This window comes from Mycobacterium sp. IDR2000157661 (genome assembly GCF_022317005.1).
GTDB lineage: Bacteria > Actinomycetota > Actinomycetes > Mycobacteriales > Mycobacteriaceae > Mycobacterium.
Window position 1 is genome coordinate 1,657,080 of sequence record NZ_CP081006.1, and the last position, 115,343, is coordinate 1,772,422.

A 115,343-nucleotide genomic window follows, 5' to 3' on the forward strand; every position below is an offset into this window, starting at 1 on the left:
GACGAAGTGGAATGGGCCAGAGACCACGGCGTCGACATCGCCTTCAACGTCTATGCGGGTGCCGGGTTGGAGCTGGCCGACCAGGTGGCGGGCGGTCCGCGGTTCATCGACGACGAGTCGTCGGAGCAGGCTCGGCGTCGAGCGACCGGGGAAGGGCCCGGCGATCAGCGCTGAACCGGGTTCACCCGCCGGTGTCGCTTCGGCCGGCCATCACGGTGTAGTCCTCCTGCACCGTTTCGTCGAGTTGGTTGGCGATCCGACTCCTGATCGTCAGGACGTCCGCGCCGAACGCCCGGCGGAGCGACTCCAGGCGGATGTGGCAGTACAGCTTGTCGCCGGCCTTGATCGGCTTGAGTAATCTGAGCCCCTGTTCGACTTGGACGATCTTCTCGTCGGTGATCGGAATGCCGGCATGCTCGAAGAACGCCAACTGTGCTTTCAGGCCGAAGATGGCGATGAAGGTCAGCGGCGCCAGAATCGCGTCATGCCCCAGTGCCGCCGCGGCGCTGTCGTCGAAGTAGGCGGCGTCCTCGTTCTTCACGGCCGCGGCGTACTCGCGGATCTTCTCCCGCCCGACCTGGGAGTGGTCGGGGTAGGTGTAGGTCATGCCGACAATGTCCGGCGAGAGGGCCACATCGTCGAACGTATCCGACACCGGCGCGGCCACGTGAGTTACGCGGCCCGAGCGGGTACGGCTTGTCCATGACCTCTGGAGGCGATGTGGTACCCACTCCCTATGACGAGGCGTCACCGACGACCAACCGGCGCCCGAGGGTACTGATCATCGGCGGAGGGTTCGGCGGCCTGTTCTGCGCCCGCCGCCTCGGTCGGGTCGACGTCGATGTCACGTTGCTCGACCGCGCGGCATGCCATGTCTTTCAGCCGCTGCTCTACCAGTGTGCGACCGGCACGCTGAGTATCGGCCAGATCAGCCGATCGCTGCGCGAGGAACTGGCGCGTCATCGCAACGTCACGACGCTGCTCGGTGAGGCCGTGCGGCTCGATGCCGATGCCCGGCGCGTCACCGCCCGTCGTCCCGACGAATCGAAGTTCGACCTCGAGTACGACTACCTGGTGCTCGCCGCCGGTATGCGCCAGTCCTACTTCGGCAATGAGGAATTCGCCGCCTGGGCGCCCGGCATGAAGACACTCGACGACGCGCTCAGCATCCGCCGCCGTGTGTTCGGAGCTTTCGAGATAGCCGAAACCCTGCCGGCCGGTCCGGACCGGGATCAATGGCTCACCTTCGTCGTCACGGGAGGAGGGCCGACCGGCGTCGAACTAGCCGGGCAGATAAGGGAACTCGCGACCCGGTCGCTGGCCAACGAGTTCCACAGCATCGACCCGGAGGACGCGCGGGTGCTGCTGTTCGACGGTGGCGACCGGGTACTGAAGACCTTTGCTCCGGCGCTTTCCGAGCGCGCGTCGGGAACGCTCGAGAGCTTGGGTGTGGACCTGCACTACGGCGTGCGTGTGACCGATGTCCGCCGCGACGGGGTGACGGTGACCTCCAAGGCGGACGGCTCCAAGACGGATTACGCCGCCCGCACGGTGTTATGGACGGCCGGCGTCGAGGCGGTGCCGTTCGCGCGGCACGCCGCTGAGGTGCTCGGCGCCAAGACCGACCGGTCGGGGCGCATCTCCGTGGACCCCGACCTTTCGGTGCCACGTCATCCCGAGGTGTTCGTCATCGGAGATCTGGCCGGTCGTGAAGGGCTGCCGGGTGTGGCGGAGAACGCCATGCAGGGCGGGCTGCACGCGGCAGCGTCGATCCGGCGGGACCTCAAGAGGCGGCGACGCAAGGACTTTCGCTATCGCGATCTCGGATCGGCGGCGTACATCAGCCGTGGCAACGCGCTGCTGCAGGCCGGCCCGGTCAAGGTCGCGGGCGTCGCCGGCTGGCTCGCCTGGGGGTTCATCCACATCGCCTTCCTGACCGGCGTGCGGAACCGCTTCAGCACCGTCGGCACGTGGCTGGCCACCATTGCCCGAGCCAATCGCAGCGACCGATCATTCATCCTCGGCGGGTCCGGTCATCCGGAGGAGCCGTACACGTGGGAGTCACCGGTACACCAGGGACGGAGCTCTACGGCGGACTCCGGCGACAAGAGCGCATAGTGCAGTCGGGCTCTAGGAAGTCCCCGCATCATTGCTGGGCAGCCGGCGGAGTACGGCCGATGTGACCAGATGCCGACGTAAGCGACCGTTGGACACTCGGAAGAGGTAGTTCATCGCGGCGACCGTGCCGCGCAGATCGTCGCGGGAGGTGAGGTAGGTCCAGCGGTGTGCCTCGGGCAGCGAGAAGAACTGTTCGAAAAAGGCGGGGACGTCGCCGGGGGGCATCCGCAACAGTGCTTCCAAGCCGATGCGACGGAAGTGGTGGACCACCCTCGCGGCGCGCGGCCAGACGGATTCCCGGGCGGCTGCCAGCGCCTTGTCTGGACCGTCGGGCAGGTGCGCGACGAGCGCCTCAGCCACCCGCGGGGCGAGCCGAAGGGACGCGGCCAGACTGAACCCGGTCGCCGGGTGGATCAAGGGTGCGGCCGCGCCGAATCCGAGCACGCCGGGCCCCCGATGTCGCGGATGGTCCACCCGGAAGAACACTCTCTCGGCACGCGCGTCGTGCGGCGGGTGGACGTCGTGGTGGGACAGGCGGCTGAGGAGCCGTCGGCGCAGCGTCGACAGCGGCAGCCCCGGCCGGCGCGCCAGCGAGGTCTCCTCGACCAACACGTGGCTTCCGCCCAGTGGAACGACATAGAGGAAGGTCGGCCAGCCGGCTTCGCCGTGATCGGCCCGCCAGTCCATGAACAGCGCGTCGCCGGCAGAGGTCAGCGGAGCCGCGGCGGCTTCGTCCAGGATCAAACCGTAGGCGGTCTGTGCGGCGGGCGTGTGGCGCGACGGGGTCGGGTCGAGGGGGCGCGCTTGGCCTCCGGCGTCGACGACGACCGAGGCTCGCAGGTGAGACCCGTCGGCGCAGGCGACAACGCCGTGCTCCGGTGATCCGACGGCACGAGCGGCGTGGATTCGCACCCCGGTCAGCTGGCCGGCGAGGTGCGCGCGAAGAGCGGGCACGTCGAGGACGGCGTACTCCCATCCCAAGGTGTGCTCGGTCAGCGCGATCGCCCGGCCGGCGGCACGCGCGGTGACCACCGAGGTCGGCAGGTCGACCGGCAACTCCTTGCTCCACATTCCGTAGGTCGCCGTCCATGGGCGGTCCGGAGCCGGGTCGAGCAAGCCGGTGTCCAGTCCGCGTTGTGCACACGCCCCTGCCAACGCCAACCCCGCGGGCCCGCCCCCGACCACCAGAACGTCCATCGGTCCCATCGTCCTTCATCGACGGAACAGCGAGCTCATCGGAGTCGTTGCCGAAGAACCCGTAGAACCCGCCGACTGGACGTGCCGGTGAAGGGTTGGCGCTACGGTCTCATCACGCCTCGGCCTCGTGGCCGGATAAGGAATCCCCATGACGCTCTCAGCGGGTGGCCGCGTTGGGCTCGCCGGAGCGGCGGTGGTCGGCGTCGCCTTCGGTATGGCCCGTTACGCCTACGGTCTGACGCTGCCCGACATCCGGCAGGAGTTGCGGTTGTCGGAGTTGGTTCTCGGCCTCGTCGCCAGCGCCACGTTCGCGGGGTACCTGTGCGGTCTGCTGCTGGCGGGCCCACTGGCCGCTCGGCGCGGCTTGCGCGCCCCGACGACCGTGGGCGGAGTCTGCGGTGTGCTGGGGGCGGTGATCGTCGCGGTGGCGCAGTCGCCCTGGTTCTTGGCCGTCGGCGCGGTCCTGGCCGGCGGCGCGGGCGGTTGGGTCTGGGCACCGTACTCCGACATCGTGACGCGATTGGTGCCCGCGCGGCAGCAGCCCAGAGCGCTGGCCATCATCACGACCGGTACCAGCGGCGGACTCGTCGTGCTAGGTGGTTTGGCGATCCTGGCCGCCTTGGGCTCGTGGCGCCTGGTCTGGGTCGGCATCGCCGTCGCCGCCGTGGCCGCTGCCGTGGTGAATCTTCGCCTGGTGCCGCGAACCCGGCCGGTCCCCCGCCCGAGCGGCCGGTCCCGCGCCCCCTCGCTGGTGAGAGCACTTCGCGTTCCGGCCGGCTACTCCGTGGTGTACTTCGCCGTCGTCGTCATCTACTTCACCTACGCGGCCGACGCCCTCGAAGGCGGCGCCCTCCCGGCGGCAGCCGTGCCGGCGCTGTACGCGGCGATCGGCATCACCGGCGTGGTGGGTGTGGCGACCGGCACCGCCGCACAGCGACTGGGCAGCGGCAGGGTTGCGGCGCTGTGCCTCGTGACGGTGGCAGCGGCACTAGCGCTCCTGGGGCTGGCCAGCGGCTCTCTGATCGCCACGGCGGTCTCGGCGTGCATCTTCGGGATGGGATACATGACCGGGTCGGCGGTGCTCGCGGTCTGGACCGCCGAGTTGTTGCCCGACCGCGCGGGCGCAGCGTTCACGGCCTGCCTGGTTCTGGGCGCCGTCAGCTCGGTCATAGCGCCGACCCTCGCCGGTGCGGTGATCCCTGCCCTCGGCTTGGGCACGCTGCTCGTGCTCTCCGGCGCGGTGTCACTGCTCGGTGGGGCGGTGCTGATGCTGCATGGGTCGTCGAGGGGCGGCATCGACCCCGCTCGACGATGACGTCCGGGCGGCCTACCGGCTACTCGACACCTCGCCTGCCGGTGCTCGACGCTGCCTGAGCGCCTCGAGCAGCCGGTGTTCGGCGTCCTCGCCCGGCTGGATGCCCGTCGGGATCCGGAGCAGGAAGAACACGCCGAGCAGCCACCAGACACCGAACAGGATCCACGGCTGCACGTCGAGGAAGGCGGGCATACCCGGCAGGTAGAGAGTCAGCAGCCCCGCACAGAGCACCACGGCGGCGCCGCCGATCACCAAGCCCGTCTTCCCCGTCCCGCCGATCCGTAGCGGCCGATCCATCTGCGGCTCGCGCCTGCGCAGGATCAGGAAGACGACGGCCACCAGGAGGTAAGCGATGACGATGCTGGGCGAGCCGGAGTCGACGAGCCACCCGAGCATCGCCTCTCCCAGGAACGGGGCGATGAAGGAGAGGCCGCCGATGAACAGCAGGGCGTTGATCGGCGTGCGGAACCTCGGGTGCAGCTTGCCGAACCAGGCGGGCAACATGCCCGAGCGTGCCATCGAGTACATCAGCCGCGATGCCCCCAGGAGCAGCGAGTTCCACGACGTGAGGATCCCGGCGATGCCGCCGGCGATCAGCACCTTGGCCATGACGTCGTTGCCGAACAACGCGCCGAACGCGTCGGCGGTGGCGATGTCGACCTCGGCCAGTTCGCTCGCCGTCATCGCCGACGAGGTCGTCACGATGACGAGCAGATAGAAGATGGTCGCGAGGACCACGGCGACGACGACCAGACGTCCGATCTGACGGGCGGGGATGTTCACCTCCTCCGCCGACTGAGGGATGACGTCGAATCCGACGAACAAGAACGGCACGACGACGAGTACGGCGAAAAAGCCTGCGGCGCCACCGGTGAAGAGCGGTGCCATGTTCTCCGTCGAACCGCCGGTTAAGGAGCCGACGACCAGCATCAGACCGATGATGAGCAGAAACACCACGACGAATGTCTGTGCCACACTTGCGAACTTGACCCCGAGGATGTTGATGGTGGTGATTACGACCGCGGCGATCGAACCGACCAGTGCCCAAGTGAGATAGACCGGGCTGCCCGCCACCTCCCACAGCCGAACCTGGTTGAGACCCGGGAAAAGATACAGCGCCGTTCTGGGCAAAGCCACGGCCTCGAAGGCCACGATGGTCACGTAGCCGCCGACGATTCCCCAGGAGCCGATGAATGACCACCGTGGACCCATCCCGCGCAGCAGGAAGTTGTGCTCTCCTCCGGCTTTAGGCATGGCTGCCGTCAGCTCGGCGTACGTCAGGCCGACCACCGCCATGATCACACCGCCGGCCAACATCGCCAGCACGGCTCCGAACGTGCCCGCAGAGCCGACCCAGTCGCCGGTGAGCACCACCCAGCCGAAGCCGATCATGGCGCCGAAGCCGAGGGCCAATACGTCCCAGTTGCCGAGGACTTTCAGCAGAGAGGCGTCTTCGGTCATGTCGACTGTCTTCTTCGCCATTCGAGACGCGCCTTCCTGGTGCTCGACCCGGCTTCAGCAGGGGGTTGAGCTCAAGCTAGCCGTTGCGGTCCCCGTCGGTGTGCCGAAACGGCGCACGGTGCCACGGGCAACGAAGGTCCGGCATACAACGAATCGAGAACGAACCGGCGTCGTCCGGCCACGTTAAGCCGTTCACGCCAATCACTTTGGTAACTTCGCGCGGTGCAGGTATCCCGGCGTGAGGCACTGCGCTACGCCGGCGCGTTGTCGGCACTGGCCGGCCTCGGCGCAGTATCGGCCGGTACCCACCCGCCTCCGGCGGCGGCTGCCCCTCCCACGCTGATCGACTACGCCATGCGCCAGATCCCGGCGCAGGACATCCGGGCCGCCGGCCACGCCGGAGTGATCAACTACGTCTCGACCTCACGGCCGGGCTCTTCGTTCGGCGCCAAGCCGATCACGCTGCCCTACGCCCGGTCGCTTTCCGCAGCCGGCTTGGTGATCGTCAGTAACTACCAGTACGGCAAGCCGGGTGGAACCGCGCCGTCGGACTTCACCCGCGGGTACGCCGGTGGCGTCGCTGACGCTCGCACCGGCTGGCACCTCCACACCGCCGCCGGGGGCGGACGCAACGCACCGATCTTCTTCAGCGTCGACGACGACATCGACCGCCAGGCATACCTCAACCTGGTGCTGCCCTGGTTTCGCGGAATCAATTCGGTGATCGGCGTGCAGCGCACCGGGATCTACGGGGGCATCAAGGCGTGCCAGTGGGCTGCCGCCGACGGTGTCCTCGGAAAGTCACGCACACCCGGTCGCGTCTGGGCCTGGCAGACCCGGTCCTGGTCCAACGGGCAGATCTACCCGGCCGCGGTTCTCTACCAGCGCATCATCGACACCGCCTCCAATCCCGGACCGGTGGTCGGCGGCATCCGCGTCGACGTCAACGACGTGCTGGCCCAGGATTGCGGCCAGTGGAACCTTCACACGTGAGCGATGGGCGATTCAGCCGCGCGGCAGCGTGGTGATGTGCACGTGGTCGAAGTGGCCGTATCCCGACCCTCGCGGACCGGCCGGCGTGTAGTACGTGCCACGCCAGATCACGTCCTGTAACCCGAACCGGCCCGCATTGGCCATCGCGAACGCAAGGATCTCGTTGCCGATGGCGATGCCCTCAGGGCTTTCCGGGTTCGGGATCATGATGTCGATCGCCAGGCCGCGGGGATGCCACGGCTTCGAGTCCGGCCGGACCCCGTCGATAGTGGCGATCTGTGGAAACCGGGCGCTGATGGCCCTGGCCGCCAGGACGGTGTTGGGCTGCAACCCGGCCTCGTTCGCGACGCCGACGGGCAGCGCCTCCGGGATGGCGAGGGCGACAGCCGGGGGGGCTGCCGCAGGGGCACCGGGCATCGCGACGATCGCCGGGTCCTGCGGGGCGGGCTGAGCCTGCGGCGGCGGTGGGACCGCGTTGTCGAAGACGGCTTGCTGTTGCGGTGTCAACGCGGCGTACTGCGCCTCCGCGGCGGCGATCTTGCGCAGCAGGTCGTTCCACTTGGTCTGAAGTTCTGCCTGAACCGAGGCGGCTTGCTCGGCCGCGGCCCGAGCGTCCGCGGCCGATTTCTCTGAGGCCTGGGCGGCGGCCGCCGCGCGCTCGCGCGTCGCGTGAAACGCCCTCATCTGCTTGGCCGTCGTCGCGCCTACCGTGCGCTGCAGCGACAGCTTGTCGATCAGTTGCTGCGGCGAGGCCGCGGTCAGCAGCGCCGCCATCTGACCCTGACGGCCACTCATGTAGTCCATCGCCGCGATCCGGTCGACCGCGGCCTGATAGGGCGCGAGCTGGGAGTTCGCGACGGCGAGGGCCTCGAGGTCGGTGCGGTGGCGGTCTTCGGCCGCGGTCTGGGCGTCCAGTCGCGCGTCGGCGTCGCGTTGTGCGGCCGTGACGGCCTCGCGGGTCTGCACCGCCTGAATGGACAGCTCGTTGAGTCGGGCCAGTGCGTCAGCCGCCGGGTCCGCCTGAACGCCGGCCATCGACATAAGGAACACCAGAACAGCGGCCGCTAAGCCGCACGCCGTCCGCCGAAATGAATGGATTGCCACGATCCTTCGTTGCAAGGACCGAGCCCGGTCCGGCCTGCTACGTCCCGGACAGGGTACGAAGTCGTCGTGACGATGTCCACCCGTCGCTCAGGTACCGCGGATTCGGGGTCTTGCCGCGAATGTGACGGGCTGCTTAGTCGATCGCATCGGCGAGAGGCCAAGCGCGAGCCAAGCGCTGATCCGTGGTCAGCAGCACGAAATCTGCGGTATCGGCGAGTTCGACGTAGAACGCGTCGGTGAGGCGAAGAGTCTCACGGCGTGCCCATGCGCCAACAAGCAGCGGAGCCAGATCGTGGCGGGTCATCGGTGCCTGGCTCAACTCACTCAGCGCCACATCGACCTGCGCAACGGTGAGCACACCGGCACGTTGCATGCGACCGAGCGCCGACAACACCTCGGCGTCGAAGTGTGCCGGCGCATGCATCACCGTATTAGCCAGCCGTGCGCGTACCGCCGGATACCGATCATCCGTGCGAGCAAGTAGATCGACCATCACACTGGCGTCGATGACCACATGCTCAGGTGGCGGGGCCGAGGTCGTGCTCACGCTCCGAACTCGTCACGGGCGGCATCGATCGCATCAAGCACGTCGTCATGCCGAGCGCCGGTGCCTCTGGCCTCCAGCCGGTCAAGCCATGCCTCGGTGCCAGAACGCTCCAGCTCAGCGCTGATCGCTGCCTGCGTCAACGCCGAGATATTCAAGCCCAGCGCCCTTGCGCGTTCGGCCAGCTCGTCTGGGACGTACACATTCAACCGGGCCATACACACCAATATACACACACTCGCGTATGTCGACCCCAAGCGCCTAGTTCGGTCCGGGCCACGCATGCAGCAGCATCGGATGCGGCCGGGCAGGCCTAACACAACGGCGGATCCAGTCGTCGCCTAAGTCGAACGTGAATTGACACTCTGCTCCGGGCCCCACGACCCGAGCGACCTTGGCCGACTCGACATTCAATGGCTGAGTGATGGGCCCGCCGCTCGACACGGCGATCTCCGCGCCCGTCTCCTCGTCGGTGACCACTCGTCCGTCAGCAAGGGGTGAACATCGACAGGTGTGACCGGTCCCACCTCGGCCACAGTTATTCCTCGCGCCCGCCGAGCAGCTCCACCGTCACCGACAACCACGTGCGCGCCATCCTCCGAGGATCGCACTGGCGGTCATGACGTGGTGGTCAGCGCTCGTTGGCCGAACAGTCGGCACTTCTCACCGAGGCCTACGACCCACCGGTACAGTCGGGAACACCATGGTCAGTGTTCGGCGAATGATGTTCCTGCTCTTTGTCATGATCGCGAGCACTGTCCTCGGCTCAGCTACCGCCGTCGCTTCCGAACTGAGCGACTATCGCTGGGAGCGTCGTCCCCTACTGGTGTTCGCGCCGACGGACAGCGATCCGCGGCTCGCCGAAACGCTGAGCCGAATCGAGGCGAGTCGGTGTGACTTCGTCACTCGTGACATGGTGCTCGGCGTGGTGGTGGGCGAGGGCACCAGCACGCTCGATGGCCAGGTCATGAACTCCGATGAGTCACAACGGCTGACGACGCAGTATGGAATCGGTGAGGACGCCTTGAGCGTGGTGTTGATCGGCAAAGACGGCGGCGAGAAACTGCGCGTCAAGGATGTACCGGATCTTCAATCGATTTATGCCGTGATCGATGGCATGCCGATGCGCAGCCGCGAGATGAGTGCCGATCCGAGTCGGTGTTGACGGCGGTGCGCCGCGGGTGCCGACGTGGTCTTGTCGGCATCGCGATCGCGTGCTCGGCGCTGCTGGTGGTGTCGTGCGGAAGCGCCGGGCGATCCGCGAACGCCGACAAGACGACGAACACGCCGGGGGCTCCTGGCTCGTCCGCCCAAGCACCCGTGTCCGAAGGGCGCGACGTCGCTCTCGTCGACCTCGGCGATGCCAACGAAGTGGCCGGCTGGACAACGGTCAACGACCCCGTCATGGGCGGCAGGTCCACCTCGACGATCACCTTCGGCGCCGGTGGCCTCGTGTTCTCGGGGGACATCTCGCTGGAGAACAACGGCGGTTTCGCCTCGGCGCGCAGTCCGCAGGACCCCGAGATCGGGCGACGAGCAGCAGGCGCCACGTCGCTGCGCGTGCACGCTGTGGGCGACGGCAAGACCTACGTGCTCAGAGTGGGCGATGCAGGGCAGCCATGGTCCTACATCCAGCGTTTCGCCACCGAGGCCGGCATCTCGCGCATCTACGAACTGCCCATCGCGGGCTTCCAACCGGTTGGCACGCGCCTCGATCCCGCACCCGATGCGCCCCAGACGCTGGATCCGTCATCCATCAACCAGGTGGCGGTCTACATTCTCGACAAGCAGCAGGGCCGCTTCGAAATCACGATCAGCGCGATCGACGCCACAGCCTGAGTCGCGCCCACCCCCACCCCGTGACCAACATTGCCTCCCCGCTGCTCGCCTCCGCAGGCGATCTGACCACCCTGCGTGCGAGCAGCGCCGATCCCGACGAGCTGTTCGCCTCCTTCGCCGCGTGGGCCGATGCGAACGGCACCCAGCTGTACCCGGCGCAGGAGGAGGCGCTGATTGAGCTGGTCAGCGGCGCGAACGTCGTGCTGGCGACGCCGACCGGTTCGGGGAAGTCACTGGTGGCCACCGGCGCGCTGTACGCAGCGCTGGCTCGCTCTTCGGTGGGAAACGGCCGCAGCTACTACACCGCGCCGATCAAGGCGCTGGTCAGTGAGAAGTTCTTCGCCCTCTGCGACATCTTCGGTGCGGCCCATGTCGGGATGCTGACCGGTGATGCCTCGGTCAATCGGGAGGCGCCGATCATCGCCTGCACCGCAGAGATATTGGCCAACACCGCACTGCGCGAGGGTGCCGCGGCCGACATCGGCCTGGCCGTCCTCGACGAGTTCCACTTCTACGGCGACCCGGATCGTGGCTGGGCATGGCAGGTGCCGCTGCTGGAGCTGCCGAACGCCCAGTTCCTGCTCATGTCGGCGACGCTGGGCGACGTGACGTTCCTGCGCGAGGACCTGACCCGGCGTACCGGCAGGCCCACGGCGCTGGTGGCCAACGCCGACCGTCCGGTTCCGTTGTTCTTCTCCTACGCGACCACACCGATGCACGAGACGATCCATGAGCTCGTCGAGACCAGGCAGTCGCCCGTCTACGTCGTCCACTTCACGCAGGCCTCCGCCCTGGAACGGGCGCAGGCGCTGATGAGCGTCAACGTCAGCACGAAGGAGGAGAAGGCCGCGATCGCCGACATGATCGGTGCGTTCCGGTTCTCGTCGGCCTTCGGTACAACGCTGTCGCGGCTCGTCCGGCACGGCATCGGTGTTCACCACGCCGGCATGCTGCCCAAGTATCGGCGGCTCGTCGAGCAGTTGGCGCAGGCCGGTCTGCTGAAGATCATCTGCGGCACCGACACGCTCGGCGTTGGGATCAACGTGCCGATCCGCACGGTGGTGTTCGCCGCGCTATCGAAGTACGACGGCACCCGCAGCCGGCTGCTCACTGCCCGCGAGTTCCATCAGATCGCGGGGCGGGCGGGTCGCGCGGGCTACGACACCGCGGGCACCGTCGTCGTGCAGGCACCCGAGCACGAGGTGGCCAACCTCAAGCAGTTCGCCAAGGTCGCCGACGACCCGAAGAAGCGCCGGAAGCTGGTGCGCCGCAAGGTTCCCGAGGGGATGGTGCCGTGGAGCGAGGCGACGATGAAGCGCCTGATCGATGCGGCACCCGAGCCCCTGACGAGCAATATGAAGGTGTCGACGGCGATGATCCTCGACGTCGTCGACCGGGAGGGCGACCCGTTCGCCGCGATGCGCCGCCTGCTCACCGACAACCATGAGCCGCGCAAGCGTCAGCTGACCCTCATCCGTGAGGCCGTCGGCATCGCCCGGTCGCTGCTGCAGGCAGGGGTGGTGGAGCGGCTCGCCGAACCCGACCCCGACGGCAGGCGCTACCGCCTGACCGTCGACCTGCCCCCCGACTTCGCGCTGAACCAGCCATTGTCGACGTTCGCGCTCGCCGCGGTCGACGTGCTCGATTCAGAAGCGAAAACCCATGCGCTGGACGTCGTTTCGGTCATCGAGGCGACGCTGGAGGATCCGCGGCAGATCCTGGCGGCGCAGCTGAAGAAGGCCAGGGGCGAGGCCATCGCTCAGATGAAGGCCGACGGCATCGAGTACGACGAGCGGATCGAGCTGCTCGACGACGTCAGCTATCCCAAGCCGCTCGACGAACTGCTCGGCCACGTCTACGAGGTGTACCTGCAGAGCAATCCGTGGGCCGCCGACGCGCAGCTGTCGCCGAAGTCGGTGGTGCGCGAGATGTGGGAGCGCGCGTTCACCTTCCGCGAGTTCGTCAGCGTCTATGGGCTGACCCGCTCCGAGGGCGCGCTGCTGCGGTATCTCTCCGACGCGTTCAAGGCGCTGCGATCCGGCGTTCCCGCTGCCGCGCGGACCGAGGAGCTCACCGACATCGTCGAGTGGCTGGGGGAACTTGTGCGGCAGGTTGATTCGAGCTTGCTCGATGAGTGGGAGCAGCTCACCAACCCGGACCAGCAGCACGATGCTCCGGTGGCGGTACCGGCCCGACCGCGCCCGCTGACGGGCAACCAGCGGGCGTTCACCGCGATGGTCCGCAACGCGCTCTTCCGCCGGGTGGAACTGTTCGCCCGGCGGCGCGCCGACGACCTGGGCGCGCTGGACGCTGGATCCGGTTGGACCGCTGACCGGTGGGCAGACGTCATCGACGCGTACTTCGACGAGCACGACGAGGTGGGCACCGGTGCCGACGCGCGGGGACCGGCAATGCTGATCATCGACCGGGAGCCGACCGTGTGGCATGTACGGCAGATCCTCGACGACCCCGCCGGCGACCACGACTGGGGCTTCGACGTCGACGTCGAGCTGGCGAGGTCGGACGAAGAAGGTGTGGCGGTGATCCGCCTGGTCGACGCCGGGCGCCTGGACTAGTAGGGCGTCGCTCGACGGGGAAGATCAGGTGTTCGCCGAGATCGCGCGTGTGAACGGTTGCCCTCTGAATTCGACAGGCTCACCGCGATGCAACTAGCGATGGGCTGCCCACGCCGATGGTGATTCGCGGGCTGGCGGAGGGGTCGAGCCACTTCAGCACTGAGCGCATTTCGTCGCGACCGATGGCCACACATCCCCAGGTAGGGCTGCCATCGGTCACGTGAAGAAAGATGCCGGAGACGCGTCCCGGTATGCGTTGCGGGTTCACCGCGATGTTGACTGCGTAGTCGTAGACGGGTCCGGAATCGTAGAGGTTCTCCGTGACGGACGAGGGTCGGCCCGGCCGGCGCACGTGGGTGTTGTAGGTAGGAGATTCGGGATCCTCGTCCCACCAATCCTGATCGGTGGCCTGGAAATACGGCATCCTGGTGCCTGGGTTGGGCTGTCGGCCGAAGGCCTGGTCGAACGTGAACGTTCCCACGGGAGTGCGGTGCACACCGTCAGCCGGGGCGCCGACACCGAGCGAACCCACTTTGGCGGGCGTCGGTCCCAGGACTACCTTCCACTGCTGACCAGCCCGCTGATAGGCGGTAAGGGTTCCTGTTGTCGCATCGGCGGCGGGCACACCGACGACGATCCACTGGGTGGGCTGGCCAAGAGATGAAGTGGCAGGCGCTGCTGCAACCGGCACAGCGAGTGGCAGAGCCAACAGCGCCGCCCCGAGGTGTGCCAGTACTTTTCGCAGTTTCACAGGCACCTCAGGATTCAGGCGACACGATCGCTCTTGGGAGAAGGGTCATGCTAACCGGACGCTGCGACAGGATTGGCCCGGCGAAACCTGTTCGGTGTCAAAGAGAGACCCAGTTGCGACACCCGGTTGTGTCGTTGATCTGAGGCAGCGTCTACTTGAGCGCGAGAATGCAGCGTCTCTGCCGTACTTCCCATGTCCGCGCGCTTCCACCCGTCACGGAGTGGGTAGACACTCGTCGTGATGTGCATCACTACAGCCGGCCGTTCGGTGGACGCCGGGCCGTGCTGGCGTCGGGGAGGAGTGACTCATGTCCAGTGATCAGGGTGCACGAGAAGATCTCGAACGCCACCAGCGAGACCCGCATGGTGACGACGAGGTCGACATGCAATCGGCGGGCGAGCGCGCGCCGGCCGAGAGCACGTCGACATTTCGGAGGCGCTGGATCGGTTTCGGCGGCGGGCTGCTGCTGGCGGTGCTCGTGTATACGGTGCTGCCCGGCGACCTGGCCCACGCAGCCAAGACCACCGCCGCCATCGCAGTCCTCATGGGTGTCTGGTGGATGACTGAAGCCATCCCGATCCCGGCCACTGCATTGCTGCCACTGGTCGTCTTCCCGATTCTCATCGGCGACGTGGGCGTCTCCGACGTCGGCGCCTACTACGGCAGCGACATCATCTTCCTCTTCATGGGCGGATTCCTCATTGCCCTCGCAATGCAGCGGTGGAACCTGCACCGGCGCATCGCGTTGCTGACGGTACGGGCGATGGGTACCGGTGCAACGCGGGTCATCGCCGGTTTCATGCTCGCCACAGCATTCCTCAGCATGTGGGTCTCCAACACCGCGACCGCAGTGATGATGGTGCCGATCGGCGTCTCGGTCCTGATGCTGGCCGGCACGGTGTCGGTTCCCCGAAGCGAAGGCGACCAGGAGGTCAGCGGGGGGGACGCGACCGACGACGAGGAAGTGCAGGAGCAGGTTAAAGCATCCAACTTCGGCACCGCGCTGATGCTGGGTATCGCCTACGCGGCCTCGGTCGGTTCCCTCGCCACGATCATCGGCACACCGCCGAACACCTTGCTGGTGGGCTACCTGGAGGACGAGCAGAACATCGACATCGGCTTCGGCCAGTGGATGCTGCTGGGCCTTCCGCTGGCCACCGTCATGCTGGTGCTGACCTGGCTGCTGCTGGCCAAGGTGATCTTCAAGCCGGAGATCAAGGAGCTCCCAGGCGGCAAGAAGTTGTTCGACACTGAGTTGGCCAAACTCGGGCGTCCCTCAGGCGGTGAGCGGCGCGTCGCGGTGATCTTCGCCCTCGCAGCCGTCAGCTGGATATCGTTTCCGCTGATCTGGGAGGATCCGCCCATCTCCGATTCCGGCATCGCGATAGCGGCCGGCCTGCTGTTGTTCATCCTTCCGGCAGGAGCGAGACTCGGTGTGCGACTGCTGGATTGGACCACCGCGGTGCAACTCCCGTGGGGCGTGCTGTTGTTGTTCGGGTGCGGGCTGGCGCTGTCCTCTCAGTTCAGCGCCTCGGGACTCACCGAGTGGATCGGTACCCAGGCGCAGACCCTGCAGGGGCTGCCGATTCTGCTGTTGGTCGGGTTGATCACGACCGGGGTGATCTTCCTGACCGAGCTGACCAGCAACACCGCCACCGCAGCAACGTTCCTGCCGGTGATTGGTGGGGTCGCGATGGGCATCGGTGCGGATCCGTTGCTGCTGACGATACCGGTCGCCCTCGCGGCGACGTCGGCATTCATGCTTCCGGTGGCGACCCCGCCCAATGCGATCGTCTTCGGCACCGGATACGTCAACATCGGCAGCATGGTCAAGGGCGGAATCTGGCTCAACCTCATAGCGATCCTGCTCATCAGCGTGGCCACCACGACGCTGGCGGTGTGGGTGTTCAACATCACCACCTGACAACTCCGCAGGGCGAGCACGTGAGAGCCCGCGCTCCTTTGCTACGAAGAAGACTGACGCAGTGCGATTTTCCGGGGCGAGCATGTTGACGCAGCCGGGGCCGGTACCGAGGCATCCCTGGATGACCATCCGGGATACATGGACGGCGCGTGCGCGGCGGAGGGCGGGCCGCAGCCGAACTACGCAGCGTGCCCTAAGCACGACCGCTAAGGCGTCCGAGTGCCGAGATAGGAGACTCAGCGATCGGGGGGCGGACATCGTCGCGAACGGTGGAACAGGACATCGACTCGTACTGCCCCGCGGGGTCGAAGCGGGAGTCGCCGGTCTCGCGCAGAAGAAGGTCGCTGGCTAGCAACTATTGCTTGGCCATGTTCGCGAAGCGGCTCAAATGCAGTTGGTGCGCAACGGTAATGGTCTTTGTGGGACCGTTGCGGTGCTTGCCGAGAATCAGATCCGCCTCGCCGCCGCGCGGGTCATCCCGCTCGAACGCATCCGGCCGGTGCAACAGGATGACCATATCCGCATCTTGTTCGAGCGAGTTATGCAATGTTATGCAATTGGCCGTAAAGTTATGCGTTCCGGGGACCGTGGCATCGTATACGTCTACCCATCCGATACTCCTGATCTCGACGATCCTGTCCCAGAACACATCGTTCGTCGCGAGATCATGCAACTCCGCATCGTTGAGGACCGCCGCCGCCTTATGCACACGTTTGCGCCCGGCCGGATGCTTCCACATAGTTGATCCACAAAACTTCGTACCCATGGATTGGGCGAAGGACCGTTGCGGCGCTCCGGTTTCTGCGAGCAGACGCCTGACCCGATGCCAAACCTCAACAGGGATGGTATCGGAGTTCGCAGTCGCAACAACGTTCTCGAGGTTCGCTATGACCTCCCGACCCGCGAAGAACTTCGCTCCATTGACATCCACTCGTTGGAGGAATCTCCGCTGATTGCTAGCACCGAAAATGTTGAGGTGCCACGAGTCGCGGTATCCCGCCTTTCGTGCGCGATAGATTCGACTTTGAATTCCCAGGCGCAGCAACAGCAGCATGACGTCGTCGACCAACTGCCGGCTGGTCGACGCGTAATAGACCCGGCCTTGCTGGATCTTGTGATCCCACCGCACGGAGCCATCCGTCGCCCACAAGTGCCGCAGAAACAGCGCAACCTGATCGTTAGGCAGCGCGAAAACCTCTCGCGGAACGAATTTCTCGTAGCTCCGCTTCCCGAACAGGCCGAGCTTGTCCAGCCACGCAGCGATCGGATTCCGCTTGCCGTGCGTCAACCGGTACGGCGCCGGCAGCCGCAGCGTCGTCACCCGCGCCGCCGCATACTCGTCACGAACGGCTCTGACCCCGAAGTGCTGCGCCGCCCGTGAAACTGCCGCAAGGTTCAACTCGTCGATGCTCGCGTAGCGAATCGGCTGATTCCTCACACACGACCCGTCACCGATCATGTGCGCCAACAGGATGACTCCCGAGTCGTCCATCCGCTGGGTCTGCACCGGCTCGGGCACCCGGCGCGGAACCGCTACCCGGTCGCCCACCGTCAACTCACCCAACGGCGTCCATCCGTCGAATGTCAGGAACGGGTGGTTCGCCGTCGCCTCCACCTCGCGGCCCGACGCCAGCCGAACCTTGAAAACTTCCTTGTGCCCGCTGTAGAACACGTTCGTCATGGGCCGCGCGACCACCCGCTTGCGCTCGTCGAGTGACCACACCAGCGGCCGCTCGCCGGTGCGCATCAGCTCGCCGAACGTCACCTCGGCGCCCGTGTCCGCCCGCAGGATTCGCGTATTGGCCGTCAGGCAGCCCGACTCACGCAGATCCGACACCATCGGCTTCTTGTCGGTGCGTTGCTCGGGCCCGCGATTCAGTTGGCTGATCGCGACCACCGGAACGTCGAGTTCCTTGGCCATCAGCTTGAGGCTTCGCGAGAAGTCCGAAACTTCCTGCTGGCGCGACTCGTACTTCTTGCCCGACGTCATCAGCTGCATGTAGTCGACGACGATCAGCCGCAGCCCGGCCTTCTGCGACAGCCGGCGGGCCTTCGCGCGGATCTCCATCATCGTCAGGTTGGGCGAGTCGTCGATGTACAGCGGCGCCTCACTGATCTCACTCATCCGCCGCGCCAGCCGCGTCCAGTCGTCGTCGCTCATCCGGCCCGAACGCATGTCGGCCAGCTTGATCTTCGCCTCCGCCGACAGCAGCCGCATGACGATCTCGGACTTGCTCATCTCGAGAGAGAAAATGACGCTCGGCATCTGGTGCTTGATCGAGCACGACCGCATGAAATCGAGTCCCAAGGTCGATTTACCCACACCAGGCCGCGCCGCGATGATGATCATCTGGCCGGCGTGCAGGCCGTTGGTCACCTCGTCGAGCTCGACGAACCCCGTCGGCACGCCGCGCGCGATGCCGCCCTGCGAGGCGATCGCGTCGATCTCGTCCATCGTCGGCTGCAGGATCTCCTCGAGCACCACGAAGTCCTCGGCCGCCCGCCGCTCGGTCACGTCGTAGATCTCGGCCTGCGCGCGGTCGACGATCTCGTTGACGTCGGCGCCCTCGGCCCCCGCGTAGCCGTACTGCACGACCCGCGTGCCGGCCTCGACCAGCCGGCGCAGCAGCGCCTTCTCCGCGACGATGCCCGCATAGAAGCCGGCGTTGGCGGCCGTCGGCACCGTGGAAATTAGGGTGTGCAGATACGGTGCCCCGCCGATGCGGCGCAACAGCCCGCGGCGGTCCAGCTCGGCGGCCACGGTCACCGCGTCGGCCGGCTCACCCTTGCCGTAGAGATCGAGGATCGCGTCATAGACGTTCTGGTGCGCCGGGCGGTAGAAGTCGCCGGGACGCAGCCGTTCGAGCACGTCGGCGATGGCGTCCTTGCTCAGCAGCATCCCGCCGAGCACCGCCTGCTCGGCGGCCTGATCCTGCGGGGGCTGACGCCCGAAGTCCTCGCTCGGCCGCGGCGCCTGGTGTGACTCCGTGTCCGGACGCCCGAGGTCATCGACGACAGCCACGAAGCGCTTCACCCCCTCTGCTGTTCATCGAACGTCAGTTCGATAGCCGTCTCTCGCGACTGTAGATCAGACCGCCGACAACGCGCCACCGCGACTTCGGATCTGCCCCGCGACGGATTACGTTAGGCGTTGCTGACGGGGACGCAAGCCTCGCCTGTTCATAGACCTGTGGACGGAGTGTGGATAGGTCTGGACAGCCATGTTTACGCCTTGGGGAGAACCTGTGCATGAACCGTGCTGTTCACCGCATCACTGCAGATAACAGCACCATAGGCCGGTTTAGATCTTGTGGATGAGAATTGCTTCGGCGTGTCGGGCCCGGTTGCCGGGTCGGGCGTGTTGTGTTGCGCCGAGGAGCCATAGAGGTTAACAGCGCGTTAGCTTCGCTGCGGCCTAACTACTCTGCAAAGTTCGCCAGCGCGCATGGCAACGGCCGGGCGAAGATCGATCATGGCTTCACCCGGCCGTATTGACGCTGGCGTTACTTGCCGGCGACGACTTCCAGCGACACCGAAGCGGCGATCTCCGGGTGCAGCCGCACCGCGATGGAGTGCGTACCGGTCGTCTTGATGTGCGCCTTCGGCAGTTGCACGGTGCGCTTGTCGAGGTTCGGGCCGCCTGCGCTCTTGATCGCCGCGACGACGTCCGCCGTCGTCACCGAGCCGAACAGCTTGCCGCTGTCGGCGGCCGCCTTCACGGGCAGCTGCACCGGGCCGAGGCCCTCGATGGCGGTCTTCAGCTCGACCGCGTGTTCGCGACCCTTGACGGCCTTCTGCTCGCGGGCGCGACGGATCTCGTCGGCCTGGCGCTCGGCGCCGCGGGACGCCACGATGGCCATCCCCCGGGGCAGCAGGAAGTTGCGGCCATAACCGTCCTTGACCTCCACGATGTCGCCGGAAGCACCGAGGTGTTCGACGTCGGCGGTGAGAATCAGCTTCATGTCTTCTGTCCTGCCTATCGCGTCGACGAGCTGAACGGCAGCAGCGCCACCTCGCGGGCGTTCTTGACCGCGATCGCGATGTCACGCTGGTGCTGCACGCAGTTGCCCGTCACCCGGCGCGCACGGATCTTGCCGCGCTCGCTGATGTAGGTGCGCAGCAGCGCCGTGTCCTTGTAATCGATGTCCTGCCCCTTCTTGGAGCAGAAGACGCACTTGCGAGTCTTGACCGGCTTCTCGGGAGCCGGGCGACGCTTCGTGCCCTTGGCCATGTGTCTATCTCTTTCTTACTGATTGATTTGGAGTCAGAAGGGTGGTTCGTCGTCGTTGCCGGAGAAGGAACCCGATGCCGGGGCGCTGCCCCACGGGTCGTCCTTCGGCTCGGCGGGGCGCGACTGTCCGCCGCCACCACCGAATCCGCCGCCGCCTCCGCCGCTGCGGCTCGCCTTGTTCACCTTCGCGGTGGCGTAGCGCAGCGACGGGCCGATCTCGTCGACCTCGACCTCGACGACCGTGCGCTTCTCCCCCTCGCGGGTTTCGAACGAGCGCTGCTTGAGCCGACCCTGAACGATCACCCGCGAGCCGCGGGTGAGGCTCTCCGCGACGTTCTCGGCGGCCTCACGCCAGATGTTGCATCGCAGGAACAGCGCCTCGCCGTCCTTCCACTCCCCGCTCTGCCGGTCGTAGATGCGCGGCGTCGACGCCACGGTGAAGTTGGCGACGGCCGCGCCCGACGGCGTAAACCGCAGTTCCGGGTCGGCGGTCAGGTTTCCGACGACGGTGATGGTGGTGTCACCAGCCACGAGCTCCTCCTGAAGGTTGGCGTGTCCGTGTTTGCGCGAAGCCTACGCAGCGGCTCCGACGGCTGAGCGCCTTTAGTGCTTGTCGGTCCGCATCACCTTGGTCCGCAACACCGACTCGTTCAGGTTGAGCTGACGGTCCAGCTCGTTCACCGTCGCGGGCTCGGCCTTGAGGTCGACGACGGCGTAGATGCCCTCGCCGTGCTTGCGGATCTCGTAGGCCAGGCGACGCCGGCCCCAGATGTCGACCTTGTCGACGGAGCCGCCGTCCTTGCGGACCACGTTGAGGAACGCCTCCAACGACGGAGCTACGGTGCGCTCGTCGAGAGTGGGGTCGAGAATGACCATGATTTCGTATGGACGCATAGAAACCTCATCACCTCCTACGGTCTAGGTCGGCCACGGTCGTTCCGTGGCAGGAGGGTTACCTGCGTCGGCAACCGGCCCAGGCTACAGGAACGCCCGCTGATCTGCGAAATCGCACAGTCGGGGGATCAGCTGCGTTGGTCAGCCAGTTCCGGCTCAGGCGCCGCGTCGACCCTGATCCGGTCTCCCTCCGGACGCAGCCAGTCGGGCAGCCGGCGCGGCGGTGCATCCGGCGCACCGTCGAACACCCCACCGGCGGGATCGTCGACGACGCCGCGCGCCCGCACCAGGTCCAGTTCCGGGCGGTAGATCTGGCGGATCACCAGCACGCACAGCGCAATCACGGCGATGTCGCGCAGCAACACCGTGATGGTGAACGGCTGCTCGGGCAGACCCCTGTTCGACTCGCCGTAGAGGTACAGCATCCGCGGCACCCACACCAGCGCGTCGATCGTCATCCACGCCAACAGGATCCGCCGATGCGGCAACGCCAACACCGCCAGCGGCACCAGCCACAGCGAGAACTGCGGGCTCCACACCTTGTTCGTCAGCAGGAACGCCGCGACGACCAGGAACGCGATCTGGGCCACCCGCGGTCGCCGCCTGGCGGTCAGCGCGATGTATCCGATTGCGACACAACAGGACACGAACAACACCGCGGACACCGCGTTGAGCACCGTCGGCGGCTCCCAGAACCCGAGGTCGGGATCGAAGCCCTGCCAGCCGGTGAACGACTTGACGACGTTGTAGATCGAGTCCATGTCGTCACCGCGACGGGTGTTGAGCCGGAAGAACTCCGACCAGCCGCGCGGGAACAGCACCATGATCGGCAGGTTGACCACCAGCCACGCCACCACGGCGGCCGCCGCCGTCTTGCCCACCTCCCGCAGCTTGCCTGCTCGCACCGCCAACACCGCCAACGGTGCCAGCAACAGCAGCGGATACAGCTTGGCGGCCACCCCAAGGCCGATCAGTGCACCGGCGAGCACCGGTTTTCGGCGCGCCCACGCCAGCAGCGCGCCGGTCGCGAAAGCCGTTGCCAGCGCGTCGAAGTTGGTGAATATCTGGAAGATCACCAGCGGTGAGGCCGCCACCAGGGCGGCGTCCCACACCCGGCGGTATCCGGCCAACAGCGCGGTGGCCCAAACCGTCGCCAGCCACGCGAGCGCCAATCCGAGCGCGGCGATGTTGAAGAACATCACCACCTCGGCGATGATCGGCACCGACACGAGTTTGGTCACCGCGGTGTAGGTCTTGGCCAACGACATCGACACGTACTGGTAGAGACCGGTGATCACCGGATACTCCATGTAACGCACCGCGGGGTTGCCGTCGTACTGGATGTGGGGCTCGCCGTCGGCGTCCTTCTCCACCCAGCTCGACTTGTACGGAAACTTGCCCTGGTTCAACAGTTCCGCGGTGTAGAGCGGGACGGTGTCGGAGTAGCAGAGCTGGAAGTACGCCCGCTGGTTCTCCCAGTTGCCCACCCGCTGATCGGCGGGTCCACTGCCGCTGGTTTGCAGGCACGCCGCCTTGGTCGAGTAGCCCAGCGCGAGGAAGACCAGCGCGATGATCAGCATCACCCGAAGCGGGGTGAGGAACCGCTGCCTGCCGATCAGCGCATGCTTGCCGACCGGCCCGCCGATGGCGTCGGCCAGCGCCGATCCGATGGCATCGGTGCGGCTGGGCGGGTCGCGGTCGGTCAGGGACCGCCGGTCTTCGGCCGGCCGAGCCGGCGATTCAACAGGAGCCGGCCGAGCCGGCGATTCAACAAGAGCCGGCCGAGCCGGCGATTCAACAGGAGCCGGCCGAGCCGGCGATTCAACAGGAGCCGGCCGAGGCGGCGATTGACCCGGCGATGGGGCGGAGCCGTCGGGGTGCGTCACGGAGGCGGCGGCGGCGCACCCGGCAGAAGCGGTGCGCCGGGCGGCGGCGGCGGTCCGGGTGGTAGCGGCGCTCCGACCGGCCCCGGCGGGAGTCCGGGTGCGGGCGGCACGGGCGCGGGGGTGGGCGGGGGCGGCCCGACGGGCACGGTCGTCGGCGGGCCCCAGGGGATCGTGATGCCGGGCGCCACCTCGACGGTCGGCTGGATCACCGTCTCCGACGGCGGTGGCGCCGACGTGGTCGGCGTCGGTTCCGCCGTGGTCGGCGGCGGGGGCGCCTGCGGCACGCCGGCGTATCCGCCGATCGACTCCGGCTTGGGGAACGACTCGATGTCGGTGCCCTCGAGCGCGCCGTCCATCGTGGCCTTCCAGATGTCGGACGGCAGGCCGGAGCCGTACACCGGTGAGCCCCACTGGTTCTCCAGCGGCTTGGTGCCCTCGGTGGTGCCCACCCAGACCGCCGTCGACAGCGACGGCGTGAAGCCCACCATCCAGGCGTCGCGGTTGGCCCCGGTGTCACCGAGCTGGTTGGTGCCGGTCTTGGCCGCCGACGGCCGGCCACCGGCAAGCGCGTGACCGTTGGAGTAGGCGGCGATGGGCTGCATCGCGGCGGTCACGTTGTCGGCGACCTTCTTCTCGATCCGCTGCTCGCCCGAATTGTCCTGCTGCGCCGCGTCGAACAGCACCTCGCCCTCGGCGTTGACCACCTTCTGCACGAAGTGCGGCTTGTGGTACACCCCCGATGCGGCCAGCGTCGCGTACGCCGACGCCATGTCGATGACGCGGGTCTGGTACTGGCCCAGCACGATCCCGTTGTTCGGCGGTCCGCCCTGCCCGTCTTCTGACAGCGTGTGCTCGACACCGGGGAAGCTCTCGGCGACGCCGGCCTGGTGCGCGGCGTCGGCCACGTCCTGCGGGCCGTTGTCGAGCTTCAGCATCAGCCGGTAGTAGCTGGTGTTCAGTGACTGTTTGAGCGCCTCGGCGATGTTGCAGGTGCCGCACCCGCCGCCCTCGACGTTGCCGATCTGGATGCCGTTGACCGTCAGCGGCGAGCTGTCCACCTGCGTGCCCAGCCCCATGCCCTGCTGCAGCGCCGCGACCAACGCGAAGACCTTGAACGACGACCCCGTCGGAAGGCCGGCCTGGGCGAAGTCGAAGCCGTTGGCGTCGGTTCCCCCGTAGTAGGCCTTCACCCCGCCGGTTCGCGGATCGATCGACACGATCGCGGTGCGCATGTCCGGGTCCTGACCCTCGAGGTACTCGGCGGCCGCCTCCTCCGCGGCGCTCTGCGCCTGTCGGTCGATCGTCGTGGTGATCTGCAGACCCTCGGTATTCAGCGTCTGCTCGTTGATGTCGAACAGCTCGAGCAGCTCCTTCTGCACCTGCCGCTCGATCAGCCCGTTGGGGCCGGTCGTCTGGTTCTGTGAGCGCGCCAGATCCGGCGGCACCGTCGCGGGGAACACCTGCGCGGCGCGCTCCTGCGGCGACAGCGCACCGATCTCCACCATGCCGTCGAGCACCCAGTTCCACCGCGCGGCGGCGCCTTCCGGGTTGACGGCCGGATCCAGGGCCGAAGGCCGCTGGATGAGCGCGGCCAGCAGGGCGCTCTCGGAGACGTTGAGCTGTTCGACCGGCTTGTCGAAGTACGCCTTCGACGCCGCGGCGATGCCGTAGGAGCCACGGCCGAAGTAGATGATGTTCAGATACGACTGCAGGACCTGGTCTTTGGACCATTCGCCGGACATCTTCGTCGAGATCACCAGCTCCTTGGCCTTCCTGGTGATGCCACCCAGACCGGAGCGTTCCGAGCCGACGAGCGCGTTCTTGACGTACTGCTGGGTGATCGTCGACCCGCCCTGTAGATCCTCACCGGACAGGTTGTTCATGATCGCGCGGGCGAACCCGGTCAACGAGAAGCCCGGGTTGGAGTAGAAGTCGCGGTCCTCGGCGGCCATCACCGCGTTGCGGGCCTGCAGCGGAATCTGGTCGATGTTGACGTCGATCCGGTTGCCTTCCGGCGGAACGATCTTCGCCAGCTCGCTGCCGTCGCTGGCCAGGATCGTGGACACCTGGTTGGTGCGGATGTCGCCGGGCTGCGGTACGTCGACGATCAGGTAGGCCATCGCGAACGTGACGACCGGCAGCACGATGAACAGCACGGCCGACGCGAGGGCGCCGCGGCGCACCCACTTCCAGTTGATCCGTTGGCCGCCGCTGCGCCGCGGACCCTGCGGTCCACCCGGCGGGCCGCCACCACCCGGCGGTCGACGGGGTGGTGCGGGGGGCCTGGGCGGTGGCGTGCCGTCCAGTGCGGCCTTGACGGCGTCGACGGGATCGCGCAGGTGTGGGGGCCGCGCCTCGCGGACCGGCGGCAGGACCGCGGTATGGCGGTCCTCGGGCGGCGTCGAGCGGCCGGGCCGCCGCCCGCCCTCGCGCTTCGACGACGACCGGGACGGGTCGGCCGGCGGGCGGTTGCGGGCGGCGCCGTCGGGCCTCGGGTTCGACGCGCTCACGCCGTCAGCCTCGCGTCCTGAACGGACCTCGTTGGCTGACCGGTCGTGGCGCCCTTCGCTATTCACTCGCCGTGCGCGCACGATCGCGCGCGGGCCGGGTGCTCTTCGGTCTGCGCGTTCCCCGAGACCCGCCAGGGGGTGGGACCGCGCCGAGCACGTACGACTTGACCAGATGATTCCAGCTGCAGGTGCGACATACCTCCACCACGTGTACCGAGAACTCGTCGTATCGGGTCGCCAGCAGGACCAACTCCTCGGCGGTGCGCGCCGATCCCGACACCGGGCCCAGGTGATCGCCGAATACCCACGACACCAGGGTGAGCTGTTCCTTGCGGCAGATCGGGCACGTCACCGAACTGGGCTTGCCGTGGAACTTCGCAGCGCGCAGAAGGTAGGGGTTGGCGTCGCAAACATCCGAGACGCCTGTGCGCCCCGAGTACACCTCCGCCAGCAGCGACCGTCGCCGAAGCGCATAGTCCACCACCTGTCGCTGCAATCGCACGGAGACCAGAGTACGTCGGCGATCAGACCGACGAGGCGCGACGGCTCGGCTTGGTGCATCCCTATGGTGTTTGACTTGGACGTTCGTCGATTCCACCGGCGGGCGAGAGTCAGGAGAACACATGCTGGACGGACGCGACTTCGCCCTCGATGGCGGCCCGACCGGTGAGGCGACCAGCCGGTACACCCGTGATCTGCCCGAGCACTGGTGCTTCGACGGGCGGGCGTTCGGCGGCTACACCTCGGCGCTGGCGCTGGCCGCGATGTTCGCGCACACCGGCCGCGACGCCGCGGCGTCGCTGTCGGTCACCTTCGTCGAGAGCGGCCTACCCGGTCCGCTGGAGGTGCAGGTCCGCACCATCCGCAGCGGTCGCACCGCGGCGGCGGTCGAGGCGACGGTCGGCCAGCACGGTCGCACGATCCTGATCGCGAGCAGTTGGCTGGCCGACGGCTGGTCGGGCCCGCCGTCGGTGGACGCGCCGGTGCCCTTCGACCGCTACGGGACGCCACTGTCTGACCCGGCGTCGGGGACGTCGTTGGAGTGGATCGGCGAAACGTACCCGTCGCTGCGCTTCGCTCGCCGCCGCGGTGTCGACTACCCGCGCGGCCTGGCCGAGTTCGCCGACCGTCGCCCCCAGGTGGCGCTGTGGGTCAGCATCGATAACGGGGCCGGCGGGACCGATGCGGCCGATCCGTTGGAGCATCCGCAGATCGCCGACGTCCTACACGCCGACGCGCATCTGTTCGACGCGCCCGGCAAGGTGTCCGGATTCGTGGACGCCTGGCTGCTGAGCCTGGATCTCAACCTCGTCTGGCAGCCCGGCGCGCACCTGCGGCCGTCGACCCAGTGGCGGCTGCTCGAAGCCGGCGGATCGGTCGGCAACGGAGGCGTCACGGCCTACGGCTCTCTGCGGGGGCTCGACGGCGCCCTCGCCGCGGTGCTGACCTCGCAGGGCCTCATCCGCTGACCGACGGCCGCCGGACCTTACGATGATCGTCGTGGCAGCGAGCTGGTCCGGGCGGCAGAGCCCGGGAACGCGGGCGAAGGACTCCGACCGCAACGACACGTGCCAGATCCTCGACAGCGCGCTGAGCGAGGGGCAGCTGTCGATGGCCGAGCACGGTGAGCGGGTCAAGGCGGCCACCACGGCGACCACGCTGGGTGAACTGCAGGCGCTCGTGTCGGATCTGCAGACCGAGCACGCGCCGGTACAGCTTCGGCAGCTGAAGAAGCCGCGGCCGGTCGCGGGCTCGGGTGCGGGCTGGGGGTTGCGGCTCGCGGTGGCCGGCGTGCTCGTGGTGCTCGGCATCGCGATCGGCTGGGGCCTCTACGGCAACACCTCGTCGCCGCTGAACTTCACGTCGGACCCCGGCGCCAAGACCGACGGCATCACGCCGGTGGTGCTGACCCCGCCGCGGGAACTGCACTCGCTGGGCGGCCTGACCGGGCTGATGAAGCAGATGAGGCAGCGCTTCGGCGACACCATGGGCTATCGGCTGACCGTGTATCCGGACTACGCCTCGCTGACCCGACCCGATCCGGGCGAGGAGCGTCGCGAGCTCAACTACACCTACCGCGGCGGCTGGGGCGACCCGAGCACCAGCTCCCGGTCCAGCGACGCGACCGAGGTCGATCTGAGCAAGTTCGACGCCAAGGCCGTGGTCGGCGTGCTGCGTGGGGCGCCCGAGACGCTGGGCATCAAACCGGCTGACGTCGACAGCACCTACCTGAGCATCGACGCGAGCGGCGACCCGACAACACCCGGCGCGTTGTCGCTGTCGGTATATGTGTCCAGCGACTACGGCGGCGGGTACATCGCACTGGGCGGCGACGGCACGGTCAAGCAGATCAACTACCCCTCCTGAAGGTGTGACGCAGTTCGCTCCGGGGTAACCCTTTGTTCGCATCGAATATATCGGCGCGATACTATGGTGCGAGGTGTCGGACCGCCGTAACGGACTTGCGGAAATCTTTGGGAGGAGGTGCCCGTGATGCTGGAACTGGCCATCCTGGGGCTCCTCCAGGAGTCGCCGATGCACGGCTACGAACTCCGTAAGCGGTTGACCGGACTGCTGGGCGCCTTCCGTGCGTTCTCCTACGGCTCGCTCTACCCGGCGCTGCGGCGGATGCAGACCGACGGCTTGATCGTCGAGGACGCCGCGCCCGACGGCATCCCCAAGATGCGCCGCGCAAGGCGTGTCTACCGGCTCAGCGAAGCGGGCAAGCAGCGCTTCGCCGAATTGGTGGCCGACACCGGCCCACAGAACTTCTCCGACGACGGATTCGGAGTGCACTTGGCCTTCTTCAACCGCACCCCGGCCGAGGCCCGGATGCGGATCCTGGAGGGCCGCCGTCGTCAGGTGGAGGAACGCCGTGAGGGCCTGCGCGAAGCAGTGGCGCGGGCCAGCAGCTCAATCGACCGGTACACCCGCCAGCTACATCAGCTCGGGTTGGAGTCCAGCGAGCGCGAAGTGAAATGGCTCAACGAGTTGATAGCGGCGGAACGCTTGGCGCAGGGACGGGCCGAGCAGCCGTAGGCATGACCGAATCGAAGTACGACAGGGAAGGAAAGAGCCGTCATGGCATCTAATGCGGAGGTACGGGTCGCGATTGTCGGTGTGGGCAACTGCGCGTCCTCACTTGTTCAGGGTGTGCAGTACTACCAGGACGCCGACGAGTCGGCCAACGTTCCTGGGCTGATGCACGTGCGGCTGGGCCCCTACCACGTTCGGGACGTGAAGTTCGTCGCCGCGTTCGATGTGGACGCCAAGAAGGTCGGCTTCGACCTGTCCGAGGCGATCTTCGCGTCGGAGAACAACACCATCAAGATCGCCGACGTGCCGCCGACCAACGTCACGGTGCAGCGCGGCCCGACGCTCGACGGCATCGGCAAGTACTACGCCGACACCATCGAGGTCTCCGACTCCGACCCCGTCGACGTCGTCAAGGCGCTCAGGGACGCCGAGGTCGACGTGCTGGTGTCCTACCTGCCGGTGGGAAGCGAGGAAGCCGACAAGTTCTACGCCCAGTGCGCGATCGACGCCGGCGTGGCGTTCGTCAACGCGCTTCCGGTGTTCATCGCTTCGGACCCCGTGTGGGCGAAGAAGTTCGAAGACGCGGGCGTTCCGATCGTCGGCGACGACATCAAGAGCCAGGTCGGCGCGACCATCACCCACCGCGTGATGGCCAAGCTGTTCGAGGACCGCGGCGTGCAACTCGACCGCACCATGCAGCTCAATGTCGGCGGCAACATGGACTTCCTCAACATGCTTGAGCGGGAGCGGTTGGAGTCGAAGAAGATCTCCAAGACCCAGGCCGTGACGAGCAACCTGCAGCGCGAGTTCAAGACCAAGGACGTGCACATCGGCCCGTCCGACCACGTCGGCTGGCTCGACGACCGCAAGTGGGCCTACGTGCGGCTCGAGGGCCGTGCGTTCGGCGATGTGCCGCTGAACCTCGAGTACAAGCTCGAGGTGTGGGACTCGCCGAACTCGGCGGGCGTCATCATCGACGCGGTGCGCGCGGCGAAGATCGCCAAAGACCGCGGCATCGGCGGCCCAGTCGTCGCCGCGTCGGCCTACCTGATGAAGAGCCCGCCGCAGCAGCTGGCCGACGACGTCGCGCGGGCCCAGCTCGAGGACTTCATCGAGGGCTGAACCTCACGTTGCTTTTGTAGGGTTCGCTGATGAGCGAAATCTCGGCGGACGACGAACTGGCCACCCTGTCGGAGTTCATCTTCCTCGAGGAGAACGCGCGACAGGCCGGTGTGTCGGCGGTGCCGAACGTGCAGCGCATCGACTCCGGGCCGATCAGCGCACTGAAGTTCGGTGACGGTGCGCCGCGCGTCGTGTTCCTGCACGGCGGCGGGCAGAACGCACACACGTGGGACACGGTGATCGTCGGGTTGGGCGAACCGGCGCTGGCGATCGACCTGCCCGGCCACGGCCGCTCGGCCTGGCGCGAGGACGGCGACTACGGGCCTAAGCGGGGTGCCGTCGCCGTCGAACCCGTGGTGCGGCAGTTCGCCCCAGACGCCGACCTCGTCGTCGGGATGTCGCTGGGCGGGCTGACCGCGCTGCGGCTCGCGGTGGCCGCACCGGACCTGGTGCGCCGGTTGGTGCTGGTCGACGTGACGCCGTCGGCGCCCGAGCGGCACACCGAGATGACCGAGGCGCAGAAGGGCACCGTCGCGCTGGTCGACGGGAACCGCACGTTCCCGTCGTTCGAGGCGATGCTCGAGGTGACGGTCGCCGCGGCACCGCACCGGGACCGGGAGTCGTTGCGGCGAGGCGTGTTCCACAACGCCAAGCGGCTCGAGGACGGCACCTGGACATGGCGGTACGACACGTTCCGTAAGGGCGAAGGTTTTGACGGCCTGTGGGAGGACGTACCCCGGCTCACCGTTCCGACGACGCTGGTGCGTGGGGCCAACTCGTTCTTCGTCAACGACGATGACGCGGCCGAGTTCGCCCGCACCGCACCGGGTTTCCGCGATGTCCACATGGTCGCGGACTCGGGGCACTCGGTGCAGAGCGATCAGCCACTCAAGTTGACCGAGATCCTGCGCGGGGTGCTCGCACAGTAGCGCGAGCGTAATGATGCGGCGGTGTATCCGCGCGCAGAGCGCCATGGCGTTACATTCGCCGGCCGAGCGGCGTCGTTATCTTCCTGTTCACCCATTCCTTGCCGATTGTCGGCCGGCTTCCCGTAGCTTTCGGGAGTCCGGCCCGACCGACCAGCCCTCGGCCCGGTTCCGTTTCGGAAGGAATGCGACGTCATGGCGCTCGTGCCGCTCAACCTGCTCGTGACCCACGACGGAAAGTCGAAGCGTCAACACCTGACGTGTCTGTACAAGTGCGGTGACGCCTGCAACAAGCCGGTGCCCAACAAGAGCGACAACGAGTACTTCGGCGACATCGCCAAGTCGCTGTCGCGGCGGGCCGCGCTGAAGGCCGGTGGCGTCGCGGTCCTCGCGGTCGGCGCCGGTTCAGTCCTGGCGGCGTGCGGCAGCGAGGACCAACCGGCCGCCACCACGACCACGACGGACGCCCCGGCCGAGACGCCGCCGGGCATGAGATTCCCCTCGGTGGCACCCAACAGCGAGGACTCCGTCGTCATCCCCGAGGGCTACCAGCAGGCGGTGGTGATCAGCTGGGGCGATCCCGTCCTCGAGGGTGCGCCGAGGTTCGACGTCACCAACCAGACCGGCGCCGCGCAGCGCGGGCAGTTCGGCTTCAACAACGACTTCGCCGGACTGCTGCCGATACCCGACCAGCAGAACCGCTTCCTGCTGGTGACCAACTTCGAGTACGTCGACCCCGTCTTCATGTTCCCCGGCTACAACGCCGACGCACCCACCCGCGTGCAGTTCGACGTCGAGATCGCGGCCGTCGGCATGGGCGTCGTCGAGGTCGAACGCACACCGAAGGGCCTGCGGCCGGTGATGGGGCGCTACAACCGCCGCGTCACCGCCGACACCCCGATGACGCTGACCGGTCCGGCCGCAGGAACGGACTTCGTCAAGACCGCGGCCGACCCGGCCGGCCGCACCGTCGCGGGCACGTTCGCAAACTGTGCGGGCGGCGTAACCCCCTGGGGCACAGTGCTTTCCGGCGAGGAGAACTTCCAGGACTACTTCGGCGCCGCCGAGGGCGCCCCGGCGCCGAGCCCCGTCGACGCCGACCGTCGCGACCGCTACGGCATCTCCGCCGAACCGTCGACCCTGGGGTGGGAGACGTTCGACCCGCGCTTCGACCTGGTGGCCACCCCCAACGAGCCCAACCGGTTCGGCTACGTCGTCGAACTCAACCCGTGGGACCCGAACTCGATGCCCGTCAAGCACTCGGCGATGGGCCGGCTCAAGCACGAAGGCGCCAACATCTACGTCACCGACGACGGCACCGTCGTCGCCTACACCGGCGACGACGAGCGCTTCGACTACATGTACAAGTTCGTGTCGAGCAAGAAGATGCGGCCCGGCGGCCAGGCCGGCGGCGATCCCGAGGCGATGGCGCACAACATGACCGTGCTCGACGAGGGCACGCTATATGTCGCCAAGCTCTCCAGCGACATCCCGGCCAACGAGATCGACGGCTCGGGCGAGCTGCCGTCGAAGGGGTCGTTCAGCGGCACCGGCACGTGGCTGCCGCTGCTGCGCTCGGGCCCGGACGGGCAGGCCGAGTCGCTGGTCGACGGAATCTCGGCCCAGGAGGTCGCGGTGTTCACCCGGATGGCCGCCGACAAAGCCGGCGCCACCAAGATGGATCGCCCCGAGGACTTCGAGGCCGACCCCAAGACCGGCAAGGTCTACGTCGCACTGACCAACAACGACGAGCGCGGTGCGCCAGGGGAAGCCCCGCCCGATGCGGCCAACCCCCGCAACGACAACAAGAGCGGCCAGGTCCTCGAGATCACCGACAACCACGCCGGTACCGACTTCACCTGGGACCTGCTGCTGGTCTGCGGCGACCCGGCGGCGGCCGACACCTACTTCGCCGGCTTCGACAAGACCAAGGTCAGTCCGATCTCCTGCCCGGACAACCTCGCCTTCGACAGACACGGAAACCTCTGGATCTCCACCGACGGCAACGCGCTCGACTCCAACGACGGGTTGTTCGCCGTCGCGCTGGACGGGCCGAACCGCGGCGAGACCAAACAGTTCCTCACCGTGCCGCTCGGCGCCGAGACCTGCGGGCCGATCGTCACCGACGACCTGGTGATGGTGGCGGTCCAGCACCCGGGCGAGAACGACGACAACAGCATCGACGACCCCCTCTCGCGCTGGCCCGAGGGCGGCAACGGCACGGCGCGGCCGTCAATGGTGGCGGTGTGGCGAGCCGACGGACGGATTGGCCTCTGAGCAGAAGGGGAATGACGGATCGGTGAGCCAACCGATCCGCATCGGCGTGCAACTGCAGCCGCAGCACTCCCCGCAGTACAGTCACCTGCGCGACGCCGTCCGGCGCTGTGAGGACATCGGCGTCGACGTGGCGTTCAACTGGGACCACTTCTTCCCGCTCTACGGTGACCCCGACGGGGCGCACTACGAGTGCTGGACGATGCTGGGGGCCTGGGCCGAGCAGACGTCGCGCATCGAGATCGGCGCGCTGGTGACCTGCAACTCGTATCGCAACCCCGAACTCCTCGCCGACATGGCGCGCACCGTCGATCACATCAGCGACGGCCGGCTCATCCTGGGCATCGGGTCGGGCTGGAAGCAGAAGGACTATGACGAGTACGGCTACGAGTTCGGCACGGCGGGCAGCAGGCTCGACGACCTCGCCGCGGCGATGCCGCGCATCACGTCGCGGCTGGCCAAGCTCAATCCACCGCCGATCCGCGACATCCCCCTCCTCATCGGCGGCGGCGGCGAGCGCAAGACGCTGCGGCTGGTCGCCGAGCACAGCGACATCTGGCACAGCTTCGCCGACAGCAGCGACTACCCCCGCAAGGCCGAGGTCCTCGCCGGACACTGCGCCGCCGTCGGTCGCGACCCGGACGCCATCGAGCGCTCCGCCGGGGTTTCGGGCAAGACGCTCGACGAGTTGACGGCCGAGGCCGACGCGCTCGCGAATCTGGGTGTCACGTTGCTGACGGTCGGCGTCAACGGCCCGGCGTACGACCTCTCCGAAGCGGAGGCGTTGTGCCGCTGGCGCGACCGCCGTGGAACCGGCGGTGGGTGAACCCGCGTAGGCCTTCCGGTGGCGTGGGCGGCGTGAGAGACTGGCGGCGCACCGTGCACGTAGGGGAAGAGCGATCCCACCATGCCCAAGAAGTATGGGGTCAAGGAGAAAGACCTTGTGGTCGCGCATGTGTGCGATCTGATCCTGACGGGCAAGCTGCAGTCCGGCGACCGGGTGGACCGCAACGAGATCGCCCACGAGCTCGGGTTATCGCGGGTGCCGATCCAGGAGGCCGTCGTGCAACTGGAACACGACGGCATCCTGTCCACCCGGTACCACCGCGGAGCCTTCGTGGAACGGTTCGACGCCGGGGTCCTGCGTGAGCACCACGAGCTGTACGGCGTGTTGACCAGCGTGGCCGCGGCCCGCGCGGCGACCGCGGCCGATCCCCGCTTCATCGACAGGCTGGCCGGGCTGATGGGCGTCATCCGCAACGCCAGGGACGCCCGCGCGTTCCAGGAGACCGCGTGGGCGTACCGGGCCGCGATCAACGACGAGTACGCCGGGCCGCGGTTGGCCGCGATGATCCGGGCGTCGCAGTCATTCATCCCCCGGACGTTCTGGGTGGCCTACCAGCGCAACATCGACGAGCTGCTGCCGATGTACGAAGCGGAGACCGCGGCCATTCAGCGGGGCGACACCGAGGGCGCGCGGCGGGCCTGCGTCGAGCGCGCCGACGCGATGGGCCGCATCATGCTGGCCGAACTGGTGCGTCGCGGCGTGATGCAGGCGGCGGGCGCACCGTCGCGCGCCTTCTGAATCGGCGCATCCGTTCGCAGCAGCGACGATTCACGTGACCGTCATTCCAACATGGCAGGACCAGACAGGTTAGACTGCCTGCATTATGGTGGAGGTCGAGCCGCAGGTCGCTGCACTGGCGGGGGAGCTGCAACGGGTGTTGTCCCGGGTGTTCTCCGTGCTGCGCCGCAGTGACAACTCGAACCGCGGCGAGACCGGTGACCTCACCTTGGCCCAGCTGTCGATCCTGCTGACGCTGCTGGAGCAGGGGCCGATCCGGATGACGGACCTCGCCGCGCACGAGCGAGTGCGGACTCCCACCACTACCGTGGCGATCCGCCGGCTGGAGAAGCTGGGGCTGGTCAAGCGCTCTCGCGACCCATCCGACCTGCGCGCAGTGCTGGTCGAGATCACCCCGGAGGGGCTGGCCCAGCACCAGGAGGCACTGGCCGCCCGGCGCGCTCACCTGGCCACACTCATGGCGAAGCTGGGCCCCGAGGACCTCGAGACGCTGACCAAGGCGCTCGGTCCGCTGGAGCGCATCGCCGAATAGCCGAAGTCAGCCCAGCCAGTCCAACACCGCCGCCGCGGTCCAGGACTGCTGCATGCTGCCCAGCGGCTCGCCGGTGAACGGTTCGTAGTACTCGGCGAACGCGCCGTCGCTGGCCTGACGCAGACCCTCCTGCCGCAGCAGCCGGGACCGCTCGGCCCAGCCGCGGCGGGCGAAGCACCAGGAGAACAGCCACGTCATGACCGGCCACACCGGGCCCCGCCAGTACTCGCGTGGGCGAAAGTCGCGCGACACCGGAGATGTCGAGGGGATGCACGCGTATTTCAGGTCGGGGTGCGCGCAGAACCGGGGACCCTCGAGCAGTTTGACCAACGCCCGCTCCCTGTCGTGCGGTAGGCCGCCGCACAACAGCGGTGCGAACTGCGCGACGGTCTCGGTCGCCACCCAGTCGCCGGTGCGTACGTCGAAATCCCTTGCGGCTCCTGTTCTTTCGTCGGCGGTGTCGACGACGCCCTGCCGGAACCGCTTGCCCCATTCATAGAGATCGCGCACGTCGGCGCTGGGGCGGCGGTAGTCCTCGCCGATCTCGGCCAGCACGTCGCACGCCACCGAGAAGATGGCCGAGACGAAGACGTCCTCCACCGCGAAGCTCATCACCTTCGGCAGCAGCTCGTCGTCGTAGCGCGCCGACTTCATCTCCTCGAGCAGCCACAGGTAGCGGTCGTACTCGACGTCGGTCGGCCGCTGGCTGGCGTCGGTGACGATCGCGATGTCCTCGCGCTGGTATTCGGGCACGTTGCCCGGAATCACCTTGGCGTAGGCGCTGTCCCAGCGTGGCGAGTTGTCCATCCCCGACTCCCAGCCGTGGTACAGCGTCACCCTGCCGTGCTCGTTGGGGTCGCGCGCCTCGGCGAGCCAGCGGTGCCAACTGACCAACTCGTCCCAGCGCCGGTCGATGAACGCCTCGGCCACCGAACGGGTGGACCGGCCGCGGGTCTGGGCCTGGTCGAGGATGCGCTGCACCGCGATCGCGTGCACCGGCGGCTGGGTGATGCCGGAGGTGTGCCGGTTATGCGGCGCGTGCGCGGCCAGCGCCGAGGTGGCCCACCGGGCCGGACCCGGGAAGTAGCCGTCGACTCCGTTGGCGAACACGATGTGCGGGATCATGCCGTTGGTCCACTGCGCCGACAGCAGCGTATCGAGTTCGACGACGGCGCGCTCGACGCTCAGCGGCGCCAGGCCGATCGCCACGAACGCCGCGTCCCAGCTCCACATGTGCGGGTAGAGCAGCGGGGCCGCGGTCGTCATGGTGCCCAGGTCGTTGCCCCGCAGCAGATAGGCGGCGCGGGCCGCCAGCTGGGTCGGGGCGAACGTCGGATCGAGGGGCATCCGTTCAATCATGCGACGCCGGCGCCCGGCGCGCAGGTCGGTAGGGTGGACTCATGCCGGATGGCGCCGCCCCGGCGGCTCGGATGCCCAGTGCTCTGATCACAGGTGCGTCGCGGGGGCTCGGATCGGCGATCGCGACGGAGTTGGCGCCGACGCACACCCTGTTTCTGGCCGGCCGGCCGTCCGACGCGCTCGATGCGGTGGCCGCCCGGTTCGGCGCCACCACATGGCCCGTCGACCTGGCCGATGTGGACGGCATCGAGGCCGCCGTCGAGCCGATCGTCGAGCTGGACCTGCTGATCCACAACGCAGGCACCGCTCACCCGGCGCGGGTCGGCGAATCGACCGTCGCGCAGTGGCGTGACACCATGCAGGTGAACCTCATCGGCGCGGTCGCGCTCACGCTCGCGTTGCTGCCCGCACTGCGCGCCGCTCGCGGTCACGTGCTGTTCGTCAACTCCGGCTCCGGGATCAACGCCTCACCGGGGCTCGCGTCGTACTCGGCGAGCAAGTTCGCGCTGCGCTCGTTCGCCGATTCGCTGCGAGCCGACGAGCCGTCGCTGCGGGTGACGTCGGTGCACCCCGGCCGCATCGCCACCGAGATGCAGGAGGGGCTGGTCGCCTACGAGGGCGGCGAGTACGACCCCGCGCGGTTCCTCAGCCCCGAGTCGGTGGCCAAGGTGATCGCCGATGCGGTGCACACCCCGCCGGACGCTCACGTGCACGAGGTGATCGTGCGCCCGCGCCGGTGACGACTCGCCGCGCCTAGATCACGATGTTGACCAGGCGGCCGGCCACCACGATCACCTTCTTGGGCGTGGCCCCGTTGATGAACGCCTGCACCTTCTCGTCGGCCAGTGCGGCGGCCTCCAGCGCGTCCACGGGCGCATCGGCGGCCACCGTGACCCGGCCGCGGACCTTGCCGTTGACCTGGACCGGATACTCGACAGTGTCCTCCACCAGGTACTGCTCGTCGGCGACGGGGAACGGACCGTGCGCCAGTGACGTGTCATGGCCCAGCCGCCGCCACAGTTCCTCCGCCAGATGCGGGGCCAGCGGCGCCACCATCAGCACCAGCGGTTCGAGCGCCGCGCGGGCCGCAACGCCCTGCTTGGTCAGGTGGTTCGTGTACTCGATGAGCTTGGCCGCCGCGGTGTTGTTGCGCAGATTCCGGTAATCGTCGGACACACCGGCGATGGTGCGGTGCAACAACTTCAGCGTATCGGTGTCGAGCGCATCGTCAGTGGCGCCCGCCGCCCCGGTGTCTTCGTTCACCACCAGCCGCCATACCCGTTGCAGGAACCGGTGCGCGCCGACCACGTCCTTGGTCGCCCACGGTCGCGACGCCTCCAGCGGACCCATCGACATCTCGTAGACCCGCAGCGTGTCGGCGCCGTAGTTGTCGCAGATCTCGTCGGGCGACACCGAGTTCTTCAGGCTCTTGCCGATCTTGCCGAACTCCTGGAACACCTCTATTTCTGGGCGATCCTCGCCGTCGGGGCCGGGCCAGAAGAACTTCCCCTGCCGCTCAACGACTTCGGCCGCCGGCACGTAGGCGCCCCGCGAGTCGGTGTAGGCGAACGCCTGGATGTAGCCCTGGTTCACCAGCCGCCGGTACGGCTCGCGCGAGCTGATGTGGCCCAGGTCGTAGAGCACCTTGTGCCAGAACCGCGAATACAGCAGGTGCAGCACAGCGTGCTCGACCCCACCGACATAGAGGTCCACCCCGCCGGGGTCCTGTGCGCCGTGCTCAGCCGGCCGCGGACCCATCCAATACGCCTCGTTCTCCTTGGCGCACAACTCTTCCTTGTTGTACGGGTCGGTGTAGCGCAGCTCGTACCAGGAGCTGCCCGCCCATTGCGGCATCACATTGGTGTCGCGGGTGTAGGGCTTGAAGCCGTCACCCAGGTCCAGTTCGACGTGCACCCAGTCGGTGGCCTTGCCCAGCGGCGGCGACGGCTCGCTGCCCGCGTCGTCGGGATCGAACAGCACCGGCGAGTAGTCGGGCACATCCGGAAGCTCGACGGGCAGGGCCGATTCCGGCAGCGGGTGCGCGCGGCCGTCGGCGTCGTAGACGATGGGAAACGGCTCACCCCAATACCGTTGGCGCGCGAACAGCCAATCGCGCAGCTTGTATTCGACGCGCGCGCGCCCGCGGCCGTCGGCCTCCAGGCGCGCGGTGATCGCCTCCTTGGCCCCGGCGACGGTCATGCCGTCGAGGAACCCGGAATTGATGACCTCCCCGTCGCCGGTGTAGGCGCCTTCGGCCACGTCACCGCCGGCGACCGTGGCAACGATCGGCAACCCGAACTCGGTGGCGAACTCCCAGTCGCGCTGGTCGCCCCCGGGGACCGCCATGATCGCCCCGGTGCCGTAGCCCACCAGCACGTAGTCGGCGATGAACACCGGAATGCGTTCGTCGTTGACGGGATTGACCGCATAGGCGCCCAGGAACACCCCCGTCTTGGTCCTGTTCTCCTGCCGCTCCAGGTCCGATTTGGCAGCGATGGCCGCCCGATAGGAGGCCACCGCCTCGGCGGGGGTGGCCGCGCCGTTGGTCCATCGCGCGTCGACGCCTGCGGGCCACTCGTCGGCGACCAACCGGTCGACCAGTTCGTGCTCGGGAGCCAACACCAGGTAGGTCGCACCGAACAGCGTGTCGGGGCGGGTGGTGAACACCTCGACGTTCGCGCCGGGCGCCGATTCGGGCGCGAAGAACACGGTGGCGCCGGTAGAGCGCCCAATCCAGTTGCGCTGCATGGTCTTGACCTTTTCGGGCCAGTCCAGCACATCCAGGTCGTCGAGCAGCCGGTCGGAATACGCGGTGATCCGCATCATCCACTGCCGCAGCCGCTTCCGGAACACCGGGAAGTTACCGCGCTCACTGCGGCCGTCAGAGGTGACCTCCTCGTTGGCCAACACCGTGCCGAGCCCTGGACACCAGTTCACCATCGAGTCGGCGCGATACACCAGCCGATGCCCGTCGACCACGTCGGCCCGCTCTCCCGACGACAGCGACGACCACGTCCGTCCATCGGCCAAAGTGCGTGCACCCGAGTCGAACTCGGTCACCAGCTCGGTTATCGGCCTCGCCTTCTGCACGGCGGGGTCGAACCAGGCGTTGTAGATCTGCAGAAAGATCCACTGCGTCCACTTGTAGTAGTCGACGTCGGTGGTCGAGAAGCTGCGGCGGTTGTCGTGGCCGAAGCCCAGCCGGCCCAGCTGGCGCCGGAAGTTGACGATGTTGGCTTCGGTACGGATCCGCGGATGCGTACCGGTCTGGATCGCGTACTGCTCGGCGGGCAGACCGAATGCGTCGAAACCCAAGGCGTGCAACACATTACGGCCAGTCATCCGATAGAACCGGGCGTAGACATCGGTGGCGATGTAACCGAGCGGGTGGCCGACGTGCAGGCCCTCCCCGGACGGGTAGGGGAACATGTCCTGGACGAACATCTTGTCGGCGGGCACCGGGGCGCCGTCGGACGGCGCCAACGACCCGACCGGGTTAGGCACGTCGAACGTCCCCGACTGCGCCCACCGCTGCTGCCAGTCGCGCTCGATCTGCCCGGCCAGCTCCGCTGTATAGCGGTGCTGCGGGGTGTCGGTGCTCGGCGCTTCTGTCACGTGAACAGGGTATAAGCACCGCGATCGTGCTCCTCCGCGAGCGGGGTGGCCGGCTGGCCCGGCCACGGGTTGATATCGGTTCCGTTGCGGGGATGTCAGAACACGGTTGCAGGTCGGTCCCGGCCCTGGTGGCGCGTCTCGGCCGCTGGTTATGGTCGGCGCCTGACCCAAACCCGTGCAGTTCGGAAGGACCGACGCTGATGATCGAGATCGCCCCGCGCTGGCGGATTCTGGCTGCCGGTGCGGCCACCGCGACAGCCGGCGTCCTCGGCTTCGCCGGCACGACCGCATCGGCCGAGCCCCTGTCCCCGCTCCCACCGCAGCCCGCCCCGGCCACCGTCACCCAGACCGTCACAGTGGCCCCGCAGGCACTGACCGGCGTCGCGCCCGCGGCCGTCGCACCCGCCGCCGCGCCCGTCGCCCAGGCGCCCACCGCCGTCGCCCCCGGCCTCGCACCCGCGGCTCTCCCGCCCGCGGCCGTCCCACCCGCGGCCGGCGCACCCGCCGCCGTTGCGCCCGTCGCCCAGGTGCCCGCTATCCAGCCCGCGCGGTCGGGCACTCTGACCGAGTTCTTCGAGTCCAAAGGCGTCCGGCTCGAACCGCAGTCCAGCCGCGACTTCAAGGCGCTCAACATCGTGCTGCCGATGCCCCGGGGCTGGGCGCACGTTCCCGACCCCAACGTGCCCGACGCCTTCGCCGTGATCGCCGACCGGGTCGGCGGCAACGGGCTGTACACCTCGAACGCCCAGGTGGTGGTGTACAAGCTGGTCGGCGACTTCGAACCCGACGAGGCCATCAGCCACGGTTTCGTCGACAGCCAGCAGCTGCCGGCCTGGCGGTCCACCGACGCCTCGCTGGCCCAGTTCGGTGGCATGCCGTCGGCGCTGATCGAGGGCACCTACCGCGACAACGCGATGACGCTGAACACCTCGCGCCGCCACGTCATCGCGACCGCAGGGCCCGACCGATACCTGGTGTCGCTGGCGGTGACCACCAGCCTCGACCAGGTCGTGCCCGCCGCGGACGCCACCGACGCGATCGTCAACGGCTTCCGGGTGAGCGTCCCCGCACCGCCGGGTGCGACTCCCCCGCCACCACCGGCCCCGGCCACCGCCCCCGCCGCGCCGGCCGCACCGGTCGCGTCCGCGGCGCCCCAGCTTCTGGGCCTACCGGGATAGGCATGTCCCCCGGGCGAAGCCTGGCGCCCGGGGGACGCCCTTCCGTTGCTCATCGGCGCGCCTCGTATCCTGAGGCGCATGCTCATCGCCGCGGTGCTCTGCCTGTGCGCCGCCGTCGCGACCGCCGGGCTCGGACTGTGGTCGCTGCGCAGGCCCACATCCGGTGATCCGGTGCAGGCCGTGCTGAGCTCGGTCGCGCCCACGCAGCTGGCCGCCGCCGCGATGCTCGCCGCGGGCGGCGTCGTCGGGCTGGCCGCACCCGGCACCGGCCTGGTGGTCCTGATCGTTTGCGTGCTCGGCGCGGCCGGCACCATCGCCGCCGGTTCGTGGCAGAGCGCCACGGCAGTCGCGGCGGGAGCCGCAGAAACGGCCAGGGCCCGTGCGGAGGCCGTCGCGGCGACGGGCGGATGCGGAAGCGCATGTGCGTCCTGCACGCTGCCCTGCAGCTGAGCTGCTAGTTGCGGCTGATGTCGATCGGGTGGGTCGCCAACAGTGACAGCGGCAGGGGCTGACGGCGCAACACCCGCGACCACAGATCGATCCGCGGTTCGAAGAGCACATCGGACGGCAACGCCGACAACACGATCCAGTCGTCCCGCTCGATCTCACCGTCGAGCTGGCCGATGGTCCACCCGGAGTAGCCCGCGAAGATCCGCACGCCCTCGACCACCGGCGCGATCGAATCGGGGTCGGCGTCGAGGTCCACCATCACCATGCGGCCCTGCACATGTCGCAGCCCTGGAACTTCGTTTGCCTGCATCCCCGCCCGCAGAGTGGCCAGACACAGCGCCGCGTCCCGCTTGACCGGACCACCGATGAACATCGTCTTGGGCTTGGCGGCCAGCTTCGCCCACTGCGGCAGCACGTTGTACACAGCGGTCTCACTCGGGCGGTTCAGCACGACTCCGAGGGTGCCGCCGTCGTTGTGCTCGACTACGTAGATGACGCTTCGCCGGAAGGTCGGTTCGAGCAGGTCGGTGTTGGCGAGCAGCAGCGTCCCAGCCCGCACCCGGTGCGCCGCGGGAGCGACTTCCTCTTTTCGGTCCTCCGGCTCCTCTGACTGCCCCACCCGTCCATCATGTCACCAGCCCCCGGGATGAGGACGGACAAGCGCGGCCGGCAGTCATATTTGTACTGTGGGTCCGGTCCCGTTGATCCGCGGCTGATGAGGAACGTGATCTTTAGTGGCCGACACCCGCGCGCCCATCGCCGTGTGGCGCACGGTCCGCGGCATGCCGGAGTTCTGGCGGCTGCTCGAACTGCGTTTGGTCAGCCAGTTCGGCGATGGGCTGTTCGCCGCCGGACTGGCAGGCGCGATCCTGTTCAATCCCGAACGCGCCGCCGAGCCGTGGGCCGTCGCGGGCGCCTTCGCGGTGTTGTTCCTGCCTTACTCGTTGCTGGGTCCGTTCGCCGGTGCGCTGCTGGACCGGTGGGACCGCAGGCTGGTGCTCGTCGGCGCCAACATCGGCCGGCAGCTGATGGTGCTGGCGGTCGCCGCGCTGCTCGAATCCGGTGCCGGCGAGCTGCCGGTCCTGTGCGGTGCTCTTGTCGTCAACGGGTTCACCCGGTTCGTCTCCTCGGGGGTGTCGGCGGCGCTGCCGCACGTGGTGCCCCGCCACCAGGTGGTCCCGATGAACTCGGTGGCCACGGCGACCGGTGCCGCGGCGGCATTCCTCGGCGCGAACTTCATGCTGTTGCCGCGCTGGCTCTTCGGCGCCGACGATGCCGGCGCCGCGGTGATCATGCTGCTGGTCGCGGCTCCGGTGGCGCTGGCGCTGTGGCTGGCGTGGCGCTTCCCGCCGCACCTGCTGGGTCCCGACGACAGCGCCCGGGCGGTCCACGGGTCGGTGCTCTACGCCGTGGCCACCGGGTGGGTGCACGGCATCCGCACGGTCGCCTCGGTGCCCACGGTGGGGGGAACGTTGGCGGGTCTGGCCGCGCACCGGATGGTGTTCGGAATCAACACCCTGCTGGTGCTGGTCATGGTGCGCCACAGCGACACCCAGGAGGTCGCGGGGTTGGCCACGGCCGTGCTGTTCGTCGCCGCGACCGGCACCGGCTCGTTCCTCGCCGCGGTCGTGATGCCGCTGTCGGTGCGACGGTGGGGCCGCTACGCCACCGCTAACGGCGCGCTGGCGCTGGCCGCGGTGATCCAGCTCGCCGCCTCCGGCCTGCAGCTGGCGGTCATGGTGGTCTGCGGCTTCCTGCTCGGCATGGCGGGTCAGGTGGTCAAGCTGTGCGCCGACAGCGCGATGCAGCTCGACGTCGACGACGCGTTACGCGGCCACGTGTTCACCGTGCAGGACTCGCTGTTCTGGATCTCGTTCATCGGCGCGGTGGCGCTGGCGGCCGGCGTCGTTCCGCCCGACGGGGATCTGCCGGCCCTCGCGCTCGGCGGGGTGGCCGTGTATCTGCTGGGACTGACCGGACACGCCACGTTGGCGAGGCGAACCGCGGGCTAAAGTGGCCGGCGTGGCAGACGCCGGGCCGATGGTGGCCGACCTGCGCGCCGAGAGCGACGAGCTCGACGCGCTGGTCGCCGACCTGCCGCCGGCGCGCTGGGCCGAGCCGACGCCGGCGCCGGGCTGGACGATCGCCCATCAGATCGCCCACCTGTTGTGGACCGACCGGGTCGCGTTGACCGCGGTCACCGACGAGGCCGCGTTCGCGGCGGTGCTCGAGGAGGCGGCGCAGGATCCGGGCGGGTTCGTCGACGCCGGCGCCGAGGAACTGGCCGCCACCCCGCCCGACCGCCTGCTCGCCGACTGGCGCCGGACCCGCGCCCGCTTGCACGACGCGCTGCTGACCGTTCCCGACGGGCGCAAGCTGCCGTGGTTCGGACCGCCGATGAGTGCGCCCTCGATGGCCACCGCCCGTCTGATGGAGACATGGGCGCACGGTCTCGACGTCGCCGACGCGCTGGGGGTGTCCAGGCCTACGACCGCCCGGCTGCGGTCGATCGCCCACATCGGGGTGCGCACTCGCGACTTCGCGTTCGTCGTCAACGGCCGTCAGCCCCCCGCCGAACCGTTCCGGGTCGAACTGCGCGCGCCCGACGGCGACACCTGGGCCTGGGGACCCGAGGACGCCGAACAGCGCGTGACGGGTTCGGCCGCGGACTTCTGCATGCTCGTCACCCAGCGCAGACCGCGGGCCGATCTCGAGGTGAGCGCGCGGGGCGTGGACGCCGAGCAGTGGCTTGACATCGCGCAGGCGTTCGCGGGCCCACCGGGACCCGGCCGCGGCTAAGGCGACCCGGCCGCGTCGGCCAACCCGTCGCCGTCGCCGTCGGTCAGCCTGACGTCCCACCGGCCGTCGGCGTCGGCGTCGACGAAGGCCAGTCCCGGGCTCACCGCGCGGTCGGCCAGGTCGTCGCCGTCGGTGTCGAGGAGCCGCTCGTCGGCGTCCCCGTCACCGTCGAGGTCGACGAGCGGTCCACCGGCGTGCTCGACCCCGTCGAGACCGAACCACCGCAACGCACCTCCGCGGTCGACCGCGACCGCCCACGTGCCCGTGCCGTCGTCGGTGAAGTACGCCCTGGCGCCGGCGTCGGAAGTGTGGTCGCGCACCAGGTGCTCGGCGAGGCCGTCGGCGTCGAGGTCGGCCATCGCGTCGTCGACGAGGCCGTCGCCGTCGAAGTCGAGGCCCACCGCGTCGAAGCCGCCGTCGCCGTCGATGTCCACGTCGGGCGCGGCGGTCCACATGGTGGCCGAGCCGTCGCCATCACCGAGGCAGTAGTCCATGCCCGGTCAGACGTTTCGCTGCCCCTTGGCGTTCCACCATTTGACCAATTCGTCGATCGCTTCCTCGTGTGACAGCGGGCCGCGGTCCAGCCGCAGTTCCTTGAGGTACTTCCACGCCTCACCGACCTGCGGTCCGGCCGGAATGCCGAGGATCTCCATGATCTCGTTGCCGTTGAGGTCCGGGCGTACCCGTGCGAGGTCCTCCTTGGCGGCCAGTTCGGCGATTCGTTCCTCGAGTTCGTCGTAGCTGGCCTGCAACCGCGCGGCGCGGCGCTGATTGCGGGTCGTGCAGTCGGCGCGCACCAGCTTGTGCAGCCGGGGCAACAGCGGTCCCGCGTCGGTGACATAGCGGCGCACCGCCGAGTCGGTCCACTTGCCGCCGCCGTAGCCGTGGAACCGCAGATGCAGGTAGACCAGCTGGGATACGTCCTCGATCATCTGCTTGGAGTACTTCAGCGCTCGCATCCGCTTGCGCGTCATCTTGGCTCCCACCACTTCGTGGTGGTGGAAGCTCACGCCGCCGTTGGGCTCGTGCCTGCGGGTCGCGGGCTTGCCGATGTCGTGCAGCAGCGCCGCCCATCGCAAGACCAGATCCGGACCGCCTTCCTGCCCCCCGGGACCGTCCTCGAGGGCGATCGCCTGCTTGAGCACCGTCAGCGAATGCCAGTAGACGTCCTTGTGCTGGTGGTGCTCGTCGATGGCCATCCGCATTGCGCCCACCTCCGGCAACACCACCTCCCCCAGGCCGGTCTGCACCATCAGGTCGACGCCGGCCACCGGGTCGGCGCCCAGCAGCAGCTTGTCCAGTTCGGCGGCCACCCGTTCGGCGGCGATGCGGCCCAGCTGCGGCGCCATCTCCCGCATCGCGGCCAGCACTCGCGGCGCGACGGTGAACTCCAGCTGCGACACGAACCGCGCAGCGCGCAGCATGCGCAGCGGATCGTCGCCGAACGACACCTCCGGGGCGGCGGGCGTGTCGATCTCGCGGCGGCGCAGAGCCGCCAGCCCGCCCAGTGGGTCTTCGAAGCCGGCGGGTCCGTCGGCCGTGATGCGCACCGCCATCGCGTTGACGGTGAAGTCGCGCCGCACCAGATCGTCGTGCAGGTTGTCGCCGAAGCGCACCTCCGGATGGCGAGAGACCTTGTCATAGGTGTCGGCGCGGAACGTGGTTATCTCCAGGCGATGGCCACCCTTGCCGACGCCGAGTGTGCCGAACTCGATGCCGGTGTCCCACAGTGCGTCGGCCCACCCGCGCAGGAACCGCTGCATCTGGTCGGGCCGTGCGTCGGTGGTGAAGTCCAGATCCGTCAGCGGCCGGTCGAGCAGCGCGTCGCGCACGCTGCCGCCGACGAGGTGCAGTTCGTGTCCGGCCTCAGCGAACACCCGGCCGATCTCGCGCAGCACGTCACCGTGACGGTTCAGCGCGACTTGCGCGGTGGCAAGCAGTTCGGCGTCGGTCGGGGATTCGGGCACGTTCGGACAGCCTAGTCAGGCGACGATCAAGCGGCCCCCGGGCCGCGTTGAGGAGCCTGACCACCAGACCCGGTCAGGCGACGATCAAGCGGCCCCCGGACCGTGGGAAAGCCTCACGCGAGTACACGAATGTGCAACGGCTCAGTCACGACCCGTGCGCGCGGACGGGGTAAATGTGTGTGGCAGCTACTATCGCTTGGGTGTCGGACGGCGAACAGGCCAAACCACGACGGCGCCGCGGGCGCCGTCGCGGCCGGCGCGCGGCCGGTCCGCCCGAGGCCGCAGCCGAGCAGGGCCGTCCCGTGCCCGGGCCGCACCACAACGCCGCCCCGGCAAACACCAACGGCGGCCAGTCGAAGAAGTCACGGCCCCGCAGACCGCCGGACCGGCTGCGCACCGTTCACGAGACGTCGGCGGGCGGGCTGGTCATCGACGGCATCGACGGCCCAAAGGAACGCCAGGTCGCCGCGTTGATCGGACGCATCGACCGGCGCGGCCGCATGCTCTGGTCGCTGCCCAAGGGCCACATCGAGATGGGTGAGACCGCCGAACAGACCGCGGTCCGCGAAGTCGCCGAGGAGACGGGCGTCCAGGGCAGCGTGCTCGCCGCGCTTGGCAGCATCGACTACTGGTTCGTCACCGAAGGACGCCGGGTGCACAAGACGGTGCACCACTACCTCATGCGGTTCCTCGGCGGCGAGCTCTCCGACGAGGACCTCGAGGTCACCGAGGTGGCCTGGGTGCCGCTCAGGGAGCTGCCGTCGCGGCTGGCCTATGCCGACGAGCGGCGGCTCGCCGAGGTAGCGGGTGAACTGATCGACAAGCTGCACAACGACGGTCCCGCGGCACTGCCGCCGCTACCCCGGTCGGCACCGCGGCGGCGACCACAGACCCATTCGCACACCCGCCGTCGTCCCGACGGACCTGCGCAACCGTCCCGGGGGGCGGAGCGGTGGGGGCACCTGCCCTCCGACGGGCGCAAGGACGAGTGGACAGATCGGGAGCCCGGCCGGCGGACGAACGGCTGCGGACAGGGCCCGTGACCTCCTCCGCGGCGGCTCCGCGGCCCAGGGCCTCCGCCGCGTTGCTGCGGCTGCTGGCCGCGCTGACACTGCTGGCACTGACCGTCGTGCCGGTCGCGATCCCCCGCGCCGCGGCCGGTCAACCCGGCACGACGCCGTTCCTGCAGGTGCGCATCGACACCGTCAGCCCCGACGTGGTGACCACCACCAGCGCGCCAACGGTTACGGTGACCGGCACCGTCCTCAACGTCGGTGACCGGCTGGTGCGCGACGTGGTGGTACGGCTCGAGGACGCCGCCGCCGTGGCCGCCTCGACGGGTCTGCGCACCAACCTCACCGGCGACGTCGACCAGTTCCAGCCCGTCGGTGACTTCACCACGCTGACCCCCGAGCTGTCTCGGGGACAAGAAGTCCCGTTCACACTCTCCTACCCGTTGCGGGCGACGGACCGGCCGTCGCTGGGCATCGAACAGCCCGGCGTGTACCCACTGATGGTCAACGTCAACGGCACCCCCGACTACGGGGCACCCGCCCGCCTCGACGATGCGCGCTTCCTGCTGCCGGTGCTCGGGGTGCCGCCCGACCCGGCCGACGACGCGGCCGACGACGCGATGACCGGGGTCAGGGCCCCGGACACCTCCCGCCCGGTCCAGACGACGCTGCTGTGGCCGCTCGCCGACCGGCCGCGGCTCGCGGCGGGCGCACCCGGGGGCACGACGCCGGTGCGGCTCATCGACGACGAGCTCGCGGAGGCGCTGGCCCCCGGCGGCCGCCTCGACACCCTGCTATCGGCGGCCGAGTTCGCCACCAGCCCGCAGGTGGACCCCGACGGCAGAGTGCGGGCGGCGACCTGCCTGGCCGTCGACCCGGACCTATTGGTCACCGTCAACGCGATGACCAGCGGCTACGTCGTCAACGACGGACCCGACGCCGGTCGCGGCACGCCCACCCGCCCCGGCACCGGGCAGGACGCCGCGATCGCGTGGCTGAACCGGCTCAAGGCGCTGGCGGCCCGGATGTGCGTCGCGCCGACGATCTACGCGCAGGCCGACCTCGACGCACTGCGCCGCGTCGGGGACCGCGGCCTGAGCGCGATCGCCACCAGCATCGCAGGCGACATCGTCGACCAGATCCTCGGCGTCGCCTCGGTCCGCGGGGCGAGCCTCGTCGGCGACGGCCCGCTGACCGGTCCCGCGGTCCGCCTCTTGTCCGAGCAGCGCCCGACGGTTGCGATCGCGGCCGCCCAGCCGCAGACCGACGACGGCTCGGCGTCGCGGGCCCCGGACACGTCACCGGTGCGTTACAGCCCGCAGCTCGTCGCCGCGCACTTCGATCCGGCGGTCGGCGCGGCGCTGGCCGGTGCCGGTGCCGACCCCGTCGCGCCGTCATATGCCGCCCCGTCCCTGGAGGTCCCGGCGCACCACGACTCGGCGGTGGCGCGCAGGCAGAACGCGTTGGGGGCGGTGCTGTGGCGCGGGCTCAATCCCGAGGTCGAGCCGCGCAACCAGATTCTGATGCCGCCCCTGGTCTGGGATCTGCGACCCGACGACGCACGCGCGGTCTTCACCGCGGTGGCCACCGCCATCAACGCCGGGCTGGCCCAGCCGCGGCCCCTCGCCGCCGTCATCGCCGAAGCGACCGCGGCCCCGCCGGCGGAGACGGCGCCGCTGCCCGGCGATGAACTGGGCGACCCCGACGGTCGCATCGACGACGCGGTGGTGTCGGGCATCGCCGCGGTGACCGGCCGGTTGTGGGGGCTGACGGCGGCGTTGACGACCGACACCCGCACCGGGCTCACCGGCTACGGGTACACGGCGCCGTTGCGCGAGGACATGCTGCGCGCACTGAGCCAGTCGGTGCCGCCCGAGAGCCGCAACGGGCTCGCCCAACAGCGCCTGACCACCGTCGGCGCCACGGTCGACGACCTGTTCGGGGCGGTCACCGTCGTCAACCCGGGCGGCGCCTACACGCTGGCCACCGAGCGGAGCCCGCTGCCGTTGGCGCTGCGCAACGACTTACCGGTGCCGATCCGCGTGCGACTGGACGTCGACGCGCCGCCGGGCATGACGGTCACCGAGATGGGCGAGATCGAACTGCCCCCGGGCTACCTGCCGCTGCGGGTGCCGATCGAGGTGCACTTCACCCAGCGATTCGCCGTCGACGTCGCGCTGCGCACCGCCGACGGACTGCCGCTGGGCGACCCGGTCCGCCTTTCGGTGCACTCGAACGCCTACGGCAAAGTGCTGTTCTTCATCACGCTGTCGGCTGGGGCCGTTCTCGTGCTGCTGGCCGGCCGCAGGCTCTGGCATCGCTTCCGCGGCCAACCCGACCCGGCCGACCTCGACCGCCCCGACCCGCTCGAGGTCGCGCTGCGCTACGAGGACGAACCGGCCGACACACTGAGCCGGGCCGGACGCGACCGTCCGCGCGGCGGGCGGACGTGAGCACCACAGGGCCAGGCGGACCGCGCCAACCGACCCCGCGGGTGGACCGCCCCATCCGGATGCCTCCTGCACCGCCCCGGCCCACCCGGCCCATGCCCACCGCCTACCCGCCACCGCCGCGCGGAGCACCGCGCCAGCCACCGCCGCGGTTGCGCCGCGGACCCGCGCCCCGCCGCGGCGCAGGACGACCGGAGTTGACCGACGCCGCGGTGGTGTCGCGGTCGTGGGGAATGGCAGTCGCCACGCTGGTCAGCAGGCTTACCGGCTTCGCGCGCATCGTGTTGCTCGCCACGATCCTGGGCGCCGCGTTGTCCAGTGCCTTCTCGGTGGCCTACCAGTTGCCGAACCTGATCGCCGCCTTGGTGCTGGAGGCGACATTCACGGCGATCTTCGTTCCGGTGCTGGCGCGCGCCGAACGCGACGACCCCGACAACGGCACCGCGTTCGTCCGCCGCCTGGTCACCCTCGCCACGACGTTGTTGCTGATGACGACCGCGCTGGCGGTGGCGTCGGCACCGCTGCTGGTGGGGCTGATGCTGGGCACCCATCCCGAGGTCAACCGCGACCTGACGACCGCCTTCGCCTACCTGCTGCTGCCGCAGGTGCTGTTCTACGGGTTGTCGTCGGTGTTCATGGCAATCCTCAACACCCGCAACGTGTTCGGGCCGCCGGCGTGGGCGCCGGTGTGCAACAACCTGGTGGCCCTTGTCACGCTCGGCCTGTACGTCGCGGTGCCCGGCGAGCTCTCGGTCGATCCGGTGCAGATGGGCAACGCCAAGCTGCTGGTGCTGGGCATCGGGATGACGCTCGGCACGGTGACGCAGGTGCTGGTGCTGCTGGCGGCCATCCGGAGGGAACGCATCAGCCTGCGCCCGCTGTGGGGCGTCGACGACCGGATGAAGCAGTTCGGCGCGATGGCCGCCGCGATGGTGCTCTACGTGCTGATCAGCCAGATCGGCCTGATCGTCGGCAACCGAATCGCCGCAGGCGCAGCGGCTTCCGGACCGGCGATCTACAACTACACGTGGCTGGTGCTGATGCTGCCATTCGGCATGATCGGCGTGACGGTGCTGACGGTCGTGATGCCTCGGTTGAGCCGAAACGCCGCCGCCGACGACACCCCCGCCGTACTGGCCGACCTGTCGCTGGCCACCCGGCTGACGATGGTGACCCTGATCCCGATCGTGGCGTTGATGACCGTGGGCGGGCCGGCCATCGGCGTCGCGCTGTTCGCCTACGGCAACTTCGGCCAGGTCGACGCCGCCTACCTCGGCATGGCGATCACCCTGTCGGCATTCACGTTGATTCCGTATGCCCTTGTGCTGCTTCAGCTTCGGGTGTTCTACGCCAGGCAGCAGCCGTGGACGCCGATCCTGTTGGTCGTCGTGATCACGACGGTGAAGATCATCGCCTCGCTGATCGCGCCGCTTGTCGCCGACGATCCCGAACTGGTCGCCGGTTACCTCGGCACCGCCAACGGCCTCGGTTTCCTGGCCGGCGCGACGGTCGGTTACTTCCTGCTGCGCGCAAACCTCGACCCGCCCGACGGGCGGCTGATCAACCTGCAGGTGGTCCGCACCATCCTGGTGACCATCGCCGCGTCGCTCATCGCGGGCATGACCGCCCACGTGGCCGACCAGTTGCTCGGCCTCGAGGAGCTCACCCGTGACTGGGGCGGCGCCGGGTCACTGCTGCGGTTGCTGGCACTCGGCTTGATCATGGTGCCGATCATCGCCGGGGTGTTGTTGGCCGCGAAGGTGCCCGATGCTCTGAGCGCGCTGGCGTGGGTGCAGCGGCGTCTCGGTCGGCGTCTCAGCCCGCGTCCGGGCTCGCACGCGTCGGTTGCCGCTCCGTCGCCGACGGCTCCCGACCGCCCGCGGCCCCGAGAACCACTCACGTACCCTGATCAGAGCAATTCGTTCGCGTCAGGGCGGCGTCACAGCCCGCCGACCGTCCGGCGTGGACCCCCTGGCCCCGTTGCCGGGGAGCCGATGCCGAAAGGACCAGCGGTGAGCGACGAACCCGCAGGCGGCTCCGCGTCGAGTCCGGACAGCACCGCGACCACCAAACTCCCGTTGCGGGGCAGCGACCCGGCCGGCACCTCGGGCACCGGCGAGGTGGCCGCCGACGACTTCCAGCCCGACGTGCCGGCGCCCGATCACGGGTCCGACGAGAAGCCCGATGCTCGACCCGACGATCGAGGAACCTCCCGTATCCCGGTGTCGGGCCGGCCGCCCGCCGACTACGGCGGCGATCCCACCCGCGAGCCGCTGGCCTTCGACCCGCCCCAAGAACCGGCCATCGAAGCCGCCACCTCCGACGAGGACGTCCACCTCATCCCGGGGGCGGTCATCGGCGGCGGGCGCTACCGGCTGCTGGTGTTCCACGGCGGGCCGCCCGCCCTGCAGTTCTGGCAGGCGTTGGACACCGCACTGGACCGCCAGGTCGCGCTGACGTTCATCGACCCCGACAACACCCTGCCCGACGACGAGCTACGCGACATCCTGGCGCGCACGCAGAAGCTCAGCCGCATCGACATGCCCGGCATCGCCCGGGTGCTCGACGTGGCCAACACCGGCTCCGGCGGGCTCGTGGTCTCGGAGTGGATCCGCGGCGGGTCGCTGACCGAAGTGGCCGAGACGTCGCCCTCCCCCATCGGCGGCGCCAGGGCGATCCAGTCGCTGGCCGCCGCGGCCGAGGCCGCGCACCGGTCGGGCGTCGCGCTGTCCATCGACCACCCCAGCCGGGTGCGGGTGAGCATCGAGGGTGACGTCGCACTGGCCTTTCCCGCCACCCTCAGCGGCGCAACCCCCGAAGACGACATCCGCGGCATCGGCGCCGCGCTGTACGCGCTGCTGGTCAACCGCTGGCCGCTGGAGGAGCCCGGCACACCCAGCGGGCTGGAGCCGGCCGAACTCGACGCCGCCGGCCAGGCGATCGAGCCGCGGGCGGTGGACCGCCACATTCCGTTCCAGATCTCGGCGGCCGCGGCCCGCGCGGTTCAGGAGGGCGGCGGCATCCGTAGCGCGCCGACCCTGCTGAACCTGTTGCAGCAGGCGACGGCGATCGCCGACCGCACCGAGCTGATCTCGCCTGTCGACGAGCCCGAGCGCGCCGCGCCGCGGGTCCGGGCGGCCACCGACGAGGACCCCGAGCTCCAGGCGCGCCGCCGCAAGGCCCTGATGATCGGGCTGGGCGTCGGCGGAGCCATCATCGTGGTCGCGTTGATCGCGCTGGCCACCGTGCTGAGCCGGATCTTCGGTGACGTCGGCGACGGCCTCGGCGGCGACCAGCTGGGGCTGAACGCGCCGACGACGTCCGAGTCGGCCGACGGGGCGGTCGGCAACGTCGTGCAACCCGTTGAAGCCACAGTCTTCTCCCCCGAGGGTGGCGCCGATGCGCCCGCGCTGGCGCCGCTGGCGATCGACGGCGACGACACCACGGTGTGGCCGATCGACACCTATACCGATCCGGTGCCGTTCCCCAACTTCAAGAACGGCGTCGGGCTGATGCTGGAACTGCCGCAACCGACCACGGTCGGTGAGGTGGACATCGACCTGAACAGCGCTGGCACCGCGGTGGAGATCCGCTCGGCGAGTACCCCGACGCCGTCGTCGCTGGAGGACACCACCGTGCTCACGCCTACTACCCAGCTGCAGCCCGGCGAGAACACCGTCAAGGTCGACGCCGCCGCGCCGACGTCCAACCTGCTGGTGTGGGTGTCCACACTGGGCCAGGTCGACGGCGCGAGCCGCTCCGACATCGCCGAGATCACGGTGCGGGCCGCGTCCTAGCGGGTGCGGCGGTCCATCCCCAGCCGCCGGAATATGTGTCGGGACAGGTCCGCGCGGCAGCTTAATGTTCGGCTGTGGGCACCTTTGAGGCCGAGCGGCAGCGCAGTGACGCGGAGTTGCTCGCCGCGCACATCGCAGGCGACCGGTACGCCTTCGAGGAGCTGTTCTACCGGCACCACCGCCAGCTGTACCGGCTCGCCCGCATCACCAGCCACAACCCCGAGGACGCCGCCGACGCGCTGCAGGATGCGATGCTCAAGGCGCACTGCAAGGCACCGGCGTTTCGGCACGATTCGGCGGTCAGCAGCTGGCTGTACCGCATTGTGGTAAACGCGTGCCTGGACCGATTGCGGCGCAACAAGATTCGCCCCACCGAGGCGTTGCCCGCATCCGAGGCGTGTCCGATCGGCGACCCTGCCCCGCAGGTCGACACCGCGATCGTCGTCGAACGCGCGTTGATGCGGCTGCCCATCGAGCAGCGGGCGGCGGTGGTGGCCGTCGACATGCAGGGCTACTCGGTCGCCGAGACGGCGCGCATGCTCGGCATCCCCGCGGGCACGGTCAAGAGCCGCTGCTCGCGGGCCAGGGCCCGGCTCGCCGAGGCGCTGGACTTCCTGGACCTCGGGGCCGCTGCGGGCAATCGCGATTGAACCGGTGGAACCGGGCCGGCCTGCCGACCGTCCAACGCTTCGTGGTGGAAACTGGCTAGCGATGGACACCGACGACGGCGCGGATCCGGCGACCGAACGGGTCCGCCGGGAGCTGGCGCTTCTCGGGCGAGACGGACGGTCCGCGCCAGCGGTCCCCGCGGAGGTCACGGCGCGCATCGGCGCCACGTTGCGTGGCGCGCCGCCCGCGCACTCCATGCCGCGGCCGCGGCTGCGCCGTCGTCAGCTGCTCGGCCTGCTCATCGGGCTGGCTGCGGCGCTGGCCGGGGTGGTGGTCGGGGCGTCGATGCTGGCTCACGGGCCGTCCTCCCGGTTCCCTGCCGGTCCGACGGCTCACAGCATCACCGTTTCCCAGCCGGCCGCGCCGTTCCCGCTCACTGAGCCCGACATCACCGCCCTGCTGACCACCGCGCCCGCCTACGGGCCGCTGTCCGACGAGGCTCGGCGCCGGGCCTGCCTGGCCGGGCTCGGCTACCCGCCGGCCACGCCGCTGCTGGGCGCCCGGCCCATCGCCGGTGCCGGCCCGGCCGGTGTCGTGCTGGTGCTGCCGGGGAACTCGCCCGAGACCGTCACCGCGCTGCTGGTGTCGCCGGACTGCGGCGCGGGTCACAGCGGGTCATCAGCCGAAACCGAGGTGGCGCGACCGTAGTCTGACGGACGGTGCGCTCCGGGGACGTCCGGGAGCATCGCGGGAACATCACTGCCTAGGCTGGTGTTTGTACCCGTGCCGACCACCATCGGCAGAAAGGCGCTCATGACCACCACCTCACCGGTTCATGACCTGATCATCATCGGCTCCGGCCCGGCCGGATACACCGCGGCGATCTACGCCGCCCGGGCCCAACTGACCCCGCTGGTCTTCGAGGGCACCCAGTTCGGCGGCGCGCTGATGACCACCACCGAAGTGGAGAACTTCCCGGGCTTCCGCAACGGCATCACCGGCCCCGAGCTGATGGACGAGATGCGCGAGCAGGCGCTGCGCTTCGGCGCCGATCTGCGCATGGAGGACGTCGACGCCGTCTCGCTGGACGGCCCGGTCAAGACCGTCACCGTCGGCGGGGAAACCTACCGGGCGCGCGCGGTCATCCTGGCGATGGGCGCGGCGGCGCGCCACCTCGGCGTGCCGGGTGAGGACACGCTGCTGGGCATGGGCGTGAGCACGTGCGCCACCTGCGACGGCTTCTTCTTCCGCGACGAGGACATCATCGTCGTCGGCGGTGGCGACTCCGCGATGGAGGAGGCCATCTTCCTCACCCGCTTCGCGCGCAGCGTCACGCTGGTGCACCGTCGCGCGGAGTTCCGTGCCTCGCGGATCATGCTGGAACGCGCCAGGGCCAACGAGAAGATCACGTTCCTCACCGACACCGAGGTCGTCGAGATCGAGGGCAGCCCCAAGGTCAGCGGAGTTCGGTTGCGCAACAACGTCACCGGTGAGGAGTCGAAGATGGCCGTGACCGGTGTCTTCGTCGCGGTGGGCCACGATCCGCGTTCTGAACTGGTGCGCGACCAGGTCGAGGTCGACGCCGACGGGTACGTGTTGGTACAGGCCGGGACCACCAGCACGTCGATCGAAGGTGTCTTCGCCGCAGGCGATCTCGTCGACCGCGTCTACCGCCAGGCCATCACGGCTGCGGGCACCGGCTGTTCGGCGTCCATCGACGCCGAGCGTTGGCTGGCCGAAATCGGTTCCGGCCCAAGCGATGAAGAGGCATCCGCCCCCGTCTGACAGGAGCAATCATTATGGCTGACGCCACCACACAAACCGTCGCCGTGACCGACGACTCGTTCTCGGCCGACGTGCTGTCCAGCAGCACACCGGTACTCGTGGACTTCTGGGCCACGTGGTGCGGTCCGTGCAAGATGATCGCCCCGGTGCTCGAGGAGATCGCCGCCGAGAAGGCCGGGCAGTTGACGGTCGCCAAGCTCGACGTGGACGCCAATCCCGCCACGGCGCGCGACTTCCAGGTCGTGTCGATCCCAACGCTCATCGTCTTCAAGGACGGCGCGCCGGTCAAGCGCATCGTGGGCGCGAAGGGCAAGGCTGCGCTGCTGCGCGAGCTCGGCGACGTCGTCTAGGCGTCCTTTCGCTCCCCCATTCGGCGCGCGGACACCGGCCTGGGGTTTTCTTGAATGAGCGCGTCGTCTGCGACAATCGTGCGAGCCTGTCAGTAGCGTCAGCGCCGTCGCACAGCTGACCACCGTGTCCGAAAGGCCGCATATGTCCAGTCTGCGTCGCGGTGACCGCGGAGGTGCGGTCACCGAGATCAGGGCTGCGCTGGCCGCTCTGGGCATGCTCGCCGACCCCGACGAGGAGCTCACCACCGGAAAGCACGTCGCGGTGGACGCCTTCGACGACGAACTCGACCATGCAGTCCGCGCCTTCCAACAGCACCGCGGTCTGCTCGTCGACGGGATCGTCGGGGAGGCGACCTACCGCGCGCTCAAGGAGGCCTCGTACCGCCTCGGCGCGCGCACGTTGAGCCATCACTTCGGTGCGCCGATGTTCGGCGACGACGTGGCCACTCTGCAAGCGCGGCTGCAGGACCTCGGGTTCTACACCGGCCTCGTCGACGGCCACTTCGGTCTGACCACCCACAACGCGCTGATGTCGTACCAGCGCGAGTACGGCCTGTACCCGGATGGGATCTGCGGGCCGGAGACGTTGCGCTCGTTGTACTTTCTGGGCTCCCGCGTGACCGGCGGCTCGCCGCACGCGATCCGGGAGGAGGAGCTGGTCCGCACCTCCGGCCCTCGGCTATCCGGCAAGCGCATCATCATCGACCCGGGCCGCGGAGGCGACGACCACGGCTTGATCATGCAGGGCCCTGGCGGCCCGATCAGCGAGTCGGACATTCTGTGGGACTTGGCCAGTCGGCTCGAGGGTCGTATGACCGCGATCGGTATGGAGACGTTCCTGTCGCATCCGGCCAACCGCGCACCGTCTGACGCCGAACGCGCCGCGACCGCCAACACCGTCGGCGCCGACCTGATGATCAGCCTTCGTTGCGCCGCCCAGGCCAGTCCGGCCGCCAACGGCGTGGCGTCGTTCCACTTCGGCAACTCGCACGGTTCGGTCTCAACCATCGGGCGCAATCTGGCCGACTTCATCCAGCGAGAAGTCGTGGCGCGCACCGGTTTACGCGACTGCCGGACACACGGGCGCACCTGGGATCTGCTGCGGTTGACCCGGATGGCCACCGTACAGGTCGACGTCGGCTACATCACCAACCCGCGTGACCGCGCCATGTTGGTTTCCACCCACACCCGCGACTCGGTCGCCGAGGGCATCCTGGCAGCGGTCAAGCGGCTCTATCTGCTCGGCAAGAACGACCGGCCCACAGGAACTTTCACGTTCGCCGAGCTGTTGGCCCACGAGCTGTCGGTGGAACAGGCCGGCCGGGTCAGCCCTTCGTAATCACCGGTAGGGGCTTGCGCCCGCTCCCACCGGCTGCTGCAGCTGCGCGGCCTCCAACAACCGCTCCAGCGCCGCTTCCACATCCGCCTTCCAGCCCAGCCCCTGTTCGAGCTCGAGCCGCAGCCGCGGGAAGTAGCGGTGCTGTGCCACCACGACGAAGCCCGAGTCACGCAGCAGATCGGCGTCGAGCGTGCACTGCTCGACCGAACAATCCCCCAGCACCTCGACGACGGGTCGCAGGGCCGGCGTCATCACGCCCGGCTCGTGCAGTTCACTGACCTCGGCGGTGTGCCCGAAGGCCTCCAGTGCGCGCGCACCGCGGCGCACCAGATCGCCGACGACCGCTGCGATCAAGCTGCGCGGGATCCCCTCGGCGTCCGCGCCGGACTCCACCCCGAGCGAGGTGAGCAACACGGCGTCGGCGCTCACCGGCGCGGTCGGAAAGTGCCGGGCGCGCGGCACTGCGCCCGGTGGCGCATAGAAGGCGTAGCCGAGGCAGGCCTCGTCACCGGTGAGCACCCCGAGCTCGCCGTCGACATCGGGTGGGCACTGCACCGCGAGCTGTCCGCACGAGCCCCACTCGAGCATGACCATCGACAGCCACGCTTCCTTCTCGAACTCGGGGTCGGACAGCTGGTCGTCGGCGGCCAGAGTGAGCGGATCGACCTCCCAGTACACGCACCGCCGGGCGTGCTTGGGCAGCTGCTCGAACGCCTCGAGCCGCAGGGGCGTGATTCGTGCCGACACTAGACTCCCCGGGTCCTGCGCGATGCGGACATGCGCGGTTGCCCCTCCAGGATAGAAGGCCGCGGCGGAGCCGGCCTCCTTTCCGTCCGCACACCCCCGCCCGCGCGGAGCGAGTACGAAAGTCGTTGCCACACAGCAGTTTTCTTTCTGGTCGGCGGACGGAGCGGGCCCGGTGTCACAGTGACGTAATTACCGCGTGTCGTCGGTCAGGCCTCGGACGCGTTCATCAACTCGACGATGCGCTGCAAGTCGTCGACCGATCCGAACTCCACCACGATCTTGCCCTTGCGTTTGCCGAGGCTCACCGTGACCCGCGTGTCGAAGGCCGTCGACAGCCGTTCAGCAACGTCCTGCAACCCCGGCATGCTGATCGGCTTGCGCTTGGGCGCCGACGGGGTGCCCGGCCCGGCGCGGTTGGCCAGCGTCACGGCCTCCTCGGTCGCCCGCACCGAGAGTCCCTCGGCGACGATGCGCGCGGCGAGCTCCTCCTGCTTCTCCGGGCCGCCCTCCAAAGACAGCAGAGCCCGCGCATGGCCGGCCGACAGTACGCCGGCGGCGACGCGCCGCTGCACCGCGATGGGCAGGCGCAACAGCCGGATCATGTTCGAGATCAGCGGGCGGGACCGCCCGATGCGGGCCGCCAGTTCATCGTGCGTGACGCCGAACTCGTCGAGCAGCTGTTGATAGGCTGCCGCCTCTTCCAACGGATTGAGCTGAACGCGGTGGATGTTCTCCAGCAGCGCATCGCGCAGCATGTTGTCGTCGCCGGTCTCGCGGACGATCGCCGGGATGGCGGTCAGGCCGGCCTCCTGGGCGGCGCGCCAACGCCGCTCCCCCATGACGAGTTGGTAGCGCGCGGCACCCGGCTGCGGATCGGTCAGGGCGCGAACGACGATCGGCTGCATGAGCCCGAACTCGCGGATCGAGTGCACGAGTTCGGCGAGCGCCTCTTCGTCGAAGACCTGGCGCGGCTGGCGCGGATTCGGCTCGATCGACGACGGGTCGACCTCCCGGTACACGGCGCCGACAGGGGCGCCGTCCGTCGGGGCGCCGCTCGGTCCACCGATGACGACATCGGCGGCGGCGTCACCCATGCGGGGACCGAACGAGGACGACGGGTCGCCGTCGGCCGGTCCGGTGGGGATGAGCGAGGCGAGGCCCCGGCCGAGGCCGCTGCGCTTGCGGGTGGGTTGGGTCATGTCCGGTCTCCTGTTCGAGCAAGCACTCAGCGGTCGTGTCGGTTCATGCTTTTCCGTCTGCTCTTCGCGCAAGCGCTCATCGGTGTCCTCTGCTCTTCGCGCAAGCGCTCATCGGCGCTCCGCGATTTCGCGGCTCGCGTCCAAGTAGCTCATCGCCCCGCGCGATCCGGGGTCGTAGTCCAGGATCGTCATTCCGTAGCCCGGCGCCTCGGACACCTTCACACTGCGCGGGATGACGGTGCGCAGCACCTTGTCGCCGAAATGGGAGCGGACGTCCGAGGCGACCTGATCGGCCAGCTTGGTCCGTCCGTCGTACATCGTCAGGATCACCGTTGACACATCGAGCGCCGGATTGAGGTGGGCCTTGACCATCTCGATGGTGCGCATCAACTGGCCCACGCCTTCCAACGCGTAGTACTCGCATTGGATCGGGATGAGCACCTCGGGCGCGGCGACGAACGCGTTGATGGTCAGCAGGCCCAGCGACGGCGGGCAGTCAATGAAGACGTAGTCGAAGTTGTAGTCGTGCAGGCCGGCCAGCGCGCTCCGCAGCCGGCCCTCGCGCGCGACCATGCTGACCAATTCGATCTCGGCGCCGGCCAGGTCGATGGTCGCGGGAACACAGTAGAGGCGCTCGCTGTGTGGGCTTCGCTGCAGCGCCTCGCGTAGCGGAAGCTCGCCGATCAGCACCTCGTAGGACGATGGTGTGCCCGGGCGATGCTCGATACCCAGCGCGGTGCTGGCGTTGCCCTGTGGGTCCAGGTCGATCACGAGCGTCTGCAGTCCCTGCAGGGCCAGCGCCGCCGCGACGTTGACCGCGGTGGTCGTCTTGCCGACGCCGCCCTTCTGGTTCGCGATCGTGAACACCCGCTGCCGGTCCGGCCGGGGCAGTGTGCCCCTGGCGGCGGCGTGGAGCAACCGAACCGCACGTTCGGCCTCGGCACCGATCGGGGTGTCCAGGCCGACGGGCTCCGTCCAGCCGCTCTCCGGCGCGGCCGCTTCGGCCCATGTTTCACGTGAAACCTGGCCGGCATCCGGAGGTGATCCCGTCGTCGCGTCCGGCGCCGCGCCCTGCTCTGGGCTCACCCGCGCCTCCGACCCGCCGGGCGGTGCGCTACCGCCTCCTGCCGTCGAGCCACGACCACCGTCGCGGGAGGAACCAAGTAGTCCGCGCCACACCTCAACACCCTTACATCGGCCGCGCCGAGCGACGCAATCACACGCCGATGGTCGCGGATCTCTTCCTCGGCCCGCTCGCCCTTCAGCGCGAGCATCTCGCCGCCGACACGAAGCAACGGGATACTCCATCGCGCCAGCTTGTCCAGCGATGCCACCGCCCTGGAGACAACAGCGTCCATCTCCCCCACTTGTGTTCGCACCGACGGCTCCTCGGCCCGACCGCGTACCACCGTCACCTCCAACTCGAGCTCATCCACCACCTCGCGCAAAAAGTCGCTGCGCCGGAGAAGCGGCTCGATCAATGTCATTTTCAGGTCCGGCCGAGCCACCGCCAACGGTATCCCGGGCAGGCCCGCGCCACTACCGATGTCGGCAACCCGGGAGCCTTGCCGGATCAGTTCACCAACGGCCGCGCTGTTGAGCAGGTGTCGGTCCCACAGCCGCTCGACTTCGCGGGGACCGATCAGCCCGCGCTCGACGCCGGCCTCGGCCAGGCTGGCCGCGTAACGTTCCGCCAACGCCAGGCGCGGACCGAACACGGCTGCGGCGACGTCCGGAGTGCTCGGCAACTCGCCATGTTTCACGTGAAACCGCCTCCGAATCCCCGCGCCCGGACCGGGCGCCGCCGCGAACTACACGCATGTAACTTCAGCCGCGGTCGGCCAACACGACGACCCGACGCGACGGCTCCACACCCTCGCTTTCGCTGTGCACACCATCGATGGCCGCCACGGCGTCGTGGACGATCTTGCGCTCGAACGGCGTCATCGGTGCCAACTCCTCGCGCTGACCGGTCTCCAGCACCTGCCGCGCCACCTTCTCCCCCAGCGCGGCCAGCTCGTCACGGCGGCGGCGTCGCCACCGCGCGATGTCCAGCATCAGCCGGCTGCGCTCACCGGTCTTCTGGTGCACGGCGAGGCGGGTCAGCTCCTGAAGCGCGTCGAGCACCTCGCCCTTGCGGCCGACCAACTTGTTCAGGTCGCCACCGCCGTCGATGCTCACCACCGCGCGATCGCCCTCGACGTCCAGATCGATGTCGCCGTCGAAGTCCAGCAGGTCCAACAACTCCTCGAGGTAGTCGCCGGCGATCTCGCCTTCGGCGACCAAGCGCTCCTCCAGATCTTCCTCGACGACCGTCGGGGTCTCCAGGTCCTCGCCGCGCTCCGCGGTCTCAGCATCAGTCATGACTGCCCCTCCTCATCACTTCGATACACCCTCGGGTGTCAACGTTTACGTTTCTTCGGTCGCGCACCGGGTCTCGGACTGGCGCCCGGGCGCGGCGTGCGGTTGCTCGCACCGGTGGTGGTCTTGCCGGGACGGCTACTGCTCGCCGGCTTCTCGTCTGCGGCGCCGTTCTCGCTCTCGCCGTCGGTGCTCTCGGGAGCCTGGATGGCCTCGCCGTCGGTGCTCTCGGGTGCCGCGGTCTTGGCCTTCCGATCGCGTTTGGGCTTGGCCCCCGGGGGCGGCGCGTTCTTCGCCTGCCGCTCCTGCGCGGCGACCTTCTTCGCCTCTTCTTCCTTCTCGATCTTGCCGAACACGTAGTGCTGTTGGCCGAACGTCCAGATGTTGTTGGCAAGCCAGTACATGATCACCGCCAGCGGCAGGAACGGTCCGCCGACGACGACGCCGAGCGGAAACACGTACAGCGCCAGCTTGTTCATCATCGCGGTCTGCGGGTTGGCCGCGGCCTCCGGACTTTGGCGGGCCACTGACGCGCGGCTGTTGAAGTACGTCGCGATGCCCGCCAGCACCATGATGGGCACGCCCACCGCGATCACGGCCGCACGGTTGAACTCGGTGAAGGCCTCCAGGCCGTGCTGCTGAATCATCGTCGCGCTCAGCGGCGCACCGAACAGGTTGGCGTCGAGGAAGTTGCCGACGTCGGTTGCGCTGAACACGTAGTTGCCTAGCGAGCGGTTCTCCTCCACCGACAGCCCCAGCCGGCCGATACCGGTCTGGGTTCGGTTGAACGACATCAGCACGTGGTAGAGCCCGAGAAACACCGGGATCTGCGCCAGCATCGGCAGGCATCCGAGAATCGGGTTGAACCCGTGCTCGCGCTGGAGCTTCTGCATCTCCAGCGCCATTCGCTGGCGGTCCTTGCCGTACTTCTTCTGCAGCGCCTTGATCTGCGGCTGCAGCTCCTGCATCTGCCGCGTCGTGCGGATCTGCCGGACGAAGGGCTTGTAGAGGATCGCGCGCAGGGTGAACACCAGGAACATCACCGACAGCGCCCAAGCGAAGAAGTTGGACGGGCCCAGGAGGAAGGCGAACAGCTTGTACCAGACCCACATGATCGCCGACACCGGGTAGTAGATGATGTCGAGGCTGAACCAGTTAAACACGCGTCTCGCTTCCTGATCGCAATGCCGGGCTGTCCCCGACCACGTCTGCGGAGCCCCGATCGGCTTCGGCTGCGCCGGCACACGAGTGCGTGTCGCCGGACCGCTCCGGTATCGGGTCCCATCCTCCCTTATGCCAGGGTCCACATTTCAACAGCCGGACCACCGCCAGCCAGCCGCCTCGCATCAGCCCGTACTCGCTCAGCGCGTCGACGGCGTACTGGCTGCAGGTCGGGGTGAACCGACACGTCGGCAGCCGCAGCGGCGAGATGGTGTGGCGATACAGCTGGATCAGGTAGACCACCGTGCGTACACCCATAGACCTCGACGAGCCCAGAATCCGCCTCACCGGTTCGCACCGCTTCCGGCACGCACGCGGGACAGCGCGGCGCGCAGCTCCTGCTCCAGACGAGCCGACGGGGTCTGCCTGCTACTCGGCAGCGCGCGGATCACCACCCGATCGGCGGGGTCGAGTTCGTCCACAATAGTGCGGGCCACGTGTCGGATTCGGCGCGCGACGCGATGGCGTTGCACCGCGCCGCCAACCGCTTTCGAGACCACCAGGCCGATACGTGGCCCGTCGGATTCGGGCGCGCGCGAAGCGTGCACGACGAGGTCGGGCTGCACAGCCCGCACCCCTCTACTGACCGTGGTGCCGAATTCAGTCGATCGCGTCATCCGGTACCGCGCCGGAAGCACCGTTCTAGACCCTGCGTGAACTCACGTGCGAATCACGCAGTGAGCTTGCGACGGCCCTTGCCCCGGCGGTTCGACACGATCGCCCGGCCGGCCCGAGTCCGCATGCGCAGCCGGAAACCGTGCACGCGCGCGCGGCGCCGGTTGTTCGGCTGGAAGGTCCGCTTGCCCTTGGCCACGGCTGTCTCTCCTCGTCTGCGTGGCGTCCGCAGCCCGATCCGATCACCCTGCACATCGGTTCAGACACGGTCGCCGTTGGTAAGCTCGTCCGTCTCGCTTGCTAGCCGGCGCGGTCTCCGGAGGATTCCGGATCGCAGCCGTATCACCTCTTGCGGGCGACTGTTCGAGGGTACTGACGAGATTTCGCTGGGTCAAACCTGCTCAGACCGCTTCCCAAACCGTAACAACCGCACCGTCTGTCACCCACTTCGCGGCGCGAAAATTATGGCCCGCGGAATGTTGCAGAACGGTTGGCACCCGCCCAGAAAACTGTTAGCTTCTGCCAAGGCCGATTCGATAACGAAACGGCGACGACAGACAACAGGCGAGGATCCCCGACGAGTCGTGAGCCCACAGGACGTCCCTGTGTCGCGCTTCGGATCGCGGCCTCCCCGCCGGTAGACAGCACAACGACGACGACTGTTCCGTTTCCACAACCTGTGGATAACTTTGTGGACAGATCGTCTTCGTTCCATTAGTCATCCCTGGATCGGCCTCGAGGGGGTTCCCGTCTTTGACAGCTGACCCCGACCCCCCGTTCGTGGCCGTCTGGAACACGGTCGTCGCCGAACTCAACCGCGGCCCCGAACCCGGCGGGACGCATGGAGCGTTCAACGGCGACTCCTTCGTGCCCACCCTCACCCCTCAGCAACGAGCGTGGCTGAAGCTCGTCAAACCTTTGGTGATCACCGAGGGGTTTGCTCTTCTGTCGGTTCCCTCGCCGTTCGTGCAGAACGAGATCGAACGGCACCTGCGCGAGCCGATCATCTCGGCACTGAGCCGCCAGCTCGGCCAGCGCGTCGAACTAGGTGTGCGCATCGCCGACCCCGGAACCGAGGAAACCGACGACACCTATGACGGCCACGACCCTCTCCACGCATCGACGGCCGTCCCGACGCCCGCCGACATCGACGAGGTAGACGAGGACTTCGAGGCCCGCGCCAGCGCCGAGGAGAGCTGGCCCACCTACTTCTCCAGCCGGTCGCCGAGCACCCTTGCCGACGACGCCACCGCGGTCAACCTCAACCGGCGCTACACCTTCGACACATTCGTCATCGGCGCCTCGAACCGCTTCGCGCACGCCGCGACACTGGCCATCGCCGAGGCGCCGGCACGGGCATACAACCCGCTGTTCATCTGGGGCGAGTCCGGTCTGGGCAAGACGCATCTGCTGCACGCCGCAGGCAACTACGCCCAGCGGCTGTTCCCCGGCATGCGCGTCAAGTACGTCTCCACCGAGGAATTCACCAACGACTTCATCAACTCGCTGCGCGACGACCGCAAGGCGTCGTTCAAGCGCAGCTACCGCGACATCGACGTTCTGCTCGTCGACGACATCCAGTTCATCGAGGGCAAGGAAGGCATCCAGGAGGAGTTCTTCCATACCTTCAACACGCTGCACAACGCGAACAAGCAGATCGTCATCTCCTCCGACCGGCCACCCAAACAGCTGGCCACTCTCGAGGACCGACTGCGCACCCGATTCGAGTGGGGCCTGATCACCGACGTGCAGCCACCGGAGCTCGAGACACGGATCGCGATCCTGCGCAAGAAGGCCCAGATGGATCGGCTCGACGTTCCAGATGACGTTCTCGAGCTGATCGCCAGCAGCATCGAGCGCAACATCCGCGAGCTCGAAGGCGCGCTGATCCGGGTCACCGCGTTCGCGTCACTGAACAAGACGACGATCGACAGGTCGCTGGCCGAGATAGTGCTGCGCGACCTCATCTCCGATGCCGGCACGATGCAGATCAGCACCGCAGCGATCATGGCCGCGACCGCCGAGTACTTCGAGACCACGGTCGAGGAGCTACGCGGACCGGGCAAGACCCGCGCCCTCGCGCAATCGCGTCAGATCGCCATGTATCTATGCCGGGAACTCACCGACCTCTCGCTGCCGAAGATCGGCCAGGCCTTCGGCCGCGACCACACGACGGTGATGTACGCCGAGAAGAAGATCCGGGGCGAGATGGCCGAACGCCGTGAGGTCTTCGATCACGTCAAGGAACTCACCACCCGAATCCGCCAACGATCCAAGCGCTGATTCGTCGCATTCTGCGCCACGCCACACCCGACGGGCTGCCGTGCGCCCGGCTGCGCCGAAAATCTTCGAAAAATCTTCTGCACCGACTACACCACGAGTCACACCGTTGGCTTGTGCACAGTCATGTGGAGAACCTGGGATCAACGCCGGAATCACCGTCCGAATGCTGCACAACCGCCGATCCCTCCACAGCCTCCCCACCGCCCCCACGGGCGATCCCCAACTAACTCACAGCCGGCCGCCGCACCGAACTGCGCCGACACCCAGCCATCCCCAGCGTGCACAGGCCCTAATACTGTTGCTTGTAAATCTCCCTAGAATCTTCTTCGAAGAAGCGCCTTGGGGAAGCACGGATCCACCCTCGTCCGTCACCGCCGCCGACCACCGATGTCACCCCCATCGATTAGCTTTCAAGTTCTGACGGAAAGCTCTACGGTGAGTCATCGACAGCCGTTACGGTTCGTCGGGACGCATCGGCCCAGGCGCGCGCTCAGACACCGGTAAACCGCTGGTTAATGCTTGTTGTGGTAGTGATCGAAGGGACTCTATGGACGTGGCTACGACAACAGTTGGTGTCACCGATCTGAAGTTCCGCCTGGTACGGGAGGACTTCGCCGACGCTGTGGCCTGGGTGGCACGTAATCTGCCCAGCCGGCCGACTGTTCCGGTGCTGGCCGGTGTGCTGCTGACCGGCTCCGAGGAGGGTCTCACGGTTTCGGGATTCGACTACGAGGTCTCGGCCGAGGTACAGGTTCCAGCCGAGATCGCCTCGCCCGGAAGCGTTTTGGTCTCCGGGCGGCTGTTGTCCGACATCACTCGCGCGTTGCCGGCCAAGCCCATCGATGTCAGTGTCGAGGGCACCCGGGTGTCGTTGACCTGCGGCAGTGCCCGATTCTCCCTGCCGACGATGGCGGTCGAGGACTACCCGACGTTGCCCGCACTGCCCGACGAGACCGGCGTCATCTCCGCGGACCTGTTCGGCGAGGCGATCGGCCAGGTCGCCGTCGCGGCCGGCCGAGACGACACCCTGCCCATGCTCACCGGCATCCGCGTCGAGATCGCCGGTGAGAAAGTCGTTTTGGCGGCTACGGACCGGTTCCGCCTGGCCGTGCGCGAGTTGACCTGGTCCACCATCAGCGCCGACATCGAGGCCGCCGTCCTGGTGCCGGCCAAGACGCTGGCCGAGGCGGCCAAGACGGGCACCGACGGCGGCGATGTCCACCTGTCTCTGGGTTCGGGCGCCGCCGTGGGCAAGGAGGGCCTGCTCGGCATCCGCAGCAACGGCAAGCGCAGTACCACTCGGCTGCTTGACGCCGAGTTCCCGAAGTTCCGTCAGCTGCTGCCCACCGAGCACACCGCGGTCGCCACCATCGGCGTGGCCGAACTCACCGAGGCGATCAAGCGCGTCGCTCTGGTCGCCGACCGGGGCGCGCAGGTCCGGATGGAGTTCAGCGACGATGCGCTGCGGCTGTCGGCCGGCGCCGACGACGTCGGGCGCGCCGAGGAGGATCTGCCGGTGGAGTTCGCAGGCGATCCGTTGACCATCGCGTTCAACCCCACGTATCTGACCGACGGGCTCAGCTCGTTGCACTCCGAGCGCGTGACGTTCGGCTTCACGACACCGAGTCGTCCCGCGGTGTTGCGCCCGGCGAGCGAGGACGGTGACCTCGCCGGTGCGACCGGTCCGTTCCCCGCCGCGCAAACCGACTACGTCTATCTGCTGATGCCGGTGCGGCTTCCCGGCTGACCGGCCCGACGCCAGGAAAGGGGCGTAGATATATGCAACTGGGTTTGGTCGGCCTGGGAAAGATGGGCTTCAACATGCGCGAGCGACTGCGCGATGCGGGCCATGAGGTCATCGGTTACGACCCCCGGCCGGAGGTCTCCGACGTGCCGACACTCGCGGAGCTGGCTGGCGCACTCGAGGCCCCTCGGGTCGTGTGGGTGATGGTGCCGTCCGGGCCGATCACGCGGGAGACCATCGCGAGTCTGGCCGACGAGCTCAGTGCCGGTGACCTGGTCATCGACGGTGGTAACTCGCGCTACACCGAGGACGCGCCGCACGCGAAGATGTTGAACGACAAGGGAATCGAGTTCATCGACGCGGGGGTGTCCGGTGGCGTCTGGGGCCTGAAGGAAGGTTACGGCCTGATGGTCGGCGGCAGCGATGCCGACGTCGAACGTGCCATGCCCATTTTCGACACGCTGCGCCCGCCGGGACCCCGGGAGGACGGTTTCGTGCACGCCGGACCGGTGGGCGCCGGCCACTTCGCGAAGATGGTGCACAACGGTGTCGAGTACGCGCTGATGACCGCTTACGCCGAGGGTTACGAGATGTTGGCAGCCGAGGACCTGATCAAGGATCCGCAGGCGGTCTATCAGGCCTGGACCAACGGCACCGTAGTGCGGTCGTGGTTGCAGCAACTGCTCGCCAGGGCCCTCAAGGAGGATCCCGGCTTCGCCCAGATCTCCGGCTACACCGAGGATTCCGGTGAAGGCCGCTGGACGGTCGAAGAAGCGATCCGGCTTCGGGTGCCGGTGCCCAGCATCGCCGCTGCGTTATTCGCCCGGTTCCTGTCCCGTCAGGACGACTCGCCGACCATGAAGGCCGTCTCGGCCCTGCGCAACCAGTTCGGTGGCCATGCGGTCAAGCGGATCAGCGAGTCGGGATAGGTAATGAGGTGTACCTCCGTCGCGTCCTGCTGACCGACTTTCGATCCTGGCCGCGCGTCGAGCTGGATCTCGAACCGGGGCGCACCGTTTTCGTCGGGCCCAACGGTATCGGCAAAACCAATCTCATTGAGGCGCTTTGGTATTCGTCGACGCTCGGGTCTCACCGGGTCGCCACCGACGCCCCGCTGATCCGCACGGGGGCGCAGCGGGCGGTGGTGTCGACGATTGTCGTCAACGAAGGGCGTGAACTCGCGGTGGATCTCGAGATAACCGCGGGACGGGCGAACAAGGCGCGCCTGAACCGCTCCCCCGTGCGCTCGGCCCGCGAGGTGCTCGGCGCGTTGCGCGCGGTGTTGTTCGCGCCGGAGGACCTGGCGCTGGTGCGGGGCGACCCGGGCGAGCGCCGCCGCTACCTCGATGAGCTGGCGACCACCCGGCGCCCGCAGGTGGCGGCGATCCGCGCGGATTACGAGAAGGTGTTACGACAACGGACGGCATTGCTGAAGACCGCCGCAGGCGCCCGATTCCGCGGTGACCGCAGCGTCTTGGACACCCTCGAGGTGTGGGACGGCCACCTCGCCGAGAAGGGCGCACAGTTGATCGCCGCGCGGGTCGATCTGGTCGACCAATTGGGTCCCGAAGTCGCCAAGGCCTATCAGCACCTGGCGCCGACGTCACGGCCGGCGGCGATCCGATATCGCAGCGGTGTCGATGTCGTCGAGCACGAGGCAGCGGCCGGAACGGGCAGCGTCGAGTTGTTCGAGGCGGCACTGCTGGACGCGGTGGTGCGCAGGCGCGACGCCGAACTCGAACGCGGGGTGTGTCTGGTGGGCCCGCACCGCGACGACTTGGAGCTGCGGCTCGGCGACCAGGTCGCCAAAGGCTTTGCCAGCCATGGTGAATCGTGGTCGATGGCCCTCTCGCTGCGACTGGCGGCCTATGAGTTGTTGCGCAGCGACGGCAGCGGTGATCCGGTGCTGCTGCTCGACGATGTGTTCGCCGAACTCGACAATGCGCGCCGGAATGCCCTGGCGGCGGTGGCGGCGTCGGCCGAGCAGGTGCTGGTGACCGCTGCGGTGGGCGAGGACATCCCGGCCGACTGGGACGCCCGCCGGATCGGGGTGACGATGACCGACGACGACTCCGGTCGGGTATCGAAGGTGCAGCCGTGAGCGACTCAAACGACCCGAGCGACCCGAGCGACGGTGGCGACGTGCGCCCGCCCGAGCACCTGGCGCACCTGGAGGGGATGGACCTGGTCCGCCGGGCTCTCGAGGAGGCGCGCGGCGCGGCGCGCAGCCAGGGCAAGGACGTCGGTCGCGGGCGCCGGTCGATGCCGCGCAGGATCGCCAGGAACAGTCGCCGACGCTGGTCTGGACCCGGCCCCGATCCGCGGGATCCGCAGACGTTCGGTGCGGCGGCCGGCGATCTGGCCCGCGACCGGGGTTGGTCAGCGCGGGTGTCAGAAGGTGCGGTGTTCGGTCGCTGGACGGCCGTCGTCGGCGAGGGGATCGCGGCGCACGCCACGCCGACGTCGCTCACCGACGGGGTGCTGACCATCACGGCCGAGTCGACTGCGTGGGCCACCCAGCTGCGCATGGTGCAGGCCCAGGTGTTGGCGAAGATCGCCGCGGCGGTGGGCGACGGCGTGGTCCGGTCATTGAAGATCGTCGGCCCGATGGGTCCGTCGTGGCGCAAGGGTCGCTATCACATCAGCGGGCGCGGGCCGCGGGACACCTACGGCTGAGGAACCTGTTTCAGCTGTTGTCTGAGAGCCACGTGAACGCGGTGATCATAGTTCTCAAGCGTCCTGACGCACCTCGGATCGAGAAATTCCACAGACGGCTCAAATAGGTATGTAGAAACGCTGCCTCAGAGTCGGTCCTGTCGGCGTCTGACGGTAGGATGGGTGAAGATCCGCGGACGGTCGTTCACCGTCTAGCCAGCCTTCCCCGGCAAGAGACCAAGGAGACGCGTTCAACGTGGCTGCCCAGAAGAAGAATGCTCCCAAGGAGTACGGCGCCGATTCGATCAAGGTGCTCGAAGGTCTGGAAGCGGTTCGCAAGCGCCCGGGCATGTACATCGGGTCCACCGGCGAGCGCGGCCTGCACCACTTGATCTGGGAGGTCGTCGACAACGCCGTCGACGAGGCGATGGCCGGTTTCGCGACAAAAGTGGACGTCACGATCCTGGAAGACGGCGGCGTCGAGGTCACCGACGACGGGCGCGGCATTCCGGTCGGGATGCACGCGACCGGCATCCCCACCGTGGACGTCGTCATGACGGTTCTGCACGCCGGCGGCAAGTTCGAGCAGGGCGCCTACCAGGTGTCGGGCGGCTTGCACGGTGTGGGAGTGTCGGTGGTGAACGCTCTGTCAAGCAGGCTCGAGGCCGACATCAGGACCGATGGCTACGAGTGGTTCCAGACCTACGACCGGTCGGTTCCCGGAACCCTCAAGCAGGGCGAGAAGACGAAGAAGACCGGTACCACGATCCGGTTCTGGGCCGACCCCAATGTCTTCGAGACCACGAATTACGACTTCGAAACGATCGCGCGCCGCCTGCAGGAGATGGCCTTCCTCAACAAGGGTCTGACCATCGAATTGACCGACGAGCGGGTGAGCGCCGAAGAGGTCGTCGACGAGGTGGTCAGCGACACCGCCGAGGCGCCGAAGAGCGCCGACGAGAAGGCCGCCGAGGCCTCGGCCGGCCACAAGGTCAAGCACCGCACCTTCCGCTATCCCGGAGGCCTCGTCGACTTCGTCAAACACATCAACCGGACCAAGACTGCGATCCACCCCAGCGTCATCGACTTCGGCGGCAAGGGGGAAGGGCACGAGGTCGAGATCGCGATGCAGTGGAACGCCGGTTACTCCGAGTCGGTGCACACCTTCGCCAACACCATCAACACCCACGAGGGCGGTACCCACGAAGAAGGCTTCCGTGCGGCGCTGACCTCGGTGGTCAACAAATACGCCAAGGACAAGAAACTTCTCAAGGACAAGGACCCGAACCTCACCGGCGACGACATCCGAGAGGGCCTCGCGGCGGTCATCTCGGTGAAGGTCTCCCAGCCGCAGTTCGAGGGCCAGACCAAGACCAAACTCGGCAATACCGAGGTGAAGTCGTTCGTGCAGAAGATCTGCAACGAGCAGCTCACTCATTGGTTCGAGGCCAACCCTGCCGAAGCGAAAACCGTGGTGAACAAGGCGGTGTCGTCGGCGCAGGCCCGCATCGCGGCGCGCAAGGCACGTGAGTTGGTGCGGCGCAAGAGCGCAACCGACATCGGCGGGCTGCCCGGCAAGCTGGCTGACTGCCGGTCCACCGACCCGCGAAAGTCCGAACTCTATGTGGTGGAGGGCGATTCGGCCGGCGGCTCGGCCAAGAGCGGCCGCGACTCGATGTTCCAGGCGATCCTGCCGTTGCGCGGCAAGATCATCAACGTGGAGAAGGCCCGCATCGACCGGGTGCTGAAGAACACCGAGGTGCAGGCGATCATCACCGCGCTGGGCACCGGCATCCACGACGAGTTCGACCTCGCCAAGCTGCGCTATCACAAGATCGTGTTGATGGCCGACGCCGACGTCGACGGCCAGCACATCTCGACGCTGCTGCTGACGCTGCTGTTCCGGTTCATGAAGCCGCTGATCGAGAACGGGCACGTGTTCCTGGCCCAACCGCCGCTGTACAAGTTGAAGTGGCAGCGCAGCGAACCGGAGTTCGCCTACTCCGACCGGGAGCGCGACGGTCTGCTGGAGACGGGTAAGAAGGCGGGCAAGAGGATCAACGTCGACGACGGCATCCAGCGCTACAAGGGTCTCGGCGAGATGGACGCCAAGGAGCTGTGGGAGACGACGATGGATCCTTCGGTGCGGGTGTTGCGTCAGGTCACCCTCGACGACGCGGCGGCGGCCGACGAACTGTTCTCGATCCTGATGGGCGAGGACGTGGAGGCCCGCCGCAGCTTCATCACCCGCAATGCCAAAGACGTCCGCTTCCTTGATGTCTAGCCGATGCTCAGCGCGAACGTGACGCCACCGTCGCCGCCGAAGTCAGGCGGGACCACAGCGTCACGTTCGGCCAGGAGTGCGACCCGAGGTGCGACCCGAGACCTGAAGGACGAGAATGACTGACACCACGTTGCCGCCCGGTGACGAAGCAGGCGACCGCATCGAACCTGTCGACATCCAGCAGGAGATGCAGCGCAGCTACATCGACTACGCGATGAGCGTGATCGTCGGCCGCGCCCTGCCTGAGGTGCGCGACGGCCTCAAGCCAGTGCACCGCCGCGTGCTCTATGCGATGTTCGACTCCGGCTTCCGTCCGGACCGCAGCCACGCGAAATCCGCGCGCTCCGTTGCCGAGACGATGGGCAACTACCACCCGCACGGCGACGCGTCGATCTACGACACGCTGGTGCGCATGGCGCAGCCGTGGTCGCTGCGCTATCCGCTGGTCGACGGCCAGGGCAACTTCGGCTCGCCGGGCAACGACCCGCCGGCCGCCATGAGATACACCGAAGCGCGACTCACACCGCTGGCGATGGAGATGCTTCGCGAAATCGACGAGGAGACAGTCGATTTCATTCCTAACTACGACGGTCGGGTGCAGGAGCCGACCGTCCTGCCGAGCCGGTTCCCCAACCTGCTCGCCAACGGCTCGGGCGGCATCGCCGTCGGCATGGCCACCAACATCCCGCCGCACAACCTGCGCGAGTTGGCCGAGGCCGTGTACTGGTGCCTGGACAACCACGAGGCCGATGAGGAAGCCACACTGGCCGCCATGATGGAACGGGTGAAGGGCCCGGACTTCCCGACACACGGCCTCATCGTTGGCTCGCAAGGCATTTCGGACACCTACACCACGGGTCGTGGTTCGATCCGGATGCGTGGCGTCGTGGAGATCGAGGAGGACAACCGCGGCCGCACCGGCATCGTCATCACCGAGTTGCCGTACCAGGTCAACCACGACAACTTCATCACCTCGATCGCCGAACAGGTGCGCGACGGCAAGCTCAACGGGATCGCCAACATCGAGGATCAGTCCAGCGATCGCGTCGGGCTGCGAATCGTGGTGGAGCTCAAGCGCGACGCCGTGGCCAAGGTGGTGCTCAACAACCTCTACAAGCACACCCAGCTGCAGACCAGCTTCGGTGCCAACATGCTTTCGATCGTCGACGGGGTGCCGCGCACGCTGCGCATCGACCAGCTGATCCGCTACTACGTCGAACACCAGCTCGACGTCATCGTGCGGCGCACCCGGTACCGGTTGCGCAAGGCCAACGAGCGGGCCCATATCCTGCGCGGTCTGGTCAAAGCGCTCGATGCGCTCGACGAGGTGATCGCGCTGATCCGGGCGTCGGAGACCGTCGACGTCGCCCGCCAAGGCCTGATCGAGTTGCTCGACATCGACGACATTCAGGCCCAGGCGATCCTGGACATGCAGCTGCGCCGTCTTGCCGCCCTGGAACGGCAGCGCATCGTCGACGACCTGGCCAAGATCGAGGCCGAGATCGCCGATCTTGAGGACATTCTGGCCAAGCCGGAGCGCCAGCGCGCCATCGTGCGCGACGAACTGAAGGAGATTGTCGACAAGCACGGCGACGACCGTCGCACTCGCATCATCGCCGCCGACGGTGAAGTCGCCGACGAGGACCTGATCGCCCGCGAGGACGTCGTCGTCACCATCACCGAGACCGGCTACGCCAAGCGCACCAAGACCGACCTGTACCGCAGCCAGAAGCGCGGCGGCAAGGGCGTGCAGGGTGCCGGGCTCAAGCAGGACGACATCGTCAACCACTTCTTCGTCTGCTCGACCCACGACTGGATCCTGTTCTTCACCACGCAGGGCCGGGTCTACCGGGCCAAGGCGTACGACCTGCCGGAGGCGTCGCGCACCGCGCGCGGCCAGCACGTCGCGAACCTGCTGGCCTTCCAGCCCGAAGAACGGATCGCCCAGGTCATCCAGATCAAGAGCTACGAGGATGCGCCGTACCTGGTACTGGCCACCCGCAACGGCCTGGTGAAGAAGTCCAAGCTCACCGACTTCGACTCCAACCGCTCCGGCGGCATCGTCGCGGTGAACCTGCGCGACGGCGACGAACTCGTCGGCGCCGTGCTGTGTTCGTCCGAGGACGACCTGCTGCTGGTGTCGGCCAAGGGCCAGTCCATCCGGTTCTCAGCTACCGACGAGGCGCTGCGCCCGATGGGTCGCGCGACCTCCGGTGTGCAGGGCATGCGGTTCAACGCCGACGACCAACTGCTTTCGCTCAACGTGGTCCGGGACAACACATATCTGCTGGTCGCGACGTCCGGCGGGTATGCAAAGCGGACGGCGATCGAGGAGTACAGCCCGCAGGGCCGCGGCGGCAAAGGCATCCTGACGATTCAGTACGACAAACGGCGTGGCAGTCTGGTGGGTGCGTTGATCGTTGATGACGACACAGAGTTGTATGCCATCACCTCGGGGGGAGGCGTCATCCGGACCGCTGCTCGCCAGGTCCGCAAGGCCGGGCGGCAGACCAAGGGTGTTCGGTTGATGAACCTGGGCGAGGGCACCACACTGATAGCCATCGCGCGCAACGCCGAGGAAGGCGACAGCACCGACGAGGTCAACACCGACGTAGGCGAGTGACCCGCCGTCGTGAGCAGGAGGAGTCGTAGGTGAGTTCACCGAACGAGCCGGGATACCCGCGCGCGGGTGAGGGTGCTGGGGTCGCCAACGGCTCACCGGCCAACCAGGACACCAGCTCGTTGAGCACGAGCAGGCCGAACGCCTCCGAGTCGGGCGACGTACCGCCCTGGCAGCGCGGGCCCGCCGCCCGGTCGGCCCAGGGTGCATCGCGGCCGGCGGAGCAGGCGCGGCGAGGCCCCGCTCCGCGCGGCGACGACGTCCACGGTGGGGAGCGGCCCGATGACCGCGGGTCCAACCACTCCCCCGGCGCCGATTCCCGGCTCAACCGCTACATGGTCGGGGTGGGTTCGTCCACACCGACCGAGGAAGTGCCCGCGCGTGACCGGGCCGAAGCCCAGCGCAGCGAGCCGCGCAAGGAGGGCCACCGGGGCGAGCCGCGCAACGAGGGCCCGCGCAGCGAGCCGCGTACCGAGGCCTACGCCAGTGAGCTGCCCGACCTGTCCGGACCGCTGCCGCGGCCTCCACAGCAGCAGCGCACGCCGGCCGACCGCCCGGCGATGGACCCGGCGAACCGTCCAGCTCCCGCCGGCCGGGTCCAGGTCGGGTCCCGCAACAAGGGACCCGTGCGGGCCAGCATGCAGATCCGCCGGGTGGACCCGTGGAGCACGCTGAAGGTCTCGCTGGTGCTGTCCGTCGCGTTGTTCTTCGTATGGATGATCGCCGTGGCGTTCCTCTACCTGGTGCTCGGCGGCATGGGGGTGTGGAGCAAGCTCAACAGCAATGTGGGCGACCTGCTCACCAGCGCCAGCGGCACCTCCGGCGGCGAATTGGTGTCGAGCGGTACGATTTTCGGCGGCGCGGCGCTGATCGGCTTGGTCAACATCGTGTTGCTGACCGCGATGGCGACCGTCGGCGCGTTCATCTACAACCTGACCACGGATCTTGTCGGTGGCGTGGAGGTCACGCTCGCCGACCGGGACTGAGGCCGCACGTTTGGGCCCGAGCCCACCATTGCGGTAATCTCGTCGCTCGGCCATCCCGGCCTTACGGGGCTATAGCTCAGGCGGTTAGAGCGCTTCGCTGATAACGAAGAGGTCGGAGGTTCGAGTCCTCCTAGCCCCACGGAAAGGTTCGCACCATGAGGCTGGTGTTGCTGCTCGGCACGGCGATCGCGGCCGTGATGACCGTCGCGGTCTGGCGGTCGCAGCACGCGGCGGAGGTGTGGCACGTGGCGCCCGACGCCCCGGCCTGAACCCAGGGGCCTTAGCTCAGTTGGTAGAGCGCTACCTTTGCAAGGTAGATGTCAGGAGTTCGATTCTCCTAGGCTCCACAGTCAGAACAATCCCGGTACTTGTCGCCGAGCGGTTCCTCCGCTAATCCACTTGCGCTGATATCCACACTCGCAGCGCACTGCCGGACTCAGGGCTTGGGTGCCACTTCGACGCTGGGTGGCAGTGGGGACGGTTCGGGTTGGGTCGACCGTCGGATGATCGAGAAGGCCACCGCTCCCCCACCCAGCGCCACCACTCCGACGGCGGCCAGGAGCAGGGGGCGCCTGCGACGCCGGGTGCGGGCCTTGCGCAGCGCTGACGGAAGGTTCGAAACCACTTCCTGGGCGGCGGCCAGTTCCTGAGCGAGGGTTTCCTGCGCGGCGGCGAGGTCCTTACCGAACTGGCCCGTCACCCGCCCCCGGCGGTACCGATCGCCGACCCATGCGGTCGACGATTGCGCACCGCTGATCCCCAGGCCCACCGCACCGCGGGTGACGTCGACCGGCCCGATGGCGGTGTACCGCAGTCCGCGGGCCAACCGCTGGCCGGGAGTCAACCGCAGGTCCGTCTTCGAGCTCATCGCATACCTCTTTCGCGGGGTGAGTGGAACCGACAACAGCCTGCCATCTACCGCTAGGCAGCGGTGCCCGTTGGGCGGTGAAGACGGCGTGGCACACTGGCATCCCGTGACGAGCCCCATTCAGACAGCGACCGCGACCCTCCACACCAACCGCGGTGACATCAAGATCGCGCTCTTCGGCAACCACGCTCCCAAGACCGTCGCCAACTTCGCGGGACTGGCACAGGGCACCAAGGACTACAGCGGCGAGAACGCGTCGGGCAGCACGTCCGGCCCGTTCTACGACGGCGTCGTCTTCCACCGGGTGATCGAGGGTTTCATGATCCAGGGCGGTGACCCGACCGGCACGGGCCGCGGCGGACCGGGCTACGAGTTCGCCGACGAGTTCCACCCCGAGCTGCAGTTCGACCGGCCCTATCTGTTGGCGATGGCCAACCGCGGCCCAGGCACCAACGGCTCACAGTTCTTCATCACGGTGGGCCCGACACCGCACCTGAACCGAAAGCACACGATCTTCGGTGAGGTCGTAGATCCGGAGTCGCAGAAGGTGGTCGACGCCATCGCCTCGACTGAGACCGACCGCAGCGACCGGCCGACCGACCCGGTGGTCGTCGACTCCATCACGATCGCCTGATCGCCGGCGGTCAGGAACCGGCGCCGGCATAGCCGCCGGCGGTCAGGGCGTCGAGCACCTGCAGTGGATCGGCGCCCAGGTCCCAACGGGTGAAGACCAGCAGCCGGTCGTCGACGGTGTCGATCTCCAGCAACCGCACTTTGCGGGCGAGCCGGCGGAACTCCGTGATGCGGATGAGCTGGATGTCCTGTCGGCACAGCACCTGCGTGCCCAGCCAACCGCGGGTGACGAGGCCGTCATTTCTGATTGCCAGCTTCGGCCGCGCGCGCCAGGACAGGCTTGCAAACAAGATCAATCCCACGGCGGCAACGCCGACCAGAATGCGGCCCGGAGCATCTGTGATCAGGGTCACAGCGCCGACTCCCAAGAGAATCCCGGCGATTCCGGCCACCACGATGCCGACTGTCGGTGGACTCCACTCAGTTTGCTGCATGCGCTATTCACACCCCTCTACCGCGACGAACGGGGTTATCCACAAGTGCTATCCCCAATGGGGATGAATAACAACGGTGTGATCCGATTGCCGCAAAGTTGCTGACCGGGTAACGACGGATGACCGAGATGAATGCATCACCCTGGCCGTGCGGGCTACCGCCACCGCATCGTGAGCAACAAACCGGTGATCATGAAAGCAAACGCGATCGCGTAGTTCCACGGGCCCAGATCCGCCAGGAAGGGAATCGCCGAGGACGCGAGCTGGAACACCAGCAACCACACCAGGCCGATCAGCATCAGGCTGACGAACAGCACTACGAACCAGGTGCTCGACGGGCCGGCCTTGACCTTGACCGGTGTCCGGCTCACCGGCCTGGCAGTGAAGTCGTTCTTCTTGCGAACCTTGGATTTGGGCATGGTCACCTTCGGAAAATCGGGGGCGTCCCACCTGTCGCCGGGACGGCAGAGTGCGACGATGTACCTACGAGCCTAACTCAGGCGGAACACAGGAGAGTGAGCCGATGGCGACCTCACGGCGGTCAACCTGGCGCTTCGGCGTGCCGGTGGTCTGCCTGCTGGCGGGGCTGCTGCTGGCGACCACCCACGACGTGTCCGGCGGCGACGACATCCGCCGCAGCGACGCACCCCGTCTGGTCGACCTCGTGCGAGAGACCCAGCAGTCGGTGGCCCGGCTCGGCGTCGAGCGCGACCTGTTGTCCAACGACATCGAATCCCATCACGGCGGGAGCCCCGGCTCTGCGGCGGCGCTGGCCGCGATCACCCGGCGGTCCGACGCGTTGGCAGTTGACGCGGGCCTGGCGGCGATCCGCGGGCCCGGTCTCGTCGTGACCCTCAACGACGCCCAGCGCGACGCCGAGGGCCGCTTCCCCCGCGACGCCTCCCCCGACGACCTGGTGGTGCATCAACAGGACATCGACGCGGTCCTCAACGCCCTGTGGAGTGCGGGCGCGGAGGGCATCCAGATGCAGGATCAGCGCATCATCGGCACGTCGGCCCCCCGCTGCGTCGGCAACACCCTGCTGCTCAACGGGCGTACCTACAGCCCGCCCTACGTGATCACCGCGGTCGGTGACTCGGCCGCGATGCAGGCGGCGCTGGCCGCGGCCCCGCAGGTCAACCTCTACCGGCAGTACGTGGTGCGCTTCGGGCTGGGCTATGCCGAAGAACCCCGCGAGCAGGTCGGACTCGTCGGCTACGACGAACCGGTGCGGATGAAGTTCGCCAGGCCGGCCGGACCGATCGGCTACTGAGGCCCAGACGGACAACCAGTAGCCTGTGCTGATGCAGGTCCTGGTCGTCGACAACTACGACAGCTTCGTGTTCAACCTGGTCCAGTACCTGGGCCAGCTCGGTGTGCACGCGCAGGTCTGGCGTAACGACGACGAGCGCCTGGCCACCGACGCCGACGTCACGCGCGTCGCTGCGCGGTTCGACGGCGTACTGCTGAGCCCCGGACCCGGCACCCCCGAGCGTGCCGGCGCGTCGGTGCCGCTGGTGCACGCGTGCGCGTCGGCAGGCACACCGCTGCTGGGCGTATGCCTCGGGCACCAGGCCATCGGCGTGGCGTTCGGGGGGACGGTGGACCGCGCGCCAGAGCTGCTGCACGGCAAGACCAGCGTGGTGCACCACGCCGACGCCGGTGTGCTGCGGGGACTTCCGGACCCGTTCACCGCCACCCGGTATCACTCGCTGACCATCCTGCCCGACACGGTGCCCGCCGAGCTCGAGGTCATCGCCCGTACGGAGGGCGGCGTCATCATGGGTGTGCGTCACCGCGAGCTGCCTATCCACGGTGTGCAGTTCCACCCCGAGTCGATCCTGACCGAAGGCGGCCACCGCATGCTGGCCAATTGGCTCGGCTACTGCGGCGCGACGCCCGCCGAGGCGTTGGTGCGCCAACTCGAGGACGAGGTTGCCGGCGCCGTGCAGGCGGCTACGACGCGAAGTTCAGCGTGATCGTCGAGCCGAAGTTGACCGTGGTGCCCGCCGACGGGCTCTGATTCACCACCGCGTTGGTGCGCTGCCCGCTGTTCTGCACGTCGGCGCCCTTGTCGAGGAAACCGGTCCAGCCCAGCGCCCGCAGCCGGGGTTCGGCGTCGGTCCAGAACATGCCCCGCAGGTCGGGCATGACGAACTGGTTGCAGCTCGACAGCTGGATCTGGATGGGCGTGTCGACGGTCGCCTCCTGTCCGGCGGGGGGCAGGGTGCCGACCACCTGACCGCAGGACTTGGCGCTGTCGACCTGAACCGGGACCACGTTGGTGAATCCCGCCGCGTTGAGGATCTGGCTTGCGGGCGCCTCCGTCTGCCCGGTCACGTCGGGGACGGGTCTGCTGTCGGGGCCGGTGCCCACGACGATGGTGATCTCGTTGGTGATGGCCGAGGTCTGGTTCGCCGGCGGGTTGGTGCCGATGACCTTGTCCTTGAGTTCGGGCGCCGACGGCGAGGTGGACTGCCGGAAGCGCTCGAAGCCGGCCTCGGTGAGCCGCTGCGTCGCCTGGGGGTAGCTCAGGTTGCGGACGTCGGGGACCTCGCGCTGCTCCGGGCCCGTCGACACGTTCAGCGTGACCTCTTTGCCGGCCTCGACGGACGTGGCGGCCCCCGGCTCGGTGTTGATGACGTGGTCGGGCGGCACCGTGGAGTCGGGCCGCTGTTGGGTGCGGATCCGGAAGCCGCTGTTCTGCAATTGGGCGATGGCGTCGGCGGACGCCTGGCCGCGCACATCGGGCACCTGCACCTGGCGGGGCTCGGTGTTGAGCATGTTGATGCCGACGGTGACCGCGACGGTCAGCACCGCCAGCACCGCCACCGCCAGGAGCCAGCGACCCACCGAACCGCGGCGTTCGCGATCGGTGTAGGCGGGTTGCGGGCGCGGCATCGGAGTCAGGGGTTCCGTGCGTTCATGCGGTGTCGACAGCCACGAACTGCGCTCGGCGTCGGTGAACACCTTCGGCGCGTCGGGCGCCTCGCCGCTGTGCACCCGGACCAGGTCCGCGCGCATCTCTGCGGCGGTCTGGTAGCGGTTGTCCGGGTTCTTCGCCAGCGACTTGAGCACCACCGCGTCGAGTTCGGGGGAGACGTCGGCGTGCCGCGCAGACGGCGGCACCGGATCCTCGCGGACATGTTGGTAGGCCACCGCGACGGGCGAATCACCGACGAAAGGTGGCTGGCCCGTGAGGATCTCGTACAGCACGCAGCCCAGCGAGTAGACGTCGGACCGGGCATCGACCTTCTCGCCGCGAGCCTGCTCGGGCGAGAGGTACTGCGCGGTCCCGATCACCGCGGCGGTCTGGGTGACGCTGCTGGCGTCGGCCAACGCACGGGCGATGCCGAAGTCCATCACCTTCACCGCGCCGGTCTTGGAGATCATGATGTTCGCCGGTTTGACGTCGCGGTGCACGATGCCGTGCTGGTGACTGAAGTTGAGCGCCTGGCAGGCGTCGGCGATCACCTCGATGGCCTTCTTGACGTCCATCGGGCCGTCGTTGTGGACGATGTCGCGCAGCGTCACGCCGTCGACATACTCCATGACGATGTAGGGCAGGGGACCGGTCGGTGTCTCCGCCTCGCCGGTGTCGTAGACGGCGACGATCGCCGGGTGGTTGAGCGCCGCGGCGTTCTGCGCCTCGCGGCGGAACCTCAGGTAGAAACTGGGGTCGCGGGCCAGGTCGGCGCGCAGCACCTTGATCGCGACGTCGCGGTGCAGCCGCAGATCGCGCGCCAGATGGACTTCGGACATGCCGCCGAAGCCGAGGATCTCACCGAGTTCGTAGCGGTCGGAGAGGTGCTCAGGGGTGGTCATTGCGGTATCTGTCTCAAGGCCGGGTGTCGAGGGCCGGCCGCTTGTGCAGCCGGCGGAATCACCTGCGCCGTTGCCGGTGACTTGATCGCTTGCCGACGTACTACCCCGAATTGTTCCGCATCATGGCGGCCGGCCGGGTCACCGGGCATGGCCGCCGGGGACTGGAAGGGCGTGGTCTCGGTGATCGTGTTGGTGATCGTGGGCGGGGGAGCCTCGCGCTCCTGGCGGTCCTGGGCGTTGAGCACGATCAGGATGGCGATGACGATCGCCAGCGCACCCAGCACGCCTGCGGCCCACAGCAGCGCCCGCTGACCGGAGGAGAACGTGCGCCGTCCCGGTGGCGGACGGTGGCTTCCGGTCGCCGCGCGGGGCCGCGCGGCAGTGGCGGGCGCACGGCCGGTCAGATCGGCGGCGGCACGGGCCTGGGTGGCCGACGGGACCGCGGCCGGTGCGGCGCGACCGAGCGATGGCGCGGCGTTCGGCCGCGGCGGGCGACGACCCGACCGCACCGCGGCCACCGCGTCGGCGAACGGCCCGCCCGAGCGGTACCGCATGCCGGGGTTCTTGACCAGGGTGATCTCGATCAGCTCGCGCACGTTGGGCGGCAGGTCGGCAGGCAGCGGCGGCGGCGTCTCCTTGATGTGCTTCATCGCCACGGTGAGCGCACCGTCGCCGGTGAACGGGCGCTTACCCGAAACGGATTCATAGCCGACGACACCGAGCGAGTAGACGTCGCTGGCGGCGGTCGCATCGTGGCCCAGCGCCTGCTCGGGCGCGATGTACTGGGCGGTGCCCATCACCATGCCGGTCTGCGTGACGGGCGCGGCGTCGACAGCCTTGGCGATGCCGAAGTCGGTGAGCTTGACCTGCCCGGTCGGGGTGATGAGGATGTTGCCCGGCTTGACGTCGCGGTGCACCAGGCCCGCGCTGTGGGCGACCTGCAATGCGCGGCCGGTCTGCTCGAGCATGTCCAGCGCATGGCGCAGCGACAGCCGCCCGGTCCGCTTCAGCACCGAGTTCAGCGGTTCGCCGTTGACCAGTTCCATCACCAGATAGGCGGTGCGGCCCTCACCGTCCATGTCGGTCTCGCCGTAGTCGTACACGCCGGCGATGCCGGGGTGGTTGAGCATGGCGACCGTGCGCGCCTCGGCGCGAAACCGCTCGACGAACTCGGCGTCCGTGGAGTACTCGGCCTTGAGCACCTTGACTGCGACGCGACGGCCCAGCCGTGAGTCGACGCCCTCCCACACCTGGCCCATGCCGCCGGTCGCGATGAGGCGCTGCAGCCGGTAGCGGCCCGACAACGTGACGCCCACGCGGGGACTCATTTTTCGCCTCCGGCTCGGGAGCTCATGAGCCCTCCCTCAACGCCGCCGCGATGGTCGCCCGTCCGATGGGTGCGGCCACCGTGCCGCCGGTGGCCGACAGGCGGTTGCCTCCGTTCTCGACCAGCACCGCAACGGCGACCTTGGGGGCCTGAGCGGGCGCGAAGGCGATGTACCAGGCATGTGGCGGGGTGTTGCGCGGATCGGTGCCGTGCTCCGCCGTGCCGGTCTTGGATGCGATCTGCACGCCGGCGATGGCTCCCTTCTGCTGCGTCACCTGCTCGGCGTCGACCATCAGATCCGTCAGTGTATCGGCGACCTGTTCGGACACCGCCCGCCGCAGTGGGGTGGGAGTCGTGGTGGCGATGTTGGCCAGATCGGGGCCCTTGAGGCTGTCCACCAGGTAGGGCCGCATCGTCACGCCGTCGTTGGCGATGGTTGCGGCCACCATCGCGTTCTGCAGCGGGGTGAGCGCGACGTCCTTCTGTCCGATGCTCGACATGCCCAGGGCGGCGGCGTCCTGGATCGGGCCGATCGTCGACTCGGCCACCTGCAGCGGGATCAGCGGTGGCGCGACGTCGAGGCCGAAGGACCGGGCCGTCGAACGCAGCGCTTCGGCGCCCGTGTCGATGCCCAGCTGGACGAACGCGGTGTTACACGATTTCGCGAAAGCCTCCTGTAGCGATGTGGTGGCTCCGCTGCCGCAGGCCGACCCGCCGAAGTTCTCCAGCGTTGCGGTGCTGTTGGGCAACGGGATTCGCGCCTGCGACGTCAGCTGGGTGTTCTCGCTGGCGCCGCGCTGCAGAGCCGCAGCGGTGGTGATGACCTTGAAAGTCGAACCCGGGGGATAGGTTTCGGCGATGGCCCGGTTCAGCAGCGGCGAATCGGGGTTGTCGCGCAGCTGCTGCCAGGCCTGCGCCTGCGCCTCGAGGTCGTGGGTGGCCAGCAGGTTGGGGTCGTACGACGGCGACGACACCATCGCCAGGATCTTGCCGGTCGACGGCTCCAGCGCCACCACCGCGCCCTTGCACGGCCCGTTGCAGCCGTCCTCCATCGCGTCCCAAGCCGCCTGCTGCACTTCGGGTTTGATCGTCGTGTCGACGTTGCCGCCGCGGGGATCGCGGCCGGTGAAGAAGTCGGCCAGCCGGCGGCCGAAGAGCCGCTGGTCGGATCCGTTGAGGATGCTGTCCTCGGCGCGCTCCAGTCCCGAGCTCGAGTACTGCAGCGAATAGAAGCCGGTCACCGGGGCGTACACCAGCGGATCGGGGTACACGCGCAGGAACCGAAATCGGCCGTCGGTGGACACCGAGTACGCGAGCAGCTGGCCGCCCGCCGAGATCTGGCCGCGCTGGCGCGAGTACTCGTCGAGCAACACCCGCTGGTTCCGGGGATCGGTGCGGTAGCCGTCGGCGGTGAACACCTGGGTCAACGTGGCGTTGGCCAACAGCAGCACGATCAGGGCCATGACCGTGACGGAGATGCGGCGAAGGGAGGTGTTCATACCTTCTCGATCACCTCGGTGCCGGCCGCGGCGATGGGTGTCGCCGACTGCGGGCCGGAGACGATCGGGCGGCGCGCGGCGTGCGAGATCCGCATCAGGATCCCCAGGAGCAGATAGTTTGCCAGCAACGACGATCCGCCGTACGACATCCACGGCGTGGTGAGCCCGGTCAACGGGATCAGCTTGGTGACACCGCCGACGACGATGAACAGCTGCAGCGCCAGGGTCGAGGCCAGGCCGGCAGCCAGCAGCTTGCCGAAACTGTCCCGCACGGCGATCGAGGTGCGCAGGCCGCGGATGATGAGGATGGTGTAGAGCATCAACACCGCCGAGAGACCGACGAGTCCGAGTTCCTCGCCGACGGCCGCGATGATGAAGTCGGTGGAGGCGGCGGGCACGGTTCCGGGCTGGCCGTTGCCCAGACCGGTGCCGAAGATGCCGCCGGTGGCGAAGCTGAACAACGACTGCACCATCTGGTAGCCGGCGCCCTCTGGGTCGGCGAACGGGTCCAGCCAGGTCTGCACTCGGACCCGGACGTGGTCGAAGAGGTGATACGCCACAACGCTTCCCGCCGCGAACAGGGCGAGCCCGATGACCACCCAGCTCAGCTTGTCGGTCGCCGCGTACACCAGCACGAGGAACGACGCGTACAGCAGTAGCGACGTGCCAAGGTCCTTCTCGAAGATCATCACACCTACCGAGGCGATCCACGCCGCCAGCAGCGGCGCCAGGTCGCGGGGGCGGGGCAGGTCCATGCCGAGCACATGCTTGCCCGCGCTGGTGAACACGCTGCGTTTGGACACCAACACCGCGGCGAAGAACACCAACAGCAGAATCTTCGAAAACTCGGCGGGCTGAATCGAGAAGCCGGGCAACTGGATCCAGATCTTGGCGCCGTTCTGCTCCGACATCGACCGCGGCAGAACGGCGGGAATGGCCAGCAGGACCAGACCCGTCAGGCCGCAGACGTAGCCGTAGCGGGCCAGCAGGCGGTGGTCGCGCAGGAAGATGATCACGAGCGAGAACCCGATGACCCCCGACAGGGTCCACAGCACCTGCTGATTCGCCGTTCCGCCCAGCCCATCCTGGCTCAGTTCGCCCTGGGCGAGGTCGAGGCGGTGGATCATCACCAGGCCCAGCCCGTTGAGGAGCGCGACGACGGGCAGCAACAGCGGGTCGGCATAGGGTGCGAAACGGCGGACGGCGAGGTGGGCGCCGGCGAACAGTGCGAGGTAGGCCACGGTGTACTGCGCGAGGTCCCAGTGGATGCCCTGTTCCTGGTTCGACTCGACGATCACCAGGGCCAGTGTGGTGATCAGCGTGGCGAAACCGAGCAGGAACAGTTCGGCGTTGCGCCGGTTCGGCAGCGGTGGCGTGACGGAGACCGCGGCCTGCGGTTGGGTCGTCATGACACTTCCCGGCAGTTGACGCCAGGCTCCGGCGGTGGCGGCGGCAGCGCGGTGACCGTCGGCTGCGGTGGCGGCGTGGGCGACGGACTGGGTGTCGGTGGCGGCGCGGGCGACTGGGCGCCGGTGCCGGGCGGCGGGGCGACGGTCCTCGGCGTTTCGGGTGCAGGGGTGTCGGTACCGTCCGGAGTGGGCGGATTGTTCGGCAAGCCGGGCGAATTGCTCGCACCCGGACTGTGCGGCGCGGCGCTGGTGGTGGGCGGCGCGGCGGGAGGGGAGCAGACCGGCAACACCGAATCGCGGGCGAGTTGGTGGATCTGGGCGATCGCCTCCTCAAGCGTGCCGCCGGGCAGGCCCGCGACGACCTGAGCGCGCTCCGACGGGCGCATGTCGTTGACGCTCAGCATGCGGCAGTTGCGGTTGTTGCGCGGTTCGTCGGCACCGATCAGCGACAACTCGTTCCGGTCGTTGAGGCAGCCGAGCCGGTACGGCTCCTGCAATCCGAAACCGAGCAACGAGCCCTGAACACCCTGCATGATCGACACCGTGCCGTCATGGGCGGTGACGTAGTAGTTGTTGCGGACGATCTCCCGGGCCACTGCGAGCCCGGCCGCCACCACCAGTATCAGAACGGCGGCGGCGATGAACATTCGCCGCCGCGACCGAGGCGGGCGCGGCGGTTCCTCCGGTTCGGGCAGGGGGCGTTTGGCCTGTGCGCGTTTGGGGTTGAACGCCGAGGCCCGGCCGGCGGCAGTGTTGGGCGGCGGTGCGTCGTCGTCTCCGGAGACGGCACCGGCCAGGATCGGCTGGGTCTGGCCGTAGTCGTAGTCGACGACGTCGGCGACGACAAGGGTCACGTTGTCGGGACCGCCGCCGCGCAGCGCCAATTCGATGAGCCGGTCCGCACACTCGGCGACATCGGGGATCTGAAGCGCTTCGAGGATGGTGTCGTGGCTGACCGGATCGGTGAGCCCGTCGGAGCAGAGCAGGTAGCGGTCACCGGCGCGGGCCTCGCGCATGATCAGGGTGGGTTCGACGTCGTGGCCGGTGATCGCCTTCATGATCAGCGATCGCTGCGGATGGCTGTGGGCCTCCTCGGCGGTGATGCGGCCCTCGTCGACGAGCGTCTGCACGAACGTGTCGTCCTTGGTGATCTGCGTCAGCTCGCCGTCGCGAAGCAGGTACCCCCGGGAGTCGCCGATGTGCACCAGGCCAAGCCGATTGCCCGCGAACAGGATTGCGGTCAACGTGGTGCCCATGCCCTCGAGTTCGGGGTCGGCCTCCACATGCGCGGCGATCGCTGAGTTGCCCTCGCGGACCGCGGAGTCCAGCTTGCTCAGCAGGTCGCCGCCGGGCTCGTCGTCGTCGAGATGGGCCAGGGCGGCGATCACCAACTGCGAGGCGATCTCTCCGGCCGCGTGTCCGCCCATGCCGTCGGCGAGGGCGAGCAGCCGGGCACCGGCGTAGACCGAGTCCTCGTTGTTCGCGCGGACCAGGCCGCGGTCGCTGCGCGCGGCGTATCGAAGCACGAGGGTCACGGGCGCAGCTCGATCACCGTCTTGCCGACTCGAACCGGTGTGCCCATCGGAACGCGTACCGCCGTCGTCACCTTCGCCCTGTCGAGGTATGTGCCGTTGGTCGATCCTAGGTCTTCGACGTACCACTCCGATCCACGAGGCGAGAGCCGGGCGTGCCGCGTCGAGGCGTAGTCGTCGGTGAGTACCAGGGTCGAGTCGTCGGCCCGGCCGATCAGCACCGGCTGGGTGCCCAGCGTGATCCGGGTGCCTGCCAGCGCGCCCTCGGTGACCACCAGGTGCCGCGCGACGTTGCGCTTGCCGCGGTTGGGTCGCAGCGACGCACGCAGCGGCAGTCCGCGTCGCACCATGACCGCACCGGTGGGCGCATAGAGGTCTGTCCGCAGGATCCGCAGCACCGACCAGATGAACAGCCACAGCAGCAGCAGGAACCCGACGCGCGTCAGCTGCAGAACCAACCCCTGCATCTGACGTCCTCTCCGTCCCCGTCCCGTTTTCCGTAGCGTCGGCACCGCACAGTCGGCCTCGGCACCGTCACGATACTTGGACGGTTACCGACATGAGGGGGAAGCGAACAGCTTCCCCCGGCCATGGCGGCCGCGGCGATCAGTGCACGCGGACGATGATCTCGGAGTGGCCCAGCCGGATCACGTCACCGTCGGCCAGCTGCCACTCCTGCACCGGCGCATTGTTGACCGTCGTGCCGTTGGTGCTGTTGAGGTCCGACAGCAGGGCGACCTGGCCGTCCCACCGGATCTCCAGGTGCCGTCGGGACACGCCGGTGTCAGGCAGGCGGAACTGCGCATCCTGCCCTCGTCCGACCACGTTCGCGCCCTCACGCAGCTGGTAGGTCCGGCCACTGCCGTCGTCGAGCTGGAGCGTGACGGTGGCGCCGCCGGCCGGGTAGTCGCCCTGGCCGTACCCGCCGTACCCGCCCTGCTGGCCGTAGTCCTGGCCGTAGTTGTAGCCCCCGCCTGCGGGCTCGCCGTAGCCCGAATCGGCGTAGCCGCCGCCGGCCGGAGCGTCGGGGTAGCGGCCGTAGTCGGGCTGACCGCCGTAGCCCTGGTCCGGCCGCCCGTAGGGTTGACCGCCGTAGCCGCCCTGCTCGGGGTAGCCACCTTGATCCGGGTAGCCGCCCTGGTCCGGATAACCGGGCCTGCCGTATCCGCCGTCTTCATGACGGCCCGGTGCCGGCGGACGGCCGTAGTCGTATTCACCGGTGGGTCCGCCGCCGTAGCCTGGCTGGCCGCCGCCCTGGGGCGGTCCGTAGCCGCCGGGCCCCTGGCGGTAGCCCTGGTCCGGGTAGCCACCACCGGGAGGAGGTCCATAGCCGGCGGGCGGGCGCTGCTCGTAAGACGGGGGAGGGTAGCCGCCCTGGTCCGGGTAGCCGCCCTGATCGGGGTAGCCGCCCTGCCGCGGCGGGGGGTAGCCGCCCTGGTCCTGCGGTGGGGGGTAGCCGCCCTGGTCCTGCGGTGGGGGGTAGCCGCCCTGGTCCTGCGGCGGGTACTGGCCACGATCGTCGGGCCGGCCGTACCGGTTGTCTTCCGGACGGTCTTGCGGACGGTCTTGCGGACGGTCGTAGTAGTCGTCGGCGGGCCGCCCCGGTCCTTGGCCGCCGCGGTAGCCGGGATTGTCGCTCATCGGTGGTACTCCTGGTTCTGCGCTGGACGCACGTTCTCGGGGTGCTGGGGCGGGTTCGCCTGTGGTCGAGTCAGGATTGACGGCTCCACGCGCGCGAAACTGTCCGGTGTGCAGTTGGGCTGACTGTTCAAATCTGACGACCACATCACCATACGTTTGCCACCCCTGCTCATGGATGTATCCCTCCAGGTGCTTGGCAAAAGCGGTCGTTGTGAGGTCTGGATCGGCGCTCACCTTCTGATAGTCAGGCACACTGAGGGTAATGACGTAGTCGTTTGGCGCCAAAACCCGGCCGCCGTGGACTTCGCGCGCACCCGTGTCGGCCTCGCGGCGCAGCATCGCCTCGACTTCCTGCGGGACGATCGATCCGCCGAACATCCGCGCCGACGCGTCGCCGACGGTGGCTTCGAGCTTGCGCTCGATGCGGTCGATCAGACCCATGTCACCGCCCGCCTCACCCGTCGTTGTCCGTCGAACCCTGCTCCTACGCACGTGAGCCAGCGTGTCGCGCGGGCCACATACCTGAACTGCATGGTATCGGCATGGCCCGCCGCTGCGGGACCAACAGAACTCTGAGAATCGAATCGACGCTGCTCATGCCGCTGATCGTGGGTCGTCAGGCTGCCCGGCCACCGAGCCGGTACGGTTGGGGAGCAGGGGAGCCGGCGTGATAGGCTCCCCCGATTGTTGGGGCGAGTGGCGGAATGGCAGACGCGCTGGCTTCAGGTGCCAGTGTCCTTCGGGACGTGGGGGTTCAAGTCCCCCTTCGCCCACAATTTCGATTGCTGCCGAAGCCTGCCGGGCCCGCGTCTCATCGTTGCCGCAGCGTAAGAGCCAGGTGTGTGCCCTCGGGAAGCCGGCCGGGGGGCAGCAGCGCGATCCAGCCGCCCCGGCTGAGGACGATCTCGATCAGCTCGTCGACGACACCGTCGATGACGTCCGGATGGTCGACGTCGTCGGCCGGTATCAGGATGTCGCCGTCGGGCGCCAGACGCGCCGGGTAGAAGAAGTCTTCCTCGACGGCCAGCATCTCGGGTCTCTCCCAGCGGGCGGCCAACCAGGCGGTGTCGACGTCCCGTAGCACGCGGTGCTCGCCGGCGCGCCGCTCGATCAGGTCAAGGGCTTCCTGAGCACGTGACCGCAGGTATCGGTCGAGCACCGGCCGCACCAGCTCGCTGAGCGCGTTGGTCGGCGTCTTGAGGTAGTTGCCGGGAACGATGCCGGCCAGCCGGGACATGTTGAGCGACATGCGGCGGAACTTGGATCCCGTCGGTTCGGCTGCGACCAGAACCAGAGGCATGGGGTTCAGTCGAAGCGCGGCAGCCAGAGCGCGGTCGACCCGACGCAGGAAATCGTTGTAGCGCTCCGAATCCTTGCCGCCGTGCTTGCCGTAGGTGCGCCGGTAGGCGGGGAAGGCGTTCCCCGGCGCGGGCGACAGCGTTGTTCCGTGACCGTGAAGCAGGCGCGCCTCGTCGAGTGAGAGCAGCAACACGGTGTGGCGCGGGGAGTGCTGCAGGCTTCGGACCAGGTCGCGCGTCGCGAACGTCGGATCGACGACGCAACGGTCTACGACAGGAACCGGAATCGTGATGCGACATTGATGCGACGGGCTGACGAAGAAGGCCACGGCACGGTCGGAGGGCTCGCTGACGGCGCGGGAGATCATGTCCGACAGCGCGTCGAGCAGCGGTTGACGGTCCTCGATGGCTTCGTCCTCGAGCCGCGCCTCTGCGTCGGCCGCAAGCCCCAGAAGCGTTGCGAGATCGGCCTTGTCGAGCCGCCGCCCCGGTGTGGTGTTCGCCAGCAGCGAGATGCTGGGGTAGGCGCGCATCGACTGCAGGGCCGTCACCGTGTCGGCGGTGAGCGGTGCGGTTAGGCCGCCTCGGTAAGCGCGAAGCGCCGCAGGCGAATCGGCCGGGGTCGCGGCATTCGCGGTGTCATCCGTCAGACTCACAACACGTCCCATCTGCTGGCGCCGACCTGGTCAGGCGCAGCTTCACGTGATGCGGTCTTCCTCACCCACCGGTACTGACGTGCGGGCTCCTCCGCCGGATCGGGATCGGCCCGACCGTGGTGACGACGAAGGACTTTGAAGAGGTACTCCCCTCGCCGCCCATAATGGCGAACCGCGATTCGTGTGTCAAGTTTCGCTGATAGACCTCTCGACGCTGATCCGAGAACGCAGTTCAGCCGCGCTCGGCCGCCGATCGCCGACGGCGCAGTCGAGAGATCACGAACCGCAAGAGGTAGGCGATCACGGCGGCCACGACGAGGTACTGCACGGTGGTCGCGTAGGGATCGATGGCGTGCCAATTGGCGCCCAGGACATAGCCGGCCGTGATCAGGGCGCTATTCCAAGCGAGGCTGCCTAGAGCCGTGAGGGCCGTGAAGACAAGGAAGTTCATGCGCTCGGTGCCCGCCGGGATGGAGATGAAGCTGCGAAAGAGCGGCACCATCCGGCCGAAGAACACGGCCTTACTCCCGTGGCGTGCGAACCACGCGGCCGTCTTGTCGATGTCTTCGACCTCGATCAGGGGGATTCTCATGGCCAGGCTTCGCATGCGTGCATGCCCAAGCCTCGCCCCGAGCAGGTAAAGCACCCAGGCGCCGAGCACCGAACCCAGGGTGGTGAAGGTGATCGCGCCTGCCACCGACAGTTCACCAAGCCGTGCGGCGAAGCCGGCCATGGGCAGGATGACTTCGCTGGGCAGAGGCGGGAACAGGTTCTCGGCGAAGACCGCCAATCCGGCGCCCAACCCACCGAGCCGTTCCATCAAGTCGACTGTCCACCCGGCGATTCCGCTCACATCCGCAGCGGGATACGTTGCCATGTAAAGCCTTCCGGACGGGACGCTGGCATCTTCGTCACACAGTACCGACGATCGCACGTGACCTTCGAGCCGCGCGAGCACGGCGATTGAGCCCGCGCAGGCGTTCACTCGACGACGGCTGGTGATTGGTGAAATGCCCGGGAATCGTTCAGGCAAACGCCATGAGGCGGACACAGCCGAGCCGGACGAACGGTCCGCACGGTAGTTTTCTCGGGATGCGTCACGCCTATGTTGTGCTCTTGTTGGCCGTCGCGCTGGTGTCCGCGGCGTGCAGTTCCACGGTGCAGGGATCGGCGGTCAAGTCGACCGTCGGCGCATCGGGTCCGGCGCTGGACTTCAGCCAACTCGACCCGGGCCGGTTCCCGACTGAAGCAAGCCAGCCGCTCGGCGTGACCGGTGACCCGCTGCTCGGCGTCGTGGTCGAGGCGCAGCGGATGGCCGACTACGTGGTCGGGCCATGGGAGGTCGATCCGGCGATAACCGGACACTTCGCGTTCGGCGCCGCGGTGCTGCCCGCCGCCGAGACCCTGGCGTTGATCGGCCCGATGGACCTGGCTGCGGCGGCAGGCAGGAACAACCTGATCAACGCGTTCGCCTCCGCGCGCACGCAGGAGAACCGCCGCATTTTGCTCAACGCTGTGCTGCGGTTCCCTGACGGCGGAACGGCACGGGCGGCGGTCACCGACATGAACGAGGTCGCACTGCGACAGCCGGGCGCCGCCGGGCCGGCGCGCGAACTCGAGATCCCCGGACATCCGGACACGCAGGCCAGTACGTACGCGACCGTCGACGGCGCCACCGGGCAGGGCAACGCGGTGCGGTCGTTCACCGCCCACGGCCCGTACGTCCTGATGCAGTTGGCGCAGTCGACCGAGGGCGAGCAGCAGGCCGCCGACCTCGTCGCCCGGAGCATCGACCTGCAGAAGCCCGAGATCGACAAGTTCCGCGCCACCGACCCCAGCGAGTTCGCCGACATCAGCCTGGATCCCTCGGGACTGCTCGCGCGCACCATCCCGATGGACGGCCGCGACCCGTCCTTCGCCAAGAACGCCACCTACGAGCAGCGGGGTGCCCTGCACTTCCAGTCCGACGCGGCGCGGTCGGCGACGCTGTTCGACGAGACCGGCGTCGAGACCGTCGCGATGGCCGCCACGAACGTCTACGAGACCCGCGACGCCGACGGCGCCAAGGGCATCCTGGAGGGGTTCTACGCGGAGGTGTCGCCGACGGCGCAGCCGGCGAACGCCGTGCCGAACATGCCCGACAGCCGGTGTCTGGGTCTGGCCGACGGGGGGTTCTACTGTCTGGCCACCGCGGACCGCTATGCGCTTGAGGTCAGCGCGCCGACGCTGTTGGCCACTCAGCAGATGACCGCGGCGCAGTACATCATGCTGATGAGCTGACAAGCACGCGCGGCCGGGCCCGGCGAGGCCCGGCGAAAGAGCATTCTTGGCTGTCGTCGGCGTCGGATCACGACCGTCAACGCTATCTCGGCGCAAAAGAGGGGAGCCGCAGTGACCGCCGCGGCGACCTGACAGTATTCGATCCGTGGGCAAGAACGAACGCGCGAAGATCGTCATGTCCGACGACGAGATCGCCGAATTCATCGAGCGCAGCCGGACGGCGACGATGGCGACGGTGCTGCCCGACGGCCGGCCGCACCTGGTCGCGATGTGGTACGCCGTACTCGACGGAGAGATCTGGTTCGAGACGAAGGCCAAGTCGCAGAAGGCGGTGAATCTGCGCCGCGATCCGACGGTGACGGTGATGGTGGAGGACGGCGACACCTACGACACCCTGCGGGGGGTGTCGATCGACGGCCGCGCTGAGATCATCGACGACCCGGAAACCGCTCTGCGCGTTGGCATCAGCGTATGGGAGCGCTACACCGGGCCGTATTCGGACGAGGTGCGCCCGTTCGTCGACCAGATGATGAACAACCGGATCTGCGTGCGGGTGGCGCCGACCCGCACGCGCAGCTGGGACCACCGCAAGCTCGGCATGCCCGCGATGCCGCTGGGTGGCAGCACGGCGCAGTACTTGGCCAAGGAGAACTGATGGGTGCGGCCGACAAGCCCAAGCAGTTGAACTCGCCGGTGGTCGCGAAGGTGATGAAGTACGCCGGGAAGGCCCACGTCTGGATCTACCGCCGCTCGGGCGGGAAGATCGGCGGGAACTGGCGGGTCGGCGCCGGATTCAAGAAGCCGGTGCCCACGCTGCTGCTCGAGCACACCGGTCGCAAGTCCGGTCGCACGCTGGTCTCGCCGCTGCTCTACATCACCGATGGGGACGACGTCGTGGTGGTGGCGTCGCAGGGCGGGCGTGACACCGACCCGCAGTGGTACCGCAATCTGGTCGCCAATCCGGACGTCCACATCGAGATCGGCTCCGATCGGCGTGCCGTGCGCGCAGTGACCGCCACGCCTGACGAGAAGGCCCGGCTGTGGCCTCGGCTCGTGGAGACGTACGCGGATTTCGAGACCTATCAGTCCTGGGCGGACCGCGACATCCCGGTCGTCATTCTCAAACCGCGCTAATTGACGGCAATTGAGAGTCATCTCACAGCCGCGACACGTTCGACTTCTCCGGGGGTCTGGGTAGCCCAAAAGGCAGGTGCGCTTCAAGCGCCGAAACCAACCACAGATGCCTTAGGGGGCAATGACGTATGACGACGACACAGACCGAGACCACGTTACTCGCGCAGCTACGCACGATGCTCGACCTCACCCACACCGAGATCCAGATCGCCGAGACCCGGGTTGCGCAGGCGCGCACCGAGGCGGTGCGCCGTGAGCTGACCGAGAACGCCGAGAACGGCCGCATCCGGGCCGAGGCGATTCAGAACGCGATCCGCGACCTCGGCGGATACCCGGACACGATCGGCCCGTTCCTGGGCCGCGCCGCCGCCGCGGTGAAGGCGCTGACCGAGCAGGCGCAGCCCTTCGACGAGGCGCTGCTGGGTGACCTCGCACTGGAGGACCAGCTGCTGGACCGCGCCCGCTACATCAAGGCGCTCGCCGTCGCGGCCAAAAAGTCCGACGTGCAGGATCTCGCCGATCGCCTGATCACCGCGCACTCGGCGACGGTGAACTGGTTGACCACGGTGCTGGCCGAGGATGCGCTCGGTGGACCGGCCGCGCTCCAGCGCACGCCGCTGCAGGCCGCCGCCGGTACCGCGGTGAAGATCGCGTACCTGCCGGGGCAGTGGTCGGCGCAGTCGGTCGATCGGATCGCCGAACTGGTGCGCTCCGCGGGCCCGGCCGTCGACGACCTGCGTCAGCGCGCCCAGCGCGCCAGCGAGATCACGCTCAAGGCGCTCAGCGCCTCGCGTGACGGCGCGTTGAAGCGGGCCGAGGACGTCGTCCGCCGTGAGGGCGCGGGCAACGCGGCCGACGCGCTGCACAAGGCCCGTGCCGAGGGCGGCATCGTCGACGCCGACGAGTTGCCGATCGCCGGGTACGACGAGCTCAATCAGACCGAAGCGGTCGCCGCGGTCAAGGAACTCGACGATCCGTCCGACATCCGCACGATCATCGCCTACGAGGAGATGCACAAGAACCGGCAGCGGCTGGTGTCGGCGGCCCAGGTTCGCCTGGCCGACATCGCCAAGGAGACGGTCGGCCTCAGCTAGTCGAGCAACAGGCAGCACCCCCGCGGCTTCGGTCGCGGGGGTTGCTTGTGCCGCTAGGGATGGGGCGGGTCGAAGCCGGGGTTGGCCAGCGCATTGGCGACGCCGCTGCCGATCGGGCCGTACTCGTCCACCAGGGTCGCGACGCCCGTCGCCACGCCGTCGTGACTGTAGTGCGTCAACGCGGTCAGTCCCAGATAAGGCCCCTTCGGCAGCCGGGCGAGCGCCACCGTGTAGTCGGCGTTGATGTACTGCAGACCGCTCGGACCGAAGTTGGTCAACGAGCTCACCATGTCGCCGGCCATCGCGGCACGGGTGAACGGGGTGAGCTCCACCCCGGCGACCAGGGGTCGGATGTCGCGCACCCAGATGTGCTTAGGACCGGAGTGCTGCCACGCGGCCAGCCCGAACCCCGGACCTGGAGTGTGGTCGTCCCTGCCGTAGGTCCACACCAGCGTGGTGAGGCCGCGGGGGACCGGGTCGGGCGTGGGTGGCGCCGGCGGCATGGTGATCGGAGTCGACCAGATGTCGTCGGCGGGTTGCTCGCCGCGCCGCAGGAACAGTGCGCTGGCTCTGGCCACGACGGTGGCGTTCTTGCTCCTCGCGTGCGCGGTGGTGTTTTTGCTCCTCGCGTGCGCAGTGGTGTTTTTGCTCCTCGCGTGCGCGGTGCCGTCCTGCAGCATGGTCGCATCGACCAGGCGAAGGCGGCGCCCCTGCCGGGCGACGGTCGTCTCGACGCGCACCGGCGCCAGGGCGGCGGGGCGGAACAGGTCGACCGTGAGGCGCGTGGGCTGAAAGTCCGGGTCGCCGGCAGCACGCTCGACGATGTGCCCCAGCAGGCCGCCGACGTAGTTGCCGCTGATCGTCTGACCCCACGGGCCCCGGGCGATCGGCTCGGGGACGAACGCGTCACCGTCCGGAGTGAAGAACGCGGTCCGTGGTGAGCTCACCGCGCCGACGATAGCGGTCTAGCTCGACTGGTGATCTGCCGGCCAGCGTTTGACGTCGGAGGACACCGGGTCGACGGCGTCGGCGTACTCGTCGTGCTTCTCGACGTAGTCGGCGACCATTTCGCAGACGGGCACGATGCGCATCCCGTCGTTGCGGGTCTGCTGTACCGCCTCCTCGATGATGATCGTCGCCAACCCCCGGCCCTCGAAGTCGCCGTCGACCTCGGTGTGGGTGAAGACGCGCTGTGCGTCGCGGTCGGCGAACTCGGCCATCCCGACGGTCTTGCCCTCTACGGCGATGGTGAAGCGGTCGGCCTGTTCGGTGACTTCGGTGGCGGCGCCGGTCTTGTCGGTGCTCATGGGTCCGGTGTACCCGCGGCCGCCGTGTCGAAGCATCCGGTCATCGCCGAGCGGATCACCTGCAGGTCGTGGTCGCCGAACGTGAACACCCCGAACCGGAACTTGTAGCCCCAGCGCGACGTGTCCTCGATGAAGTCCAGCCGGTCGAGCAGCGGGCGGATCGGCGTCTCGGTGCAGTCGAGGAAGTCGACGTTGCGCCGCCACGGCTGGAAGTCCGGGGACATGGTCACCTGGTAGGGCTCGTCGTCGGCGATCTGCCCGATGGCGGTGAACGCCTGCAGCGCCGGTCCGTCGGGATGGGCCGTTCGCGGCGAGTAGAAGACGAGCCAGTCGCCGCGCGCCATCCTGCGCAGCATGTGGGGTTTGCCGTGGTTGGCCTGTGTGAAGCGGCCGCGCACGCCGATCTCGACGTGGTCGCGGCTCACCGTGTTCATCCAGTTGGTCATGCCCGAACGGTAGGCAGGCCCGCCGACAGTCAGGCCGCCGCCGCGGCTCGCCTGTGGATAACTAGCATCGGACGCCGTGAGTGACGAGCCGTTGCGCGACGACCACGCCGAGTTGCTGCGCCGCCGCGCGCTCACCGAGGACGCGGCCCGGCCCGACGCCGTGGCGCGCAGGCATGCCGCCGACGGCAGAACCGCCCGCGAGAACATCGCCGACCTCGTCGACGAGGGATCGTTCGTCGAGTACGGCCGTTTCGCCATCGCCGCGCAGCGCCACCGGCGTGACCTGGCCGACCTGATCGCGCGCACCCCGGCCGACGGCCTGGTGGCGGGAACGGCGCGCATCGACGGCAGCGCGTGCGCGGTGCTGTCCTACGACTACACCGTGCTGGCGGGCACGCAGGGCGCGTTGGGGCACCGCAAGAAGGACCGGCTGTTCGAGTTGATCGAGCGGATGCGGCTACCGACGGTGTTCTTCGCCGAGGGTGGCGGGGGACGGCCCGGGGACACCGACATCCCGGTGGTGTCCGCGCTCGACGCGCGCGCGTTCAAGCTGTGGGCCGCGCTGTCCGGTGTGGTGCCGCGCATCGCGGTGGTCAAGGGCCGCTGCTTCGCAGGCAACGCGGTGATCGCGGGCTGTGCGGATCTGATCGTGGCCACCGAGGACGCCTCGATCGGGATGGGTGGGCCCGCCATGATCGCCGGCGGCGGTCTGGGCGACGTCCCGCCCGACGAGGTCGGCCCGATGGCGGTCCAGGCGCCCAACGGCGTGGTCGACGTCGTTGTCGCCGACGAGGGCGAGGCCGTCGCGGTGACGAGGAAACTGCTCGGCTACTTCCAGGGCGCCGCCGCTCCCGGCCGGGGCGGTGACCAAACCCGCTTGCGCACAATGGTTCCCGAACGGGCCAGGCGTGCCTACCAGGTGGCGCCGATCATCGAGACGCTCGCCGACGAGGGATCTGTGACGTTCCTGCGGCCGCGGTTCGCCGCGGAGATGGTCACCGCGCTGGCGCGGATCGATGGGCGCGCGGTGGGCGTCATCGCGAACAACACGATGGTGATGGCCGGCGCGATAACGGCCGCGGCGGCCGACAAGGCGGCGCGGTTCCTGCAGTTGTGTGACGCCTTCGGGCTTCCCATCGTCTCGCTGGTGGACTGCCCCGGGTACATGGTGGGTCCGGCGGCCGAAGCCGAGGGGCTGGTGCGGCGCGCGTCGCGCATGCTGGTCGCCGGCGCCGCGCTCGAGGTGCCCGTCGTCGCGGTCGTGCTGCGCCGCGGCTACGGGCTGGGCGCGCAGGCCATGACCGGCGGCAGCTTGCACGAACCGGTGCTGACCGTCGCGTGGCCCGGTGCGCATCTGGGGCCGATGGGACTCGAGGGAGCGGTCCGGCTGGGCATGCGCAAGGAACTCGAGGCGATCGCCGACGCCGACGAGCGCGAGGAGCGGGTCCGGCTGGCGACGGCCGCGGCCCAGGAGAACGCCAAGGCGCTCAACGCCGCTGCGCTCTTCGAGATCGACGACGTCATCGACCCGGCGGACACCCGCGACATCATCATCGCCACGTTGGCGGCGGCCACCTCGCATCCCTCTCGGGGTGCGGGCCGACGGTTCATCGATACCTGGTAGCAGCGGCCACGGGAAGGTGGGCCGGTGTCGGCCGGCTGCGGCCCGCCCGCCGCCGACCCCCCGATCCGGCGGCGGGCGGCGCCTCCTCAAGCGGTCTCGGCATACCACCGGCGGCCGCGGACCGGGTGTCCGTGGCGTTCGGCCAGCGACCTCAGCTGCCGCAGAGCAAATGTGCGGCCGCGACCCGTCTCGGGGATGACGATGCCGGCCCACAGGCCCTCGGCGCGGGGCAACTCGCACGCGTCCCGGGCGCAGAGCCAGCGGCGTGGGCAGGCGCGGCAGATCGCCTTCGCCTCCTGGTCCGCTGAACCCGTCCACCGTTCGGGGTCGCGGGTGCAGGCGCCGATGGGGATCTCGTCCCAGTCCGTCGTGCCCATCGCGGTCCCTCCTCTGCAGTTCTGCGGCCCGGTTTCGCCACGGTGCGGTAAACGTAGCGGACAAACCGAAGCATTGCAACGGTTACTGCGGTCAGCGAGAGCGGGCCGACATACGTCCAGCTAGCTGGACGACGGCACGGGATATAACGGTAGCGTCGAACAGGCAGATGAGCGCATACCGTAGCGCTGCTCGTCGATGTCGCTACGGCAAGACGGGCTCAAGGCGTAGCATCGACGCATCTCGCGGTTACCATTGACGGGCCGCTGCACCCCTTCCGCCCCGAGGACCCGACGCGTGATGACCAGCCCGGAGCCGACCGCTGAGTCGAACGAGCCGCCGGATCCGGGCATGGTGCGGGCGGGCGCCGCAGCCGCCGCGCGGCGCCGCGAACTCAACATCAGCCAGCGCAGCCTCGCGGCGAACGGCGTCATCAATGCCGGTGCCCTGATCGCATTCGAGAAGGGCAGGAGCTGGCCACGCGAGCGGACCAGGGCAAAGCTCGAGGAAGTGCTGCGCTGGCAGCCCGGGACGATCTCGCGGATGCGCGCACAGGATGAGCCGGGTGCCGAACCCGACCGCACGGCGTCGTCGTCGAGCGGTGTCGCACTTCCGGTGATCGTCGAGACGATTCAGGTGGCGGTGAGCCTGGTGGACCCGAGCATCGACGCGTTACCGGACCCCACTGATCCGGAGTTCACCCCGAAGGTCACCACAATCCTGGCCAACCTGCGCCAACTCGAAATCGCCGCGGTGCGCGCCGTGCAGATCGGCACGGCGACACCACCGCTGATCAAGACGTTGAGCGCGGTCCGGACCCGCTATGACCGGCTGATGCTGAGGGCGGCGACGGCCGCGCGGCCGACGCTCGGCCAGCGGCTGTACGCCGCGCGCCGCGGTGCGAACCTCACGATCGGCGAAACCGCTCAGGCCGCCGGTGTCCGTGAGGACGACATCGCCGCCGCCGAGGCCGAGCGACCGGTGCCCGCCGTGACCGCCGACGCCATCGAGACGCTCCTCGCCGAACTCGCCTGACACGCGGGTCAGTGGCGCTCGCGGCTGCGGTCGTCCCGGGTGGGGAACTGGTCGGCCAGTGCCGCGGCGATCTCCAGGAACCGGCGCCGCGTCGCGGGGGCCATCTCCGAGGTGCCGTCGATGACACCGCCGGGCCGCAGATGGCCGTCGTACGGCACTTCGATCACCCGTTGGCCCTGGCTCGAGAACTGTTGTGCCAGAATCGAACGCGTTCGTTTGTCCGCGTGGCCGTCGGAGTCATTGAGGACGATGACCGTGCGCTGCAACAGGCTGGTCAGCCCCCTGGCGGCCAGCCAGTCCAACGTCTGACCCGCCACGGCGGCACCATCGACCCACGGCGACGACACCACGACCAGCGCGTCGAGGTCGCGCAGCACCTCCTGGGTGACCGGAGAGTCCATCGTCGAACTGCAGTCGATCACGGAGATGGTGAAGTAGCGGTCGAGTCGGGAGGTGGCTTCCCGGTAGATCGCCGGATCGAGGATCCGGCGCCGGGCCGGCGTCGCCTCGCCGGCGAGCACGAACAGTCCCGCGGCGTTGTTGCCGACCCTGCTGCGGATGTCGGCGAAGGTGTCCAGGTGCTGGTCGGACGCCAGCTCCCAGTACGAGCCCTGGGCGCGCGGATCGACCCGGCTGCCGAGCTTGCCGAAGGCGGTGTCCGCGTCGATGGCCACCACGCGGTCGTCCTGGCGCAGCTCGGCGAACACCGACCCGATGCTCGCCGACACGGTCGTCTTGCCGACCCCGCCCTTGCCCATGACGCCGACCTTGTAATGCCCGCGCAGCACCGACTTGATCTTGGTCTCCAGCTCGGCCTGACGGATCTCGTCCGGCCCCGGGCCGAGGTTGACCAGCCCGAACGAGGCACGGAAGAGCGCGCGGCGCCAACCCCTGCTCGGCGGACGCTTGCGGGTGGGCACCAGTTCGTCGGCGCGGATGCGCTCTGCGTAGGAACCGCTCGGCGGTGGCGTCGGCCGTACCTCGGGGGTGAACCCGCCGCCGGTCCATTGTCCGGATTGCGGCGGCGGCATCGGCGGCGGCTGGTGCGACAGATGCTGCGGATGCGGCGGCGGGCCGGACTCCCGGGGCGGCCGCGGTGGCTGCCTGGTCGGCTGTGCGCCCCAGGTGCCGGTGGGCAGCGGTCCGGTGTCGCGGGGGACGCCCGGTGGCGGTCCGTATCGCGGTGGCCCTGGGTGGAAGCTGCCGCGGGGCGGGTCGGCCTCGCGGGCCACGGTCGCATCGGGGGCCGCACCCGGCGGCATCGGCTCGGGGCTGTGGCTGTCGGGTTCGAAGTCGGTCTCCTCCGGACCCGTCCAGCCGAGGTCCCTCCGCAATGCGTCATCGCGGTCGGTCATCGCGTTCTCCTCGGATTGTGCGGCTAGCGCTTCTCAGTATCGATTACGCCCGCGACAACGCGGTGACGCGGCCGGTGCCGATCCCCTTGCGACCACCCAGCAAAGGGATGGGGGTGACTGCCATACGGCGGTACGGCCCGAGACGACGGCGAGGTCGGCGGGGCGGCGAATCGGTGCGTCACCGGGTTCAGACGCGTCGGGTGGAACGGAGGGCGAGGATTGAACACACCATGCCGACATTTGCTAGCGGACTCATACAGAGTCTTGAACTGCTACCTATTTCCAGATCCCTGATAACTGACCGCCGACCGCGGCGCGTCCTTCGCCCGGTCGGCGCGGTGACGAATCGGCGGAAACCGCGGGCTCTAGCCGCTGGTACGCTGTTACCCGGCGAATGGGTCAGCGGTATGGGTCGGAGGGGTTCGCGTGAGCACGGTGGCAAAGTCATGACGGGGGACGGTCTGCTGTGAGCCCCGACGCCGCCCACATCGACGACGTCGTCGGTGTCGAGGTCACGATCGACGGCATGCTGGTGATCGCCGACCGGTTGCATCTCGTGGACTTCCCGCCGGCACTCGGAATCCGGCCCAACATCCCGCAGCCCGACCTGCGCGAGATCGTCTGGGACCGGGTCGCCCGTGACCTCACCGCACAGGGCGTGCTCGACGTGTTCGGTGACCCGCATGCCGAGGTCGCCGTCATGATCGACACCCTGAGCCGCGCCGACCGGACCCTGGAGGCCCGCTGGTGGCGGCGCGACGTCGGAGGCAAGATGATCCGATTCGTGGTTTGCCGCAAAGGAGACCGACATGTCGTCGCTGCCCGGGACGGCGACCTGATCGTGGTGCAGCGGGTCGCCCCGCAGGTGGGACTGGCGGGCATGGTGACCGCGGTACTGGGGTCGGCGACGGCGGCGGACGTGGAACCGCTGACCGGCGTGGCCGGCAGGTTGGCGGAGTGCCGCGATGCAAGCCAGTTGACGCCCTACGAGATCGCGCCGGCATCCGCGCGCGCCTACGCCGACATCATCTCCGACCCCGCCGGCTGGGTGGAGATCGTCGCGGTCGAACGCCATCCGGGCGGCACAAGCACGCATACCGATGTCGCGGCCGGGGTGCTCGACTCTAAGCAGGGCCGCATCGTGTCCATCCCGCGCCGCGTGAGCGGCGACGTCTACGGCAGCTTTTTACCCGGTACAACGGAGAACCTGCAGCGCGCGCTGGACGGCCTGATCGCGTTCCTGCCGTCGCGCACTTGGTTCGACCGTGTCGGCGCCGACCCGTCGGACGGACTGCTGTGATCGGCGTGCGGAGGGCGTGGCGCCGTGGCTGACACCGGTCCCCACGATCTCGACGACGAGCGCGACGACCTGACCGCCGCGCTCGACTTCTCCGCCGCCGAGGAGCCACCGGGCGGCTCGGATCTGGCCGCGATGGAGATCTTCGCGCCGACCCATCAGGACGAACCCCCGCCGGCCGGCTTCACCGTGACGAACCCGCCCGGTTCGGTCACCGTGACAGCGTCGCGGGACGGCCGCGTCGAGCGGATCGACCTGTCACCGCGGGCGGCGGAGTTGACGGAGCGGGACTTGGCGGCCGAGATCGTGGTGGTCGCGGGGCTGGCGGCACAGGAGGCGAAAGCGGCCCAGTACACCCTCGTGCTCGAGGGCATGCGCGAGCGTGGCCACGACGACGCCGCGACCCGGGACTTCCTGCGCCGCGATCTCGAACTGCCCAGCCCCGAGGAGGCCCAGGCCGAGCGGGCGCGGGTGTTCTCGGCAAGATATCCGGGTGACCATGACTGAGCACCTCGCCAGCCTGTTCGGCAGTGCGGTCGGCATGCTGCCCAGCACCCCGGCCCGCTCGTTCGAGATCTTCAGCGAGATCACCGATCTCGATGAATCAGCATGCGATGCGTGGGTGGGCCGGATCCGGTGTGGCGACACCGACCGGGTGACCCTTTTTCGCGCCTGGTATTCGCGCGCCAACTTCGGTCAGCTCGCCGGTGCCGCCGAGATCTCGATGAACAGCCTTGGCGCCAGGGTGCCGATCGGCGGGCAATTCGGTGACATCACCTACCCGGTCAACTCGCCGCTGGCCATCACTATGGGGTTCGCGGTGCACGAGGCGTCGGTCGGCAACTACGCCGATGCAATGGAGGCGCTCGAGACCGCTCCGGCCGCAGGCGCCGAACACCTGGTGTCGTGGGTCAAGGCGGTCATCTACGCCGCCGCGCAGCGCTGGACCGACGTCATCGACCAGGTGCGCGGCGCCGGAGGTTGGCCCGACAAGTTCCTGGCCGCGGCGGCCGGGGTCGCGCATGGGACGGCGGCGGCGAACCTGGGGCTGTTCACCGAAGCCGAGCGGCGGCTGACCGAATCCAACTCCTCACCCGCAGGCGAGGCGTGTGCGCCCGCCATCGCGTGGTTCCTGGCCATGACACGCCGCAGCCAGGGCAACGAAGACGCCGCCGTCGCCCTGCTGGAGTGGCTGCAAGCCACCCATCCGTCGCCGAAAGTCGCTGCGGCCCTGAAAGATCCAGGGTACCGACTGGTGACGACCACCGGGGAGAAGATCGCCTCCCGCAGGGACCCGTGGGACCCGACGAGCGTCGAGGCCGACACCTCCGCGCGCGACAAGCTGCTGGCCGAGGCGCAGGCCGAGCTGGACCGTCAGATCGGCCTGACCCGCGTCAAGGAGCAGATCGAGGCGTATCGGGCGGCGACGCAGATGGCCAAGATCCGCGCGGCCCGCGGCATGAAGGTCGCCCAGGCCTCCAAGCACATGATCTTCGCCGGTCCGCCCGGCACGGGTAAGACCACCATCGCCCGGGTGGTGGCCGGAATCCTGGCCGGCCTCGGAGTGATCGGCGAACCCAAGCTCGTCGAGTCGTCCCGCAAGGACTTCGTCGCCGAGTACGAGGGCCAGTCGGCGGTCAAGACCAGCCGCACGATCGACCGGGCGCTGGGCGGGGTGCTGTTCATCGACGAGGCCTACACCCTGGTCCAGGAGCGCGACGGCCGCGCCGACCCGTTCGGCACCGAGGCGCTGGACACGCTGCTTGCCCGGATGGAGAACGACCGCGACCGCCTGGTGGTCATCATCGCCGGCTACAGTGCCGACATCGACCGGCTGCTGGAATCCAACGATGGTCTGCGGTCGCGGTTCGCCACCCGCATCGAGTTCGACTCCTACACCCCGGATGAGATCGTGGAGATCGCCGAAGTGATTGCCAGGGCGAATGATTCGACGCTCGCCGACGAGGCCGCCAAGCAGGTGTTGGAAGCCGCGACGCTGCTGGGTGAACGGGCGCTGGGCGGAAAGCCGGCGCTGGACATCGCGGGCAACGGCCGTTACGCACGGCAGCTGGTCGAGGCCGGTGAGCAGAACCGCGACATGCGGCTGGCCCGGTCACTGGATTTCGAGAGCCTCGGTGTCGAGCAGCTCAGCGAGATCAACGGCGAGGACATGGCCGCGGCGATCACAGCGGTGCACGGGCGTCTGAGCATCGGCGAATAGCGGCATGGCGAGTTTCCGGCTCACCACCAAGGTGCAGGTCAGCGGTTGGCGCTTCCTGCTGCGGCGCGTCGAGCACGCGATCGTGCGCCGGGACACCCGCATGTTCGACGACCCACTGCAGTTCTACAGCCGCGCGGTGTTCGCCGGCGTCATCATCGCGGTGCTGATCTGCCTCGGGGCCGCCCTGCTGGCCTACTTCAAGCCGCTCGGGAAGCGCGGCGGCGACACCCTTCTCGTCGACCGCAGCACCAATCAACTGTACGTGATCCTCCCAGGGACCGGTCAGCTGCGCCCGGTGTACAACCTGACCTCGGCCCGACTTGTGCTCGGCAACGCGGGCACGCCGGTCGCCGTGAAATCCGACGAACTGAACCGGATGCCGAAGGGTCAGCCGATCGGCATCCCCGGCGCGCCCTATGCCACCCCGGTCGGTAGCGCCAACTCGCAGTGGACACTGTGCGACACGGTCACCAAGCCCGAGAGCGTAGCCCCCAGCCTGTCGACGTCGGTCATCGTGCGGCCGGTGCAGACCGACGCCTCGGTCGGCGCGATACGCCCGGACCAGGGGGTACTGGTGTCCTACGAGGGCGAGAGCTGGCTGATCACCGAAACCGGAAGGCACGACATCGATCTCGCCGACCGGGCGGTCACCTCGGCGGTCGGCGTTCCGGTCACCGCGCGAGCCACGCCGATCTCGGAGGGGCTGTTCAACGCCCTGCCGAATGCGGGGCCGTGGCGGCTGCCCGAACTCCCGCGCGCAGGTGAGCCCAACACGGTTGGTCTGCCGCCGAACCTGGTGATCGGTGCGGTGTTCACCGCCCTCACAGAGGACGGTGAACAGCACTTCGTCGTGCTGCCCGACGGTGTCGCCCGGATCAACGACACGACCGCCGCGGCGTTGCGGGCCACCAACTCCTACGGCCTCATCACGCCGCCGGCCGTGGAGGCCAGCGTCGTCGCCAGGATCCCCGAGCAGGTCTTCGCCTCGCCGCTGCCCGACAAGCCGCTGGAGATCCTGCTGCGCGAGGACGCGCCGACGCTCTGCTGGGCCTGGCAGCGCGAGCCCGGCGACCAGTCGCCGAAGACCACGGTCATCACCGGCCGCCACCTGCCGATCGCGTCGTCGGCGATGAACACCGGTATCAGCCAGATCGGTGGTGATGCAACGGTTTACATCGACGGCGGCCAGTACATCCGGTTGCAGTCACCGGACCCCCGGTACGGCGAGAGCCTGTACTACATCGACCCGCAGGGCGTGCGGTACGGGTTGCCCACCGAGGAGACCGGCAACACGCTCGGCCTGAGTGCGCCGGTGACCGCTCCCTGGCAAGTGGTCAGCCTGCTGGTCGACGGACCGGTGCTGTCCAAGCAGGCCGCGCTCATCGAGCACGACTCCCTGCCCACGAATCCCAACCCGCGCAAGCTCGGTGGTCCCGACAACGGTGCGCAACCGGCGACGGCGAACACCGGAGGCGGCGGATGACGACCAAGAAGTTCACCCCGATCATCAAGCGTGGACCACGGCTGACCCCGGGTGATATCAACGTCGCACCGCCCGAGGATCTCGGTGTCGAGATCCCGCCGTCGGGCATCCAGAAGGCCCTGCCGTGGGTCATGGGCGGCGGCATGATCGGGATGATCGCGATCATGATCTTCACCGGCATCCGGCAACTCTCGCCGTACATGCTGATGATGCCGCTGATGATGGTGATGGCCACCGTCGGCTTCATGGCCGGTGGCGGGCCCGGCGGCAAGCGGGTGCCGGAGATCAATGCCGACCGCAAGGAGTACCTGCGCTACCTGGCCGGCCTGCGAACCCGCGTCACCGCGTCGGCGGCAGCGCAGGTGGCGTTCTTCAACTACCACGCTCCCCATCCGGGCGATCTGCTGTCGCTGGTCGGCACCAACCGGCAGTGGTCGAGGCCGGTGAACACCGACTTCTACGCAGCGGTGCGGATCGGCCTCGGCACCGAACCGGCGGTCGACCGCCTGCTGAAGCCGGCGGTCGGCGGGGAGTTGGCCGGCCCGCAGGGTGCGCCGCAACCGCACCTGGAACCGGTCAGCCACATGTGGGTGACGAAGTTCCTGCGTACCCACGGCCTGATCCATGACTGCCCGAAACTGTTGCAGCTGCGGACCTTTCCCACCGTCGCGATCGGCGGCGACCCAGCCGGCGCGGCCGCCCTGCTGCGCGCCATGATCTGTCATCTGGCGGTGTTCCACCCGCCGGACCTGTTGCAGATCCGGGTGCTGACCGACAACCCCGAGGACCAGGACTGGGCGTGGCTGAAGTGGCTGCCGCACGTCGCACACCAGACCGACACCGACGCCGCTGGACCGACCCGGTTGGTGTTCACCCGGCCCGACGGGCTGAGCGACCTGACCGCCCGCGGGCCACACACCGCCGACGCGGCGCCGAGCGGACCCTATGTCGTGGTCGTCGACCTGACCGGCGGCAAAGCCGGATTCCCGGTCGACGGGCGGGCCGGCGTCACGGTCATCACCCTGGGCAATCACCGCGGATCGGCCTACCGGATCCGCGTCGACGCCGACGGCACCGCCGATGACCGGCTGCCCAACCAGACCTTCCGGCCGCTCACTTCGGACACCGACCAGATGACGCCCGCGCAGGCCGCCCGCGTCGCACGCAAGCTGGCCGGCTGGTCCATCACCGGCACGATCATCGACAAGAGCGTGCGCGTGCAGAAGAAGGTCGCCACCGAGTGGCACCAACTCGTCGGCGCTGCCTCGACCGAGGAGGTCACCCCGGCGCGTTGGCGAATGTTCAGCGACACCGACCGCGACCGGCTGCGCATCCCGTTCGGCCATGAGCTCAAGACCGGCGACATCATGCACCTCGACATCAAGGAGGGCGCCGAGTTCGGCGCGGGCCCCCACGGGATGCTCATCGGCACAACGGGTTCCGGCAAGTCGGAGTTCCTGCGCACGCTGATCCTGTCACTGGCGGCCACCCACCATCCCGATCAGGTGAACCTCCTGCTGACAGACTTCAAGGGTGGGTCGACGTTCCTGGGCATGGAGAAGTTGCCGCACACCGCCGCGGTCGTCACCAACATGGAAGAGGAAGCCGAACTCGTCAGCCGGATGGGCGAGGTGCTGTCCGGCGAGTTGGATCGCAGGCAGTCGATCCTGCGTCAGGCGGGTATGCAGGTCGGCGCGGCCGGCGCGCTGTCCGGTGTCGCCGAGTACGAGAAGCATCGCGAACGCGGCGCCGACCTGCCGCCGCTGCCAACACTTTTCGTGGTCGTCGACGAGTTCGCCGAACTGCTGCAGAACCACCCCGACTTCATCGGTCTGTTCGACCGCATCTGCCGCGTCGGCCGGTCGCTGCGCGTGCACCTGCTGCTGGCCACCCAGTCGCTCAACACCGGCGGAGTGCGCATCGACAAGCTCGAGCCCAACCTCACCTACCGGATCGCGCTGCGCACCACCAGCTCGGCCGAGTCCAAGGCGGTGATCGGAACGCCTGAGGCGCAGTACATCAACAACAAAGAGAGCGGCGTCGGGTTCCTGCGCGTCGGCATGGAGGATCCGGTCAAGTTCCAGAGCGTCTACACCGGGGTCCCCTATGTTCCCACCGCGCGACAACAGGACGACGGTGAGGTCACGCCGCGAAGCAACGGGCAGGCGCGGCTGCGGGTACACCAGTTCACCGCTGCGCCGATCATGGACACGGCGGCGGTGACCCCGTGACGAGCCTCGAGCCGGATCAGCGCGTGCTGCGCGAGGTGGTCCTCGACCAGCTGACCACCGGCGAGACCAGGGCCTACCGGATGTGGTTGCCGCCGTTGGCCGATCCCACCCCGGTCGACGAACTCATCGAACGCGACCTCCAGCGCCGTGCGCTGCGTTTCGGGCTCGGCATCATGGACGAGCCGCGTCGGCACCGGCAGGAGGTGTGGGGCATCGACGTCTCCGCGGCCAGCGGCAACATCGCGGTGGGCGGGGCGCCGCAGACCGGCAAGTCGACATTCCTGCAGACGCTGATCCTCTCGGCCGCCGCGTCGCACACTCCCCGGCAGGTCCAGTTCTACTGCGTCGACCTCGGCGGTGGCGGCCTGATGTATCTGGAGGATCTGCCGCACGTCGGCGGCGTCGCGACCCGGTCCGAGCCCGACCGGGTGAACCGTGTGGTCGCGGAAATGAAAGCCGTTCTGCGTCAACGTGAAGCGATGTTCAAGCACTACCGGGTGGGCTCGATGGCGGCCTACCGGCAGATGCGTGAGGACCCGGCTCATCCGGCAGCGGCCGACCCGTTCGGGGACGTTTTCCTGGTGATCGACGGCTGGCCGGCGTTCGTCGCCGAATTCGGTGACCTCGAAGCGGTCGTGCAGGACCTCGCGGGCCAGGGCCTGGCGTTCGGGGTGCACACGGTCATCTCCACCCCGCGCTGGACCGAGCTGAAGTCACGCGTGCGCGACTACCTCGGTACCAAGGTCGAGTTCCGGCTCGGTGACGTCAACGAGACCCAGATCGACCGGATGACTCGCGACATACCGACGGACCGTCCCGGCCGCGCGGTGTCGATGGAGAAGCACCACCTGATGATGGGAGTGCCCCGCCTCGACGGTGTGCACAGCGCCGACAACCTGGTCACTGCGATGTCCGAGGCCGTGGAGGCCATCTCGGCGCAGACCACCGAGCAGGCGCCACGGGTGCGTGTTCTGCCCGAACGGATCTACCTGCATGACCTCGATCCGCACCCACCCGGCCCGGACTCCGACTACCGCACGCGCTGGACGGTGCCGCTCGGAGTGCGCGAGTCCGACCTGTCGGTGGCCTACAACCCCATGCACATGACCCCGCATCTGCTGATCTTCGGAGCCCCCAAGTCCGGCAAGACACGGATCGCCCACGCGGTGGCGGAGGCCATCTGCCTGCGCAACAGCCCCGAGCAGGTGCGCTTCATGCTGGCCGACTACCGGTCCGGGTTGCTCGATGCGGTGCCTCAGGGCCACCTGCTCGCCGCGGGAGCGGTCAACCGCAACAACGCGACCCTGGAAGAGGCCATCAAAGCGCTGGCCATCAACCTCAAGAAGCGTCTGCCGCCTGCCGACCTGACCACCGCGCAGTTGCGCGCCCGGTCGTGGTGGAGCGGGCCCGACGTGGTTCTGCTCGTCGACGACTGGCACATGATCGTGGCGGCGAGCGGAGTCGTCCCGCCGATGGCCCCGCTGTTTCCGCTGCTGCCCGCCGCCGCCGACATCGGGCTGCACATCATCGTGACGTGCCAGATGAGCCAAGCCCACCGGGCCACCATGGACAAGTTCGTGGGCGCCGCCTACGGGGCCGGGTCGCCGACGCTGTTCCTCTCCGGCGAGAAGCAGGAGTTCCCGTCCAGCGAGATCAAACTCAAGCGACGGCCTCCTGGCCAGGCGTTTCTGGTCTCACCCGAGGGAAAGGAGGTCATTCAGGCCGCCTATGTGGATCCACCGGAAGAAGAAGTGCATTGAGCACCTCCGGAGGGCCGTTAAGATGTAACCACGCGCGTCAGCAAACCTGACTGCGGACGCCAGCAAAGGGGTCGGGGGACGATTCCGAAGCTCCCTAAAGGCGTAGAACTGTGCAGAAGTGCCAATAAGTGAATACGCCATGCCTATTTCTGCAAACAAGGAGACATCGCAATGCAACCTATGACCCACAATCCGGGGGCGGCTGGAGTCGGCGCACAAGTGGTCGCGAACGGTATGCGCGGGCTGGCAGCGGGCACGGTGGCCACGGCCGAGGTGACCGCGCTGGTGCCGGCCGGTGCTGACGAGGTGTCGGCCCAGGCGGCGCTGGCCTTCGCCGCGCAGGGCGTGGAGACCCTCGCGATGAACACCTTCGCCCAGCAGGAGCTTGCCCGGGCGGGCGCGTCCTATATGGAGATCGCCGGCATCTACACGGCGGTCGACGGCGCCAACGCCGCCACTTTCTGACGGTTACTCAACCGCCACGTCACTCGACGACCTCACTGACTCGACCGAGGAAGAACTAGACGATGTTCTGGCATGCCATGCCGCCAGAATTGAATACTGCGCGGCTGATGGCCGGCGCCGGTGCGGCGCCGATGCTTCAGGCCGCTGCCGGCTGGGAGGCCCTGGCGATCTCACTCGAGACCCAGGCCGACGAGCTGGCCGCCAGTCTGGCTTCCCTGACGTCGGTGTGGAGCGGTTCGGCAAGCGAGCGCGCCGTTGCCTCGACGATGCCGATGGTGGCCTGGCTGCGCACGGTGTCGGCGCAGGCCCAGAAGCGGGCGCTGCAGGCAGTGGCGCAGGCGAACTCCTACAGCCTGGCCATGGCCACTACGCCACCGCTGCCGGAGATAGCGGCCAACCACGTCACCCGTGCGGTACTGCATGCCACCAACTTCCTCGGCATCAACACCGTGCCCATCGGGATCAACGAGTTCGATTACTTCGAGCGGATGTGGAACCAGGCCGCAGGCGCGATGGACGTGTATCAAGCCGAGACGGCCATGAACATCATGTTCGAGCCCATCATGCCGCCCAAGCCGATCGTCATCCCCGGTGTCGGCGAGGGCGCCGCGGCGGCGGCGCTCGGCCAGGCGGTCGCGGGGGCACCCGGCGCGGCGATGCGCAATGCGGCGATCGCCCACGTCGGCGCCCAGGCGACGGTCGAGTCCGCGGGCCTGCAGACCGGCCGCGCGGTGGCGCAGGCCAACCAGATGGCGGTGCACGCCGAGGAGCAGGCGCAACGCACGCAGAACGCCGGCCAGCCGGCTCCGCACCAGATGCAGCAGGGCATGCAGATGGGCGTGCAGATGGCGTCGCAACTGGGGTCGACCGTGGCGCAATTGCCGCAGCAGGGCATGCAGCTGGTCACGCAGCCGATGCAGCAGCTGGCCCAGCCGCTGCAGCAGGTCACGTCGATGTTCGGCCAGCTGGGCAGCCTCGGTGGCGAGAAGGCGCAGATGGGTCTGATCGGCGCCAGTCCGCTTTCGAACCACCCACTCGCGGGTGGAACCGGCGCTGGTGCGGGCGCCGGTCTGGTGCGAGCGGCCTCGTTGCCCGGTGCGGGCGGAACGGCGGCGCGCACACCGCTGATGGCCGGGCTGATCGGCGACACCAAACCGGTCGCCGTGGCACCGGGTGCGGCCGCGGGCGCCACGACCGGTGGCCTGGCACCCGTCGGCGCGGGTGCAGGCGGCATGGGCCCGGCGCATGCGATGGGCCAGCGCGGCGTGAGCGGCGGGAGCAGACAGGGGCTGACTGCGCCGTCAGTGCTGCCTCAGGATCTGGGCGAAAACGAGGACGACGACGACTGGTGAACGCCCACAGGACTTCCCGGCCCCACGGCCGGAAAGACTCGCCATTGAAGAGATCAATGTGGTGAGGACACAGGAAAAGAGAGAGAGAAATCCAGCATGGCACAGATGAATACCGATGCCGCTGTCCTCGCCAAGGAGGCAGCCAACTTCGAGCGGATCTCCGCAGAGCTCAAGGGCGTCATCTCGCACGTCGAGGCCACCGCGGGGGCACTCGCCGGCCAGATGGTCGGCCAGGCCGGTACCGCGGCGCAAGCTGCCCTGGTGCGCTACCAGGAGGCCGCGGCTCGTCAGATCCAGGAGCTGAACGACATCTCGGCCAACATCCACACCTCGGGCGTCCAGTACACCGCGACCGACGAGGACCAGTCCTCCGCGCTTGCCAGCGTGATGTTCAACCAGTAACCAGACCCCACAGAACGGAGAAACTCATGACGGAACAGGTATGGAACTTCGCAGGCATCGAAGGCGGAGCTAGCGAGATCCAGGGCGCAGTCGGCCAGACCGCCGGACTGCTCGACGAGGGCAAGGCTTCGCTCGCGGCGCTCGCCGCGGTGTGGGGTGGCAGCGGCTCGGAGGCCTACCAGGCCGTCCAGATGCGTTGGGACAGCACCTCCGCCGAGCTCAACGCGGCGCTGCAGAACCTGGCGCAGACGATCAGCGAGGCCGGCGCCACCATGGCCCAGACCGAAGCCGGCGTCACCGGGATGTTCGCATAACACGCCGCTGCACGCAGGTGGGCGGGTCCGCTCCTCGGGCTGCCTCGCCCACCTCGTGCGCCCGGCGTTCCAGACAACTCTGAGAGGTACCCATGTCGGCCGACTATGACCGGCTTTTCCACGGCACCGGTGACGGCGTGCAAACCGCCGACGACACCGACCGCGACTCCGCGGGCACGCGGGCAGCGGCGCCGATGCCCTCTGGCGGCCACGGTGGCGAGGCCGCCCCACCTCCTATGCCCGTCAGCCCCGCAGCCACCTCTGGGCCGGGACAGACCAAGGCCGCGTCGGCGCCTCCGCCGCGGCAGACCGAGGTCACCGCGCAGATACCGCCGACGCGTTCGACAATGCCGCAGCGACAACCGAATTCGATGTTGCGTACGCCGCAGTCCGGCGGCCCGGCGGGCGCCAGGTTCGAGCAGCCGCGTTTGGCGCCCACGCCGGCGCCCCGGCCCGCACCGGCTCCCGCCCCGAGCCAGCATTTCGCCGACCCGCCGTCCGACGGCGGGTTCCGCTCGGCTTCGACTCCGGCCACTTCGGCGGCCACCATCGGCAACCACCGCGCGATCGACGCGCTGTCGCACGTCGGGGTCAAGTCGGCGGTCAAGATGCCCTCGCAGCGGGGCTGGCGCCACCTGCTCTACGTGCTGACGCGGATCAACCTGGGTCTCTCGCCGGACGAGCTCTACGAGATGGAGTTGAACACCCGGATCCGCCGGAACGCCCGCGACTCGTATCAGATCGGCGTCTTCGGCCTCAAGGGCGGTGTCGGCAAGACGGCGTTGACCGTCGCCCTCGGTTCCGCGCTGAGCAGGGTGCGTGGCGACCGGATCCTGGCTGTGGACGCCGACCCCGATGGCGGCAACCTCGCCGACCGGGCGGGACGCCAATCGGCGGCGACGATCTCTGACCTGCTAGCGGACAAGGAACTGGCGCGTTACAACGACATTCGCGCTTACACCAGCATGAACTCCGCCAACCTCGAGGTGCTGTCGTCCGAGGACTACAGCGGCGCGCGCCGGGAGTTCAACGATGAGGACTGGAAGGGCGTGACCAACATCGTGTCGCGCTACTACAACCTCGTGCTGGCCGACTGCGGCGCTGGGCTGTTCCAGCCCGCGGCCCGTGGTGTGCTGTCGACCGTGTCGGGGCTGGTGATCGTCGCCAGCGCGTCGATCGACGGGGCGCGCCAGGCTGCGCTGACGATGGACTGGTTGCGCCACAACGGATATCAGGACCTGCTCGGCCGGTCCTGCGTGGTGATCAACCACGTCGTCCCCGGCAAGCCGAACATCGACGTCGACGACCTGGTCGCGCAGTTCGAGCGGCACGTGCCGCCGGGGCGGGTGGTCGTGCTGCCGTACGACAAGCACATCGCGGCAGGCACCGAGATTCAACTGGAACTGCTCGGCAAGGCGTTCAAGCGGCGCACGATCGAGTTGGCCGCGGCGCTGTCCGACGACTTCGACAGGCTCGAACGTCGGTGACGTCCACCACCGCCGCGCCGGCCACGTCGAGCGTCACGCCGGGCCGGCCGTCGACCACCCGGGTCACCATCCTCACCGGTCGGCGAATGACCGACCTGGTGCTGCCTGCGGCGGCGCCGATCGACACCTACATCGACGAAACCGTCTCGGTGCTGGCCGATCTGCTCTCCGACACCCCGAAGGACGTGCTCGCCGGGTTCGATTTCTCGGCGCAGGGTGAGTGGGTGTTCGCCAGGCCGGGCGCACCGCCGCTGAAGGCCACCGAGTCGCTCGATGACGCGGGTGTGGTCGACGGATCGCTGCTGACGCTGGTCT

The 115,343-nt window shown here is 68.5% G+C and carries 105 protein-coding genes and 3 tRNA genes (2 of these 108 cut by a window edge); 62 read left to right on the forward strand and 46 right to left on the reverse strand.

Annotation, left to right across the window (positions count from 1 at the left end; translation table 11 throughout):
* On the forward strand, positions 1-174 hold the end of the coding sequence (locus K3G64_RS08975; RefSeq protein WP_238949239.1) for a cation:proton antiporter family protein. 1,470 nt of this gene lie to the left of the window's left edge; 174 of the gene's 1,644 nt are visible here — the last part of the coding sequence; its start codon lies beyond the left edge, outside the window; its stop codon occupies positions 172-174.
* A 7-nt stretch (positions 175-181) separates the two neighbouring features.
* Here K3G64_RS08975 and K3G64_RS08980 read toward each other — a convergent pair whose 3' ends face one another.
* Positions 182-607, reverse strand: coding sequence for an FAS1-like dehydratase domain-containing protein (locus K3G64_RS08980; protein WP_370647130.1), 426 nt, complete (start codon positions 605-607; stop codon positions 182-184).
* Between the two features lie 95 nt (positions 608-702).
* Between K3G64_RS08980 and K3G64_RS08985 the strand changes: the two genes are divergently transcribed.
* Positions 703-2,118 carry an NAD(P)/FAD-dependent oxidoreductase gene (locus K3G64_RS08985; protein ID WP_238949243.1) on the forward strand — a complete coding sequence of 472 codons (1,416 nt, stop codon included), beginning with the start codon at positions 703-705 and terminating at the stop codon, positions 2,116-2,118.
* 12 nt (positions 2,119-2,130) lie between these two features.
* On the opposite strand, the gene K3G64_RS08990 is transcribed toward K3G64_RS08985, so the two are convergent.
* Entirely contained in the window at positions 2,131-3,315 is a 1,185-nt protein-coding gene (locus K3G64_RS08990) for a lycopene cyclase family protein (RefSeq protein ID WP_238949246.1), read from the reverse strand.
* A gap of 148 nt (positions 3,316-3,463) precedes the next feature.
* Between K3G64_RS08990 and K3G64_RS08995 the strand changes: the two genes are divergently transcribed.
* The gene (locus tag K3G64_RS08995; RefSeq protein ID WP_238949248.1) at positions 3,464-4,630 is read left to right on the forward strand and encodes an MFS transporter; all 1,167 of its coding nucleotides are present in this window, start codon (positions 3,464-3,466) and stop codon (positions 4,628-4,630) included.
* Positions 4,631-4,642: 12 nt separating this feature from the next.
* Here K3G64_RS08995 and K3G64_RS09000 read toward each other — a convergent pair whose 3' ends face one another.
* Positions 4,643-6,112: an APC family permease gene (locus K3G64_RS09000; RefSeq protein ID WP_238949251.1), complete on the reverse strand. Its 1,470-nt coding sequence runs from the start codon at positions 6,110-6,112 to the stop codon at positions 4,643-4,645.
* A 201-nt stretch (positions 6,113-6,313) separates the two neighbouring features.
* Here K3G64_RS09000 and K3G64_RS09005 point away from each other — a divergent pair, with 201 nt between their 5' ends.
* Positions 6,314-7,084 (forward strand): DUF1906 domain-containing protein, encoded by a 771-nt coding sequence (locus tag K3G64_RS09005; protein WP_238949252.1) that lies wholly within the window; start codon positions 6,314-6,316, stop codon positions 7,082-7,084.
* A gap of 12 nt (positions 7,085-7,096) precedes the next feature.
* Here the strand turns inward: K3G64_RS09005 and K3G64_RS09010 are convergent, their stop codons facing one another.
* The 3 genes from K3G64_RS09010 to K3G64_RS09020 form a co-directional block, all read right to left on the reverse strand.
* A complete protein-coding gene (locus K3G64_RS09010) occupies positions 7,097-8,119 on the reverse strand; it encodes a glycoside hydrolase (protein WP_238949253.1) in 1,023 nt (340 codons plus the stop codon).
* Positions 8,120-8,321: 202 nt separating this feature from the next.
* Complete coding sequence (locus K3G64_RS09015; protein WP_238950532.1) at positions 8,322-8,681, reverse strand: type II toxin-antitoxin system VapC family toxin; 360 nt, start codon at positions 8,679-8,681, stop codon at positions 8,322-8,324.
* A 50-nt stretch (positions 8,682-8,731) separates the two neighbouring features.
* The gene (locus K3G64_RS09020) at positions 8,732-9,016 is read right to left on the reverse strand and encodes a type II toxin-antitoxin system CcdA family antitoxin (protein WP_238949255.1); all 285 of its coding nucleotides are present in this window, start codon (positions 9,014-9,016) and stop codon (positions 8,732-8,734) included.
* Between the two features lie 437 nt (positions 9,017-9,453).
* On the opposite strand from K3G64_RS09020, the gene K3G64_RS09030 reads away from it, so the two are divergent.
* The 3 genes from K3G64_RS09030 (at position 9,454) to K3G64_RS09040 (ending at position 13,147) form a co-directional block, all read left to right on the forward strand.
* Positions 9,454-9,897, forward strand: coding sequence for a DUF4174 domain-containing protein (locus K3G64_RS09030; protein ID WP_238949256.1), 444 nt, complete (start codon positions 9,454-9,456; stop codon positions 9,895-9,897).
* Between the two features lie 155 nt (positions 9,898-10,052).
* Positions 10,053-10,571 carry a CIA30 family protein gene (locus K3G64_RS09035; protein ID WP_238949258.1) on the forward strand — a complete coding sequence of 173 codons (519 nt, stop codon included), beginning with the start codon at positions 10,053-10,055 and terminating at the stop codon, positions 10,569-10,571.
* Positions 10,572-10,600: 29 nt separating this feature from the next.
* Positions 10,601-13,147, forward strand: a complete 2,547-nt coding sequence (locus K3G64_RS09040; protein ID WP_238950534.1) for a DEAD/DEAH box helicase — start codon at positions 10,601-10,603, stop codon at positions 13,145-13,147.
* Between the two features lie 79 nt (positions 13,148-13,226).
* Here the strand turns inward: K3G64_RS09040 and K3G64_RS09045 are convergent, their stop codons facing one another.
* Complete coding sequence (locus tag K3G64_RS09045) at positions 13,227-13,898, reverse strand: L,D-transpeptidase family protein (protein WP_238949259.1); 672 nt, start codon at positions 13,896-13,898, stop codon at positions 13,227-13,229.
* Between the two features lie 382 nt (positions 13,899-14,280).
* On the opposite strand from K3G64_RS09045, the gene K3G64_RS09050 reads away from it, so the two are divergent.
* On the forward strand, positions 14,281-15,822 hold the full coding sequence (locus K3G64_RS09050; protein WP_238950536.1) for an SLC13 family permease: 1,542 nt from the start codon (positions 14,281-14,283) through the stop codon (positions 15,820-15,822).
* Positions 15,823-16,177: 355 nt separating this feature from the next.
* Here the strand turns inward: K3G64_RS09050 and K3G64_RS09055 are convergent, their stop codons facing one another.
* From K3G64_RS09055 to K3G64_RS09090, 8 genes are all read right to left on the reverse strand, one after another.
* A complete protein-coding gene (locus K3G64_RS09055; protein WP_238949260.1) occupies positions 16,178-18,844 on the reverse strand; it encodes a replicative DNA helicase in 2,667 nt (888 codons plus the stop codon).
* A gap of 481 nt (positions 18,845-19,325) precedes the next feature.
* A complete protein-coding gene (rplI, locus tag K3G64_RS09060; protein ID WP_238949261.1) occupies positions 19,326-19,784 on the reverse strand; it encodes a 50S ribosomal protein L9 in 459 nt (152 codons plus the stop codon).
* A 14-nt stretch (positions 19,785-19,798) separates the two neighbouring features.
* Entirely contained in the window at positions 19,799-20,053 is a 255-nt protein-coding gene (gene rpsR / locus K3G64_RS09065) for a 30S ribosomal protein S18 (protein ID WP_238949262.1), read from the reverse strand.
* A 33-nt stretch (positions 20,054-20,086) separates the two neighbouring features.
* The gene (locus K3G64_RS09070; protein ID WP_238949263.1) at positions 20,087-20,584 is read right to left on the reverse strand and encodes a single-stranded DNA-binding protein; all 498 of its coding nucleotides are present in this window, start codon (positions 20,582-20,584) and stop codon (positions 20,087-20,089) included.
* Positions 20,585-20,656: 72 nt separating this feature from the next.
* Positions 20,657-20,947, reverse strand: a complete 291-nt coding sequence (gene rpsF / locus K3G64_RS09075) for a 30S ribosomal protein S6 (RefSeq protein WP_238949264.1) — start codon at positions 20,945-20,947, stop codon at positions 20,657-20,659.
* A 128-nt stretch (positions 20,948-21,075) separates the two neighbouring features.
* Entirely contained in the window at positions 21,076-22,653 is a 1,578-nt protein-coding gene (locus K3G64_RS09080; RefSeq protein WP_238950538.1) for a glycosyltransferase family 87 protein, read from the reverse strand.
* A 176-nt stretch (positions 22,654-22,829) separates the two neighbouring features.
* Positions 22,830-25,343 carry a transglycosylase domain-containing protein gene (locus K3G64_RS09085; RefSeq protein ID WP_370647131.1) on the reverse strand — a complete coding sequence of 838 codons (2,514 nt, stop codon included), beginning with the start codon at positions 25,341-25,343 and terminating at the stop codon, positions 22,830-22,832.
* Positions 25,344-25,401: 58 nt separating this feature from the next.
* Positions 25,402-25,845 carry a DUF5318 domain-containing protein gene (locus K3G64_RS09090; protein ID WP_238949265.1) on the reverse strand — a complete coding sequence of 148 codons (444 nt, stop codon included), beginning with the start codon at positions 25,843-25,845 and terminating at the stop codon, positions 25,402-25,404.
* Between the two features lie 121 nt (positions 25,846-25,966).
* Here K3G64_RS09090 and K3G64_RS09095 point away from each other — a divergent pair, with 121 nt between their 5' ends.
* From K3G64_RS09095 to K3G64_RS09135, 9 genes are all read left to right on the forward strand, one after another.
* Positions 25,967-26,812 carry a thioesterase family protein gene (locus K3G64_RS09095; RefSeq protein WP_238949266.1) on the forward strand — a complete coding sequence of 282 codons (846 nt, stop codon included), beginning with the start codon at positions 25,967-25,969 and terminating at the stop codon, positions 26,810-26,812.
* A 31-nt stretch (positions 26,813-26,843) separates the two neighbouring features.
* The gene (locus tag K3G64_RS09100; RefSeq protein ID WP_238949268.1) at positions 26,844-27,710 is read left to right on the forward strand and encodes a DUF1707 SHOCT-like domain-containing protein; all 867 of its coding nucleotides are present in this window, start codon (positions 26,844-26,846) and stop codon (positions 27,708-27,710) included.
* Positions 27,711-27,836: 126 nt separating this feature from the next.
* Positions 27,837-28,382 (forward strand): PadR family transcriptional regulator, encoded by a 546-nt coding sequence (locus tag K3G64_RS09105; protein ID WP_238950542.1) that lies wholly within the window; start codon positions 27,837-27,839, stop codon positions 28,380-28,382.
* Between the two features lie 42 nt (positions 28,383-28,424).
* The gene (locus K3G64_RS09110) at positions 28,425-29,501 is read left to right on the forward strand and encodes an inositol-3-phosphate synthase (RefSeq protein WP_238949270.1); all 1,077 of its coding nucleotides are present in this window, start codon (positions 28,425-28,427) and stop codon (positions 29,499-29,501) included.
* Positions 29,502-29,530: 29 nt separating this feature from the next.
* Positions 29,531-30,430: an alpha/beta fold hydrolase gene (locus K3G64_RS09115; RefSeq protein WP_238949271.1), complete on the forward strand. Its 900-nt coding sequence runs from the start codon at positions 29,531-29,533 to the stop codon at positions 30,428-30,430.
* Between the two features lie 192 nt (positions 30,431-30,622).
* Positions 30,623-32,704 carry a PhoX family protein gene (locus tag K3G64_RS09120; protein ID WP_238949272.1) on the forward strand — a complete coding sequence of 694 codons (2,082 nt, stop codon included), beginning with the start codon at positions 30,623-30,625 and terminating at the stop codon, positions 32,702-32,704.
* A gap of 22 nt (positions 32,705-32,726) precedes the next feature.
* Positions 32,727-33,527, forward strand: coding sequence for an LLM class F420-dependent oxidoreductase (locus K3G64_RS09125; RefSeq protein WP_238949274.1), 801 nt, complete (start codon positions 32,727-32,729; stop codon positions 33,525-33,527).
* Positions 33,528-33,608: 81 nt separating this feature from the next.
* Positions 33,609-34,286: a GntR family transcriptional regulator gene (locus K3G64_RS09130; protein WP_238949276.1), complete on the forward strand. Its 678-nt coding sequence runs from the start codon at positions 33,609-33,611 to the stop codon at positions 34,284-34,286.
* Between the two features lie 85 nt (positions 34,287-34,371).
* A complete protein-coding gene (locus K3G64_RS09135) occupies positions 34,372-34,818 on the forward strand; it encodes a MarR family winged helix-turn-helix transcriptional regulator (RefSeq protein WP_238949278.1) in 447 nt (148 codons plus the stop codon).
* Positions 34,819-34,824: 6 nt separating this feature from the next.
* On the opposite strand, the gene ggh is transcribed toward K3G64_RS09135, so the two are convergent.
* Entirely contained in the window at positions 34,825-36,165 is a 1,341-nt protein-coding gene (gene ggh / locus K3G64_RS09140) for a glucosylglycerate hydrolase (protein ID WP_238949280.1), read from the reverse strand.
* Between the two features lie 83 nt (positions 36,166-36,248).
* Between ggh and K3G64_RS09145 the strand changes: the two genes are divergently transcribed.
* Positions 36,249-36,917 (forward strand): SDR family oxidoreductase, encoded by a 669-nt coding sequence (locus K3G64_RS09145; RefSeq protein ID WP_238950544.1) that lies wholly within the window; start codon positions 36,249-36,251, stop codon positions 36,915-36,917.
* Between the two features lie 13 nt (positions 36,918-36,930).
* Here K3G64_RS09145 and leuS read toward each other — a convergent pair whose 3' ends face one another.
* Positions 36,931-39,891, reverse strand: coding sequence for a leucine--tRNA ligase (gene leuS, locus K3G64_RS09150; protein WP_370647177.1), 2,961 nt, complete (start codon positions 39,889-39,891; stop codon positions 36,931-36,933).
* 101 nt (positions 39,892-39,992) lie between these two features.
* On the opposite strand from leuS, the gene K3G64_RS09155 reads away from it, so the two are divergent.
* On the forward strand, positions 39,993-40,970 hold the full coding sequence (locus K3G64_RS09155; RefSeq protein ID WP_238949283.1) for an LpqN/LpqT family lipoprotein: 978 nt from the start codon (positions 39,993-39,995) through the stop codon (positions 40,968-40,970).
* A gap of 78 nt (positions 40,971-41,048) precedes the next feature.
* The gene (locus K3G64_RS09160; RefSeq protein WP_238949284.1) at positions 41,049-41,420 is read left to right on the forward strand and encodes a hypothetical protein; all 372 of its coding nucleotides are present in this window, start codon (positions 41,049-41,051) and stop codon (positions 41,418-41,420) included.
* 4 nt (positions 41,421-41,424) lie between these two features.
* Here the strand turns inward: K3G64_RS09160 and K3G64_RS09165 are convergent, their stop codons facing one another.
* Entirely contained in the window at positions 41,425-42,039 is a 615-nt protein-coding gene (locus K3G64_RS09165) for a YqgE/AlgH family protein (protein ID WP_238949285.1), read from the reverse strand.
* Positions 42,040-42,154: 115 nt separating this feature from the next.
* Between K3G64_RS09165 and K3G64_RS09170 the strand changes: the two genes are divergently transcribed.
* Positions 42,155-43,432, forward strand: coding sequence for an MFS transporter (locus tag K3G64_RS09170; protein WP_238949286.1), 1,278 nt, complete (start codon positions 42,155-42,157; stop codon positions 43,430-43,432).
* 10 nt (positions 43,433-43,442) lie between these two features.
* On the forward strand, positions 43,443-44,219 hold the full coding sequence (locus K3G64_RS09175; RefSeq protein WP_238949287.1) for a TIGR03084 family metal-binding protein: 777 nt from the start codon (positions 43,443-43,445) through the stop codon (positions 44,217-44,219).
* On the opposite strand, the gene K3G64_RS09180 is transcribed toward K3G64_RS09175, so the two are convergent.
* The gene (locus K3G64_RS09180) at positions 44,216-44,713 is read right to left on the reverse strand and encodes a pullulanase (protein ID WP_238949288.1); all 498 of its coding nucleotides are present in this window, start codon (positions 44,711-44,713) and stop codon (positions 44,216-44,218) included. The genes K3G64_RS09175 and K3G64_RS09180 overlap by 4 nt on opposite strands.
* 6 nt (positions 44,714-44,719) lie before the next feature.
* The gene (locus K3G64_RS09185; protein WP_238949289.1) at positions 44,720-46,186 is read right to left on the reverse strand and encodes a CCA tRNA nucleotidyltransferase; all 1,467 of its coding nucleotides are present in this window, start codon (positions 46,184-46,186) and stop codon (positions 44,720-44,722) included.
* A 200-nt stretch (positions 46,187-46,386) separates the two neighbouring features.
* On the opposite strand from K3G64_RS09185, the gene K3G64_RS09190 reads away from it, so the two are divergent.
* The 8 genes from K3G64_RS09190 to K3G64_RS09225 all read left to right on the forward strand — a co-directional run bounded on the left by K3G64_RS09190 (position 46,387) and on the right by K3G64_RS09225 (position 57,529).
* On the forward strand, positions 46,387-47,229 hold the full coding sequence (locus K3G64_RS09190; protein ID WP_238949290.1) for an NUDIX hydrolase: 843 nt from the start codon (positions 46,387-46,389) through the stop codon (positions 47,227-47,229).
* Positions 47,226-49,652: a hypothetical protein gene (locus K3G64_RS09195; RefSeq protein ID WP_238949291.1), complete on the forward strand. Its 2,427-nt coding sequence runs from the start codon at positions 47,226-47,228 to the stop codon at positions 49,650-49,652. The genes K3G64_RS09190 and K3G64_RS09195 overlap by 4 nt, the downstream gene beginning before the upstream one ends.
* A gap of 92 nt (positions 49,653-49,744) precedes the next feature.
* Positions 49,745-53,446: a murein biosynthesis integral membrane protein MurJ gene (gene murJ / locus K3G64_RS09200; protein WP_238949292.1), complete on the forward strand. Its 3,702-nt coding sequence runs from the start codon at positions 49,745-49,747 to the stop codon at positions 53,444-53,446.
* A 74-nt stretch (positions 53,447-53,520) separates the two neighbouring features.
* Positions 53,521-54,096 carry an RNA polymerase sigma factor SigM gene (gene sigM, locus K3G64_RS09205; RefSeq protein ID WP_238949293.1) on the forward strand — a complete coding sequence of 192 codons (576 nt, stop codon included), beginning with the start codon at positions 53,521-53,523 and terminating at the stop codon, positions 54,094-54,096.
* A gap of 61 nt (positions 54,097-54,157) precedes the next feature.
* Entirely contained in the window at positions 54,158-54,763 is a 606-nt protein-coding gene (locus K3G64_RS09210; RefSeq protein WP_238949294.1) for a hypothetical protein, read from the forward strand.
* A 105-nt stretch (positions 54,764-54,868) separates the two neighbouring features.
* Positions 54,869-55,840 (forward strand): thioredoxin-disulfide reductase, encoded by a 972-nt coding sequence (gene trxB / locus K3G64_RS09215; RefSeq protein ID WP_238949295.1) that lies wholly within the window; start codon positions 54,869-54,871, stop codon positions 55,838-55,840.
* A 14-nt stretch (positions 55,841-55,854) separates the two neighbouring features.
* Complete coding sequence (gene trxA / locus K3G64_RS09220; protein WP_238949296.1) at positions 55,855-56,190, forward strand: thioredoxin; 336 nt, start codon at positions 55,855-55,857, stop codon at positions 56,188-56,190.
* Between the two features lie 142 nt (positions 56,191-56,332).
* The gene (locus K3G64_RS09225; RefSeq protein ID WP_238949297.1) at positions 56,333-57,529 is read left to right on the forward strand and encodes an N-acetylmuramoyl-L-alanine amidase; all 1,197 of its coding nucleotides are present in this window, start codon (positions 56,333-56,335) and stop codon (positions 57,527-57,529) included.
* Here the strand turns inward: K3G64_RS09225 and K3G64_RS09230 are convergent, their stop codons facing one another.
* The 9 genes from K3G64_RS09230 to rpmH form a co-directional block, all read right to left on the reverse strand.
* Positions 57,530-58,276, reverse strand: coding sequence for an acetyltransferase (locus K3G64_RS09230; RefSeq protein ID WP_238949298.1), 747 nt, complete (start codon positions 58,274-58,276; stop codon positions 57,530-57,532).
* 206 nt (positions 58,277-58,482) lie between these two features.
* Positions 58,483-59,475, reverse strand: a complete 993-nt coding sequence (locus K3G64_RS09235) for a ParB/RepB/Spo0J family partition protein (RefSeq protein WP_238949299.1) — start codon at positions 59,473-59,475, stop codon at positions 58,483-58,485.
* A 108-nt stretch (positions 59,476-59,583) separates the two neighbouring features.
* The gene (locus K3G64_RS09240; protein WP_370647132.1) at positions 59,584-60,561 is read right to left on the reverse strand and encodes a ParA family protein; all 978 of its coding nucleotides are present in this window, start codon (positions 60,559-60,561) and stop codon (positions 59,584-59,586) included.
* Positions 60,558-61,238: a 16S rRNA (guanine(527)-N(7))-methyltransferase RsmG gene (gene rsmG / locus K3G64_RS09245; protein ID WP_238949300.1), complete on the reverse strand. Its 681-nt coding sequence runs from the start codon at positions 61,236-61,238 to the stop codon at positions 60,558-60,560. The genes K3G64_RS09240 and rsmG overlap by 4 nt, the downstream gene beginning before the upstream one ends.
* Before the next feature lie 64 nt (positions 61,239-61,302).
* A complete protein-coding gene (locus K3G64_RS09250; RefSeq protein ID WP_238949301.1) occupies positions 61,303-61,839 on the reverse strand; it encodes a Jag family protein in 537 nt (178 codons plus the stop codon).
* A 38-nt stretch (positions 61,840-61,877) separates the two neighbouring features.
* The gene (yidC, locus tag K3G64_RS09255) at positions 61,878-62,948 is read right to left on the reverse strand and encodes a membrane protein insertase YidC (protein WP_238950548.1); all 1,071 of its coding nucleotides are present in this window, start codon (positions 62,946-62,948) and stop codon (positions 61,878-61,880) included.
* A 43-nt stretch (positions 62,949-62,991) separates the two neighbouring features.
* Complete coding sequence (yidD, locus tag K3G64_RS09260) at positions 62,992-63,315, reverse strand: membrane protein insertion efficiency factor YidD (RefSeq protein ID WP_238950550.1); 324 nt, start codon at positions 63,313-63,315, stop codon at positions 62,992-62,994.
* 26 nt (positions 63,316-63,341) lie between these two features.
* Positions 63,342-63,695: a ribonuclease P protein component gene (gene rnpA / locus K3G64_RS09265; protein ID WP_238949302.1), complete on the reverse strand. Its 354-nt coding sequence runs from the start codon at positions 63,693-63,695 to the stop codon at positions 63,342-63,344.
* A gap of 32 nt (positions 63,696-63,727) precedes the next feature.
* Complete coding sequence (gene rpmH / locus K3G64_RS09270; protein WP_015310228.1) at positions 63,728-63,871, reverse strand: 50S ribosomal protein L34; 144 nt, start codon at positions 63,869-63,871, stop codon at positions 63,728-63,730.
* Between the two features lie 554 nt (positions 63,872-64,425).
* Here rpmH and dnaA point away from each other — a divergent pair.
* The 10 genes from dnaA to K3G64_RS09320 all read left to right on the forward strand — a co-directional run bounded on the left by dnaA (position 64,426) and on the right by K3G64_RS09320 (position 76,591).
* Complete coding sequence (gene dnaA / locus K3G64_RS09275) at positions 64,426-65,955, forward strand: chromosomal replication initiator protein DnaA (RefSeq protein WP_238949303.1); 1,530 nt, start codon at positions 64,426-64,428, stop codon at positions 65,953-65,955.
* 547 nt (positions 65,956-66,502) lie between these two features.
* The gene (gene dnaN, locus K3G64_RS09280) at positions 66,503-67,702 is read left to right on the forward strand and encodes a DNA polymerase III subunit beta (RefSeq protein WP_238949304.1); all 1,200 of its coding nucleotides are present in this window, start codon (positions 66,503-66,505) and stop codon (positions 67,700-67,702) included.
* A 32-nt stretch (positions 67,703-67,734) separates the two neighbouring features.
* Complete coding sequence (gene gnd / locus K3G64_RS09285; protein ID WP_238949305.1) at positions 67,735-68,628, forward strand: phosphogluconate dehydrogenase (NAD(+)-dependent, decarboxylating); 894 nt, start codon at positions 67,735-67,737, stop codon at positions 68,626-68,628.
* Positions 68,629-68,636: 8 nt separating this feature from the next.
* Positions 68,637-69,800, forward strand: coding sequence for a DNA replication/repair protein RecF (gene recF, locus K3G64_RS09290; RefSeq protein WP_238949306.1), 1,164 nt, complete (start codon positions 68,637-68,639; stop codon positions 69,798-69,800).
* Positions 69,797-70,375 (forward strand): DUF721 family protein, encoded by a 579-nt coding sequence (locus tag K3G64_RS09295; protein WP_305071280.1) that lies wholly within the window; start codon positions 69,797-69,799, stop codon positions 70,373-70,375. Before recF ends, K3G64_RS09295 begins: the two co-directional genes overlap by 4 nt.
* 235 nt (positions 70,376-70,610) lie before the next feature.
* Positions 70,611-72,638, forward strand: a complete 2,028-nt coding sequence (gene gyrB / locus K3G64_RS09300) for a DNA topoisomerase (ATP-hydrolyzing) subunit B (RefSeq protein ID WP_238949307.1) — start codon at positions 70,611-70,613, stop codon at positions 72,636-72,638.
* Between the two features lie 115 nt (positions 72,639-72,753).
* Positions 72,754-75,261: a DNA gyrase subunit A gene (gyrA, locus tag K3G64_RS09305; protein ID WP_238949308.1), complete on the forward strand. Its 2,508-nt coding sequence runs from the start codon at positions 72,754-72,756 to the stop codon at positions 75,259-75,261.
* Between the two features lie 29 nt (positions 75,262-75,290).
* On the forward strand, positions 75,291-76,244 hold the full coding sequence (locus K3G64_RS09310) for a DUF3566 domain-containing protein (RefSeq protein WP_238949309.1): 954 nt from the start codon (positions 75,291-75,293) through the stop codon (positions 76,242-76,244).
* 65 nt (positions 76,245-76,309) lie between these two features.
* A tRNA-Ile gene (locus tag K3G64_RS09315) sits at positions 76,310-76,383 on the forward strand.
* Positions 76,384-76,518: 135 nt separating this feature from the next.
* Positions 76,519-76,591 (forward strand) — tRNA-Ala (locus K3G64_RS09320).
* A gap of 89 nt (positions 76,592-76,680) precedes the next feature.
* On the opposite strand, the gene cwsA is transcribed toward K3G64_RS09320, so the two are convergent.
* Positions 76,681-77,112, reverse strand: a complete 432-nt coding sequence (gene cwsA / locus K3G64_RS09325) for a cell wall synthesis protein CwsA (protein WP_238949310.1) — start codon at positions 77,110-77,112, stop codon at positions 76,681-76,683.
* Positions 77,113-77,218: 106 nt separating this feature from the next.
* Between cwsA and K3G64_RS09330 the strand changes: the two genes are divergently transcribed.
* Entirely contained in the window at positions 77,219-77,746 is a 528-nt protein-coding gene (locus tag K3G64_RS09330; protein WP_238949311.1) for a peptidylprolyl isomerase, read from the forward strand.
* Between the two features lie 10 nt (positions 77,747-77,756).
* Here the strand turns inward: K3G64_RS09330 and K3G64_RS09335 are convergent, their stop codons facing one another.
* Entirely contained in the window at positions 77,757-78,179 is a 423-nt protein-coding gene (locus K3G64_RS09335; RefSeq protein WP_238949312.1) for a PH domain-containing protein, read from the reverse strand.
* Positions 78,180-78,334: 155 nt separating this feature from the next.
* The gene (gene crgA / locus K3G64_RS09340) at positions 78,335-78,598 is read right to left on the reverse strand and encodes a cell division protein CrgA (RefSeq protein ID WP_238950554.1); all 264 of its coding nucleotides are present in this window, start codon (positions 78,596-78,598) and stop codon (positions 78,335-78,337) included.
* Between the two features lie 104 nt (positions 78,599-78,702).
* Between crgA and K3G64_RS09345 the strand changes: the two genes are divergently transcribed.
* Together K3G64_RS09345 and K3G64_RS09350 are read left to right on the forward strand one after the other, a co-directional pair.
* Positions 78,703-79,452, forward strand: a complete 750-nt coding sequence (locus K3G64_RS09345; RefSeq protein ID WP_238949313.1) for a DUF881 domain-containing protein — start codon at positions 78,703-78,705, stop codon at positions 79,450-79,452.
* Positions 79,453-79,483: 31 nt separating this feature from the next.
* Positions 79,484-80,158: an aminodeoxychorismate/anthranilate synthase component II gene (locus tag K3G64_RS09350; RefSeq protein WP_238949314.1), complete on the forward strand. Its 675-nt coding sequence runs from the start codon at positions 79,484-79,486 to the stop codon at positions 80,156-80,158.
* Here the strand turns inward: K3G64_RS09350 and pknB are convergent.
* The 7 genes from pknB to K3G64_RS09385 all read right to left on the reverse strand — a co-directional run bounded on the left by pknB (position 80,136) and on the right by K3G64_RS09385 (position 89,853).
* The gene (gene pknB / locus K3G64_RS09355; protein WP_238949315.1) at positions 80,136-82,004 is read right to left on the reverse strand and encodes a Stk1 family PASTA domain-containing Ser/Thr kinase; all 1,869 of its coding nucleotides are present in this window, start codon (positions 82,002-82,004) and stop codon (positions 80,136-80,138) included. The genes K3G64_RS09350 and pknB overlap by 23 nt on opposite strands.
* A complete protein-coding gene (locus K3G64_RS09360; protein ID WP_238949316.1) occupies positions 82,001-83,332 on the reverse strand; it encodes a protein kinase domain-containing protein in 1,332 nt (443 codons plus the stop codon). Before K3G64_RS09360 ends, pknB begins: the two co-directional genes overlap by 4 nt.
* A 22-nt stretch (positions 83,333-83,354) precedes the next feature.
* Positions 83,355-84,830, reverse strand: a complete 1,476-nt coding sequence (gene pbpA, locus K3G64_RS09365; RefSeq protein WP_238949317.1) for a D,D-transpeptidase PbpA — start codon at positions 84,828-84,830, stop codon at positions 83,355-83,357.
* A complete protein-coding gene (locus K3G64_RS09370) occupies positions 84,827-86,239 on the reverse strand; it encodes an FtsW/RodA/SpoVE family cell cycle protein (RefSeq protein WP_238949318.1) in 1,413 nt (470 codons plus the stop codon). The genes pbpA and K3G64_RS09370 overlap by 4 nt, the downstream gene beginning before the upstream one ends.
* Positions 86,236-87,774 (reverse strand): PP2C family protein-serine/threonine phosphatase, encoded by a 1,539-nt coding sequence (locus K3G64_RS09375; protein ID WP_238949319.1) that lies wholly within the window; start codon positions 87,772-87,774, stop codon positions 86,236-86,238. Before K3G64_RS09375 ends, K3G64_RS09370 begins: the two co-directional genes overlap by 4 nt.
* Positions 87,771-88,238: an FHA domain-containing protein FhaB/FipA gene (locus K3G64_RS09380; protein WP_238949321.1), complete on the reverse strand. Its 468-nt coding sequence runs from the start codon at positions 88,236-88,238 to the stop codon at positions 87,771-87,773. The genes K3G64_RS09375 and K3G64_RS09380 overlap by 4 nt, the downstream gene beginning before the upstream one ends.
* Before the next feature lie 139 nt (positions 88,239-88,377).
* Entirely contained in the window at positions 88,378-89,853 is a 1,476-nt protein-coding gene (locus K3G64_RS09385) for an FhaA domain-containing protein (RefSeq protein ID WP_238949322.1), read from the reverse strand.
* A 249-nt stretch (positions 89,854-90,102) separates the two neighbouring features.
* On the opposite strand from K3G64_RS09385, the gene K3G64_RS09390 reads away from it, so the two are divergent.
* Positions 90,103-90,185, forward strand: a tRNA-Leu gene (locus K3G64_RS09390).
* Positions 90,186-90,223: 38 nt separating this feature from the next.
* Here the strand turns inward: K3G64_RS09390 and K3G64_RS09395 are convergent.
* Together K3G64_RS09395 and K3G64_RS09400 are read right to left on the reverse strand one after the other, a co-directional pair.
* Positions 90,224-91,366, reverse strand: a complete 1,143-nt coding sequence (locus K3G64_RS09395) for a baeRF3 domain-containing protein (RefSeq protein ID WP_238949324.1) — start codon at positions 91,364-91,366, stop codon at positions 90,224-90,226.
* 232 nt (positions 91,367-91,598) lie between these two features.
* On the reverse strand, positions 91,599-92,417 hold the full coding sequence (locus K3G64_RS09400) for a DedA family protein (protein ID WP_370647133.1): 819 nt from the start codon (positions 92,415-92,417) through the stop codon (positions 91,599-91,601).
* A gap of 41 nt (positions 92,418-92,458) precedes the next feature.
* Between K3G64_RS09400 and K3G64_RS09405 the strand changes: the two genes are divergently transcribed.
* The 4 genes from K3G64_RS09405 (at position 92,459) to K3G64_RS09420 (ending at position 95,874) form a co-directional block, all read left to right on the forward strand.
* Positions 92,459-93,646, forward strand: a complete 1,188-nt coding sequence (locus tag K3G64_RS09405) for a DUF7373 family lipoprotein (protein ID WP_238949326.1) — start codon at positions 92,459-92,461, stop codon at positions 93,644-93,646.
* A 145-nt stretch (positions 93,647-93,791) separates the two neighbouring features.
* Positions 93,792-94,301 carry a pyridoxamine 5'-phosphate oxidase family protein gene (locus K3G64_RS09410; protein ID WP_238949327.1) on the forward strand — a complete coding sequence of 170 codons (510 nt, stop codon included), beginning with the start codon at positions 93,792-93,794 and terminating at the stop codon, positions 94,299-94,301.
* Entirely contained in the window at positions 94,301-94,780 is a 480-nt protein-coding gene (locus tag K3G64_RS09415) for a nitroreductase family deazaflavin-dependent oxidoreductase (protein WP_238949329.1), read from the forward strand. The genes K3G64_RS09410 and K3G64_RS09415 overlap by 1 nt, the downstream gene beginning before the upstream one ends.
* A gap of 128 nt (positions 94,781-94,908) precedes the next feature.
* Positions 94,909-95,874, forward strand: a complete 966-nt coding sequence (locus K3G64_RS09420) for a ferritin-like domain-containing protein (protein ID WP_238949331.1) — start codon at positions 94,909-94,911, stop codon at positions 95,872-95,874.
* Positions 95,875-95,927: 53 nt separating this feature from the next.
* Here K3G64_RS09420 and K3G64_RS09425 read toward each other — a convergent pair whose 3' ends face one another.
* Genes K3G64_RS09425 through K3G64_RS09435 form a run of 3 tightly spaced genes read right to left on the reverse strand, consistent with a single transcriptional unit; the run spans position 95,928 to position 97,627 of the window.
* Positions 95,928-96,821, reverse strand: coding sequence for an acyl-CoA thioesterase domain-containing protein (locus K3G64_RS09425; RefSeq protein ID WP_238949333.1), 894 nt, complete (start codon positions 96,819-96,821; stop codon positions 95,928-95,930).
* 18 nt (positions 96,822-96,839) lie between these two features.
* Positions 96,840-97,181, reverse strand: coding sequence for a GNAT family N-acetyltransferase (locus K3G64_RS09430; RefSeq protein WP_238949334.1), 342 nt, complete (start codon positions 97,179-97,181; stop codon positions 96,840-96,842).
* Positions 97,178-97,627: an EVE domain-containing protein gene (locus tag K3G64_RS09435; RefSeq protein ID WP_238949336.1), complete on the reverse strand. Its 450-nt coding sequence runs from the start codon at positions 97,625-97,627 to the stop codon at positions 97,178-97,180. The genes K3G64_RS09430 and K3G64_RS09435 overlap by 4 nt, the downstream gene beginning before the upstream one ends.
* A gap of 76 nt (positions 97,628-97,703) precedes the next feature.
* Between K3G64_RS09435 and K3G64_RS09440 the strand changes: the two genes are divergently transcribed.
* Positions 97,704-99,251, forward strand: a complete 1,548-nt coding sequence (locus K3G64_RS09440) for an acyl-CoA carboxylase subunit beta (protein WP_238949338.1) — start codon at positions 97,704-97,706, stop codon at positions 99,249-99,251.
* Positions 99,252-99,337: 86 nt separating this feature from the next.
* Here the strand turns inward: K3G64_RS09440 and K3G64_RS09445 are convergent, their stop codons facing one another.
* Entirely contained in the window at positions 99,338-99,628 is a 291-nt protein-coding gene (locus tag K3G64_RS09445) for a WhiB family transcriptional regulator (RefSeq protein WP_238949340.1), read from the reverse strand.
* Between the two features lie 298 nt (positions 99,629-99,926).
* Between K3G64_RS09445 and K3G64_RS09450 the strand changes: the two genes are divergently transcribed.
* Complete coding sequence (locus K3G64_RS09450; RefSeq protein WP_238950558.1) at positions 99,927-100,661, forward strand: helix-turn-helix domain-containing protein; 735 nt, start codon at positions 99,927-99,929, stop codon at positions 100,659-100,661.
* 8 nt (positions 100,662-100,669) lie between these two features.
* On the opposite strand, the gene K3G64_RS09455 is transcribed toward K3G64_RS09450, so the two are convergent.
* Positions 100,670-102,016, reverse strand: a complete 1,347-nt coding sequence (locus K3G64_RS09455; RefSeq protein WP_238949342.1) for a MinD/ParA family ATP-binding protein — start codon at positions 102,014-102,016, stop codon at positions 100,670-100,672.
* A gap of 526 nt (positions 102,017-102,542) precedes the next feature.
* On the opposite strand from K3G64_RS09455, the gene K3G64_RS09460 reads away from it, so the two are divergent.
* From K3G64_RS09460 to eccD, 12 genes are all read left to right on the forward strand, one after another.
* On the forward strand, positions 102,543-103,316 hold the full coding sequence (locus K3G64_RS09460; protein WP_238950560.1) for an ESX secretion-associated protein EspG: 774 nt from the start codon (positions 102,543-102,545) through the stop codon (positions 103,314-103,316).
* A gap of 24 nt (positions 103,317-103,340) precedes the next feature.
* A complete protein-coding gene (locus K3G64_RS09465) occupies positions 103,341-103,820 on the forward strand; it encodes a YbaB/EbfC family DNA-binding protein (protein ID WP_238949344.1) in 480 nt (159 codons plus the stop codon).
* Positions 103,813-105,534, forward strand: coding sequence for a type VII secretion AAA-ATPase EccA (eccA, locus tag K3G64_RS09470; protein ID WP_238950561.1), 1,722 nt, complete (start codon positions 103,813-103,815; stop codon positions 105,532-105,534). Before K3G64_RS09465 ends, eccA begins: the two co-directional genes overlap by 8 nt.
* 4 nt (positions 105,535-105,538) lie before the next feature.
* Positions 105,539-107,017 carry a type VII secretion protein EccB gene (gene eccB, locus K3G64_RS09475; RefSeq protein WP_238949348.1) on the forward strand — a complete coding sequence of 493 codons (1,479 nt, stop codon included), beginning with the start codon at positions 105,539-105,541 and terminating at the stop codon, positions 107,015-107,017.
* Positions 107,014-109,248 carry a type VII secretion protein EccCa gene (gene eccCa / locus K3G64_RS09480; RefSeq protein ID WP_238949350.1) on the forward strand — a complete coding sequence of 745 codons (2,235 nt, stop codon included), beginning with the start codon at positions 107,014-107,016 and terminating at the stop codon, positions 109,246-109,248. Before eccB ends, eccCa begins: the two co-directional genes overlap by 4 nt.
* Positions 109,245-111,008, forward strand: coding sequence for a type VII secretion protein EccCb (eccCb, locus tag K3G64_RS09485; protein WP_238949352.1), 1,764 nt, complete (start codon positions 109,245-109,247; stop codon positions 111,006-111,008). Before eccCa ends, eccCb begins: the two co-directional genes overlap by 4 nt.
* Positions 111,009-111,179: 171 nt before the next feature.
* Positions 111,180-111,473 carry a PE family protein gene (locus K3G64_RS09490; RefSeq protein WP_238949354.1) on the forward strand — a complete coding sequence of 98 codons (294 nt, stop codon included), beginning with the start codon at positions 111,180-111,182 and terminating at the stop codon, positions 111,471-111,473.
* A 62-nt stretch (positions 111,474-111,535) separates the two neighbouring features.
* Positions 111,536-112,825 carry a PPE family protein gene (locus K3G64_RS09495; protein ID WP_238949356.1) on the forward strand — a complete coding sequence of 430 codons (1,290 nt, stop codon included), beginning with the start codon at positions 111,536-111,538 and terminating at the stop codon, positions 112,823-112,825.
* Between the two features lie 96 nt (positions 112,826-112,921).
* Positions 112,922-113,227, forward strand: a complete 306-nt coding sequence (locus K3G64_RS09500; protein WP_238949358.1) for a WXG100 family type VII secretion target — start codon at positions 112,922-112,924, stop codon at positions 113,225-113,227.
* A gap of 26 nt (positions 113,228-113,253) precedes the next feature.
* Positions 113,254-113,541, forward strand: coding sequence for a WXG100 family type VII secretion target (locus tag K3G64_RS09505; protein ID WP_238949360.1), 288 nt, complete (start codon positions 113,254-113,256; stop codon positions 113,539-113,541).
* 92 nt (positions 113,542-113,633) lie between these two features.
* Positions 113,634-115,028, forward strand: coding sequence for a MinD/ParA family ATP-binding protein (locus K3G64_RS09510; RefSeq protein WP_238949362.1), 1,395 nt, complete (start codon positions 113,634-113,636; stop codon positions 115,026-115,028).
* Positions 115,025-115,343 carry the 5' end (the start) of a type VII secretion integral membrane protein EccD gene (gene eccD / locus K3G64_RS09515; protein WP_238949363.1) on the forward strand. The gene runs 1,208 nt beyond the window's last position, so only the first 319 of its 1,527 coding nucleotides appear in the window; the start codon lies at positions 115,025-115,027; its stop codon lies off the right edge, out of view. Before K3G64_RS09510 ends, eccD begins: the two co-directional genes overlap by 4 nt.

What these genes read in the sequence shown, in the direction of transcription:
- K3G64_RS08980 (WP_370647130.1), bottom strand. Translation starts at nt 607, where the DNA reads ATGACCTACACCTACCCCGACCACTCCCAGGTCGGGCGGGAGAAGATC.
- K3G64_RS08985 (WP_238949243.1), top strand. Translation starts at nt 703, where the DNA reads ATGACCTCTGGAGGCGATGTGGTACCCACTCCCTATGACGAGGCGTCA.
- K3G64_RS08990 (WP_238949246.1), bottom strand. Translation starts at nt 3,315, where the DNA reads ATGGACGTTCTGGTGGTCGGGGGCGGGCCCGCGGGGTTGGCGTTGGCA.
- K3G64_RS08995 (WP_238949248.1), top strand. Translation starts at nt 3,464, where the DNA reads ATGACGCTCTCAGCGGGTGGCCGCGTTGGGCTCGCCGGAGCGGCGGTG.
- K3G64_RS09000 (WP_238949251.1), bottom strand. Translation starts at nt 6,112, where the DNA reads ATGGCGAAGAAGACAGTCGACATGACCGAAGACGCCTCTCTGCTGAAA.
- K3G64_RS09010 (WP_238949253.1), bottom strand. Translation starts at nt 8,119, where the DNA reads ATGGCCGGCGTTCAGGCGGACCCGGCGGCTGACGCACTGGCCCGACTC.
- K3G64_RS09015 (WP_238950532.1), bottom strand. Translation starts at nt 8,681, where the DNA reads ATGGTCGATCTACTTGCTCGCACGGATGATCGGTATCCGGCGGTACGC.
- K3G64_RS09020 (WP_238949255.1), bottom strand. Translation starts at nt 9,016, where the DNA reads ATGCGTGGCCCGGACCGAACTAGGCGCTTGGGGTCGACATACGCGAGT.
- K3G64_RS09030 (WP_238949256.1), top strand. Translation starts at nt 9,454, where the DNA reads ATGATGTTCCTGCTCTTTGTCATGATCGCGAGCACTGTCCTCGGCTCA.
- K3G64_RS09050 (WP_238950536.1), top strand. Translation starts at nt 14,281, where the DNA reads ATGCAATCGGCGGGCGAGCGCGCGCCGGCCGAGAGCACGTCGACATTT.
- rplI (WP_238949261.1), bottom strand. Translation starts at nt 19,784, where the DNA reads ATGAAGCTGATTCTCACCGCCGACGTCGAACACCTCGGTGCTTCCGGC.
- rpsR (WP_238949262.1), bottom strand. Translation starts at nt 20,053, where the DNA reads ATGGCCAAGGGCACGAAGCGTCGCCCGGCTCCCGAGAAGCCGGTCAAG.
- rpsF (WP_238949264.1), bottom strand. Translation starts at nt 20,947, where the DNA reads ATGCGTCCATACGAAATCATGGTCATTCTCGACCCCACTCTCGACGAG.
- K3G64_RS09095 (WP_238949266.1), top strand. Translation starts at nt 25,967, where the DNA reads ATGCTGGACGGACGCGACTTCGCCCTCGATGGCGGCCCGACCGGTGAG.
- K3G64_RS09105 (WP_238950542.1), top strand. Translation starts at nt 27,837, where the DNA reads ATGCTGGAACTGGCCATCCTGGGGCTCCTCCAGGAGTCGCCGATGCAC.
- K3G64_RS09110 (WP_238949270.1), top strand. Translation starts at nt 28,425, where the DNA reads ATGGCATCTAATGCGGAGGTACGGGTCGCGATTGTCGGTGTGGGCAAC.
- K3G64_RS09115 (WP_238949271.1), top strand. Translation starts at nt 29,531, where the DNA reads ATGAGCGAAATCTCGGCGGACGACGAACTGGCCACCCTGTCGGAGTTC.
- K3G64_RS09120 (WP_238949272.1), top strand. Translation starts at nt 30,623, where the DNA reads ATGGCGCTCGTGCCGCTCAACCTGCTCGTGACCCACGACGGAAAGTCG.
- K3G64_RS09130 (WP_238949276.1), top strand. Translation starts at nt 33,609, where the DNA reads ATGCCCAAGAAGTATGGGGTCAAGGAGAAAGACCTTGTGGTCGCGCAT.
- K3G64_RS09135 (WP_238949278.1), top strand. Translation starts at nt 34,372, where the DNA reads ATGGTGGAGGTCGAGCCGCAGGTCGCTGCACTGGCGGGGGAGCTGCAA.
- ggh (WP_238949280.1), bottom strand. Translation starts at nt 36,165, where the DNA reads ATGCCCCTCGATCCGACGTTCGCCCCGACCCAGCTGGCGGCCCGCGCC.
- K3G64_RS09145 (WP_238950544.1), top strand. Translation starts at nt 36,249, where the DNA reads ATGCCCAGTGCTCTGATCACAGGTGCGTCGCGGGGGCTCGGATCGGCG.
- K3G64_RS09155 (WP_238949283.1), top strand. Translation starts at nt 39,993, where the DNA reads ATGATCGAGATCGCCCCGCGCTGGCGGATTCTGGCTGCCGGTGCGGCC.
- K3G64_RS09160 (WP_238949284.1), top strand. Translation starts at nt 41,049, where the DNA reads ATGCTCATCGCCGCGGTGCTCTGCCTGTGCGCCGCCGTCGCGACCGCC.
- K3G64_RS09180 (WP_238949288.1), bottom strand. Translation starts at nt 44,713, where the DNA reads ATGGACTACTGCCTCGGTGATGGCGACGGCTCGGCCACCATGTGGACC.
- murJ (WP_238949292.1), top strand. Translation starts at nt 49,745, where the DNA reads ATGCCCACCGCCTACCCGCCACCGCCGCGCGGAGCACCGCGCCAGCCA.
- K3G64_RS09210 (WP_238949294.1), top strand. Translation starts at nt 54,158, where the DNA reads ATGGACACCGACGACGGCGCGGATCCGGCGACCGAACGGGTCCGCCGG.
- trxB (WP_238949295.1), top strand. Translation starts at nt 54,869, where the DNA reads ATGACCACCACCTCACCGGTTCATGACCTGATCATCATCGGCTCCGGC.
- trxA (WP_238949296.1), top strand. Translation starts at nt 55,855, where the DNA reads ATGGCTGACGCCACCACACAAACCGTCGCCGTGACCGACGACTCGTTC.
- K3G64_RS09225 (WP_238949297.1), top strand. Translation starts at nt 56,333, where the DNA reads ATGTCCAGTCTGCGTCGCGGTGACCGCGGAGGTGCGGTCACCGAGATC.
- K3G64_RS09235 (WP_238949299.1), bottom strand. Translation starts at nt 59,475, where the DNA reads ATGACCCAACCCACCCGCAAGCGCAGCGGCCTCGGCCGGGGCCTCGCC.
- K3G64_RS09250 (WP_238949301.1), bottom strand. Translation starts at nt 61,839, where the DNA reads ATGACTGATGCTGAGACCGCGGAGCGCGGCGAGGACCTGGAGACCCCG.
- yidC (WP_238950548.1), bottom strand. Translation starts at nt 62,948, where the DNA reads ATGTGGGTCTGGTACAAGCTGTTCGCCTTCCTCCTGGGCCCGTCCAAC.
- yidD (WP_238950550.1), bottom strand. Translation starts at nt 63,315, where the DNA reads ATGGGTGTACGCACGGTGGTCTACCTGATCCAGCTGTATCGCCACACC.
- dnaN (WP_238949304.1), top strand. Translation starts at nt 66,503, where the DNA reads ATGGACGTGGCTACGACAACAGTTGGTGTCACCGATCTGAAGTTCCGC.
- gnd (WP_238949305.1), top strand. Translation starts at nt 67,735, where the DNA reads ATGCAACTGGGTTTGGTCGGCCTGGGAAAGATGGGCTTCAACATGCGC.
- gyrA (WP_238949308.1), top strand. Translation starts at nt 72,754, where the DNA reads ATGACTGACACCACGTTGCCGCCCGGTGACGAAGCAGGCGACCGCATC.
- cwsA (WP_238949310.1), bottom strand. Translation starts at nt 77,112, where the DNA reads ATGAGCTCGAAGACGGACCTGCGGTTGACTCCCGGCCAGCGGTTGGCC.
- K3G64_RS09335 (WP_238949312.1), bottom strand. Translation starts at nt 78,179, where the DNA reads ATGCAGCAAACTGAGTGGAGTCCACCGACAGTCGGCATCGTGGTGGCC.
- crgA (WP_238950554.1), bottom strand. Translation starts at nt 78,598, where the DNA reads ATGCCCAAATCCAAGGTTCGCAAGAAGAACGACTTCACTGCCAGGCCG.
- K3G64_RS09345 (WP_238949313.1), top strand. Translation starts at nt 78,703, where the DNA reads ATGGCGACCTCACGGCGGTCAACCTGGCGCTTCGGCGTGCCGGTGGTC.
- K3G64_RS09350 (WP_238949314.1), top strand. Translation starts at nt 79,484, where the DNA reads ATGCAGGTCCTGGTCGTCGACAACTACGACAGCTTCGTGTTCAACCTG.
- pknB (WP_238949315.1), bottom strand. Translation starts at nt 82,004, where the DNA reads ATGACCACCCCTGAGCACCTCTCCGACCGCTACGAACTCGGTGAGATC.
- K3G64_RS09360 (WP_238949316.1), bottom strand. Translation starts at nt 83,332, where the DNA reads ATGAGTCCCCGCGTGGGCGTCACGTTGTCGGGCCGCTACCGGCTGCAG.
- pbpA (WP_238949317.1), bottom strand. Translation starts at nt 84,830, where the DNA reads ATGAACACCTCCCTTCGCCGCATCTCCGTCACGGTCATGGCCCTGATC.
- K3G64_RS09370 (WP_238949318.1), bottom strand. Translation starts at nt 86,239, where the DNA reads ATGACGACCCAACCGCAGGCCGCGGTCTCCGTCACGCCACCGCTGCCG.
- K3G64_RS09380 (WP_238949321.1), bottom strand. Translation starts at nt 88,238, where the DNA reads ATGCAGGGGTTGGTTCTGCAGCTGACGCGCGTCGGGTTCCTGCTGCTG.
- K3G64_RS09385 (WP_238949322.1), bottom strand. Translation starts at nt 89,853, where the DNA reads ATGGGTCTGATCGACCGCATCGAGCGCAAGCTCGAAGCCACCGTCGGC.
- K3G64_RS09405 (WP_238949326.1), top strand. Translation starts at nt 92,459, where the DNA reads ATGCGTCACGCCTATGTTGTGCTCTTGTTGGCCGTCGCGCTGGTGTCC.
- K3G64_RS09415 (WP_238949329.1), top strand. Translation starts at nt 94,301, where the DNA reads ATGGGTGCGGCCGACAAGCCCAAGCAGTTGAACTCGCCGGTGGTCGCG.
- K3G64_RS09420 (WP_238949331.1), top strand. Translation starts at nt 94,909, where the DNA reads ATGACGACGACACAGACCGAGACCACGTTACTCGCGCAGCTACGCACG.
- K3G64_RS09430 (WP_238949334.1), bottom strand. Translation starts at nt 97,181, where the DNA reads ATGAGCACCGACAAGACCGGCGCCGCCACCGAAGTCACCGAACAGGCC.
- K3G64_RS09435 (WP_238949336.1), bottom strand. Translation starts at nt 97,627, where the DNA reads ATGACCAACTGGATGAACACGGTGAGCCGCGACCACGTCGAGATCGGC.
- K3G64_RS09445 (WP_238949340.1), bottom strand. Translation starts at nt 99,628, where the DNA reads ATGGGCACGACGGACTGGGACGAGATCCCCATCGGCGCCTGCACCCGC.
- K3G64_RS09450 (WP_238950558.1), top strand. Translation starts at nt 99,927, where the DNA reads ATGACCAGCCCGGAGCCGACCGCTGAGTCGAACGAGCCGCCGGATCCG.
- K3G64_RS09455 (WP_238949342.1), bottom strand. Translation starts at nt 102,016, where the DNA reads ATGACCGACCGCGATGACGCATTGCGGAGGGACCTCGGCTGGACGGGT.
- K3G64_RS09460 (WP_238950560.1), top strand. Translation starts at nt 102,543, where the DNA reads ATGCTGGTGATCGCCGACCGGTTGCATCTCGTGGACTTCCCGCCGGCA.
- eccA (WP_238950561.1), top strand. Translation starts at nt 103,813, where the DNA reads ATGACTGAGCACCTCGCCAGCCTGTTCGGCAGTGCGGTCGGCATGCTG.
- eccB (WP_238949348.1), top strand. Translation starts at nt 105,539, where the DNA reads ATGGCGAGTTTCCGGCTCACCACCAAGGTGCAGGTCAGCGGTTGGCGC.
- eccCa (WP_238949350.1), top strand. Translation starts at nt 107,014, where the DNA reads ATGACGACCAAGAAGTTCACCCCGATCATCAAGCGTGGACCACGGCTG.
- K3G64_RS09490 (WP_238949354.1), top strand. Translation starts at nt 111,180, where the DNA reads ATGCAACCTATGACCCACAATCCGGGGGCGGCTGGAGTCGGCGCACAA.
- K3G64_RS09495 (WP_238949356.1), top strand. Translation starts at nt 111,536, where the DNA reads ATGTTCTGGCATGCCATGCCGCCAGAATTGAATACTGCGCGGCTGATG.
- K3G64_RS09500 (WP_238949358.1), top strand. Translation starts at nt 112,922, where the DNA reads ATGGCACAGATGAATACCGATGCCGCTGTCCTCGCCAAGGAGGCAGCC.
- K3G64_RS09505 (WP_238949360.1), top strand. Translation starts at nt 113,254, where the DNA reads ATGACGGAACAGGTATGGAACTTCGCAGGCATCGAAGGCGGAGCTAGC.
- K3G64_RS09510 (WP_238949362.1), top strand. Translation starts at nt 113,634, where the DNA reads ATGTCGGCCGACTATGACCGGCTTTTCCACGGCACCGGTGACGGCGTG.